Raw genomic sequence first — 95,514 nt, forward strand, 5'->3', positions numbered from 1 at the left:
GTCAGCGCCAAAGGAGTCAGGGAACGGGGGGCGGCTTCGCCGCCCCACCCCAACACCATAAACAAGGACAAGACAAAGCCCAAACACCGCGACATTTCAATTTAGCTGGAAGCACGACAATTGAACTTAGCGGGGACATTATGTACTTCTGCGCACAAGCGCACCGAGTAGCCCCATGCACTCAGTGCATGCTGTAGAGCCTTGAGATGTCGACATGTTTCGACATAGGCTTGCGCCCGAACTTCGCGTGCGCGCTCACGCGGCGTACCGCAAACGCGTGACGCACCCGCGCGTGCCCACCGTGCATCGTGCCTTCAACCGTCCAGTCCACATCCTGACGCACGCCAGCGTCTCCGTCTCCGGCAACCTCGAGATGATCTTCAGCGATCGAATGAAACGGATAGACGGGCAGCGACGGAATCTGCATCGACGGGTCACCCGACACGTCGTGCGCACGACAGACGGGATCGGCCTCGCACATCCTGTCGAACACGACGTAGCCGCCGAACAGCAATACGAGCGTCACAAGGCTCAGCGCCGGCGCGGTCCTTGTGCGAGGCCGCCGCCCTGCGGCATCGTGGACGAAACGCGCGATGCGCGCGCGGATTTTCCGGTTGAGCAGGATTCGCATCGTTCGACGAGCGTAAACGGGCTTCGCATCCCGCCTAGCGCTCCATCGCCGCATCGTATTGACCGCGGCATGCCGCACCGTTCAGGCGCGCGCGTTTGAGCAACGCGTTCTGCGCATCGCGCGCATTGCCCGCCTCTCCCTTCCACACGGCAAGCGGCGGCTCCTGCAGCGCGCGCCCATAAGAAAAACTCAACAGCCACGGCCGCCCTGCGATGCGATTCATCGCGTCGAGATTGGCCGTCGCCTCCTCGGGCGTCTGCCCACCGGACAGAAAAAATATACCCGGAACTTCAGCTGGAACGGCACTGCGCAACAGACGAACCGTCGCATCGGCGATCTCCGCGGGCGCCGGCATCGCGGCGTGCTCTTTGCCCGGAACGACCATGCTGGGCTTCAGCAACATATGCGCAAACACGACCCGATGCCGATGCAAGGCGTCGAAAACCTCGTGCAGCACGGCATCGGACACTTGCGCGCAGCGCTCGATCGAATGATCGCCGTCGATCAACACTTCCGGTTCGACGATCGGCACGATGCCGGCTTCCTGACAGATCGCCGCATAACGCGCCAACGCCTCGGCGTTCGCATCGATCGCGACGCGACTCGGCAGCGTCGCGGATACGTTGTACACCGCGCGCCATTTCGCGAAACGCGCGCCCTGCTTCCTGTACCCGTCGAGACGCTTCGCCAGCCCGTCGAGCCCTTGCGTGATTTCGTCGCCGGGCGCATGAGCGAGCGGGATCTTGCCCGCATCGACCTTGATGCCGGGCACGATATTCTGGCGCGCGGCGACTTCGGGCAATGGCGTACCGTCGTCCGCACATTGCCCCAACGTTTCTTCATACAGGATCACGCCGCTGATGAATTCGCCGAGGCCCGGCGTCGACAGCAACAGGCTGCGCCATGCGCGACGGTTCTCCTCAGTCGATTCGACTGCAATCGTCTTGAAGCGCTTCGCGATCGTCGGTCCGCTTTCGTCGGCGGCCAGCAAACCTTTGCCATTCTGTACGAGTGCCTGGACCGTTGCCTGGAGTTCGCTGTCGGTGTTCATGTCATCCTCCATTTCTCATCCTATTCTTTGTCGTCGCACAGTCAGAATGCAAGGCGCTCGCCAGGCATCACCCGTTCGTGTAGGAACTGCATTTTCCGTGCTAGGACACGTGCCGCTGCTGCGCCGCGAGCGCGCCAATCGTTTGCATCGCCCTTTCGACGACGGTCGTCCACGGATGACCATAGTTGAGCCGGACATAACGGCGAAATTCCCCTGTCGCGGAAAAGATCGGCCCCGGCGCAATGCTGATGCCGCTTTCCATCGTGGCGCTGAACAAGCGCAGCGCATCCACGTGCGCCGGCATTTCGATCCAGACGAAATAACCGCCACGGGGCGCAAAAGCTTCGGTTCCCTGCGGAAAGTACGCGCGAATGGCGGCCAGCATCTGCGCCTGATTCGAAGCGAGATTGCGCCGCAAGCTGCGCAGAAAGCGGTCGTATCCGCCCTCCTTCAGATAGCTCGAAATGGCCAGTTGCGCGGGCACATCGGCCGGCGGCGCCGCAACGCATTTCGCCTGCTCGATCTGATGCACGTAACGCCCCGCCGCGACCCAGCCGATTCTGAAACCCGGCGCCAGGCATTTCGAAAACGAGCCGCAATGCAGCACCAGTCCATGGGTGTCGTACAACTTGGCGGGACGCACCGGCGTGGTGCCGAAATACAGCTCGCTATAGACATCGTCCTCGATCAGCGGCACCTGATGTGCGGCGAGCAGATCGATGAGCGCGCGCTTGCGCTCATCGGACATCGTCGCGCCGGTCGGGTTGTGGAATGACGTCATGAACCAGCATGCGCGAATCGCGTGCTGGTCGAGCGCGACGGCAAGCGCGTCGAGGTCGAGCCCCGTCAGCGGATCGACCGGAATTTCCACCGCTTTCAGATGATGGCGCTGCACGGCCTGCAACGCACCATGAAATGTCGGGCGTTCGATCGCGATCGTATCGCCCGGGCGCGTCAGCGCTTGCAGGCTCAACGTCAGCGCCTCCAGCGCGCCGGTGGTGATCACGATTTCCTCCATCGGTAACGCAGCGCCTGCGATCAGGTAACGCAACGCGATCTGTCGGCGCAGTTCCTCATCCCCGGGCGGGAATCCGGACAACATCTTTTCGTGATCCATATTGCGTGCGACCGACGTGAAGCAACGCCACAGGCCGCTCATCGGAAAAAGCGAATCGTTCGCGAACGCCGAGCCCAGTGCAACGATGTTCTTGTATTTGATCGAATCCATCAGCCTAAGCAGCGCATCGTCGGCGATGCCCGGTGCGTCGGACGTCTTTCGCGCCGGACCGCGGTTCGATCCCGACCGATTACCTTCGACATCCGAAACGAAATAGCCGGAACGTGGCCGCGCGACGATCAGGCCCTCGCTCTCGAGCAGGTAGTACGCGCGAAACACGGTTGCAGGGCTCACCTGATAAGCACTACTGGCGGCACGAACGGTCGGAATGCGCGCACCGGCGGCCAGATCGCCGCGTCGGATCGAACCGGCTATCGCTTGTGCCAGCGCCGCGTAACGCTTCATGCCCGCCCCCCGGCAAATCCGTGTCTCGCTCGCAAAAAGAGTAGCACGTCAAACGTCCCGCACGATCGTTTCCTCACATCTGATCCGGTCGCTTTTGGCGGGTTCTGATCCTTTTCTTTCGTTCGGTTCGCAGGCATGCTCTCGCCACCTGCTCACCCGACGTCGATCCATCACGGAAATCACGGTGCGCAGGGGCTGATTCGGGGTCTGGCTCGTTCGCGCGGGTTCTTGTCTGCCGATGTCAATAACCACACGCAGGAGACCAGCGTGAATTCGAAGACCCTCATTGCGGGCCTCGTGGCCGCTTTCGCCCTCAATCTGTGTGGCGGTGCCGCCGACGCGGCCTGCATCAGCGACCCTCCGGCCCAGCCCGACGCAACGTTTCCCGCCGGCACGCTCACCGGCAAGCTCGTCTATCACAGCTATGTCAACTACGGCGACGGCACGAGCCAGCTCTTCCTCTACGACTTCTCGGCGCACACGCTGACCCAGTTGAGCAAGAGCGCGTGGGGCATCACCGACCCGATGAACGCCGTGTTCAGCCCCGATGGCAAGTGGCTCACGTTCATGGGCGTCAGCAACGACGCATGGAACGTGTTCATGTATCAGCTCGGCACCCGCAACCTGCCGGTCAACATGACGAACAGCACGGGCACCACCCGCAACGAGGATCCGAAATTCAGCGCGGACGGCAAGACCCTGGTGTTCAAGCAGAACGGCAACGTGATGCAGGCGACGTTGTCGTATACGAGTGCAGGCCCCGTCTTCACGTCGGTCGTGAGCCTGTCGAACGCGCCCGCCGGCGGCGAATATTCGATGCCCTTTCTCGCACCGGACGCGAGCGCCGTCTACTACGCAACCGGCACCGGCGCGAACATGGGCCTGATGAAGCGCACGATCGCGACCGGCGTGACGGCCGTATTCGATCATCCCGCCGGTCTGCAAACCTACTATCCGATCGTGCGCGCGGACGGCATGGTGTTCTACGCACGCTGGAAGGACTCGAGCCAGCTCGATCAGATCTATGAGAAGACCGCTGCCCCGGCATCGACGCCGAATCAGCTGGCGCTCAACGATTGCGTCAGCAACAACTCCGACCCGTCTCCGGTGAGCGGCACGAATTATCTGTTCTTCTCGTCGACGACCGCGGGCGGCTATCAGCTTTACGTCGGCGACGTCACGACCGGCCAGCGCTGGAGCCTATCGCAGTTCGGCGTGAACGCCGACACGACGAAAGCCAAGCTCGGGTCGAGCTACTACGGCGGTCCGGCCGCCAATCAGACCATGCTGCTTTCGCAAGGGCACCCCGCTTCCGCGTCGGCCAGCTATAACGCGACGCTGACGCCCGACAAGGCGTTCGACGGCAACACCACCACCACGCGATGGGACTCGCCGGAAGGTCTCGGCGTCGATCCTCAATGGCTCTCCGTGGATCTCGGGGCGGTGAAGAACATCAGCAGCATCGATCTCTACTGGGACGCGGGCGCGCTCGTCTATCAGATCCAGACATCGAACGACAACGTGAACTGGACGACGATTTACGCGACGAGCACCGGCGTCGCGTGGGGTCACGTCACGCTGCCGAATCTCAACGGTCGCGGCCGCTACGTGCGGATGTACGGCACGAAGCGCGCGACACCATGGGGTTACTCGCTTGACGAAATGCAGGTGTGGGGGTCGTAAGCGGTTGAAACGTTTCAAGCACGATACGGCACGATGCTTCAATCGAGCAACCCCGATTCAAAACGTAACGCAGTGTCCGACAAGAAACATACTGTTACCACATCAGGAAAATTCTATATTTGTCAGTCATTACAATCGGAACGAGTTACGCCATAATCATTATTAGATATTAATTTTTAGTCATTTTTCACCGATATCCCGCGCGACGAATCGGAAAAATCGCTATTCATCAGCACACCTCGTCGGCATTAATTGCATCGCAATCCTATTTAAATATTATATTTTTCGTAGTATGACCATACTTTAATCATCTCTCATGCATGGATAGCGTGTGGCGAGAGGGAGACGGCGCCTTGCGTTTCATCACCTCGAATGTATGCTAGCTATCAACTCCGAACGGAGGCCGCGATGTCCTCTTCGTTTCGAATTCATGCTCTTCATGTTTCAGCCATTTTCGCTTCGATGTCCTGTGCGAGCGTCACTGCCATCGCGCAAACGGCCGCACCAGACCCGGGCACGCAGCAATATGTCATCTCGTACGTCTGCGGCGATGCGCAGATCGACGGGAGAGCCCCTCTTCCACGTGACGGGCGTCCGTACAACCTGGGTGTGTCGTTTGCATCCGCTCAATCCGGACATCCGCTCGCCAACGTTCAGGTCCGGTTGAGGCGACATGGTCGCGTCCTCGTCGAATTCAACGCATCGGGGTCGCGCTGCCTGTTCAGCGTGCCGGATGCGAGCTACCGGATCGAGGGAACGTACCAGGGCGAAACGAAGTACGCGATCGTCGAAACAGGTGCGTTGAACACACAACTGCAGTGGTAAGTCGTCTGCCCGACTGCCCTTCGCGAGTGAGCGTGATCAGGACGCTCACCGCATGGGCATGGAATCGAGGAGGGATGCATGGCCAGTGCCCATCAACAGAATGCCGCCGCGCCCCGTCGGACGAAATCGTCCTGGGGACCGGCCAAGAATACGGCGCTCAGCTTCATCGCTTTTGCCGTGATCTTCGGGATATTTGCGCATCCAAAGCGAGACGTCAGGGACGAACGCGTGAACATCGCGTATGACATTCCTCACGTGATAGAAAAAATAATCAGCATGACAGACAGTCAGGATGCGGCATCAGCGGTCAAGCCGACCGCCGATGCCACGACAACCACGACTCAAGCGGCACCGCCACCTGAAGCATCAGCGGCATCACCGCTGAAACCCGAAGTCGAACCGACGATCGCGCCCCGTGTCATCGCGGATGCCAGCCCGACGCACATCAACCCGTCGCACGCATCGCCCGCGATTGTCTCAAGACACACCCGCCCCTCGCACGCATCGTCCGTGGCCGTCGCGAACAACGCGCATACGCGTCCGGCAGGCAGCGTCAGCAAAAGGGAGTATGGCGACGCGCATCGCCATCCGCGAACTCAGTATCTGGCAAGCGCGAGAACACGGATGCATGCCGCTTCGAGACCGCAACCGTACGGCGGCGATACATGGCACATGCAAACGACGAGCGTCACGCATCAGGACCTGGAAGGTGCCCGAGCGCTCGCCAAGGCGCGATGGTGCGCGCAGGTCGACCAATGGCGCTGTGTCGAGCAGAACGCGAGCCGAGCGCTCGCCATCGATCCGGAAAACGGCGAATCGCGAGCGCTGCTCGGGCAGGCGATCCGGAACCGACTTTGAGTCGCGCTCGGAACAGCCGGACTTCCGGCCATTCGACGCGAGTGAGGACAACCTATGAACAATATTCACAAGCGTAGCCTCATTGCCGTTCCCCGCAACCGGCGGATGCTTCTTCAGGCCCCACTGATGTTCCTGCTCGTTGCATCCGGCACGTGTGTTGCCGCCGAAGGCGACGTGCAGTCGAACGGACCGAATGAAGTGGCCGAGACAAATGGCGCTTCAAGCACGCAGAGCACGCCAAGCACCCAGCCGGCCGATGCGGCGTCGGTACGCGCCGAAGTATTCGGCCTCGCGACAAGCGGCGGTGCCGTCAAGGCGATCGACGAGGCGAAGGCCCGGCCCGACATCTTCTCGGCGTTCGATTTCGCCCAACTGGAAGAGCTTTCGATCCGCCAGCAGGTGCGCGGCGGACGCGACAAGGCGCGCTCGATGACGAGCCCCGATCGCTTCGACGGCCTCGACACCGCATTGAAAGCCGCGGACTCACTCGACGCGACAATGCCGGTCACGCCCGAGTACTCGCCGGTGAGAACATCGCTCGCAGGCGATCGCACGGTCGCCTATGCCGCCCGCGGCGACATGCAAAAGGCGGTGACGACGTTCGAAACGATCCCGCCGGATGCGGAGGTCTCGATCGACGCGCTGGCGGGCGCGGGCGACGCCTACCTATATCTGAACGAGCCGGGCAAAGCCGGCGTCGCCTATCAACGCGCACTCGCGCAATCGAAGGTAGCGCCGTCGGACCCTGCGTCGCGCGGCTTCCAGTACGGCGCGCACACGCGTCCGATCGATCTGCGCGAAGGGTTGTTCTGGTCGTATATCGATCAAGGGCGAGCGCAGGACGCGAGCACCATGATTGACGAGATCGGCAAGTCGTTGCCACCGGCCGATCAGGTTCATCCGTGGGATCCAGCGAACGACGATTATCTGCGCTATTACCGGCTGCGCGCGCAATACCTGATCTACTCGGGCAGGACCGACGAAGGGATCGCCGAGCTGGAAAAGCTCGAAAAGCAGGTGCCGTTCAACGCCGAAGTGCGGGACGCGCACGCCGGCGCCGTGTCGGGGCAATCGCATCCGCGTCAGGCGATCGCGATGTATCACGCGACGATGACCGACCACCCCGATAGCGTCGAGACGCTCGCCGGGCTCGGCCGCGCATCGCTCACGGCGGACGATTACGCGACGGCGACGAAGATCGACCAGACCCTCGACAACACGTTTCCGGACAACGGCTCGGTGCGCTCGTTCAAGCGCGACTACAACGCGTACCGCAGCCCGGTGATGACCACGGACGTGAGCTTCGAGCACGGCAACAGCGCGCTGGCCGACAACGAGTTCACATCGGATACCTATCTGTATTCGCAGCCGTTTGGCGACAACTGGCGCGTGTTTTCCCATACGTTTTACGGCTTCGCAGACACCGACATCGGCAACATCAGCCGCACGCGCACCGGGGTCGGCGCCGACTATCGGCATGGGCCGCTCACGTTGCAGGGCGAAGCCACCCGCTCGTTCGGCCCGGACGGCCGGACCGGCGGCCGTGGCTCCGTCACCTACAACTTCGACGATTACTGGACGGTGACCGGCTCGCTCGACAGCGACGACAACACGCTGCCGTGGAAGGCCTATGTCGCGCACATCTGGGGCCGAGCCGCGAACGTCGACCTGACGTACCGCCAGAACGACCGCCGCGAGTTCAATCTGAGCTACGGCGTGAGCCGCTATAGCGACACGAACCTGCATCAGGAAATTTCGGCGACGGGCACGCAGCGCGTGTACACGTCCGCCAACCAGCAGATCAACGTTTCACTGAATGTCGGCACCGACAGCAACACCCGGCAGGACGCCCCCTACTTCAGCCCGCGGCGCGACTATTCGGCCGCGGCGACGGTCATGCATCAATTGCAGCTGTGGAAGAAGGGCGACATGTCGCTGAAGCAGCGCATCTATGTATCGGGCGGTGCATACAACGAGAGAGGGTTCGGCACCAGCGCGCTCTGGGATGCGCGCTACGAACACCAGTGGACGTTCAAGCACGACATCACGCTGAGCTACGGCATCGACGTCAACAGCCACGCTTACGACGGACAGCGCGAGCGCACGGAAACCGGCTATCTGTCGCTCAATCTGCCGTTCTAGTATCGGGAGGCAAGGTCATGCAATCGAGACGGACCTTCATGTGTGGATGCCTCGGCGCATTCGCGGCTTGCTCGCTGTTTCCGCGCGTGGCCAACGCGAAGCTGATCGACCTGCTTCCACCATCGGACCCGGTGGACGGCAAGACGTTTCGCGTAATTTGCGCGCACGACGTCCGCGACAATCTCCTGGCGACGTTCAATACATCCACGATGGTCGATCCGTATGCGATCGATACTGGTACGCTGACCTCGATCTTTTCCTGGCTGCAAGCCAACAACTACCACACCATCACCGTCAAGCAGATCGAGGAAGCGCGGCACGGCGGCCGGCCGCTGCCGCCCCGCGCCGTGCTGCTCACGTTCGACGACGGTTTCCGCAGCCACTACACGAAAGTGCTGCCGCTGCTGCAGCGCTTCAAGTATCCGGCGGTGATGGGCATCGTCACCAAATGGATCGACACCCCCGACAACGAGCCGATCCAGATCAGCGACAAGGTCCAGGTGCCGCGCGACGCCTTCATGTCATGGGACGAAGTGCAGAAGGTCGGTTCGTCGGATCTGGTCGAACTCGCCTGTCACACGCACGATCTGCATCATGGCGCGATCGCCAACCCACAGGGCAACGAGTTACCCGCGACCACGTCGCATCTGTATCTGGAGGATCAGAAGCGCTACGAAACCGACGAGGAATTCGACGCGCGAGTGCGCAACGATCTGCAGACCTGCATGCGAAAAGTTCATGACCGGACCGGGGTGACCATTCGCTCGATGGTCTGGCCGTACGGCGCGGAAAACCATCCTGTGCGCAAGGTGGCCACGTCGCTCGGCATGGATATCCAGTTCAGTCTCGATGCCGGCCCGAATACACCGGACGTGCCGCTCGACCGTCTGCGCCGCATTCTGATGATGTACGACACGGATGTCGGCGACTTCGAGCGCTCGATACGCGAGCCCGCGACCAACCGCGGCGACGTCGACGTCGTCGAGCGCGTCGTGCAGGTCGATCTCGATCAGGTCTATGACCCGAACCCGGCGCAGCAGGAAAAGAATCTCGGCGTGCTCGTCGAGCGCATCTACGAGATGAAACCGAAGTCGGTCTATCTGCAGGCGTTCGCCGATCCGAAGGGGACGGGCGTCGCGGAGTCGGTCTATTTTCCGAACCGGCATCTGCCGATGCGGGCCGATCTCTTCTCGCGCGCCGCATGGCAGCTCAATACGCGCTCCAATGTTCAGGTCTACGCATGGATGCCGGTGCTCGCGTTCCGTCCGCCGCCGGAAAAGCTGCATGGTCTCGAGACCGTCAGCGCATACGGCGGCGCGCCACCGCGTGAGAACCAGACGCGCGGCTTTCGCCTGAGCCCGTTCGATCCGAACGCCAGGCTGATGATCGAGCAGATCTACGAGGACATGAGCAAATACGCGTCGTTCAGCGGCATCCTGTTCAGTGACGACGCGGTGCTCGACGACTACGAGGACGCGAGCAGGCACGCGCTGCAGGCGTATGCGCAATGGGGGCTGCCGCGCGACATCGGGCAGATTCGCGCGAAGCCCGACCTGATGGAGCGCTGGACCCGGCAGAAGACGCGCTATCTGCTGGACCTGACGCGGCAACTGGAGCAGATCGTCCTCGCGAACCAGAACGCGGGGGACGTGCTGACCGCGCGCAACATCTTCGCTCAGCCGGTGCTGAACCCCGAATCCGAAGCCTGGTATGCGCAGAACTACGACGACTTCCTCAATACCTACAACTTCGTCGCGTTGATGGCGATGCCTTACATGGAGCAGGCGTCGAATCCGGACCGCTGGCTGGACCAGCTCGTCGACATCGTGTCGAAGAAACAGCGCGGCTTCTCGAAGACCGTGTTCGAACTGCAGTCCTACGACTGGCATGCGCGCAAGGAAATTCCCGCCGGCACGCTGCTGGCGCAGATGCGGCAGCTACGCCGCCGGGGTGCGGTGAATTTCGGCTACTACCCGGACAACTTCCTGCACGACCAGCCGGATCTCGAAGCGATGCGGGACGTCATGTCGCTCAAGTCCCGTCTCGACCGGACATCGATCAACGCGCTGATGCAACCGCAGCAGCACAAAGGAACGACGGCACAATGACGACCCACGCGCACGACTTCATTCAGCATCTGCAGAACTTCGTTTTCTACTATCCGTTCTTCATGTCGTACCTGTGGATGATAGGCGGCGTCGTTCACTTCTTCCTGCTCGAAGAGGGCCGCGTGCTGTCGAAGGAAACGATCGCATCGAGCGGGATGCCGAAGGTGTCGATCGTCGTGCCCTGCTTCAATGAAGGCGCGAATGCACGCAGCGTGATCGGGCACCTGAGCCGGATGGACTATCCGAACTACGACATCATCGCGGTCAACGACGGCAGCAAGGACGGCACCGGCGACATCCTGAACGAGCTGACCGCCGCCATCCCGAGGCTCCTCGTGATTCATCACGCGCAAAACGAAGGCAAGGCGGTGGGTCTCACGACCGCGGCGGCCGTCTCGAACGCGGAGTATCTGGTTTGCATCGACGGCGACTCGCTGCTCGCGCACGATGCGATCGAATGGATGCTCGAGCACTTCATCGCCGACCCCGGCGTCGGCGCGGTGACCGGCAACCCCCGCATCCGCACGCGCACGTCGCTGCTCGGCCGCATGCAGGTCGGCGAATTTTCGTCGATCGTCGGGCTGATCAAGCGCACGCAACAGGTGTACGGCCGCATCTTCACGGTGTCCGGCGTCGTCACGATGTTCCGCAAGACCGCGCTCGCCGACGTCGGCTTCTGGAGTTCGGACATGCTGACCGAGGACATCGACATCAGCTGGAAGCTGCAGTGCCGCGACTGGCGCGTCGTGTACGAACCGCATGCGCTGAGCTGGATCCTGATGCCGGAAACGATCAAGGGGCTCTACCGCCAGCGGCTGCGCTGGGCCAAGGGCGGCATTCAGGTGCTGCTCAAATACTCGCGCACCATCGCGACACCGACGCGGATGATGATGTGGCCGCTCTTCGCGGAGTATCTGATCGGCATCGCGTGGGCCTATTCGATGTCGTTCATTCTGCTGCTGTCGTTCATCAATCTCTTCTATCCGCTGCCGCCGGAATGGCACGTGTCGGTCGTCCCGCACTGGCACGGCATGCTGCTGGTGGCGACCTGCGTGCTGCAGTTGATCGTCGGCTGCATGATCGATCGACGTTACGACGAAGAACTCCTGATGTACTTCCTGGACACCGTCTGGTATCCGGTCGCTTTCTGGTTGATCAACATGATCACCACCGTCGTCGCCCTCCCCGCCGTCGTGCTGCGGGGCCGCGGCAAACGCGCCATCTGGGTCAGTCCCGACCGAGGAATTCAACATGAAGAACGCGCCGATTATTGACCTCTCTCTCCGCTCCCCGGGCCAGATGATCGCCGAGCGCGGCGTCATCGCCGGATCCGCGCGGGTCTTCTGGTTTCGCCTCGCGCGGCCGGCGCTGGTCGGCGCGGTCTGGGCATCGATCTGCATCTATACGTACCGCTATCTGCTGCCGTTCAACGAGGCGGAGATGCCGATCGAGCAACTGGTGTTTTATGTGACGTGCATCGCGATCATCGCCTGCGCGCTCGTCACCTGGCTGATCGCGGCCCGCGTCGTGCATCCGTTCGCGTACCGGTGGCGCGTGTCGAAGATGCTGCGGCGCTCGGCCAGCCTGAAGGGAAGGCCGGGGCCGGCGGCCGCGCTGATGAAATCCGCGCGGCCCGACGGGAAGCCGGCATCGCGCATCCTGATTGCGTCGCACGACGCGAACGGATTGATTTCCGCGATCAGATGGGCCACGCGCGCCGCGCCGCGAACGAGCGAATGGGTGACCGAAGAATCGGGCCGGGCCGTCTGGCACGGTGTCGGCGCGCCGCGCCGCCACACTTGACGGAGGTGACATATGTGCGGAATCGTCGGAGCAAGCGGCTGGAGCAATCAGGTGCCGCAACTGGTCAACGCACTGAGCAGGCTGGAGTATCGCGGCTACGACTCGTGCGGGATTGCGCTGCAAAGCGGCGGGCGCATTCGCAGCGAGCGCACGTTGCAGCGCGTGACGGACCTGCAGCAACGCGTGATGACGCTGGGGCTCGAAGGGAAAACCTGCATCGCCCATACGCGCTGGGCCACGCACGGTGCGCCGTCCGAAACGAACGCGCACCCGATCATGTCGGGCGACACGATTGCGGTCGTGCACAACGGCATCATCGAAAACCACGAGGCCCTCAAATCCGAGCTGCGGCAGCGAGGCTACGCTTTTCGCGGCGAGACCGATACGGAAGTGATCGCGCATCTGATTCACAGCGAGTATCGCGACGATCTGTTCGACGCCGTCATTCGCGCCGTCAAACGCCTGCGCGGCGCCTATGCGATCGCGGTGCTGAGCGCGCGCGAGCCGCAGCGCCTCGCGGCCGCGCGCGCCGGCTCGCCGCTCGTGATCGGCATCGGCCCGCAGCAGAACTACCTCGCGTCCGACTGCGCGGCGCTCGGCGATCTGACCGAACGCTTCATCTACCTCGAGGACGGCGACGTCGCATTGATCACGCCGGAGCGCATCCGGATCGTCGATGCGGCCGGGCGCGAAGCGAAGCGCCCGCTGTGCCGGGTCGAGGCGCGCGATAGCGATGCGGGCCTCGGGCCATTCCAGCACTTCATGCAGAAGGAGATCTTCGAGCAGCCGAAGGCGATCGAGAACACGCTTGCCGGCATCGACGCGATCTCCCCCGCTCTGTTCGGCCCGCGCAGCGAAGCGCGCACGATGCTGTCGAGCGCGAAAAGCGTGCTGCTGCTCGGCTGCGGCACCAGCTATTACGCGGGGCTCACCGCGAAATACTGGCTCGAAAGCATCGCGGGCGTGCCGGCCCAGGTCGAGATCGCGAGCGAATACCGCTATCGGGAATCCGTGCCCGACCCGCGCACGCTCGTCGTCGGCATTTCGCAATCGGGCGAAACCGCCGATACGATCGGCGCGATCGAGCACGCGCGCGGCATGGGCCAGGATCGGTCGATGGCGATCTGCAACGTCGCGACGAGCACGATCGCGCGCAATGCGCCGCTTCGCTTCCTGACGCAGGCGGGCATCGAACTGGGCGTCGCATCGACCAAGGCATTCACGACGCAACTGGTCGCGCTGTATCTGCTGACGGTGACGCTCGCGCAGTTGCGCGGCAGGCTCGATGCCGCGCGCGCGGCGGCATGCCTGCGGCAATTGCGCGAGCTGCCGGCGCGCATCGGCAACGCGCTGGCGCTGGAGACCCAGATCATGGGCTGGGCCGACGATTTCACGCGAATGGAGAATGCGCTGTTCCTCGGGCGCGGCATTCATTTTCCGATCGCGATGGAAGGCGCGCTGAAGCTCAAGGAGGTGTCGTACATCCATGCGGAAGGCTACCCGGCCGGCGAACTGAAGCACGGCCCGCTCGCGCTCGTCACGAGCGCGATGCCGGTCGTCACGATCGCGCCGGACGATCGCCTGTTCCAGAAGCTGAAGTCCAACATGGCCGAAGTGCGCGCACGCGGCGGGCGGCTCTACGTGCTCGCGGGCCACCATCTCGAGATCGACGCCGACCACGACGCGCGCCTGATTCGCCTGAGCGAACCGGGCGACGCGCTGTCGCCGGTCATGCACGTGGTGCCGCTGCAACTGCTCGCTTATCACGTCGGCTGCGCGCGCGGCGCCGACGTCGACAAGCCACGCAATCTCGCGAAATCGGTGACCGTCGAATGACGCGGCGGCCGATGCGCGCGGCGGACGGGGCCCGCGCGAGCGGACCGACGGCGGCCCGGTCCGTCGCGTGCGCGATCCGCGTCGCGTGCAGTACCGCGTGCTGCGTCGCGTGCTGTCTCGCCGTCGCGTCGAGCCTGGCCCCGCCGGCCGCGCACGCGGCCGCGACGACGTCGCACCAGGCCGTGCCCCGCCCCGCTTCCCGGCAAAGGGACACCGGAGACCCGCGACGCTTCATGCACGGCATCGGCGTGGCCGACGCCGGCAACGGCAAGCGATGGGTCTTCTTCAGCAGTTCGGGCCTCCCGCCGCGCGGCGCGTTGCCCGACGGCAACTGGCCGCATGACGTCTACGTCGGCGAATGGTCGCCCGGCAGTGCGCACATCGCGCACATCCACACGTTCATCAGCCGGCCGGAAGCGCAGGAGCCGGTATCGATCGCGCAGAACGCGCACGGAGACATCTTCGTCACGTTCGAGGACGGCTGGAATGCGCCGCAGGAAGTCAGCCAGCGGTACGGCGTCTATCGCCGGAACCTGAAACCGGTCAAGCCCTATCCTCACGACGTCGAATCGGGCGGGCACTCGGGGCACGTCGCCGCGGTGGGCGATCGCTTCGTCGTCTTCTATTCCGCCGATTGGGTCGACGGTGGCGGGGTCGACAATCTCGGCACCGGCGGCGGCGTCTATCTGAAGACGTACGATGCCGCCGGGCGGGTGCTGAACCACGTCGACGTCGCGCCGCACAGCCGCGAGTGGTGGCCGGTAGTTGCGGGCTCACCGCACAAGGCGCTGCTGGTCTGGCAGAAATACATCCCGGACAGCACGAACGCCACGCTCGACTATGCGCTGTTCGATCCCGCGACGGCGAAGCTGGACAAGCTCGGCGAATTGAGCGAAGCCATTCAGTACTACGTCTACGCCGCCGCTTACGTGCCGTCGATCGACCGCTTCATCGTCGTCACCACGACGGCGAACGGCCGCGGCGCCGCGATGCTGATCGATCCGGACGGCCATCGCACGGCGATGCTGGATTGCCTGCCGGCCACGGTGCGGGAATCCAGCGTCGGCGTCGCGGGCGCCGACGTGTATGTGCCGACGCACGACGGGCGGCTGCTGGCGCTCGCGCTTTCGCCCGGGCAGATCACCGTGCGCGGCGCGCAGCGCTCGCCGATTCCGTGGGGCACGACCGGCATCGCCGGCTTCCCCGCAAACGGCACGACGATGCATTTCGTGTCGTTGACGACCGCGGGCGTACGGGAAGCCGATTTTGCCGATTCCGCCGATGCTGCCGATGCTGCCGATTCAGCCGCCATGCAGGAGACGGCGCTCGCCGATCCGGACGAACGATGTTCCAGCCGGCAATGACCCGGCGCTTGTGCGCCGCACCATGACCCGATGCAACCGGTTTGCCTGCTTGCGCGGAGGGTTGGGCGTATCATCATCCGAACCCCGAGTGAACACCCAAGCGAACCCCCGAGGCAGCCGATGCACGTCCCCGAAGCAGCGCCCGTCAACCGGCCGCCGGTCCTGGTCGCGACGAAAGTATTTCCGCCGCGCCTGCCCGCCGGACTGATCGACCGGCCGCGGCTCGACCGTCTAGCCGAGCAGTCGGAAGACAAACGGCTCACGGTCATCAAGGCGCCGGCCGGCTTCGGCAAGACCTCGCTCGCACTCACGTGGCTCGACCGCTTGCGCGCTAACGGCGCGCAGGTCGCGTGGCTCGCGCTCGACGCGGACGACGACGAGCCGGCGCACTTCTTCCACCATCTGGCGCAGGCGCTGCACAACGCGTGCGACACCGTTGGCGCGTCGGCGATCGGCCTCATCGAGGAGGCATCGCTCGTTCCCGCGCAATTCGTCGTATCGACGCTGATCAACGAGCTCGTCGACGTCGACGACGACGTCTATCTGTTCGTCGACGACTACCACCTGATCAGCCTTCCGGCGATTCACGACGCGATGTCGTTCTTCGTGTCGAACGCGCCGTCGCACGTGCACGTGGTCGTCTGCACGCGCACGGACCCCGCGCTGCCGCTCGCCCGGCTGAGGGCGCGCAACGATCTGATGGAAGTCGACGCGTCGGCGCTGCGTTTCGACTTCGACGAAACGCGCAGCTTCGTCGAGCACGAATGCCCGGGCAAGCTGCGCGCCGCGAGCGTCAAGTCGCTGTTCGCGAGCACCGAAGGCTGGGCCGCGGCACTGCGCATTTCCGCGTCGGTGCTGTTGCGCGACGATGGCAAATCCGGCCGGGAGCCGGTTGCGCCGTCCGGCGCGTCCCGGCCGTTCGCCGCTTACATCCAGGACATGCTCGAACGCCTCCCGGCCGAGATGGTCGAGTTCATGCTGCGCACGTCGATACTCGACCGGCTGACGGCGTCGCTGTGCGAAGCCGTCACCGGCGTCAGCGCGAGCCAGGCGATGCTCGAGACGATCGTTGCGCGCCAGCTGCTGCTCGAACCGATGGATCCGGAAGGGCATGAATTCCGCTATCACCATCTGATGGGCGAGTACCTGCGTCAGCGGCTGGACACGCAGCATCGCGACGAAGTGGCGGACCTGCATCACCGCGCATGCCGGTGGTATGCGGCACAGGAGCAATGGACCGACGCGGTCCGGCACGCGATCGCGGCAGGCGCGACCGACGATGCGATCTCGCTGATGGGCCACTGCGCGATGGCGCTCGTCAGAAAGGGCGACCTTCTCACGCTGCTCGGCTGGCAACGGCAGTTTCCGGCGCACCTGATGCGCGGGCAGGTCAGGGTCACGCTGGCGATCGCGTGGGGCATGGCGCTCGCGATCCGCCCCGACGACGCGCTCGCGATGCTGGACACGATCGAGCGCGACGCCGGCACGAGCGCCGACCCCGACGCCATCCGCTGGGAATGCCAGGTGGTCCGCTCGATCGTCGCGGCGCTGCAGGACGACCCGCAGCGCGCGCTCGCGATCGCGCAGCGTTGCCTCGACCAGCCGTCGACCGACACCTGGACCATCAACTCCGCATCGAACGTCGTGCGCTTCGCGCACTGGAAGGCGGGCAATCTCGACGCACTCCACGCGACGCCGTGGATCCCGTATTCGATCGAGGACGACCCGCGCAACGCGTTCGCGTCGATCTACCGGCTGTGCCTGCTCGGTCATGCGGAAATGCAGCAGATGCACTTCGGCCTGGCCGAGCGGTATTTCGACGATGCGATGCGGCTGGCCGAGCGTCACGCTGGCCCGCAATCCGTTTCCGCCGCGCTGTGCGCGCCGATGATCGCGCAGATCCGGTATGAGCAAGGCCGGCTCGACGATGCCGAAGCGATGCTCGTCGAGCTCATGCCGGTGATCGACGCGGCGGTGCTGCTCGACAGCGCGCTGATCGCGTATCGGCTGCTGATCCGGATCGCGTCCGCGCGTGCCAATACGGTGCAGGCCTACGCGCTGCTCGATCAGGGGCAGGCGCTCGGGCATGCGCGCCGCTGGGACCGGCTGATCGCGGCCGGCCTCGCCGAGCGCACGCGGCTCTACCTGATCGATCGGCGGACGGCGGAAGCCGCGGGATGCGTCGCACAACTGCAACAGCTCGCGTCGCCGGGCGCGGCGGCGTCGCGTGCCGTCTCGCCGGAGGTCGAAACCAGCTACGCGCTCGCGGCCGCCTATCTCGCGCTGGCCGAGATGCGGACGCAGGACGCAGCCGACATCGCGACCGCCGCGTTGCACGCCGCCGATGCGCGGCATGCGAACTATCTCGCACTGCGCTTGCGAATCGTGCTTGCGCTCGCCCGGCTCTACGCGAACGAACGCGCGAGCGCGGTCGATCTGTTTCGCGACGTGCTGAAGGACGCGGCGGCGGCCGGCATCTACCAGTCGATCATCGACCTGTGTCCGCAAGTCGGCTCGCTGCTGCAAGCCGTTCGCGACGACACGCGCCCGACCGCGCAGACGAAGGAGTTGCTGCGCTATGTCGATCACTTGCTCGATGGCTGGCGCGCGCTGTATCAGGTGGGCGACAAGCCCGGGCGGGACGCCGGGCGGGAACCGCTCAGCGCGCGGGAACGGGGCATCGTCGAGCTGATAGCCGACGGACAATCGAACAAGGAAATCGCGCGCACGCTCGGCATCGCGCCGGAAACCGTGAAGACGCACGTGAAGAGCATCTTCGTGAAGCTCGCGGTCGACAAGCGCGCGCAAGCCGTTGCGCGCGCCCAGTCGCTGGGGCTCGTGAAGCACGGCTAGCCGGCGGGTCGATCAGCTCGCGGGTTGCCGCAGAAACCCGCGTATCACCGGCGCGACTTCCTTCGCTCGCGTGACGAGGAACAGATGGCCGTCGTCGATCACGTGAAGCGTCGCGCGGCGGATGCGGGCCGCCAGGATCTTCGCGTTCACGAGCGGCACGATCGGATCGTCGTCGCCGTGCATCACGAGCGTGGTCTGGCGCAACCCGCCGAGCCACGGCAGGCTGCTCCAGCCCGTGGCCGCCAGCAGCTGATAAAGATAGCCGCGGCCGCGCGGCGCCTGGATGTGCCGGCGGTGCTCGTTCAGCAGCGCGGGATCGCGCCGGTACGCGCCGCCATAGATTTCCGCGCCGACCTGCCGCAGATAGTCCGGATCGGTATACCGGCGCGGGCCGACCAGCTTCGACAGCACCGACAGCTTCGCCGGCACCATGATCACGCCGGGCGACGTCGCCGCGAGAATCAGCCTGCGGCAACGCACCGGATACAGGTGCGCGAACTGCTGCGCGAGCGCGCCGCCCCACGATACGCCGAGCACGTCGACCGGCCCGTCGTAGCCGAGCCGCGACAGCAGCTTGTCGGCGAGCACGGCGAGCGTCGAGAAGCGATACGGCACGATCGGCGCAGGCGAGCCGCCCACGCCCGGAATGTCGAAGATGACGACGCTCACGTCGTCGAGCGCGGTGACGAACGGTTCCACCAGTTCGAGGTTCGCGCCGATCCCGTTGAAAATCAGCAGCGGCGGCGAAGCGTCGCTGCCCTGCCGCGTCGCGACGCGCAGCATCCGGCCATCGAGATCGACCATCCGGATCTGCATTCCGGAGAAATTATCGGAGTTGAGTGGCATCTCTGTCATTCGATCATCCTTCTGGCGGGTCGTTTCATCGGAATATTCGGCGCGTCGCATCGCGACGCCGCGTCACTTGCTCGGCTGCAGCAGCGTCTTCAGCTCCTCGACGTGTTCCGCGGCACGCTTCGTGATCACCGCCAGGCTGTCCGACTGCGCGCGATAAGCGGTATTCGCGAGTTCCTGCATGTCGCCGAGCGCCTTGTGCAGTGCCGACTGAACGACTTCGCCGGCCTTCGCGGGCTGGGCGCCCGACGTGCTTAGCCGCGTGACGACCGACTGCAGCTCGGTGAGCGTCGTGCGCAGGATCTCGGCCTGCTTCTGCCCGAGCGACTGCATGCCCGCGAACGCGGTCGTGTTGGCTCGGGCGAGCGCCTCGATGTCCTTGCGGCGCATCTCGAGAACCGCGCCCATGTTGATGCCCGGCAGCTTGAACTGACCGATGATCTTCGTGTATTCGGCGAAAATGCTGCTGGGGTTGGTTGAATCCATGATCGAATCTCCAAAAAGTGCATCAATAAAAAATGGTCGTCACCGGGTCAATGCGCCGAATTCAGGCTTCCGTCACATACGTGCCCGGCGCGGCGACGTCTGCCGGGTTGCGCTCGCTGCCGAGCCCGGCCGGTGCCGCGCGCCGAACGCCCGAGCGCTCGCGCAGCCAGCCGGCCCAATTGCCCCACCACGAATCCTTCTCGGCTTGCGCGCCGGTCAGCCAGTCGTCCGCGGTCGCCGGCAGCTCGGGATTCAGGAAGAACTTCGCCTTCGGATTGCCGGGCGGGTTGATCAGGCTCTGGATGTGCCCGCTCGAGCTCAGCACGAACCGCGTATCGCCGCCGAACGTCTTCGCGGTGTTGTACACGCCCTTCCACGGCGTGATGTGATCCGTGATGCCCGCGACGACGTACTTGTCGCACGTGACGCCGGACAGGTCGATCGGCGTGCCCAGCACCGTCAGCGCGTTCGGCTGGCTGAACAGGTTGCCGACGAAGATGTCGAGCAGCTGCGCATGCATGCGCGCGGGCAGCCGGGTCGCGTCGTTGTTCCAGTAGAGGATGTCGAACGCGGGCGGCGCCTTGCCGAGCAGATAGTTGTTGACCCAGTAGTTCCACACCAGATCGTTCGGCCGCATCCACGCGAACACGCGCCCCATCTCCTCGCCGGCGAGCACGCCCTTCGCCTTGCTGTTGCGCTTCGCCGCCGCGATGGTTTCGGGCGTCGCGAACAGGCCGAGCTGCGAATCGGCGGTGTTGTCCAGCACCGCGACCATCAGCGTCGCGGCGTGGACGGTTTTCTCGTCGCGGCTCGCGAGGTAGCCGAGCAGCGCGGAAATCGTCATCGCGCCGGAACACGCGCCGTGCAGGTTCACGTCTTCGCTGCCGGTGATGTCGCGCACCGCGTCGATCGCCTCGACGAGCGCGCCGACGTACGTGTCGAGATCCCAGTGGCTCTGCGCCGCGGTGGGATTCCGCCAGCTCACCGCGAAGACCTGGAATTCGCTCTTGACCAGATAGTCGACCATGCTCTTGCCTTCGGACAGATCGAACACATAGAACTTGTTGATCTGCGGCGGCACGATCAGTTGCGGGCGGTGGTAGACCTGTTCGGTTGCCGGCGCATACTGGATCAGCTCGAGCACCTCGTTGCGAAACACGACGGCGCCGGGCGACGTGGCCAGATTCTTGCCGACCTCGAACGCGGACTTGTCGACCTGCGCGGGCATGCCCTGGTTCTTCAGCAAGTCCGACACGAAATTCTTCACGCCGCCGAGCAGGCTCGCGCCGCCGGAGTCGACGATCTTCTTCAACGCCGCGGGGTTGCCGAGCAGCGTGTTCGTCGGCGCCAGCGCGTCCGTGTACAGCGACATCACGAACCGCGCGCGCTCCTTCGTCTTCGGATCCAGCGCGGAGCGCTCGACGAATCCGCTGAGCGCATCGGTCCATGCCATGTAGCCGCGCAGCGACAGCCGATAGAGTGAGTTGTCGCGCCACGCGGCGTCGGTGAAGCGCTTGTCGCCCGGCGGCGGTGTCCATTCGGCGCCGCCTTTGGCGTCACCTTTGGCGTCACCTTTGGCGTCACCTTTGGCGTCACCCTTGATGCCGCCCTTGATGCCACCTTTAGTGCCGTCGTACAGCGCGGCGATCAGCTCGCGCACGAGCGCCGCTTCCTGCTCCAGCACCAGCGCGGGCTGCCGCAGCGCCTGCGCGCCGATTTGCTGCGTGGCCGCCACGACATCGCTCGGGCGCAGCCCGACGAACGGATTGGGGCCCAGCATGCCTTCGGCCGCCGATGCCGCGAGATCGTCCGTCGGGTCGTTTCGCGACGGATCGTTGGGGGTTCCAGTCATCTCGATACTCCTTGAATGCTGCTTTGCGCTTCGTCCGGTTTCGTCCACTTGGCAGGTCATGCGACCAGCATCGCCAGCGACTCGGCGACCAGCGCCGGCTTGTCCTCGCCGTCGATCTGCAGCTCGTTCATCGTCTTGATGATGAGCCGGCCGCCGCCCTTCTTCTCCACCGACACGAGCGTCACGCGGTTGCGCACGCGCGCGCCCGCCTTGACCGGCGTCATGAAGCGCACCTTGTCGAGCCCATAATTGAGGCCGGCCGACGCGTCCGGCGGTATCAGGCCGATGTCGATCGCCAGCGCGGCGAGCAGCGACAGCGTCAGATAGCCGTGCGCGATCGTGCCGCCGAACGGGCTCTCGCGCGTGGCGCGCTCCACGTCCACGTGAATCCACTGCCGGTCGCCCGTGCACGCCGCGAACGCGTCGATGCGCGCCTGGTCGACGACGACCCAGTCCGACAGTCCGAGCTCGCGGCCCACGAAGTCGTCGATGTTGGCGATGCTGTATTCGTTGATGCTCATCGTGATTGCTCCTGGTGACCGGTCACGCGAACTGTTCGCGCAGCCACTTCTTGTTCATCTTGCCGACGCTCGTCTTTTGCAGCGCACCGACGAATCTGACGATCTGCGGCACCGCGTACTTCGAGATCCGCCCTGTCTGGCTGAACTGGAGGACGTGCCGCTTGATGTCGTCCTCGGTGACTTGAGCGCCCGCCTTGAGCACGACCAGCGCGACCGGCCGTTCGCCCCACTTCTCGTCCTTGATGCCGATCACCGCGACTTCGGACACGCCCTCGTGCAGCGAGATCAGGCTTTCGATCTCGAGCGACGAGACCCACTCGCCGCCGGACTTGATCACGTCCTTGATGCGATCGGTGATCTGCAGGTTGCCGGTCGCATCGATGTTCGCGATGTCCTGCGTATGCAGATACCCGCCTTCCCACAGTTGCGCCGACGCGTCCGGGTTGTTGAAGTAGCCCTGGGTCAGCCACGGCGCGCGCGCGACGATCTCGCCATACGCATGGCCGTCATGCGCGACGTCGTTCATCTCAGCGTCGACGATGCGCATGTCGACGAGCGGAATCGGCAGGCCGGTCTTGCAGCGCAATCGCACCTGCTCGTCGGTATCGAGCGCTTCATGGCCCGGCGGGAGCTGCGCGAGACTGAGCACCGGGCAGGTTTCGGACATGCCGTACCCGCCGAACACGTCGATGCCGCGCGCCAATGCATCGCGGGCAATGCCATGCGGCAGCGCGCCGCCGCCGATGATGATCTTCCAGCGGCTGAAGTCCGCGGAATCGGCTCCCGGCGCGTTGAGCAGCATGTGCAGGATCGTGCTCACGCAGTGCGAGAACGTGACGCCCTCGTCGCGCACCAGCTTCACCAGCCGATCCGGCACGTAGCGGCCGGGATAGACCTGCTTCACGCCGAGCACCGTCGCGATGTACGGCATACCCCATGCGTGCACGTGGAACATCGGCGTGAGCGGCATGTAGACGTCGCCGCGGTGAAAGCGCTGCCCGGACATCGGGCTCGCGAGCGCGGCCATCAGCGTCACGGTGTGCAGCACCAACTGGCGATGCGAGAAGTACACGCCCTTCGGCAGGCCGGTCGTGCCCGTCGTGTAGAACGTGGTCGCCCGGGTGTTTTCGTCGAAATCCGGAAAGTCGTAGTGCGTCGCGCTCGCGGCCAGCATCGCTTCGTATTCCGTCGCGAACTCGATCGTGTGCGCGCAGGCTTCGCTGCCCGGCTCGTCGATCCAGACGAACGTGCGCACCGTTTCGAGCTGATCCCGGATCGATTCGACGACCGGCAGAAAATCGGTGTGAACGAACAGCACGTCCGCGCCCGCGTGATTGATCGTGTAGACGATCTCGGCCGGCGACAGCCGCACGTTGACCGTCTGCAGTACGGCCCCCATCATCGGCACCGCGAAGTAGCACTCCAGATAGCGGTGGCTATCCCAGTCCATCACCGCGACCGTGCTGCCGTGGCGCACGCCCAGCCCTTCCAGGCCATTGGCGAGCCGGCCGATCCGCTCCTGCAGATCGCGATACGTGATCCGCACCTGATCGCGGTAGACGATTTCCTGGTTCGGCGCCTGAGCGAACGGCGTATGCAGCAAATGCTTGATCAGCAACGGGTAGGCATAGGCGGATGGCATCTGGCCCTGAACAGCGTCCTGCATCTACTTCTCCTTGACGTAGAAATGGATCACGGGCTGGCACAGGTTCGTTGTCACATCTGGCATACGCTGGCATCCCGAGTGATGCCATCATCGGAGCGATCGGCACCCCGGACCATCCCCTGAACGGGGGAGCGGCCTGGGGGATGTCGTGCGGCGGGGCGTTACGGCTCGACGATCTCGAGCGCGACGATCTCGATCCAGTTCGGGTTCCGGCCCACCGGATACCGGGCGAGCAGCTGCAATGCCCCCGTTTCCCGGTCGATCCGGTAGACGCTCATCCGCGTCGACAACTGCCCGACCGCGAGCAGGTAGTTGCCGGAAGGGTCGATGTTGAATCCGCGCGGCTGCGCTTCGGTCTCGCAGCTCGCGACGTGCGTGAGCCTGCCCGACGCCGGATCGACGCGATACGCGGCCAGCGTGCTCGACGTCCGCTCCGACGCGTACAGAAAGCGCCCGTCGGGCGTCAGGTGGAGGTCGGCCGCCCACGGCCTGGCGCCGGCGAAACCCGGCGGCAGTATCGAGATCCGCTGCACCGGCGCGACGGGAACGCTTGCGCTCGCCAGTGCGAGCACGTGCAGATTGCCGTCGAGTTCGCCGAGCACATACGCGAAACGCCGATCGGCGGAAAAAACGAAGTGGCGCGGACCGGATTGCGGCGGCAGCCGGTACGCGAACGCGCCGTCTTGCGCCAGATGCCCGGTCGACGGATCGAACCCGAAGCGCAGCCAGGTATCCGCGCCGAGTATCGACGCGTACACGTAGCGGTTATCGGCCGTGGCGCGGATCGCATGCGCCATCGGCCCGGTGCCGACCACCTGATGCACCGGCCCCGCGACGCCATCGGCATCCACGCGATTGACCGCGACGAGATTGCCGCCATACGACGCGGAGAACAGATAGCGGCCGGTCGCGTCCGTCGACAGATACGCGATGTTCCCGGCAAGCGGCGCCTGCCCGAGCAGCGTCAGCCGTCCGTCGCGCGGATCGATCCCGAACGTCGACACCCGGTACGGTGCCGAGCGCAAGCCCGCATACAACCGGCGCCGGTCCGGCGACAGCGCCATCGGCATGACCGTCCCGCCGACGGCGACGGTCTGCACCGCGTCGAGCGCGCCGGTCGGCCGGTCGATGCGAAACACCGAGATGTCCTCGCTGTCCGCGTTGGACACGTACACATACGTCGCGACGCGACGGGAGTCGTTTTGCGGCATGGATCGAACGGTCGATGATGGGTTGAACACGACCGGCGCGTCGCGGCGCGCGGCCGCCGACGCCGGGTTGTCATACTTCTGGGCAAGCCGTCCGCCCCAGCCGCCGAGAACGGCCATTCAACCGATTCCGCCGATTCGGCCGCGCATGCGGGATCTGCTTCCCAGTCATCAGACAACGGTATAATGCAGCAACATGATTCGTCAGCACTGAACCGATTCGAGAGGCGTTTCGATGGCTACACCCACGGCGTTCGCCGCCCCGCCGCGACGGGCTCGCAATCTCGCCGAGCTCGTCGTCGGTTACGTCACCGAGCAGATTGCGTCCAACACCTGGAAGCCCGGCGACAAGCTCCCCACGGAATCGCAGCTGATGGCCACGCTCAGCGTCAGCCGCACCGTGATCCGCGAGGCCATTTCGCGCCTGCAGGCCGGCAAGGTCATCGAGACGCGACACGGCATCGGCAGCTTCGTGCTCGAGCCGCCGCGCGAAAAGCTCGACATCGACATGGTGCCCGCCACCACGCTGCGCGACGTCCTGGCGATCCTCGAACTGCGCATCAGCCTCGAAACGGAATGCGCGGGTCTCGCCGCGCAGCGCGCACGGCCGGACGACGTCGCGAAAATCAGCGCCGCGCTCGACGCGATCGAGGCGACCGGCAGCAATGGCCTCGACAGCGTCGACGCGGATCTGCAGTTCCACATCTGCGTCGCCCGCGCAACCGGCAACCGCTACTTCGTCGACATTCTCACGCAAATGGGCAGCGCGCTCATTCCGCGCAAGCGCCTCGACTCGGCGGGCATCGCGCATGCGGACCCGGACGCCTACCTGTCGCTCGTGAACCTGGAGCACCGAAGCATCCTCGACGCGATCGCGCGGCACGACGCGGACGGCGCGCGCGCGGCGATGCGCATGCATCTGTCAAACAGCCGCGAGCGGCTCAGGCGCGCGAACGAGATCGCCGACACGCACGACTGATTCGTTCGCCGCGCTCAGGTCACCGGCGCCGGATTGAACAGCACCAGCGCGTTGTGCAGCTTCAGCTTTTCCGCGCACGTCTTCTGGCGGCCGCTCGCCACGTCCAGCATCATGCGGAACAGTTCCCAGCCGACGTCCTCGATCGTCGCATGCCCGGTCGCGATCGTGCCCGCATTCACGTCCATCAGATCGTGCCAGCGGCGCGCGAGGTCGGAGCGCGTCGCGACCTTGATCACCGGCACTTCCGCGAGGCTGTACGGCGTGCCGCGGCCCGTCGTGAACACGTGCAGCGTCATGCCCGCGGCCAGCTGCAGCGTGCCGCAGATGAAATCGCTCGCCGGCGTCGCCGCGTAAATCAGGCCCTTTTGCGTCGCCTTTTCGCCGGGCGACAGCACGCCCGAGATCGGCGCGTTGCCCGACTTGATGATCGAGCCCATCGCCTTTTCGACGATGTTCGACAGGCCGCCTTTCTTGTTGCCCGGCGTCGTGTTCGCGCTCCGATCCGCGCCGCCGCGCTTCAGATAATCGTCATACCACTGCATCTCGCGAATGATCGCTTCCGCGACCGCCGGCGTGGCCGCGCGGCCGGTCAACTGGCCGACGCCGTCGCGGACTTCGGTGACTTCCGAGAACATCACCGTCGCGCCCGCGCGAACCAGCAGGTCGGTCGCGAAACCCACCGCGGGGTTCGCGGTCAGCCCCGAAAATGCGTCGCTGCCGCCGCATTGCACGCCGACGACGAGGTCGGACACCGGGCACGGTTCGCGACGACGCCGATCGAGCCGTGCGAGATGGCCTTCGGCCATCGTCATGATCGACTCGATCATCGACTGGAAGCCGACGTGCGACTCGTCCTGCAGCACGACCACGTCGCCGTTCGGATCGGCCGCCGCGTCCTGCGGCGACGCGATCGGAATCGTGCCCGGCGGCATCAGCCGCTCCGGCTGCAGCTTTTCGCAGCCGAGGCTCACCATCATCACCTCGCCGCCGAAGTTCGGATTCAGGCTGATGTTGCGGACCGTGCGGATCGGCACCATCGCATCGGGCGCATCGATCGCGACGCCGCAGCCGTACGTGTGGCCGAGGCTCACGACGTCGTCGACGTTCGGGTACTTCGGCAGCAATTCGGTCTTGATGCGCGTCACCGCGTGCTGGACCACGTCCGCCACGCACTGCACGGTCGTCGTGATCGCGAGAATGTTGCGCGTGCCGGCCGAGCCGTCGGCGTTGCGATAGCCGTCGAACGTATAACCGTCGAGCGGCGGCATCGCGGGCGGCTTGATCGTCGCGATCGGCAGCGCGTCGAGGCTCGGCGGCGTCGGCATGCGCGTGACATGCTCGTTCACCCAGCTTCCCTTCGGCAGCGCCTTCTGCGCATAACCGATGACGACGTTGTATCGAACGACCGGATCTCCTTCGGACAGATCCCGCAGCGCGACCTTGTGCCCCTGCGGCACGCGCTCGCGCAGCACCAGGCCATCGGAGAAAACCGCGCCCTCTCCCAGGCCGCCATCGTTGACGACGATCGCGACGTTGTCGTTGGGATGCACGCGGATGTAAAGCGGAGACTGTTCCATTGCCTCTTTCCTCAATAGGCGGCCGGCTATCCGGCTACGCGATGTTCTACGTCATCATACAACGATGCAACATCAAATCGCAATCCGATCCCCACTCAAGTCGGCATGAGTTCGGGTTAACGCGATTGATCGCGCCATCATCCCGATGATACGATCACTTATGTGATACGACAACATACCACACAGTCTCGCGTAGCACGTGCCACCGGATTCCGGAGCGGCCCTTCTGGAGAAAATCGCCATGACATCCGTCACCCCCTATCAGACCTTTCCCAACAGTTTCCGACGCAGCGTGCGCGACGGCGAAACGCTGATCGGCTGCTGGTCCTCGCTGGCCAGCCCGATCACGGCCGAATTGCTCGGCACGGTCGGCTTCGACTGGCTGCTGCTCGATGCCGAGCATGCGCCCAACGACGTCCTGACGCTCGTGCCTCAACTGATGGCGCTGAAGGACAGCCGGAGCGCACCGGTCGTGCGCCCGCCCGCCAACGACGCGGTGTTCATCAAGCGGCTCCTGGACAACGGCGTCACCAATCTGCTCGTGCCGTTCGTCGACAACGCGGAGGATGCGGCCCGCGCCGTCGCCGCGACCCGCTACCCGCCGCTCGGCATACGCGGCGTCTCCGTCGGCGCGCGCCACAATCGGTACGGAACCATTCCGGATTACTTCAGCATCGCGAACGACAATATCTGCGTGATCGCGCAGATCGAGAGCCGCCACGCGGTGGGCGCGGTCGATGACATTCTCGCCGTCGACGGCATCGATGCCGTCTTCATCGGGCCGTCCGATCTGGCCGCCGCATATGGACACCTCGGGAATCCGAACCATCCGGACGTTCAGCAGGCGATCGCGCACGTGTTCGAACGCGCGAAGGCCGCCGGCAAGTCGAGCGGGATTCTGACGCCTGTGCAAAGCGATGCGCAGCGCTATCTTGCGATGGGGTGCCGGGTCGTGGCCATCGGCTCGGATATGGGACTGCTGAAGAACGCCGCCGTTGCGGCGCAGGTTCATTTCGCGAATCGATGAGCGCATCCCCGCTTTGGACACGCTTCGGGGCCAACCCATTTTTACGGAGAACGACATGCAAAAAGCGGGCTTTATCGGGCTGGGCATCATGGGCAAGCCGATGGCGGGCAACCTTCTGAAGAACGGCGTCACCCTCTCGGCATACACCCGCAGCGGCGTGCCGGCGGATCTGGCCGCCGCGGGCGCGCTCGCCTGCGACAGCCCCGCGGCGGTCGCGGCCCACGCCGACGTGATCTTCATCATGGTGCCGGACACGCCCGACGTCGAGCGCGTGCTGTTCGGCAACGACGGCGTGGCGTCGACGCTGCGCGCGGGCCAGACGGTCGTCGACATGAGCTCGATTTCGCCGATCGCCACGCGTGCATTTGCGCAACGCGTGCGCGAGCGCGGCGCCGAGTATCTCGACGCGCCGGTGTCGGGCGGTGAAGTGGGCGCCAAGGCCGCCTCGCTGACGATCATGGTCGGCGGCCAGATATCGACCTTCGAGCAGGTCAAGCCACTGCTCGACATGATGGGGAAAAACGTCACGCTGATCGGCGACGTGGGTGCCGGGCAGGTCTGCAAGGTCGCGAACCAGATCATCGTTGCGGCGACGATCGAGGCCGTCGGCGAAGCGCTGGTGCTCGCGTCGAAGGCGGGGGTCGATGCGGCGCGCGTGCGTGAGGCGCTGATGGGCGGCTTTGCGTCGTCCCGCATCCTCGAGGTGCACGGCGAGCGCATGACCCGGCGCACCTTCGATCCCGGCTTCCGCATCGAACTGCACCAGAAGGATCTGAATCTCGCGCTGTCGACGGCGCAGGCCCTCGGCGTCGCGCTGCCGAACACGGCCACGTGCCAGGCGCTGTTCAACGCATGCGTCGCGCATGGCGGCAGCGCGTGGGATCACTCCGCGATGGTTCGCGCGCTCGAAGTGCTGGCCAATCACGAAATCGGGCAGTAAGCGGTTCGGTTCTTTTTGCAGAAATCTCTTCGATCGAGCCGTCAGGCGCTTCGTGCGCCTGACGCGCGTCAAGCCACCTCAAGAATACTGGGCAAATCGTCGACGGCGGCGAACGCGGCCGCTACGATTCGGTATGGATCTCGACCGCTGCTCACGGTAGAACCGTATTTTGGCGACACAACCCAGATTACCTGAAGGCTAACGGAGCGAAGGCTTACCGATGAAATCCGCAGTGATGCTGATGGCAGCTTTAGCCACCCTGTCGAGCAATGTGCATGCTGCCAGAACTTACGACGGCTACGATGCGTTCTACGCAGATCAGCCGGGTGCGGTGTTCGGTGCCCCGATCAAGCAACCTGCCGGGCCGCTCCATCTCTATTCAGATTCCGGTGAGCAGGGTAGTTATACGGAACTGCGATCCACTCTGGACGGCAAGGCTGTGTGGATCGAGGTTGCAGAGAATCGTATAACGGTCAACGGCAAAACCTACCGCTTTGCGCGCGCAACAACGTTTCCGAATGAGCATGCAATAGATATTTATCCGGGTAACGCTAACGTGTTTCTCGCAGCGGGAACGGGTAGTCGTCCTCCCCTTCTTTGCGTGGAAGGGTACGGCAGTGGTTCCGGAGAAGCTGACCGACACCAGCAAATATTTCTTTTGGCGAACCCTCTGGCTCGCAAGCCGACGTTTCTGCATCTACCAAGTTTGCTTTCGTCATGTCGGGCCGTAGTGACAACAAAGGACGGCAAGCTTGCCTTTCCGAAGAACAGTTACCTGTTCGATGATGCACAAGAATCCCGCGTTGGTTTGCTAGTGTCGTACTACTCGTTTGAGAATCAGCGCTTTGTCTCGTTCCCGGCTTTAAACCAACTCCGGCTTAGATTTACGCATCCGGAGATACCGTTTCAATTTTTGGTTCAGAATAAGGATTAAGCAGCCGACTATCGGCGCTCACGCGAGCGCCCATCGATCCGCCCACAAAAACAATCGCCCGGCACGAGCCGGGCGATATCGGGTGAATCACGGAAACAATACCGCTCTATCGAACCGGATGATGACCGATCCCCGCCGGGGCCAGCGATTCGCCGCCGACCGGCGCCGACTGCGTCGAGTCGGCGCCGCGCGCCATCAGGCACACGACGGCCGCCGCAATCAGGTCGAACACGGCCAGCACGACGAAGAGCGGGCTGTACCCGACCTGCGTGACGAGCACGCCGAACAGCGCGGTGAACGCCGCCGCACCGAGATACCCGGCCATGCCGCCCATGCCCGTGGCCGTCGCCACTTCGTTCTTGCCGAACATGTCGGACGTAATCGCATAGAGCGCGCCGGACAGCGTCTGGTGCGCGAAGCCGCCGACGCAAAGCAGCGCAACGGCGGCATAAGGGCTCGCCACCAGCCCGACGCATGCGGGCCCGATCATGCAGAGCGCGCCGACCACGAACACCATCTTCCGCGACGCGAACAGCGACACCTTCGCATACTTGTGGAACAGCGGGCTCAGATAGCCGCCCAGCACGCAGCCGATGTCCGCCGCGAGGAACGGCATCCACGCATACAGCGCCACCTCCTTCAGGTTCATGTGACGCTCGGTCATCATGTACAGCGGAATCCACGCGTTGAACGTCTGCCAGGCCGGCTCGGAAAGAATCCGCGGAATACCGATCGCCCAGAAATTGCGGCACGCGAGCATCCGCACCCAGCTCATTCGCGCGCCGGCGGCGTCGCTGTGTTTCGCTTCCTGTCCGCTCAGGATGTAGTCGCGTTCGGCGTCGCTCAACAGCTTCTGCTTGCGCGGATGCTGGTAAAGCATCAGCCACAGCACGCTCCAGACGCCGCCCGCGACGCCGACGATCACGAACGCCAGTTGCCATTGCCCATGCAGTAGCGCCCAGACGACGAGCGGCGGCGCGAGCAGCGCGCCGATCGACGAGCCGATGTTGAACCAGCCGATCGCGACCGAGCGCTCCTTCGCCGGGAACCATTCGCTCGTCGCCTTCACGCCCGCCGGAATGCCGGCCGCCTCGGCCACGCCGAGCAAGCCGCGAAAGAACGCGAGGCTGCGCCAGCCCGTCGCCCACGCGGCCGCCGCGCAGGCCAGCGACCACGCGAGCGCGAACGCCGCGAAGCCGACCTTCGTGCCGGCTGTGTCGAGCAGAAAGCCCGCGACCGGCTGCATGAACGCATAGCAAAGCTGCCACGCGACGACGACGTGCGCGTACTGCTCGGTCGTGATGTGGAGGTCTTTCATCAGCGTCGGCGCCGCGACCGACAACGTGTTCCGCGCGAGGTAGTTGATGATCAGCCCGGCGGCGACCAGACCGACCATCCACCAGCGGATGCCTTTGAGTTTCATTGCGATGTCTCCTTGTTGCCTGTCCGGTGATCGATCAGAAAGCGCGCGCGTCCCGGTGGGGCGGCGCGTCGGTCGGCGCGTCGTCGTCGCGCGTGTAATCGATGCCGGCAAAGCTGCCACCCTGGTAACGCCGGCCGATCGCGTCGAGCGGATTCGGCCCGGCCAGCACGTCGGCCGCGTAGGCCTCCGCGTCCTGCTTCGGTTCGTAGCCCAGACGCTCCGCGCCGCGGTTGTCCCACCAGCCGCGCTTGTTCGCGGACACGCCCCAGACGGTCAGGAACCCGACGTGCTCGACCTCGATGCAGCGGTCGAGGAAATGCAGCAGATCGTCGTGCCCGAACCACGTGCTCAGGTGTCGCGGCTCCGTCGGCCGCTCGACGCAACTGCCGATGCGCACGCAGATGCTCTCGATCCCGTGCTTGTCCCAGTACATTCTCGCGAGCGCTTCGCCCCACACCTTGCTGAGCCCGTAGAAGCCGTCCGGACGCGGCGCGCAATCGAGCGTCAGGCGCTCGGTCACCGGATACATGCCGATCGCGTGATTCGAGCTCGCGAACACGATGCGCCGCACGCCGTTGCGCCGTGCGCCCTCATACACCTCGACGAGCGCGCGCAAGTTGTTGTCGATGATCTCGGGCAGCGGGCGCTCGACGCTCGTGCCCGCGAAGTGGATCAGCACGTCGACGCCGTCGAGCAGGCGATCGACCACCGCGGGGTCGCGCAGATCGCCATGCATCACGTCCTCAGCGTCCACCAGCGGAACCAGCGGGGTCGAGCCTCCAGCCGAGCGCAGCGGGACGCCGCGCGCAACGAACGCTTTGCGAACCACGGCGCCGAGCTGACCGCCGGCGCCACTCAGGGCAATTTTCTTCATCGGATTCCTTCTCGGGATCGGAACGCCCGTCCCATGCTCGCGCGATGGGGAGCGGACGAGCGTGACTGCGGGACGGGTGGCGAATAATTCGGAAATCGGGCGCGGCACGTCGTGCGTCGCGCAAGTCATATGATGACGTACTATCTGCCACGAGGCGTCTAATTTCAATCGGGCGTTTACCCGAAGCCAAGGTCGGAATTCGTTGGTCTATCACTGGGCACGAGACACTCTGCTCGCTCGATGGACGCACTCTTTTGATATGACGTCGTATCACATGGAGGCAAGACATTCCACCGACCAACGAAAGAAAATCCCTGGACGCTATTCGTCCAGCTCCGGGTAATGCCGAAATATTCCCGATTCGTTGAACGGGATGCGCCGATCGGACGCCAGATAGCTCGCGATGGGCGGATGCCGAGCGACGTTGTCGTGCAGTTCGGTCAGCCCGGCATGCTTCGGCTCGATGCGAGCCATCGCGTTCGGGAACGCGTAGCGCAGCCCCTCGATCAGCTGGAACATCGACAGATCCACGTAGCTCAGGCAATCGCTCGCCATATACCCGCTGTGGCAAGGGTTCTGCGCGAGCACCCTGCTGAAGTACCCCAGGAACTTGGGCAGCCGGTGCTCGACGAAATCCTTCGCACGCATCACAGCCGCCTCCGCCTGCTCTTCGTAATACAGACCGCCGGCGATCGGATGATGGGTGTCGTGGACCTCGACGACGAAGTCGGAAACCGTCAACTGAAGTTGATGCGCCCACAGCCGTCCGGCTTCGTCCCGGGGCGCCAGGTCGTGCTCGGCGCCCAGGAACAGCAGAATGTTCGCGGTTTGCCCGATGATCCGGCCGCCCGCCTTCAGGAACGGCGGCGCGAACGGCAGACATGGCTCCGACGCGCTTTCCATCACGCGCATCATCGCCGCCACGCCCATGCCTTTGCGCGACGACTGGCGCGCGACGTCCACGTACTCGGCTTCGGCCGCCTCGAGCGCGAGCCGCACGAATTCGCCGCGGCCCTGGATGTCGGGCCAGTAATAGAGCTCGTATCCCATGCTGCCCTCCCGCTTCGGTTCGGATTTCCCACTCCGGAAGAATAGGAACGATTCACGAGACGCGCGAGCCGCGTGCGGCGCCGCCGCCCGGACAACCTGTACGTAAACGTTCGCGTTGTGGTATATTTCGGGCCATTCCGATTCCGGTCTCGTGGCGCCGCGCCGACATGTCCTCCGAAGAATCTCCCCTCCTCACGATCCGTGACGCCGCCGAACGCCTGCAGGTGACGCCCCGCACGCTCAAGTACTACGAAGAGCTCGGCCTCGTCACGCCGACGCGCAGCGGGGGCCGCTACCGGCTCTACGGCGAGCAGGATCTCGAACGGTTCGCGCGCATCCTGCGGCTGCGTTCGCTGGGCTTTTCGCTGCAGGGCATCATCGAGATGCTGAAGCGGCCGCTGGAGCCGGTCGGCGACGGGCGCAAAGGCTATTCGGTCGAATCACTGCGGCAGATCGGCGACGCGCTGGCCCAGCAGATCGACGCGCTGGACGCGCGCATCTCGGCCGTGCGCCGGGAGCTGAAGGAAGCCCGCGCGTTGCGGGACGAGCTCGGCGACGACCTCGATTACCTGCGGCGCCGCATCGCGGGCGAGAAGGTCGAGAACATGATCGATCAGCGCATCGCGGCGCGCAGGAAGCGGGAAAAGCCGCGCCGAGACGAAGGCAGCGAACGCAGCGAAGGTGACGAAGGCACCAAAGGCGCCGACGAATGAGCACGACGCCTTCCCGGCCGCCGGTGTTCGCCGCGGCGCGCTTCCGTGCGGATTTTTTCCCGTGGGCGATCGCGCTCGCGACGGGAATCGACTACTTCGACAACTCGATGTTCTCGTTCTTCACGAGCTACATCGCGGGCGGCCTGAACGCATCGCCGGACGAGCTCGTCTGGTCGGCGACCGCGTACGCGGTCGCGTCGGTGCTCGGCATCCTGCAGCAGCAATGGTGGGTCGAGCGGATCGGCTATCGGCGCTACGTCAGCGGCTGCCTGCTGCTGTTCGCCGCGGGCGCGGTCGCGGCCGCGGCAAGCGAGACGTCGTTCGAACTGGCGCTCGCGCGCGGGATGCAGGGCTATTTCATCGGCCCGATGATGAGCGCGTCGCGCATTCTGCTGCAGATCAGCTTCACGCCGCAGCAACGCGCCGGCGCGACGCGCAAGTTCCTGTCGATGATCCTGCTCGGCAGCGCGCTCGCGCCGCTGATCGGCGGCTATCTGGTCGCGCATGCCGACTGGCGCGCGCTGTTCATGTGCAGCGCGGTCGGCGGCGTCGCGCTCGCGCTGATCGCGTTTCTCGCGGTGCCGTCGTCGGGCCGCGTGCAGCCGGAGAAGCGCGGCGACGCGCATCTGTGGCCCTACCTGATCTTCGCGTTCGCGCAGGGCGCGCTGCTGATCGTGATGCAGCAGGTGCGCTTCGAGCTGTTCAGCCGGTCGCCCGGGCTCGTGTTCCTGACCATCGCGGGCCTGCTGTCGCTCGGCTGGTTCGTCTGGCATCAATGGCACCATCCGAAGCCGCTGATGCGCCTGCACGCGTTGCGCGAAAAGACGTTCCAGTCCGGCATCCTGCTGTACATCATGTTCTATTACATGAGCAACGCGCTCGGCTACCTGAGCTCCCGCTTCCTCGAAGGCGGGCTCGGCTATCCGGTCGAGAACGCGGGCCGGCTGGTCGGCCTCACGTCGCTCGCGTCGCTACTGATGGCGTTCGTCTACTTCCGCGTGTCGGCGCGCGTCACGCACAAGAAATGGATGATCGTGCCCGGCTTCATGCTGGCCGTGCTGATCTGCGTGTGGATGATCAGCATGCCGCCCGACGTCAGCACGCCGTGGCTCGTTGCGCCGCTCGTGCTGCGCGGCATGCTGCTGCTGTTCATCGCGCTGCCGGTCGCGAACGTCACGTTCCGGATCTTCGCGATCGAGGAGTTCCATCACGGCTATCGCTTCAAGAACATCGTGAAGCAGCTCACCTATTCGTTCTCGACCGCGACGATGATCATCCTCGAGCAGCACCGGCTCGCGCTCCATCAATCGCGCCTCGCGGAATCGGTGAATCCGTACAACCCGGTGTTCCAGAACACGTTCGACACGCTGACGCGCGTGTTCGAGGGGCTCGGCCGCACCGCAGGCGAAGCACGTGGGCTCGCGCTCGTCGAAATCAGCCGCACGGTCGCGCGGCAGGCGAGCTTCCTGAGCGCGCTCGACGGCTACTATTTCGTGATCGGCATCGCGATATGCGGCGGGCTGTTCGCGATCTGGCAGAAGCAGATCGACTGAGTGCAGGGCCGCTCTTCGCTGCCATTCTTCGCGCCGTTCATCGCTGCCGGCCGGCGTTCGCGGCCCGGCGCCGCCGTCGCGCGGCGAGCGCCTCAGGTGCCGCTCAGCGCGCGCAACGTTTCTTCGTCGGCGGCAAGCGCCTTCGGAATCGATTGCTGTAGCGATTCGACGCACGTCTTGATCTTCGCGTCGAGATACTGGCGCGACGCATAGATCGCATACGCGGACAGCCCTTGCAGCCGATGCTCGGGCAGCACGCGCACGAGCGCGCCGCTGCGCAACGCCGGCAGCGCGGCGGGCGTCGGCAGCGCGCCGATACCGAGATTCTCCTTGAGCGCGGCGGCCAGCGCTTCGGCCACGTTGACCTGAAACACGTTCACCGGAAATTCGAAAATCTCGCTGCCGTTCGGCCCGTCGAAGCGCCAGTGATCGCGCGGAAACACGGACGTGACGGTCTGCATGCACACGTGATTCGCGAGTTCCGGTACGCTGCTCGGCACACCGTGCTTGTCCAGATACGACGGCGACGCGCACAGCACGCTGTGCAGCGTGCCGAGCCGGTGCGAGATCAGCGCGGAATCGGGCAGCGGGGTCGAGCTCAGCTGCAGCGACACGTCGTACCCTTCGTCGAGAAGATCCGGCACGTGCTGGGAGAGCGTCAACTCGACCGTCACCGCCGGATTGCTCTGCTGGTAGCGGGCAAGCGCCGGCGCCACGTACGTCTGGCCGAAGCTCGCCGTTGCATGCACGCGCAATCGCCCGGAAGGCCGCGCGTGCGCGTCGGCGGCTTCCGCCTCCGCTTCGCCGATATACGCGAAGATCTGCTCGCAGCGCCGCAGGTAGCGCTCGCCCGCTTCGGTCAGTGCGATGCGGCGCGTCGTCCGGTTGATCAGGCGGGTGCGCAGATGCGCTTCCAGCGCGCCCACCGCGCGCGACACGTTCGCGGTCGTGACGTTCAGCCGCTCCGCGGCGCCGGTGAAACTGCCCTCCTCGGCGACGCGCATGAACACCCTCATCGTTTGTAGCGTATCCAACGGTGTCTTCCTGATTCAGCGCGGCAGGCTGGACAACGTCGGCCGCGCGCGGACGTCGCGTCGGACGCTCACTCGCTCTTTTCGGGTTGCGGTGTGTCCGATTGCTGCGGCTCCGGTTGCTGATGCTCCGACAACTGCGACTCCGGTTGCTGCGCTTCAGGCTGCCGCACCTCAAGCTGCTGCGTCTCAGGCTGTTGCGCTTCCGGTTGCTGCACCTCAAGCTGCTGCGCCTCAGGCTGCTGCGCTTCGAGTTGCTGTGCTTCGGGTTGCTGCGCCTCAGACTTCTGCGCTTCCGGTTGCTGCGCCGGCGCTTGCGACGCCGCCTTCGCCGGACGGCGCGCCTTCAGCTGTCGCGCACGCGCCGCATCGGCCGCCGTCACCCGCCCCGCCTCGTTGCCCTGCAGATCGACGCGAACCGCGCCCTCGACGAGACACGACCAGTAGCGATACCCGCGGCACCACGTCGCGATCGCCTCGCGCAGTTCGGCATCGTCGAGCCCGAGCGTCTGCGCTTGCGCGGCGAGATCGTCCCAGATACCAACCTTGAGCGGCAGCTTCGGCGCCGGATTCTTCGGGAATGCCTGCGGGAACCGCTTCTGGAGCCTGGAGATCGCGAGCACGACGGGTTCGACGGGCGTCGACGGCTTGCCCTTTGCCTGCGCGTTCGGGCGAGCCTGCGCCTGCTTCGCGCCGCGCTCGTTCTTCACATTGCGTTCGTTCTGCCCGCCGCGTTCGCCCTTCGCATTGCGTTCGTTCTGCCCGCCGCGTTCACCCTTCGCGTTGCGCTCGTTCTGCGCACCGCGTTCGCCCTTCGCGTTGCGCTCGTTCTGCGCACCGCGTTCGTCCTTCGCGTTGCGCTCGTTCTGCGCACCGCGTTCGCCCTTCGCGTTACGCTCGTTCTTCGCGTTACGCTCGCTCTTCGCCTTCGCTGCAAGTTGTTCACGCAGCTGGGCAAGTTGTTCAAAACCCATAATTTCGATCCATCAGGAATATGACGCGCTTCAACGGCGATGCGCGGTTCGTCACGCGGCGGAAAGCGCGAGTCGACACCACGCACCGCGAATGAATTCGTCGCGCGATACCCGTCTCCCGGACGGACGCATGCGCAAAAGGCCAAATCTTGACACCGCCGCGCAGACCGCGTCAATCCTCGAAGCGGTTCCAGACGGCGCGCCGATCCGTCGAATTTCGGCGGCGATATGGCACCCAAAGCACGCGCGCATCCGCGCGGCGCAGGCGCCATCGTAACCGAAACGCATTCCGCCCCTCGGCCCAGCGGCTCGCGGACGGTCGCCGCGCAGCCAAACGAAGCCTGACGCGTCAAGCCGTTGCGTTGAATTCGATCAGCAGATCCTTCGCCGCGACGCGCTCGCCGACCTGCACGTGCACGGCCGCGATCTCGCCGTCGCGCTCCGCCGCGATGTGCGTTTCCATCTTCATTGCCTCGAGCGCGATCAGCGTCGTGCCGGCCGTGACCCGCTGCCCCGGCCGAACCGCGACCGTGACCACCGAGCCCGGCATCGGCGCCGCGACGTGCAGCGGATTCGTCGGATCCGCCTGCGGACGGCCGCGCCGAACCTCGCCCGCCTGCACCGCGCTGCGCGGCTCGATCAGCGCGGTGCGCGACTGCCCGTTCAGCTCGAACTGCACCTTGACCCGGCCGTCTTCGGCATCCGTGTGCTGCCCCTGCAGCGACACGAGCAGCGTCTTGCCCGGCGAGATCTCGATCGCCGCTTCTTCCTGCGGCTGCAATCCGTACAGGAACGCGGGCGTCGGCAGCACCGACGTGTCGCTGTAGTCGCGCACGTGCGCGTAATACTCGCCGGCCTGCTTCGGATACATCAGATACGACGCGAGCTGCCGGTCGTCGAGCGGATGCTGGCACGCGGCCGCGCCCTGCGCACGCGCGGCGTCGAGATCGACGTCCGGAATCCGGTCGCCGGGCCGGTAAGGCGCCGGTGGCTCGCTCCTGAGCACCTTTCTCGACAGCGCCGCCGGGAAGCCGTCCGGCGGAAAGCCCAGTTCGCCCTTGAACAGCGACACGACCGATTCCGGGAACGCGATGTCCTTGCCCGGATCGCGGATGTCGTCGACGCTCAGATCGTTCGCGACCATCATCAGCGCCATGTCGCCGACCACCTTCGACGTCGGCGTCACCTTCACGATGTCGCCGAACAGCCGGTTCACGTCCGCATACGCGCGCGACACTTCGGTCCAGCGATGATCGATGCCGAGCGAGCGCGCCTGCTCGCGCAGATTCGTGTACTGGCCGCCGGGCATCTCGTGACGATAGACGTCGGCGGTGCCGGCGCGGATCTCCGATTCGAACGGCGCGTAGTAGCGGCGCACGCCTTCCCAGTACATCGACGCCTCGTGCAGCGCGTCCGGATCGACGCCCGGATCGCGCTCGCTGCCCGCGAGCGCGGCCGCGATGCTCGACAGGTTCGGCTGCGCGGTGAGGCCGCTCATCGCGTCGAGCGCGCCGTCGACCGCATCGCAGCCCGCGTCGATCGCGGCCAGCACCGACGCCGCGGAGATGCCGCTCGTGTCGTGCGTGTGGAAATGCACGGGCAGCCCGGTTTCCTCCTTCAGCGCCCTCACGAGCGCCGCGGCCGCCCGCGGACGGCAGATGCCGGCCATGTCCTTGATGCCGAGCACATGCACGCCCGCGCGCTGCAGTTCGCGCGCGATGCCGACGTAATACTTGAGGTCGTACTTCGCGCGGGACGGGTCGAACAGGTCGCCCGTGTAGCAGATCGCGCCCTCGCACAGCGCCCCGCTTTCGCGCACCGCGTCGATCGCCACGCGCATGTTGCTCACCCAGTTCAGCGAGTCGAACACGCGGAACAGATCGACGCCCGCGCTCGCGGCCTGCTTCACGAAGAAGCGCACGACGTTGTCCGCGTAGTTCGTATAGCCGACCGCGTTCGAGCCGCGCAGCAGCATCTGGAACAGAATGTTCGGCACGCGTTCGCGCAGCAGCGCGAGCCGCTCCCACGGATCTTCCTTCAGGAAGCGCAGCGCGACGTCGAAGGTCGCGCCGCCCCAGCATTCGAGCGAGAACAGTTGCGGCAGCTCGCGTGCATAGAACGGCGCGATCGGCAGCATGTCGGCGGTGCGCATGCGCGTCGCGAACAGCGACTGATGCGCGTCGCGCATCGTCGTGTCGGTCAGCAGCACCTGCTTCTGGTCGAGCATCCATTGCGCGAATTTGTCGGACCCAAGCTCGCGCAGGCGATCGCGCGTGCCGGCGGGAATCGCCGACGACGTGTCGATCTTCGGCAGCACCGGCCTCGGCAGCGGCAACACCGGCAGCGTGCGGCCGTTCATCTCGGCATTGCCGTTGACGCTCAGTTCGCCGAGATAACGCAGCAGCTTCGTCGCGCGATCGCGGCGCTCCGTGAATTCGAACAGCGCCGGCGTCAGATCGATGAAGCGCGTCGTCACGTCGCCGGCGACGAACGCCGGATGATTGATCACGTTCTCGAGGAACTGCAGATTGCACGCGACGCCGCGAATGCGGAATTCGCGCAGCGCGCGGTCCATCCGGTGGATCGCCTCGGCCGCGGTCGGCGCCCACGCGGTCACCTTCACCAATAGCGAATCGTAGTACGGCGTGATCACCGCGCCACCGTACGCGGTGCCGCCGTCGAGCCGCACGCCGAAGCCGGCCGCGCTCCGGTACGCGGTCAGGCGCCCGTAGTCGGGCAGGAAGTTGTTCTCGGGATCCTCGGTCGTGACCCGGCATTGCAGCGCATGGCCGCTCAGCGAAATCCCGTCCTGCGTCGGCACGCCGGCCGCGCGCGCGACGATCGCGCCGTCGCCGTCGATCGCATCCTCGGTCAGCCCGATCCGGCCGCCTTCCGTGATGCGGATCTGCGCCTTCACGATGTCGATTCCGGTGACCATTTCGGTCACCGTGTGTTCGACCTGAATGCGCGGATTCACTTCGATGAAATAGAACCGGCCGGTATCGGCATCCATCAGGAATTCGACCGTGCCCGCATGCGTGTAGCCGACCGCGCGCATCAGGCGCAGCGCGGATTCGGACAGCGCGGCCCGCGTCGCGCCGTCGAGGTACGGCGCCGGCGCGCGCTCGACCACCTTCTGGTTGCGGCGCTGCACCGTGCAGTCGCGCTCGTACAGATGCACGAGCGTGCCGTGCGTATCGCCGAGCACCTGCACCTCGACGTGGCGCGCATTGCGCACGAGTTTCTCGACGTACACCTCGTCGTTGCCGAACGCGGCGAGCGCCTCGCGTCGCGCGGCGGGCAGCGCGGTCTCGAGATCCTGGTCGCTTTCGAGCACCCGCATCCCGCGTCCGCCGCCGCCCCAGCTCGCCTTCAGCATCAGCGGATACCCGACGCCGTCGGCGAGGCGCCGGCACGCGTCGAGATCGTCCGGCAGCGGGTCCGTCGCGGGCATCACCGGCACGCCCGCGGCGATCGCCGCATGGCGCGCGGCGACCTTGTTGCCGAGCGTGCGCATCACGTCGGGCGGCGGGCCGATCCAGCGGATGCCGGCATCGATCACCGCCTGCGCGAAATCCGGGTTCTCCGACAGGAATCCGTAACCCGGATGGATTGCGTCGACTTTCGCTTGCCGCGCGACGCGCAGGATGTCGTCGATGTCCAGGTAGGCCGCGAGCGGCTTTTTCCCTTCGCCGATCAGATAGCTTTCGTCGGCCTTGAAGCGATGCAGCGCGAGGCGGTCTTCCTTCGAATAGACCGCCACCGTGCGGATGTTCATTTCGGCGGCGGCGCGCATCACGCGAATCGAGATTTCCGAACGGTTGGCGATCAGCAACGACTGGATGGGGGCGTCGGTCATGGCGTGGAAGGCAGAATGTTGGGCTTCGGTCGTCCCTGCATGACGCGCATCCGGCGCACGCTTCGCGCAAGAGGCGGGCTGCGGGTGTTCCGTGGATCGGAAACGCGGGCGGCCGCCGATCGGCGCGCACGACGCTCCCCGCGCAGTGTCCCCGGGAACAAAAAATTGCGCAACACCGATTCGGCGGGGTGGCGGGTCAGTCCGCGACAGTCAGCGTCAGTCCGCGTCAGAACACGCCGAGCGCGAGCCCGGCCGCGAGCCCGGCGCCGAGTTCCGCGCAGCGCGCGAGATCGTCGGCATCGATCGTCTTCGGCGCGAGGATGCGCTCCGGCGTCTGCGCGTGCGTGCAGACGATCAGGCCCGGCGCGACGCCGTTCAGGCGCCAGCCGGTCGCGATACGATCGATCTGGCGCAACGCGTTCTGGCCGTCGCTGCCCGCGCAGATCATCGCCGCGTACGGGCGGCCGTTCACGCGGTCGAGCGCCGCGTAGTAGCAGCGGTCGAAGAAGTCCTTCATCAGCCCGGACATCGCGGCCAGATTCTCCGGCGTCGCGAACAGGTAGCCGTCGGCGGCCAGCACGTCGTCCGGGCCGGTGTCGGTCGCGAGCTGGAGCCGCACCGACACGTCCGGCTGCGCGCGCGCCGCATCGGCGGCGGCCTCGGCCATCTGCCGGGTGCCGCCGGTCATCGTGTGATAGACGATCAGCAACGTCTTCATCCGTGCATGCGCGCAATATTCATCTGCGGTTCACTGTATCACCATCGCGCCGTCGTCACGGCGACTCGCTGCTGCCGCTGCCGCTGTCGCTGCCGCCGCCAGCGTCGCGCCGTTCGTAGCGCGCGAGAAACAGGTCGACCGCGGATTGCGCGACCTTCGTTCGCGCGGCGTCGTCGAGCGTCGGCTGCCCGAGCGCGACCTGCGGCCAGAATGCGAACGCCTTCACGAGCCCCTGCAGCTGCTGTGCGGCGAACGCTGGCTCCGGCGCGACGAGCCGGCCGTCGGCCGTCGCCGCGCGTACCCAGACCGTCACGTCCTCCTCCCGCTCGCCGAGGCGCGCGACCATCTCCCGCGCGCGCTCCGGCGAATGAATGCCCGTCGCGATCGCGACTCGCGCCAGCGCGAGAAACGCGTCGTCGTTCAACAGCCGCAGCTTGCGCATCAGCAGCTCGAGCAATTGCGCGCGCAGCGGCTCGTCCGCGCGATACGCGCGCACCGCGCCCGCCTGGCTCGCATCCCACAGCTGCTGCAGAATCGCCTCGAACAGCGCTTCCTTGCTCGGGAAATGGTTGTAGACCGTACGCTTGGAGACGTTCGCGCGCGCCGCGATGCGATCCATGCTGGTCGCCTCGTACCCGGCCGCGAGGAATTCGTCGATCGCCGCGCCGACGATCGCGACGCGCTTCCGGTCGGTCAGACGCTGGTTGCAAGATGGGATGTCCATCGCGAAATTTTACACCGGGCAGTTTACTTTCTCGAAAAACAAACTACACTACGCAGTGTACTTTTTAGATCGAGCCACCGGTCATGACACTGCTCCCCGATTTCATTCATCGCACTTTTGGTCTGACGGCTGCGGAACGCGGGCGCGCATTGTCGAGCGCGTCGCCGCAGCACGACGGGGAGCGCTTTCGCAATGCCGCGCCGCGCCCGGCCGAAGGGCTCGGCAAAACGCTGCGGATCGCGTGGAACATGCTGTTCAACAAGCCGCGCGACACGGCCCCGGCGGGCGCGATCCCGGTCGACGCGCTGACCCGCGACCAGCTCGACGCGGCGCCCGACCGCAGCCTCTACCGGCTCGGCCACTCGACGATGCTGCTGAAGCTGCGCGGCCAGTTCTGGCTGACCGATCCGGTGTTCGCCGAGCGCGCGTCGCCGTTCCGGCATCTGGGCCCGAAGCGCTTCCATGCGCCGCCGATCGCGCTCGCCGACCTGCCGCCGCTGCGCGGCGTGATCCTGTCGCACGACCACTACGACCATCTCGACCGCGACACGGTGCTCGCGCTCGCCGCGACGACCGGCGTGTTTCTGACGCCGCTCGGCGTCGGCGACCGGCTGATCGAATGGGGGATCGACAGCAAGAAGATTCGCCAGCTCGACTGGTGGCAAAGCGTGGACGTCGACGGCCTGACGTTCACCGCGACGCCCGCGCAGCATTTCTCCGGACGCAGCCTGTTCGACGGCAACAGCACGCTGTGGGCGTCGTGGGTCATCGTCGATCACGATCTGCGCGTGTTCTTCAGCGGCGACACCGGCTACTTCGACGGCTTCAGGGCCATCGGCGAGCGCCTCGGCCCGTTCGACGTCACGCTGATCGAAACGGGCGCGTACGATCCGCACTGGCCGTACGTTCATATGCAGCCCGAAGAAACCGTGCAGGCGCACGTCGATCTGCGCGGGCGCCGGCTGGTGCCGATTCACAACGGCACGTTCGATCTCGCGATGCATCGCTGGCAGGAGCCGTTCGAGCGGGTGACGAGCCTGGCGGCTGCGCGCGGCATCGCGATCTCGACGCCGCGCATGGGCGAGCGGCTGGATCTGGTCGAACCGCATCGCGGCGACAAATGGTGGCGCCGGGTCGCCGAAGCGGCCGACGTGCCGGCCGCGCCGACCATGCGTTCGCGCTGGTGCGCGTCGCGTCGCGCGGAGCAGACGGGCGCCTGAGCGCGGCGCGCCGCCGTCATCGATACGACCATTCAGCCGCCGTCGGCGACGTCGTGAAACGCCCAGCCGAACGACCGGATTTCCGATTTGTGCAACGCCGCGACCTTGCGCAGGCATTGCTCGCCCTTCGGCGTCAGATGCACCTCGACCTGCCTGCGGTCGTGCAGGCTCGTCTGGCGCCTGACGAGGCCCGCGGCCTCGCAGCGCGTCACGAGCGCGACCGTGCCGTGCGACGACGCCTGCAGACGCTCCGCGATTTCACCAACCGTCGCCCACGTGCGATCGGCAAACGCGCACGTATGCAGCATCAGCATGTACTGCTGCGGCGTGAGCCCTTCGGCATGCAGTATCTCTTCGGAAAAACGCTGGAAGCGCCGGAGCCGGTAACGGAATTCGGATAACTGCTCCAGATCGTATTTCGTCACGGCCCCCACGGCCTTGCGGCAGGTCGATGTCATCGGAACCTCCTCGAACACCGGGCGTTTTCTGGAAACATATCATCATGTGACCTAATATACACAGGCACGCTCGTCGAGGCAGGATCGAAAAGTGGACGGCAAATTCCTACCGGTGCTGATCGCGTTCGCCGTGATGCAGGCGGGCGGCGCGATGGCGCCGCCGCGCATCGACGGCTACGCCGCGCTTCCCGCGGCCGCGCATTCGGGCAGCGGCCGCCCGCTGGTCGGCGCGAATGGCCGCACCGCCGCATTGGCGGCGGGACGCGGCACGATCCATATCCCCACCGTTTCCTATCATCTCGACGGATGGGGCCCGCAACGATCGAGGCTGCAAAGCGACCGGTTCCGCTGGTGACGCGGCGCCCTCGCCGCGTGCGTTCAGGCTCGCGTCAATGCGATGCGCGCGAATGCGGCACCGCGCGCGCCGCGATGCACTGCCGCTCGACGCGGCTTTCCCACAGCGACGCGCCGAACAGCACCGCGGTCGTCGCCCAGCTCATCGCGAGCAGGCCGACGAATCCGCTCGCCGCAACGAGCGCGATCAGCACGAGCGTCGCCGCGACGTGCGAGAACGGAATCACCGAGTACACGATCTTCTTGAACACCGCGCTGCCGGCCAGGTAGATCGCGGGCCCCGCGACGAGCACGATCGCGTCTGCGAGCGACGCCGTGCGCGCCGGATGCGCGAGCACCAGATCGTTGCCGACCGCGCTGACGATGATCCCGGCGACGAGAATCGCATGCACGTAATGAAAATACGCGCCGATGCGGCCCGGATCGCCGGAGCGCGTGATCGTCGTCGTCGCGTCCTTGCTCGACGTGCCGAAGTACAGCCACCACATCGCGAGCGACCCGGCGAACGTGCCGACGAACGCGCAAATGATCGTCGCGCTCCACTGCGTGCCGGTGGAGAACGTCGCGCCGGTCGCGAGCACCGCCTCACCCAGCGCGACGATCACGAACAGCTGGCAGCGCTCGGTCAGATGGCCGCCCTCGATCGTCCACTCGCGGGTGCTCGAGCGGCCGAGCCCCGGCAGCGCGAAGCCGAACATCGGCGCGACGTACTCGCATGCCACCGCCGCGAGCCAGCACGCGACGCGCGCGCCGTCGTGCGCGAGGCCGCCGGCGATCCACAGCACGCCCGCGATCGACACCCAGCCGAGGATCCGCCGATAGTTCGGCGCGAGCGGATGCGCGCGGCCGAGACGAGACACGATGTACACCGTCCGGCCGACCTGCATCGTGACGTACGCGAGCGCGAACACGATGCCGCGCGGGCCGAACGCATCGGGAATCGCGGCGGCCATCACGAGCCCGATCAGCATCGTCGCGAACACGAGCGCCCGGATGGGTGGCGTTTCCGGATCGAACCAGTTCGTGACCCAGCACATGTACTGCCAGCCGAGCCAGACGGCGAACCACAGGATCAGCGTCTCGAACGCGCCGCCCGGCGTCAGATGCACGAGCAGCATGTGGCTCAACTGCGTGACCGCGAACACGTAGACGAGATCGAAGAACAGCTCTTCGTACGTGACGCGCGCGTGATGTCCGTCGCGCTTGCGCAGCAGTGGATGGTCGTAGGTCGATTCGGTCATGAGGTCGCGGGTTCGGAGCACGAGGCGGATGCGGCAACCGCGACGGTACCGCAAACGCCGCGAGCGGTCGAGGAGTGAGGGTCTGGGCCCGCCGTCGAAAGCGACCCGCGGCAAACACCCGCCCGTCGCGCAAAATCGACAGTCGCGCAGCCGATCCGGCGAGACGCGTTAGACTGTCGCGATGGAGAAATGCCCTTACTGTCCGAGAATCCGCGACGAATGGGATTGCCACGGGGACGCATGCCGCCGCGAGATCGCGAAAGCGCTGCGCCGGCAGCGCGCCGGCCTCCCGATGGTGCCAGACCGGATTCGCAACGAGCTGCGCGCCGACTCGAGCGCGAGCGAAGTCATCGCGGTGCTGTCGCGGCAGCGACTGCGCGCGCGCCGCGGCAACGAGGAACGCCGCGAGCGCAAGGAAATCGAGGACGCCGACGGCGGCAAATGACCACCGCCCGGACCGCCGCCGGCGTTACGCGTCGTCCGCGGCGCGCGCGTCGACGGTCAGCATGTCCTGATACCGCACGTACGCGCACCGCAGCGACGCCTTCGCCGCATACATCGCCGCATCCGCCTTCACCAGCAACTCGTCGGACGAATCGCCGTCGAGCGGATATTCGCTGACGCCGATGCTCGCGCCGACCGCCATCCGCCGCCCGCAGATCTCGAGCTCTTCCGCGAGCACGCGCTGGATGCGCGTCGCGATGTCGCCGATCACGTCCGGCGAGCGCACGCCGGCGATCAGTACGATGAATTCGTCGCCGCCGAGCCGCGCGGCCATATCGCAGCTGCGCAGCGTCGCGTTCAGCCGCTCTGCTACCGCGACGAGCGTGCGGTCGCCGGCCGAATGCCCGAGCTGGTCGTTGATCTGCTTGAAGCGGTCGAGATCGACGAACATCACCGCGAGCCCCTCGCCCGTCACCGACGCGTGCCGGATCGCCGCGTCGAGCCGCTCGAGAAACAGCATCCGGTTCGGCAGCCCGGTCAGCGTGTCGTGGCCCGCCAGATGCGTGAGCTCCTGCTGCTTCGCGTGCAGCGCCCGCATCTGCCCGCGGATCTCCGAACGCATTCCGTCGAAGCAGCGCGCGAGGATGCCGATCTCGTCCGAGCGCGACACCGGCAGCCGCTCGGCGGCTTGAGGATCGTCGAACACGTGCGTCGTCGCGTAAGCCAGCACCTGCAGCGGCCGCGTCAGCGCGCGCGCGAACAGGATCGCCAGCACGAGCGCGAGCAGGCTCGACACGAGCACCATCCGCACGATGTGCCCGCCGAGCACGTTCGCGGACACCAGCACGTCGCCCAGCGGCCGCGACAGCCCGAGCACGATGAAGCGATTGCCTTCGGCAAGGCCAAACGGCGCGCGCGTGAATGCGAGCACCTGCGACGGCGCCTGGTCCGGATGCGCGAGCCCGTCGAGCGTCAGGTTCGCGCGCGATTCCTCGAACAGCGGCCGCGTCGCCGGGAAGCTGTCCTGCATCAGCACGCGCCGCCCGCGATCGAAACCGAACGTCTGCGACGGATCCGGATGCACGAGAAAGTCGCCCCACTCGTTCGCGAGATAGACCAGATAGTCGGTCGGCAGGTCGCGCTCGAGCCGCTTGAACACCCGCGTCAGATCGACGTCGATCACGAGCGCACCGACCGTCTGGCCGTCCGGCGCGACGATCGGCGTGCCGACGCGCAGGATCGGCCGGCCCTCCGCCGCGTGCGAGCCCTGCTCGTGATTGATGCCGATCGGCGACAGGTACACGCGCCCCGGCATCGTCGCGAGCGTGTCGAACACGTACGCGAACTGCCCTTTCTCCTGCAGCTCGCGCTCGGGCACCATCACGATCCCGCGCGAGTCGCGGTCCGCGCGAATCCGTTCGAGCCCGAAATGCGCGCGCGCGATCAGACGAATCTGCAGATATTCCGGGTGATGCGCCATGAACGTGTAATACACCTCCTCGAGCCGCACGCGCCCCGGGTTCGACAGGTCGTCGCTGCGCACGACCGCGACCGACGACGGCATCGCGGCGAGCACGAGCGCGTCGTCGGCGACGTCGCCGAGCGCGGCGCTCAGGCGCTGGCCGAGCAGCTGCGTCGACGTCAGCAGGGTGTGTTGCGCTTCCACCACGAGCATCGCGCGATTCGCGCGATACGTGTAATAGCCGGTCGCGCCGGACGCAATGACGCCGATGCACGCGAGCAGGATCGACAGCTTCGAGGTCAGGCCGAGCTTGATCATTTCGGAAAGCTCTCCGGCCTGTCGCCCGATTCGATGCGGCTCCACAGCGCTTCGCGCTCGCCGATGTCCTCGACCGGCTGAATCCAGAACAGGCGCCGGCCGGCTTCGGACACGCCGTCCGGCGACGGCGTCAGCGTGTTCGCGAGCCCCTGGCGCTGCGTGAGCAGCGCGCCGATCGCGGGTTCGAGCATGTAGTTGATCCACGCGTGCGCGAGAACGAGGTCGGACGCGCCGCGCGTGATCGCCCAGCAGTCGAGCCACGCGAGCGCGCCTTCGTCGGGAATCACGTAGCCGACGTCGACACCCGCGCGCCGCAGCAGCTCGACCTGCTGCGTGCCGTAGTTGCCGAACATCAGCGCCGCATGATGCTGGACGAACAGCGCGCTCGCCTCCTCGGGCAGCGTGTAGTAGCTGAGCAGATTGCGCCGCAGGTCGATCAGCTTGCGCGTGACCGCGTGCATCTGCGTGGGCGTCAGACGAAACGGATCCGGGTAGCCGAGCGCGAGCGCGGTAAACGAGAAGTTGTGCTGCGCGCTGTTGAAATCGAGCACCTTGCCGCGATAGCGGGGATTCCACAGCTCGAGCATCGAATGCGGGACGACCGGCACCTGCTTGCGGTCGTAGATCAGCCCCATCGACGAATACGTGAACGGAATCGCGTACGCGTTGCCGTCCCGCATCAGCCCGCCGATGCTCGACAGCTGCTGGAAATTCGGCAACTGATGCCGGCGGTTCGGAATGCGCGCGAGATCGAGCGGCTCGAGCATCTCGTCGCGCGTATAGCGCTGGATCTCCGCGGTGTTCGCCGCGAGCACGTCGAACGGCGGCGGCGAAGCGCTATGCATGCGAGACCATAACGCCTCATCCGAATCGACGAACGTGACCTCGACCTTCACGTGAAAGTGCGATTCGAATGCCTTGACGACGTCGTCGTCCGCATAGCCGGGCCACGCGAGCACACGTAAAACGTTTTCGTTCGCGGGTTGCGCCGCAGCTTCACCGGATATGCACGACAGCAAACCAAGCGAAACAATGGCGACGGCCCAGCACGACGCGTATTTCCCCGCGCATCGATAGGCACCGCTTCGCCGAATGGATCGGAGTAGGTCCAGAATCCAGCGCTGGACACCCGGTTGCATCGGGACGGCCTTTTTCGAGTTAATTGGTCTCCCCGCAACAAGACCACAAAAGAAATCGCGTGGCAATCCGAATCATCCACAGCGAGATTCGTCTGAAGTGCCGCGCGCCCCACTCGCACGCGGTCGATTGCGTCGCGCACCGCGCTGGTGTTTCGGCACTCGCTTCGCCACTTTTCGATGCACCGCAGCATGCGCGTGCGCACCACTTTCGATCATTTGGCCGCGCGATCGCGAATCACAGCACATTTCGCAGCACGTGGCGTCCATGTTTTCGCGCGCTGGCACGCCACTTGCTCATTGCCTATCGAGATTCGCAACATGATCGGCAGTATCGAGGAGAGTCGGGATGCGCAAGATGAAGCTGGTGATGGTCGGGAACGGAATGGCCGGGGTACGCACCCTGGAAGAGCTGCTCAAGCTCGCCCCGGACCTTTATGACGTGACGGTGTTCGGTGCGGAACCGCATCCGAACTACAACCGCATCCTGCTGTCGCCGGTGCTCGCGGGCGAGCAGACGCTCGAACAGATCGTGCTCAACGACTACGCGTGGTACGAGACGAACGGGATCAAGCTGCTGACGGGCAAGAAGATCGTGAAGATCGATCGCGTGAAGCGGCTCGTGATCGCCGACGACGGCACCGAAGCGCCGTACGACCGGCTGTTGCTCGCGACCGGATCGAACCCGTTCATGCTGCCGATTCCGGGTGCCGATCTCGACGGCGTGATCGGCTATCGCGACATCGCGGACACGCAGGCGATGATCGACGCGTCGTCGCGCTACAAGCGCGCGGTCGTGATCGGCGGCGGCCTGCTCGGCCTGGAGGCGGCGAACGGGCTCAAGCTGCGCGGGATGGACGTGACGGTCGTGCACCTCGCGCCGACGCTGCTCGAGCGCCAGCTCGACGCGAAGGCGGGCGACCTGCTGCGCCAGTCGCTCGAAGCGCGCGGCCTCAAATTCCTGATGGAGAAACAGACCGCCGCGCTGATCGGCGACGGCCCGGACGGCAGCGCCCGCGTGCGCGCGGTGCGCTTCAGCGACGGCGAAACCTGCGATGCCGATCTCGTCGTGATGGCGATCGGCATCCGGCCGAACACGACGCTCGCCGAAAGCGCGGGGCTTTACTGCAACCGGGGCGTCGTGGTCAACGACACGATGCAGACCTACGATCCGCGCATCTACGCGGTCGGCGAATGCGTGAGCCATCGCGGCGTCGCGTACGGCCTCGTCGCGCCGCTGTTCGAGCAGGCGAAGGTCGCCGCGAACCATCTCGCCGAATTCGGCATCGGCCGCTACACCGGCTCGGTCACGTCGACGAAGCTGAAGGTCACCGGCATCGACCTCTATTCGGCCGGCGAATTCCTCGGCGGCGAAGGCACCGAGGAAATCACGCTGTCCGATCCGCTCGCGGGCGTCTACAAGAAGCTCGTGATCAAGGAGGACAAGATCGTCGGCGCGTGCCTGTACGGCGACACCGCGGACGGCGCGTGGTACTTCAAGCTGCTGCGCGAAGGGCGCAACGTCTCCGATATCCGCGATACGCTGATGTTCGGCGAGACGAGCCTCGGCGACACCGGTCACGCAGGCGCGACGCACGCGGTGGCGCTTGCCGACACCGCCGAGGTGTGCGGCTGCAACGGCGTCTGCAAGGGGACGATCGTCAGCGCGATCAAGGAGAAGGGCCTCTTCACGATCGACGAGGTGCGCAAGCACACGAAGGCGTCCGCGTCGTGCGGATCGTGCACGGGCCTCGTCGAGCAGATCCTGATGTCGACGCTCGGCGGCGACTACTCGGCGTCGCCGAAGGCGAAGCCCCTCTGCGGCTGCACCGACCGCACGCACGCGGAGGTGCGCAACGCGATCCGCGAGCACAAGCTGCTGTCGGTGCCCGATGCGATGCACTTCCTCGAATGGCGCACGCCGAACGGCTGCTCGACCTGCCGCCCCGCGCTGAACTACTACTGCATCAGCACGTGGCCGCACGACGCGAAGGACGATCCGCAGTCGCGCTTCATCAACGAGCGCGCGCACGCGAACATCCAGAAGGACGGCACCTACTCGGTCGTGCCGCGCATGTGGGGCGGCGTGACGACGGCCGACGAGCTGCGCCGCATCGCGGACGTCGTCGACAAGTACGCGATCCCGACCGTCAAGGTCACCGGCGGCCAGCGCATCGACCTGCTCGGCGTGAAGAAGGAGGATCTGCCCGGCGTGTGGACCGATCTCGGGATGCCGAGCGGCCACGCGTACGCGAAGGCGCTGCGCACCGTGAAGACCTGCGTCGGCTCCGAATGGTGCCGCTTCGGCACGCAGGATTCGACGCTGATGGGCCAGCAGCTCGAGCGCGCGCTGTGGCGCATGTACGCGCCGCACAAGGTCAAGATCGCGGTGTCCGGCTGCCCGCGCAATTGCGCGGAGTCGGGCATCAAGGACGTCGGCGTGATCGGCGTCGATTCGGGCTGGGAAATCTACGTCGGCGGCAACGGCGGGATCAAGACCGAGGTCGCGCAGTTCTTCTGCAAGGTCAAGACGCACGAGGAAGTGCTCGAGTATGCGGGCGCGTTCCTGCAGCTCTATCGCGAGGAAGGCTGGTATCTCGAGCGCACCGTCCACTATCTGGAGCGCGTCGGCCTCGATCACGCGAAGGCGCGCGTGCTTGACGACGCCGACAATCGGCGCGCACTGTGGGAGCGCCTGCAGTCCGCGCTGAAGGACGAGCCCGATCCGTGGCACGACGCGCAGACCGCGCGGGTCGATCTGCGCCAGTTCGAACCGATCGCGGTCGAACCCGCCGGTCACTGATCGTCACGCCCACCGACAAGGAATGCACAAGATGTCTTCTCTCGAACAGGAATGGATCGCTGTCTGCAATCTCGACGACATCCCGCCGCTCGGCGCGCGCGTCGTCAAGCGTCCGAACGGCGGCCCGGTCGCCGTGTTTCGCACCGACGGCGACGCGGTGTTCGCGCTGCTCGATCGCTGCCCGCACCGGGGCGGCCCGCTGTCGCAAGGGATCGTGCACGGCGGGCAGGTCACCTGCCCGCTGCACGGCTACAACATCGCGCTCGACAGCGGCTGCGCGATGCTGCCCGACGAAGGCTGCACGACGCCGTTCAGCGTCGAGCGCGCCGGCGACGCGGTGCTGCTCAAGCGTAGCGAGCTCGCGACGCTCGCGCTCGACGAGGCCGCGCCCGTCGCTCCCGGTCCCGCCGCATGACAGCGGACGCTGCACGGCCGCTCGCGCCGGGCGATGCCGCGGCGGTTCGCGACACGCGCTCGACCTGCTGCTATTGCGGCACCGGCTGCGGCGTGATAATCGAGACGCGCGGCGACGAGATCGTCGGCGTGCGCGGCGACCCGGACCATCCGGCGAACTTCGGCCGGCTCTGCTCGAAAGGCAGCACGCTGCATCTGACCGCCGCGCCGCTGCGGTACGCGCAGACGCGCGCGCAGCATCCGGAGTGGCGGACGTCGCGCGACGCGGCGCGCACGCGCGTGTCGTGGGACGACGCGCTGGATCACGTCGCGCAGCGCTTCGCGCAGATCGTCGAGCGGCACGGCCCGGATTCGGTCGGCCTGTACGTGTCGGGCCAGTTGCTGACCGAGGATTACTACGTGTTCAACAAGCTCGCGAAAGGGCTGATCGGCACGAACAACATCGATTCGAATTCGCGGCTCTGCATGAGCTCGGCCGTCGTCGGCTACAAGAAGACGCTCGGCGCCGATGCGCCGCCGTGCAACTACGACGATCTCTATCATGCGGGCACCGTGTTCATCGCCGGCGCGAATCCGGCGTACGCGCACCCGATCCTCTATCGCCGGCTCGAAGCGGCGCGCGAGCGCAATCCCGCGATGAAGGTGATCGTCGCCGATCCGCGCCGCACCGACGCGGCCAGCGACGCGACGCTGCATCTCGCGCTGCAGCCCGGCACCGACGTCGCGCTGTTCAACGCGATGCTGCACGTGCTGATCGAGGACGGCGGGCTCGACCGCGCGTTCGTCGACGCGCACACGAGCGGCTTCGACGCGGTGCGCGAGCTGGTGCGCGACTACGCGCCGGCCGTCGCCGCGCAGATCTGCGGGCTGCGCGCGGACGACATCGTGAAAGCCGCGCGCTGGTTCGCCGAAGGGCCGTCGCTGTCGCTGTACTGCCAGGGGCTGAACCAGTCGTCGCACGGCACCGACAAGAACGTCGCGCTGATTCACCTGCATCTCGCGACCGGCCAGATCGGCAAGCCCGGCGCGGGCCCGTTCTCGCTGACCGGCCAGCCGAACGCGATGGGCGGCCGCGAGGTCGGCGGGATGGCGACGCTCGCGTCCGCGCATCGCGATCTCGCGAATCCGGCCGACCGCGCGGAAATCGCGCAACTGTGGGGCGTCGACGACGTGCCCGCGCAGCCCGGCCTCACCGCGGTCGAGATGTTCGAGCGGCTCGCGGACGGCACGCTGAAGGCGGTGTGGATCGTCTGCACGAATCCCGCGCATTCGCTGCCGAACCAGTCGGCCGTGCGCGCGGGGCTCGCGCGCGCCGAGTTCGTCGTGCTGCAGGACGCCTACGCGCACACCGGCACCGCGCCGTATGCGGACGTGCTGCTGCCCGCCACGACCTGGGGCGAGAAGAACGGCACCGTGACGAATTCCGAGCGGCGGATCTCGCGTGTGCGCGCGGCCGTCACGCCGTACGGCGACGCGCGCGACGACTGGCGGATCGCCGCCGACGTCGGCCGCCGCCTCGAGGCGCGCCTCGCGCCGGGCCGGCCGACGCTGTTCCCGTACCCGGACGCGGAAGCGATCTGGAACGAGCATCGCGCGAGCACGGCCGGTCGCGACTGCGACATCACCGGGCTGTCGTGGCCGATGCTCGAGCGCGACGGGCCGCAGCAGTGGCCGCTGCCGGCGGGCGCGTGGCAAGGCACCGCGCGGCTCTATGAAGACGGACGCTTTCCGACCGCCGACGGCCGCGCGCGCTTCATCCCGACGCCGTACCGGCCTGTCGCGGAAGCGGTCGACTCGCGCTACCGCTTCGCGCTGACGACCGGCCGCCTGCGTGACCAATGGCACGGCGGCAGCCGGACGGGCACCGTGCCGAAGCTGTTCGCGCATGCGCCCGAGCCGGTGGTCGGCGTGTCGCCGGCGGACTGCGCACGGCTCGGGCTCGGCGCGCACGATTTCGTGCACCTGACGTCGCGCCGCGGCAGCGCGCTGCTGCCGGTGCGTGCCGACGACGCGGTCGCGCCCGGCCAGGCGTTCACGCCGATGCACTGGGGCGACGAGTTCGTGTCGGGCCTGGCGGGCAATCGCGTCGGCGCGGGGATCAACGCGGTGATGTCGCCGGCGCTCGATCCGCATTCGCGCCAGCCGGAGCTGAAACACGCGGCCGCGAAGCTGCTGAAGGCCGACCTGCCGTGGCGCTGGCAGATCGTCGCGCGGCTGCCCGCCGACGTGCTGCTCGAGCGGCAGCAGCGGCTGCGCGCGCTGTTCGCGTGCTTTCCGTACGCGAGCTGCGTGCCGTTCGGCGACGACTCATACGGCGGCCTCGCATGGCGCGCGGCCGCCTACGATCCGGCGCCGGCCGAGCTGCATCGCGAGATCGAGGCGCTGTTCGACCTGCCCGAGCACGCGGCCGACGTGATGACGTACGGCGACGTGCGGCGCAGCACCGGCCGGCGCGTGCGCATCGCCGACGGCGCGCTCGTGTCGTTCTCGGTGTGGGGCGCCGCCGGCACGACCGAGGACAGCGCGGCCGTGCTGCGCGGCTACGTCGAAAGCGGCGCGAGCGTCGGCGCGATCGGCCGGATGCTGCTGCTCGCGGGCCGCGTGCCGCTGCAACCCGCGCCGTCGCGCGGCCGCGCGGTCTGCAATTGCGTCGGCGTCGGCGAGCGCGACATCGTCGCGGCACTCGCCGATTGCCCCGCCGCCGCGACGCCGGCGGAACGGCTCGTGTCGCTGCAGACGCGACTCAAATGCGGCACGCAGTGCGGATCGTGCGTGCCGGAGATTCGCCGGCTGATTGCCGGCGCGGCGCAACGCGCGGTGCCGGTCGCGCCGTAGCGCGGCTGCCGCCGCCCGGCGCCATCGACGTCAATCGCCCGTCGAGCCGCCATCGCGCACCAGCGCAAGCACCGATGCGACGAGCCGGTCGCATCGCGCGCCGCAAAAGTCGAACGCATCGCGCTCGGCGACGTCGAGATCGCGCACCAGCGCGCCGCGCAGCATCCGCCGCGCCCGATGATGGCGGCTGCGCACCGTCGCTTCGGGCAGGTCGAGGCATTGAGCCGTCTCCTCGACGCTCATTTCCTCGACCGAGCGCAGCACGAACACCACGCGAAACGCGTCCGGCAATTCGTCGATCCGGCGCTCGAGCAGGCTGCGCAGCTCGGCTCGCGACGCCGCCTGCTCGGGCGTGCCACCGATGTCATCGATCATGTCGACCTCGTCTGCCCGGCCGTCGCCGTCCACGATCGGCATCGCGTCCGAGCGCCGCTTCGCGCGACGCACGCGCCCGAAGCATTCGTTCAGCACGAGACGCGACAGCCACGTCGACAGCGACGACTCGCCGCGAAACTGCCCGATCGCGCGATATGCGGCGAGATACGCAACCTGCAGCGCCTCTTCGGTCTCTTCGTCGTTGCGCAGGACCGCGCGCGCGAGCCGGAACAGCCGCCGGTTGTGCGCGCGCATCATCGACGCGAACGCCGCGTGATCGCCGGCCGCGATCCGGCGCACGATGTCCTGCTCGCTGTGCTCGCCCTGCTCGCCGACGAGCGCCGGATGGTCGTCGACGTCGAAAGAAACCGTCATTCGCGCTCCCTTGTCCGGTGTCACCGGACGATCAGCATCCCGTGCATCGTCGGATGGAACGTACATCGATACGGAAACCGGCCGGGCGCGCGCGCGACGAACCGCCAGCTCGCCTGCGGCGCGATACTGCCCGAATCGAACGTGCGCGCGTCCGCGCTGACCGTGTGCGGAACGAGATCCCGGTTGATCCATAGTATGCGATCGCCAGGATGGACCGTCAGCACCGGCGGATTGAAGCGCATCTGCTCGATGACGACGGTCCGTGTGCCGGCCGCCGCCGCGCCGGGCAAACCGCCGCCTGCGAGCGCCAACAGCGCCAACAACACACCGGCGCAGCGCGCGGCCGCGCGCTCATTGCGCACCGCCCTTCCCCAGTTGCGACTGCAGATGCTTCGCGTGCTCCAGGTGCGCGACGAACGCCGGCCTCACCTTGACGAGCAGCGCCTTCAGGTCCGCATTCTGCGCGCTCGGAATCAGCGTGTGGTCGAGCGCGCCGATCACCGCCTCGTGATACGCGACTTCGTGATCGACGTACGCGTGATCGAACTGCTTGCCGTCGAGCGTGCGCAGGTGCGCGAGGTTGTCGTCGCCGCCGTGCTTCAGGTCCGCGCTGGTCGGGTTGTCCTCCGGCGTCACGCCGAGCCGGTGCACGAGATCCCCCGCCGCGTTGTTCACCGAGGTGTGGTCCGTCACCATCTGCTTTGCGAACGCCATCACGGCCTTGTCGTGCGTCTTCGATTCCGCGAGATTGCCGGCGTCGATGTCGACCTGGTTCGCGGTCACGACGATCGCCGAAATCTGCGCGTCGTTCGGCCCGGCACTCTGCGCGAATGCCTGCGTGCAGGCCATCAGCAGCGCGCCGCAGAGCGCTACGTTGACTGTTGCTTTCATCTCCAATCCTCCGAACATCGGTGGACGAGCCTGCGTCGTCCGCGCGAGCGACATCACGCCGCTCATGTCATTGGATGTCGCGTGTGTCGCGCCCGTTTCCGTCGAGTTCGTCAAAAAAAACGATATGACGATAAGATCATGGGCGGGCGTCTTCGCAGCGGTCACCGTCAACCGGCAGGAACAAGGGGAATACATGGATACGCAAAGCAGGGAAACGCAGGGAATGTGCCGGGAACGGCTCGAGCGAATCGAGCGTTTCGTCGACGAAACCTATATCGCGACCGGCAAGCTGCCCGGCGCCCTGCTGCAGGTGTGGCGGCGCGGCGAGCTGACCCTGAACTCGGTGCTCGGCCTGGCCGACCGCGAGCGACAGGTGCCGCTGGCCGAGAATTCGATCTTCCGCATCTACTCGATGACCAAGCCCGTCACGTCGGTCGCGCTGATGATGCTGGTCGAAGAATGCCGGATCGCGCTGGACGACCCCGTCAGCAAGTACATCCCGTCGTGGGAAAAGCTGGGCGTCTACGCCGGCGGCTTCATGGAAAGCTTCCAGACCCGCCCGGTCGCGCGGCCGATGCTGGTGATCGACCTGCTGCGCCACACGTCGGGCCTGACCTACGGCTTTCAGCAGAATACCAACGTCGATGCGGCCTACCGCAAGCTGAAAGTGGGCGATCTCCATACGGAGGACACGCTCGACGACATGATCGAGAAACTGGCCGGCCTGCCGCTCGAATTCTCGCCGGGCGACGCGTGGAACTACTCTCTCTCCACCGATGTGCTCGGCTATCTGGTGGGCAAGGTCAGCGGGATGCCGTTCGACACCTTCGTGCAGGAACGCATTTTCGATCCGCTCGGCATGGTCGATACCGGCTTTCATGTGCCGCCGGAGAAGGCGGCCCGCTTTTGCGCGTGCTACAGCATCGGCCAGCTCGGTTCGAAGGTGGTCTCCACGGACGGGCCGGTGCTGGTGGACGATCCACGCACGAGCCCCTATCTGAAGCCGCCCCGCCTCGTTTCCGGCGGCGGCGGGCTCGTGTCCACCGCCGCCGACTACATGCGCTTCGCGCGCATGCTGCTGCAGGGCGGCGAGCTGGACGGGGTACGGTTGCTCGCGCCGAAAACGCTGGAGCTGATGACCGCCAATCACCTGCCGGGCGGCGCCGACCTGCCGCGCATGTCGCGGTCGATGTTCAGCGAGGCCGCTTACGACGGCGTCGGCTTCGGGCTCGGTTTCGCGACCACCGTGACGCCGGCCACGACGATGCTGCCCGGCAGCGCCGGCGACTTCTTCTGGGGCGGCGCGGCAAGCACCTATTTCTGGGTCGATCCGCAGGAGGAACTGATCGCGCTGTTCCTGACCCAGATGCTGCCGTCGTCCGCGTACCCGTTGCGCCGGCAACTGCGCACGCTCGTCTATAGCGCGATCACGGAGCCGAAGGGCGCGGCGCGCTGAGCGTGCCCGCTCCCCCGAACGCCGCGAGAATCCGCTTCTCGAGCGCGACGTAATTGCGATCGAAATGGTGGTCGCCCGACGTGCGGATCACGTCGGCGCCGGTGTTCGCGAGCGCCGGGCACAGCGTGTCCTTCTCGTGCTCGCCGTAGAAGCATTGCACGATCCGCGGCGGCACCTTCGCGATCTCCGGCCGTGCCTGCAGCGCGCGCTCGCCGGCCGGCATCCCGAGCCAGCCGGTCACGCGGATCTGGAAGTCGGCCTCAGGAGCTAAGCCGAGCAGCGACATCACCGTCACCTTGTCGCGCAGCGCGTCCGGCAGCCGGTTGTACGCGAACGGCATCACGTCCGCGCCGAACGAGTAGCCGACGAGCGCGATGCGCGTCGCATGCCAGCGCGTCGCGTACGTGCGCATCACGCGCGCGAGGTCGCGGCTCGTCTGCTCGGGCGTCTTCTCGCTCCAGAAATAGCGCAGGCTGTCCCAGCCGACGACCGACACGCCATCCTTCTGCAGCGCTTCCGCGATCGTCTTGTCGAGATCGCGCCAGCCGCCGTCGCCCGACATCACGATCGCGAGCCGGCCATCCGGCCGCGCGGCCGGCAGCTCGATCAGCGGCAGGTCGGACACGTCGAGCGCATCCGCGCTGCCGTCGTGCAGATGCGGCGTCACGAGCGCGACGAGCTTCGCCGCGTCGCCGGCCGGCGCCGTGTCGACAAAGCCCGGCATCGCGCGGCGCGCGATCGTCGGATCGGGCGCGCACGGCTTGAAGCGCGGATCGAGCGCCGGCTGCGCATCGACCGACACCGCGCCCGCGATCGTGTTCTCCGGCGCCATCGACAGAATCTGCTTCGCGAGCGTGCCGCCCTGCCCGGCGCCCGCGACGATCGGCGCGAAATACCGCGCCGAGCGCGCCTGCCGCTCGAGCTGATGGCTGATCGATTCGGCGTCGCCGTCGAGGTGATGGCAGGTTTCAGGCTTCGCGGGCCGCCTGTCTGCCGGTTTGCCGACCGGGTTCGCCTGCACGTTCGCGGCGAGGTTCGCCGCATAGCGCGCGGTGTCGACGCCGACCGTCATCGCGCCCGCCTTCGCGAGCGCGTCGGCGGCATCCTGGTCGGCCGCGCTCCAGCCCTCGTCGCGCGAAAAAAGCACGACGAAGCCGCGCATCGCCCCGGCCGGTTTCGTGACCGTCACCGGGCCATACCGGCCGCCCGACACCATCTCGGCCGCATGCGCGGCCACGGCGCCGCAAGCGAGCGCCGCACACGCGAGCACGGCCCGCGCGAATCCCTGTTTGAAGTTCATGAACGCCGACCTCCCGCCAGCAAAGACAGATCCGCGAGCGCGACGAACACGCTGACCGAGCCCGACGCCGCGAGATAGCGCGGCTCCCACTGAGGCTCGAACTTGCTCTTGAATGCACGCAAGCCACGGAAGTTGTAGAAACGGCCGCCGAAGCGCCAGACCATCAGCCCGAAGCGATGCCACGGCGACGGCATCGCCGCCGCGCCCATCCCCGAGAACGGCGCGATCCCAAGGCTCAGCCTGCGAAACCCCGCTTCCTTCAGATGCAGCGCGAGCTGCGTGAACAGATACTCCATCGCGTACGGCGACGCGCCCGGCAAGTGCCGCATCACGCCGACCGTCGCCTCGGTGTTCAGGTCGGTCGTCATGAACGTGACGAACGCGATCGGCGCGCCGGCCTGGCGCACGAGCATCACCGACTGCGTCGCGAGATAGTCGTCGTGGAACGCGGCGACCGAGAAGCTCTTCTCGCGCGCGTCGCGGCTGCCGAGCCAGCCGTCGGAGATGTCGCGCAGCGCGGGCAGCACGTCCGGCACGCGCTGCGGCCCGATCACCTCGACCGCGAGCGCGTCGCGGTCCGCGCGGCGCAGCGCATAACGCAGATGGGAGCGGTGCGAGCCCTTCAGGTCGAACTCGTCGAGCACGACATGCGCTTCTTCGCCGAGCTTCATCAGCGTGAGGCCCGCGTCGAGATACAGCGGCAGCGCGCTCGCGCGCACCTGATAGAACGCCGCGCGCCCGCCGTGCGTGCGCGCGAGCGCGATGAACCGGCCGATCAGCGCCGGCCATTCGTCGCGCGGGCCGACCGGATCGTGCAGCGCGGCCCACGTGCGGCCGTGCTTCGCGTACATCAGGAACGCCTCGCGCGATTCGGAGAACAGGAAACTCTTGTCGCCCATCAGCGCGAGGCCCGCGTCGCTGCACGTTTGCGCGCGGATGATCCGCTCCGCGTCGAGCAGATCCTGCGGCGCCGGCGTCACGAAGCGGCCGGGCGCGAGGCGCAGCAGTTGCCACAGCGCGAACATCGCCGCGCACAGGCCGGCCGCGGACGTCGCGCGCAGCGCCCGCGACGCGCGCTCGTCGAACGAGAAGTGCGACCACAGATCCTGCGTGTAAGGCGTGCCGCGAAACGCGAAGCATAGCACCCAGACCGCGAGCATCAGCACCATCGCGACCGACGCGAACCAGCCGGCCGTGAAGCGCTCCGCGAACAGCGACGAATGCCGTTTGAAGCGGCGCCGGCTGACGAGCAGCAGCACGAGCAGCGCGCCGAGCACGCCGGCCTCGACGAACGCGAGGCCCTTCGCGAACGACAGCGCAAAGCTCACGGCGGTGATCGCGAACGTCATCCACCACGCGGCGTCGAGCCGGCGCAGCAGCCCGCGCGCGACGAACAGCAGCGCGACGCCGAGCACCGCGGACAGCATCTGCGACCCTTCGAGCACCCACAGCGGCACGACGTGGCGCAGGATCGCGATTCGATGCCAGAACGCGGGCGTCGCGCTCGAGATCACGAGCATGCTGCCGACCGCGAACGTGACGAGGCTCAGGAACAGCGGCGCGAGCTGCGACACGCGCGCGGCCTGCCGCGTGACGAGCCGGCGCCGCAGCGCGCGGCCCTCGAAGCCCGCGAGCAGCCCGGCCGACAGCACGAGCGGCACGCCGAAGTAGATCGCGCGGTACGCGATCAGCGCGGCGACCATCTCGTGCGCGGGCACCGCGCGGCCGAGCGTGAACACCATTGCCGCCTCGAACACGCCGATCCCGCCGGGCGTGTGGCCGATCATCCCGAACAGCAGCGCGGCCGAGTAGACCGCGACGAAGGTCGGGAAGCCGACCGGCGCCGCGGGCAGCAGCGCCCACAGCGTCAGGCCGGCGGCGATCACGTCGAGCACCGAGAACGCGAGCTCGGTCACGAGGTCGCGGCGCGCCGGCACGTCGAACGCGAGGCGGCTCAATCGCCGGCTCAAGCGCGTGCGCAGCGGCCGCGCGGTGCGGCCGCAAGCGGCGACCAGCGCGGCGAGCGCCGCGAGCAGCACCGCGCCGCCCGCGCTCAGCACGCCGGGCGCGACATCCAGCAGCGCCGCGAGCGGCTGGCCGCCGTCGACCATGCCGCCCGTGCCGCCGATGCCGCCGATGCCGGCCAAGCCGACCATGCCGAGCGCGGCGATCAGCACGAGCGCGAGCGTCAGCGCCGCGCTCGTGAACACGGTCATCCGGCCGACCTGCGCGGGCGTGACGCCCGCCGTGCCATACGCGCGCGCGCGCACCGCGCCGCCCGTCAGCGCGCCGAAGCCGGTCGCGTTGCCGAGCGCGGAGCCGGCGATCGCGCCGATCCATAGCGGCGCGCGCGGCACACGCGCACCGACGTAGCGCAACCCGACCGCGTCGCGGCCGACGAGCGCGAGATAGCTGATCGCGGTCGCGCCGAGCGATGCGCCCCACTGGCGTGCGGACAGGTGCCGCAACTGGCGGATCACGGCGTGATAGTCGACCGCCTCGGACAGATGCTGGAAGACGACGATCAGCAGCAGCGCGATGCCGAGCGCGAGCAGCGGCGACAGCACGCGCTCGTTGCGCAGCAGCGTCGACGCGCGGCCGAGCGAATCGGTGAAACGGAAACGCATGAGTTATCCGGGGTGTCGCAGAGGGGATCGCGGCGCCGGGTGAGCAGGCGGCGAATCGGGTCGTTTAGCGGCGGCGAACCGTCGACACTGAGGCCGGTGGCGCCTGAATCGGGACCACGAGTATACAAAGCAAATATTACAAAATCTTTCGCCAGGCCCGGCGGCCTTGCCGGACGGAGCGCGAGCGCCCGCAAACGGGATACTAAGCGGTCCCTCCATACGCGAACGCGCAATTTTACCGGGAACGGCCGGGCATTTCGTCGGACGTTTCGATCGGCGCAAGCGCGCGTGCCACTGCCCGTCCCGGCACAAACCCTTCCTTGAAATTAACTAACCCATCAATTAGTGTCATCTGCATGAACCCGAAACCCACCGTCTCGAAACCTCGCGGCCGCCGGCCGTCGAGCGGCGACGTCGACGTGCGCGACCGCATGCTCGACATCGCCACCGGCCTGTTCGCCGAGCGCGGGATCGCGGCGACGACCGTCGCGCAGATCGCGGATGCGGCCGGCGTCACGTCGGCGATGGTTCACTACTACTTCACGAACCGCGAGCAACTGCTGGACGCGATCGTCGAGGAGCGGCTGATGCAGGTGATCGCGTTCGTGTGGCGGCCGGCCGACGCGCGGGCCGACGACGATCCGTTCGCGCTCGTCGACGAGCTCGTCGCGCGATTCTTCGACGTCACCGAACGGATGCCGTGGCTGCCGCCGCTGTGGCTGCGCGAGATCGTCAACGAGGGCGGCCAGTTGCGCGAGCGGATGCTCGAGCGCATCCCGATCGAGCACATCCGCCAGTTCGCCGACGAGATCCGGCACGCGCAGCACGCGGGCGTCGTCAATCCCGGCATCGAGCCGCTGTACCTGTTCAACTCGATCATCGCGCTCGTGATGCTGCCGCTCGCGACGTCGAAGCTCTGGCACAGCGCGCGCGGGCTGCCGCCGCTCGATCGCCGCGCGCTGCAGCGGCACATTGGCGCGCTGCTCGGATTCGGGCTGCGGCCTCCGCCGCCCGCGCCCACGCCCTCACCCGCCGCGCGCCGCGCGCGAACCGCACGGAGCGCGCCGTGAGCCGCCCGCGTGGGCCGTCGATCGCGCTCGCCGCCGCACGCGCGGCGCTCGCCGCGAGCGCGCTGTTCGTCGCCGGATGCGGGCCGCGTTCCGACGGCGCGAACGGCTATCAGGGCTACGTCGAAGGCGAGTTCGTCTATCTGTCGTCGTCGCAATCGGGCACGCTGACGCAGCTGTCCGTGCAGCGCGGCCAGACGGTCGGCCTCGATGCGCCCGCGTTCGCGCTCGAAGCGGTCGACGAAACGGCCGCGCTGCGGCTGGCGCAGCATCAGCTCGCGGCCGCGCACGCGCAGTTCGCCGATCTGCAGACCGGCAAGCGGCCACCGGAAGTGAACGTGACGAAGGCGCAGCTCGCGCAGGCCGTCGCGCAGGCCGGCAAGGCCGCGCAGCAATTGACGCGCGACGAGCTGCAGTTCCGCGCGGGCGGGATCTCGCGGCAGCAGCTCGACGATTCGCGCACGAACGCGCAGACGACGGCCGCGCAGGTCCACGAACTGCGCAGCCAGCTCGACGTCGCGCGGCTGCCCGGCCGCGCGCAGCAGATCGCCGCGCAGTCCGCGCAGGTCGACGCCGAGCAGGAGGCCGTCGCCGAGGCCCAGTGGAAGCTCGATCAGAAGCGCGTCGCGACACCCTCGGCCGGGCTCGTCTACGACACGCTGTATCGCGTCGGCGAATGGGTGCCGGCCGGCAATCCGGTCGTGCAGATGCTGCCGCCGCAGAACGTGAAGGTGCGCTTCTTCGTGCCCGAAAACGTCGTCCCGCTGCTCGAGCCGGGCCGCGCGGTCGACATCCAGTGCGACGGCTGCGCGGCCGACGTGCCCGCGCGGATCACGTTCGTGTCGAGCGAGGCCGAATACACGCCACCCGTGATCTACAGCAACGAGAGCCGCACGAAGCTCGTGTTCATGGTCGAGGCCCGGCCGGCCGTCGCGAACGCGGCGAAGCTGCATCCGGGCCAGCCCGTGTCGGTGAAACTGCGATGAACGCGCCACCCGCCCCGTACGCGATCGACGTCAGCAAGCTGAACAAGCATTTCGGCGCGAAGCACGTCGTGAAGGATGTGTCGCTGCGCGTCGCGCGCGGCGAGATCTTCGGCTTCCTCGGCCCGAACGGCAGCGGCAAGACGACGTCGATCCGGATGATGTGCGGGCTGCTGACGCCCGACTCCGGTATCGGCACGTGCCTCGGCTACGACATCGTGCGCGACAGCGCGCAGATCAAACGGCGCGTCGGCTACATGACGCAGCGCTTCTCGTACTGGGACGACCTGTCGATCCGCGAGAACCTCGATTTCGTTGCGCGGATGTACGAGATGCCGGACCGCAAGACCGCGGTCGCCCGCGCGCTCGATTCGCTCGGCCTCGCGCGCCGCGCGAACCAGTTGACGGGCACGCTGTCCGGCGGCTGGAAGCAGCGGCTCGCGCTCGCCGCGTGCATGCTGCACGGCCCCGAGCTGCTGCTGCTCGACGAGCCGACCGCCGGCGTCGATCCGGCCGCGCGCCGCGACTTCTGGGAGGAGCTGCACCGGCTCGCCGAGCAGGGCATCGCGGTGCTCGTCAGCACGCACTACATGGACGAGGCCGAGCGCTGCCACAAGCTCGCGTACATCGCGTACGGCGAGCTGCTCGCGCAAGGCACCGCCGCCGAGATCGTCGCGTCGCAGGGGCTCGCGACGCGCGCGATCGCGGGCGAGCGGCTGACCGAGCTGTCCGCGCGGCTGCGCGCGCTGCCCGGCGTCGAGCAGACCGTCGTGTTCGGCGCGACGCTGCACGTGAGCGGCCGCGACCGGCCCGCGCTCGACGCGGCGCTCGCGCAAGCCGCCGCCGAAGATTCGTCGCTGCGCGTCGAGCCGGTCGACACCGGCCTCGAGGACGTGTTCATCTACATGATGGGCCGCGCGGACGTCGGCAACGGCAAAGCAGGCGCGCCGTCATGAGCACGCCGCTGCGCTTTGCCCGATCGTTCTCGTTCGCGCGCTGGTGGAGCATCGTGCTGAAGGAGTTCCTGCAACTGCGCCGCGACCGCGTGACGTTCGCGATGATCGTCGGCGTGCCGATCCTGCAGCTCACGCTGTTCGGCTTCGCGATCAACACCGACCCGAAACATCTGCCGACCGCGGTGATCGTCGCGGACACGAGCCCGTTCGAGCGCAGCTTCGTCGCCGCGATGCGCAACTCCGACTACTTCGACGTGATCGAGACGCTGCCCGACGAAGCGTCCGCGCGGCACGCGCTCGCGCGCGGGGACGTGCAGTTCGTGCTCACCGTGCCCGCCGATTTCTCGCGGCGGCTGCTGCGCGGCGAGCGCCCGTCGCTGCTCGTCGAGGCGGACGCGACCGATCCGGTCGCGATCGGCTCCGCGCTCGACGCACTGACGGGCCTCGTGCAGCCGGTCGCGGACAAGGATCTCGTCGGCCCGCTCGCGCATCTGAACGGCCGTCCGGGCGCGTTCGACGTCGTGCTGCACCGGCTGTACAACCCGGAGGGGATCACGCAGTACAACGTCGTGCCGGGCCTGATGGGCGTGATCCTGACGATGACGATGGTGATGATGACCGGCCTCGCGATCACGCGCGAGCGCGAGCGCGGCACGATGGAGAACCTGCTCGCGACGCCCGTGCTGCCGATCGAGGTGATGACCGGCAAGATCGTCCCTTACGTGTTCATCGGGCTGATCCAGGTATCGATCATACTCGTGGCCGCGCGCATCGTGTTCCACGTGCCGTTCGTCGGCAGCGTGCTCGCGATCTATCTGTCCGCGCTGCTGTTCATCGCCGCGAACCTGACGGTCGGGATCACGCTGTCGTCGCTCGCGCAGAACCAGCTTCAGGCGATGCAGCTCGCGGTGTTCTACTTCCTGCCGAACATCCTGCTGTCCGGCTTCATGTTCCCGTTCGCCGGCATGCCGAAGTGGGCGCAGTTCATCGGCAACCTGCTGCCGCTCACCTACTTCGACCGCCTCGTGCGCGGCATCCTGCTCAAAGGGAACGGCTGGGCCGACCTGTGGCCGTCCGCGTGGCCGGTCGCCGTGTTCACGGTCGTCGTGATGGGCATCGCGCTGCGCTTCTATCGGCGCACGCTCGACTAGGCGGATGCCGATGCATGCCCGCCCGCCCCTGGCCGCCCTCGCCGCCCTCACCCGCGTCAGCCACCTCACCCGTCGCGCGGCGCTCGCCGCACACGTTGGCGCGGTCGCGATGCTCTGCGCGGCATGCACGGTCGGCCCGGACTTCAACACGCCGGCCGCGCCGGCGACGCAGCGCTACACGGCCGGCGAGCTGCCGGCCGCCACCGAGGCCGCGAGCGGCGCGGCCGGCGCCGCGCAGACGTTCGCGACCGCGCCGCATGCGCCGCGCCAATGGTGGACGCAGTTCCGCTCCGATGCGCTGAACCGCCTCGTCGACGAAGCGTGGCAGCACAGCCCGACGCTCGACGACGCACGCGCGAAGCTCGTGCAGGCACGGCAAAACTACGTGGCCGAAGCGGGCGCGAAACTGCTGCCGCAAGTCGACGCGAGTGTGTCCGCCACACGCGAGCAGGTCGACGTCGCCGCGTTCGGGATTCCGAACGTGCGCAACCCGGGGCCGTTCACGCTGATCGACGCGTCGGTCAGCGTGTCGTACGCGCTCGACCTGTTCGGCGGCAACCGGCGCGCGCTCGAAGCGCTGCTCGCGCAGGTCGACTACGCGTCGTACGAGCTCGACGCCGCGCGCCTGACGCTCGCCGGCGACGTCGTCGCGACGGCGATCCGGCGCGCGTCGCTCGCGCGGCAGATCGCGCTGACGCAACAGCTCGTCGACGCGCAGACGCGGCAATTGCGGATCGTCGACGCGCGCTACGCGGCGGGCGGCGTGTCGCTCGCCGACGTGCGCGCGCAGCGCACGCTGGTCGCGCAAACGCAGGCGTCCCTGCCGCCGCTCGCCGCGCAGCTCGCGCAGGCGGATCACCGGCTCGCGATCCTGCTCGGCGTGCCGCCGTCCGACGCGCATCTGCCGGACCTGACGCTCGACGCGCTGCATCTGCCCGACACGCTGCCGGTCACGCTGCCGTCGACGCTCGCGCGCGAGCGGCCCGACATCCGCGCGGCGCAAGCGCTGCTGCATCAGGCGAGCGCGAACGTCGGCGTCGCGACCGCGAACCTGTATCCGCACTTCGCGATCTCGGCCGGCGCGGGCTCGGAGCGGATGCGCATCGCCGACATCGTCGACGGGCTGAACATCTGGAATCTCGGGCTGAACCTGACGCAGCCGCTGTTCCACGGCGGCGAGCTGCGCGCGAAAAAGCGCGCGGCCGAGGCCGCGTACGACGCGGCGTTCGCCGATTACCGGCAGACGGTGCTGCAGGCGCTGCAGCAGGTCGCGGACGCGCTGCGCGCGCTCGACGACGACGCGGCCGAGCTGCAGTCGCGCGAGCGCGCCGCGCGCGAGGCCGAAGCCGCCAGCGCGATCGCCGGGCAGCAATATGCGGCGGGCGGCATCAGCCAGTTCGCGCTGATCGACACGCAGCGGCAGGCGCTGCAGACCGCGCTCGACCGCACGCGCGCGCAGGCCGACCGGCTCGCGGATACGGCCGCGCTGTTTCAGGCATTGGGCGGGACTCTGACCGAAAACGCGCCGGAATGAGCACCGCAGGCCATCGCTGCCCGCGCCACGGCCGGCCGCGCGTCATGCGTGCCGCGCCCCGCTGATCGCCACCGCCGAAACGCGTTACTCGATCCCGTTCTCGTGCGCGGCCGAATCGACGCCCGTGGCCGCAAGCGCCTCGTGCAGCGTGCCGAACACGTTCGACGCGCCGACGACCGGCGTGATCCCGTGCCGGTCCATGTCCGCGCGCAGATAGCGGTTCACGCGCCCGAAGATCACGTCGACGTCGCGCGCGCGCATCGCCTGGATCAGATCGGTCAGCGTGCGCGCGGCCGAATAGTCGAGATCGGTGATCGCGCCCGCGTCGACGACGAACCAGCGCAGTTCGCCCGGCGCCGCGTCGATCAGCTCGGCGACTTCCGACGCGAAAACCTGATCGTTCGCGAAGAACAGGTCCGAGCCGAACCGATAGACGATCAGGCCCGGCGCGGTGACCACGCCGGGCTTCGCGGGCACCGGCAGCCAGCGGCCGGTCGCGGCGTCCGGCTCGAGCACCATCGTGTGCGGCTGATAGCTGTGCCGCACGTGCCGCAGCAGCGACAGCGCGATCGCGAGCAGGATCCCGTGCTCGACGCCGACGAGCACGACCGCCGCGGCCGTGATCAGCGCGAGCCTGAATTCGCCGGGGCTTTCCGTGCGGATCGCGTTCAGGCTCGGCACGTTGACGAGCCCGAGCGCGATCGTGAACACGATGCCGGCGAGCACGCAGTGCGGCAGATATTGCAGATCACGGCTCAGGAACAGCAGCACGACGACGACGACCGCCGCGAACGCGAGCTGCCCGACCTGGCTGCGCGTGCCGGCGCCGGCGGCCATCGCGGTCTGCGTCGGGCTGCCGTTGACGACGAACGCGCCGCTGAACGCGGCGGCCGCGTTCGCGGCGGCGAGGCCGAGGATGTCCGCGTTGGTGTCGACGTCCTCGTGATACTGCTGCGCGAACACGCGCGCGGCGGCCGCGCTCTGCGCGATGATCATCACGAAGCACGACGCGGCGGCCGGCACCAGATCGAGAAACTGCTGCCACGTGACCGACGGAAAGCGCAGCGGCGGCAGCCCGCCCTGCACCGGGCCGAGCAGCGCGATTCCGTGTGCGGCGAAATCGAACACCTTGCTCGCGGCGATGCTGCCGACGACCGCGACGAGCGGCACCGGCACGCGCGGCATCACGCGCTTGAAGCCGAGGATCGCGCCGACGACGAGCGCCGTCAGCGCGACCGTCGGCAGGTTCGCGCGCGCGAGATGCCCGACGACGTAGGCCAACTGCCCGACGCTGCGCGACGACGGCACCGGCACGGCCATCCCGAGCATGTCGCCGAGCATCGCGATCGACACCTGCACGCCGACGCCCGCGAGAAAGCCGACCAGCACCGTGCGCGACAGGAAATCGGCGAGAAACCCGAGCTTGAAGACGCGCGCGAGCAGCAGCAGCGCGGCGGTCATCAGTGCGAGCATGCTCGCGAGCGTCACGTATTCGGCGCTACCGGCCGGCGCCATCGACGCGACCCGGCTCGCGAAGATCGTCGCGGTCGCCGAATCGGCCGCGACGACGAGATGCCGCGACGCGCCGAAGCACGCGAACGCGACGAGCGGCAGAAACACCGTGTACAGGCCCGTCACCGCGGGCATGCCGGCGATGCGCGCATAGCCGAGGACTTGCGGGATGTCCATCGACGCAAGCGAGATGCCGGCAAGCGTGTCGCGCAGCGCGGCGGCGCGGCCGATCGGAAGAATGCCTTTCAGCAGGTGCAGCCCCGACGACGGGCTTTCGTTCGTATGTTGCATGCTCGATATCGTTTTTCGTATGGTCGGCGTGATCGGCCTGGTCCGCGCACGGGGAGCGTGACGCGAATTTTTCCATTTTTAGAACGATCGTTCTCAAATCGACGGCCGTCCGCTATGATGCACGAGAGTTGGGACCGTCACCCGTGGCAGATGATTCAACTGGAGACACCGATGCAGATGCGTTGTTATTGCGTGACCCATCATGGCCAGCCGCTCGAACTGATGGAAAGGGACATCCCGCAGCCGCAGGGCACCGAAGTGCTGGTGCGCGTGAAGGCGGCGGGGCTTTGCCACTCCGATCTGCACATATGGGAAGGCTACTACGACCTGGGCGGCGGCAAGAAACTGGTGCTGGCCGACCGGGGCATCAAGCTGCCGCTGACGCCGAGCCATGAGATCTGCGGCACCGTCGTCGCGTCGGGCCCCGACGCCGGCCCGGTGCCGACCGACGTCGACTTCGTCGTGCATCCGTGGATCGGCTGCGGTGAGTGCGCGGCCTGCCGGCACGGCGAGGAGAACATCTGCCTGAAGCCGCAATCGCTCGGCGTGATGCGCGACGGCGGCTTCGCGGACTACGTGATCGTGCCGCACCCGCGCTATCTGGTGGAACTCGGCGGACTCGACCCGGTGAAGGCCGCGCCGCTCGCGTGCGCGGGCGTCACGACCTACTCGGCAATCAGGAAATTCGGCGACCGCATTCACGAGGCGCCCGTCGTCGTGATTGGTGCGGGCGGGCTTGGGATGATGGCGATCGAGGTGCTGAAGGCGCTCGGCGCCCGAGGAGCGATCGTCGTCGACGTCGACGCCGCGAAGCGCGACGCCGCGCTGCAGGCGGGCGCGCTCGCCGTGATCGACGCCCGCGCGCCGGATGCCGCGAAGCAGATCCTTCAGGCGACCGGCGGCGGCGCGCGCGCGGTGCTCGACCTCGTCGGCGCGACGCCGACCGTGAGGCTCGCGCTCGACTCGTGCGCGCGCGGCGGGCACATCGTCATCGTCGGCCTGATGGGCGGCGACATCACGCTTTCGCTGCCGGTCATCCCGATGAAGCCGCTGAAGATCGAAGGCAGCTACGTCGGCACGCTGCCCGAGTTGCGCGAGCTCGTCGCGTTGATGCGCGACGGCAAGATCCGGCCCGCGCCGGTATCGAGCCGCCCGCTCGGCGAGATCAACGACGCGTTGCAGGCGCTCGCGCAAGGCAAGGTGATCGGGCGGACGGTGCTGATTCCGTAGCTTGCGGCGCGACGTTGATCGCGGCGATCATCACATACGGCGATGCGCTTCGGCGATCAGCTCGCAGTTGCGCACGTGCGCTTCCCAGGCCCGGGACATCATCTGGCGCAGGTGGAAGAACCATTGGCTGGAAGTCGGGAGGGTGTTAGCTGCAGCTTTCATGATAAATACCGGGTAAACCACTAGGTGGAAACCCGTATTATAGACTTCCTGCGCCGTTCTGCAACCTCACCGTCCGGCCAGTGTCATGCGCCGGCGAACGACTGAATCAACCGGTTGAACGCCGCCGGACGCGCGACGTTCATCCCGTGCGACGCCCCTTCGACGGTCGTGCGCTGCGCGCGGCCGATCCAGGCTTCGAGACTGTCGACGTTGTCGCGATACATCCGCGGGCTGCGCTGCCCGTCGATCAGCAGCGTCGGGCACTGGATCTGCGCGGCCTTCTCGCGCGAATACGCGGGCAGCGGATCGCGGAACTGCTTCGGCAGTGTGCTCGCGTTGTCGATCGCCATCCGGCGGAAGCCGACGCCGCTCTTCTTCCACGCGCCCGCGATGCTGACCGAATCGACGAACAGCTCGAGCCCCGCGTCGATCTCGCCGTCGCCGATCATCCGCGCGACGCGCTCGCGCAGCGCGATCGTCGCGGCCGGCAGCGATGCCTCGCGCGCCAGATCCTTCTGCAGCGGGCCGCCCGGATCGGCGAGCGTCAGCGTCTTCACGAGATCCGGATGCTCGCGCGCGATGTTGAAGGCGACCGCGCCGCCGCGCGAATGGCCGACCAGGTGAACCGGGCCGAGATCGAGCGATTCGATGAACTCGGCCAGCTCGTCGACGTGGTTCTGCCAGCTGAAGTCGTCCTGGATCCCCGCCTCGACCGCCGGCCAGTAATGGCTAAGGCTCGGCGCGATGCAGCGGAACTGCGCGGACAGCGGCGCGAGCTGGGCATCCCAGTACCGGTAGTCGCACAGCGAGCCGTGCACGAACACGACCGGCTCGCCGTCGCCACGCTCGGCGTAAGGGACGCAAATACCCGATCCGACCGTCGCAAAGTTCAGCTCGGCGCTAGCCAGGATCGAGGGCTCAATTCGCATGTTCATCGCAGGGACCACCACGAGTTCGTCGTCATGCAGCCACTATGCCCGATCGCACCCCGCAAGAAAAACGCATAATTCTCATCGTATCGATCAGATTTTCTGATAGCGATGCGTGCCGCCCTTGCCCGCCCCCTCGCCCGCCCCTTTCAGCCGATCAGCCCGCGAGCGACGACCGCGCGGGCGCGGCCTGAGCATCGACCGCCTCCGCGCCTTGCCGTACGTTCCGCGCGGCCTTGTCCGGATCGATCGCGACGAACCCGAACGCCGCCGCGCCGAGCATCAGCACGCCGCTCAGCGCGAACCCCGCCTCGTAGCCGGCCGGGCCCGGCATGCGCGTGACGATCAACCCCATCAGCAGCGGCGCCAGAATCCCGCCGACCGACGAGATCGAGCTGTCGATCGCGAGAATCGCGCTGCGCTGCGACGGCGGCACGACTTCCGCGAGAATCGCCGGGCCCGCCGCGTAGATCACCTGCGCGACACCGAGCGCGAACCCGATCGTCAGCACCCGCCACACGGGTCCGTACGCGCTCAGGTACAGGCACACGAGCGCCGCGCCGGCCAGCACCATCGCGACCGCGGAAAACCGGCCCCGCGCGTTGCGCGACGACGCGCCGCGCGCGAGCATCCGGCGCACGACGACGATTCCTGCGACGCTCAGCAGCACGTTGAAGCCGATGTTGACCGCCAGCAGGCGTCCGGACGTAACGCCGTCGAAGCCGAGCCCGCGCTGGATGTACGCGGGCATCCACGTGAGCACGAGCGCGAGCGCCCAGTACATCGCGAACCGCATCGCGATGCAGGCGGCGACGGTCGGCTCGCGCAGCAGCCTGCCGTACCGCACGCGCACCGTCGCGACGCGAACCGCCTGGCCGGCGCCGGCTTCCTGCCCTTCGCGGCCGAACGCGAGCCACAGCAGCGACCATGCGATGCCGAGCGCCGCAAGCACGTAGAAGTTCGCGCGCCATCCCCAGCGCAGCGTGATCAGCGGCAGCGCGACGCCGGCCGCGAGCAAGCCGAACGACGCGCCCTGCGCGATGCACGCGACCGGCAGATCGCGCTTCGCGTCGGGGAACCACTTGTGCAGCGCATGGACCGCGATCGGCCACGCGGGCCCTTCCGCGACGCCGAGCAGCACGCGCGCCGCGACGAGCACGACGAGGCTCGACGACAGCGCCATCGGGATCTGCAGCACCGCCCATGCGACGGCCATCGCGAGCAGCATCCCGGTCGTCGCGACGCGGTTCGTGACGAAGCCGCCGACGACGCCCGCAACCGCGAACAGCCAGAAGTAGCTGCTGCCGAGCAGGCCGAACATCGCCGGCGACAGCTTCAGCTCCGTCATCATCGGCACCGCGAGCATGCCGACCGCGACCTTGTCGGAAAAGTTGATGATCATGTAGAGGCCGAGGAGCAGCGTCATTCGCCAGGCCTTTCCGGACTGATAGCTCGTACTCATGCGTTCTCCATTTCCGCCCCGCGGTAGTCTCGTTGACGGATGCCCCCTCGAGAGGCCTGACGCGAAGCCGCGGGTCCGGGGGCGCTCAGAAAGGCCGATCGCCGATGATCGTCGCGCGGTTCATCCGGCGCACCGCCGGGAAATAGTCCTGCACCGCGTAATGCTGGGTCGAGCGGTTGTCCCAGAACGCGATCGTGTTCGGCTGCCATTTGAGCCGCACCTGATACTCGGGCGCCGCCGCCTGCCGGTACAGGTACTGCAGCAGATCCATCTCGCCGAGCCGGAAGTCGGAGCCGATCCGGTACGGAAATTCGCTCACGTAGTTCGCGAGATGCGTCGTGAACGCCTCGTTCACGTAAAGGATCTTTTCGCCGGTTTCCGGATGCGTGCGGACGACCGGATGCGTCATCGGCGGGAATTCGTTGCGCAACTGCGCGTGACGCTCCGGCGAGAGCCCCTGGCCGAACAGCGGCAGCAGATCGTGCACGCCCTTCAGGTTCGCGATTCGCGCCTTCACGTCGCCGGGCAGGTTCTCGTACGCGGCGGCCATGTTCACCCAGATCGTGTCGCCGCCGACTTCCGGGCAGCTCACGCAGCGCAGCATCGACGCCATCGACGGAATCGCGCGCCACGACACGTCCGAGTGATACAGATTCTCGGTGCCGGGCTTCGTGCTGTCGCCGCCGAGCAGCACCAGCTCCGGATGATCCGGGTGATGCGGGAAGCGCGGATGTACCTCCAGCTCGCCGAAGCGCCGCGCCATCGCGATGTGTTGCTCGGCCGTGATGTCCTGATCGCGGAAGAACAGCACCTTGAATTTCAGCAGCGCGCGGCGCAGCGCGCCGTACAGCGCGTCGTCGAGCGGACGGCGCAGGTCGATGCCGCCGATTTCCGCACCGATCGTCGGCGTCGAGCGGACGACGTCGAACGGCCAGTTTTCGGCATCGGCCAGGCGAGCGGACAAGGCCTGCGTCGGCTGCGTCGGTTCGAGGAGGGAAGCGGTCGCGTGCATCGAGTGTCTCCGGGTGGGCCGGCGGGTCGACGCCCGCCGTGAAGGTCCAGGGCCGCGATCCGTCTGCCGGTGCGGCTGTCGTGGAAGCACTGTAGTGTTGAGACCGTGATTCGTCTAATGCATAATGAACATCATCTCAATGCGCTGGACGCAACGCCCACCCATGGATCTGCGCCGCCTCGGACACGTCGTCGCGCTTGCCGACGAATGCCATTTCGCACGGGCCGCCGAGCGCGTGCATCTGAGCCAGCCGGCGTTCAGCCGCAGCATCCAGGCGATCGAGGACGAGCTCGGCATCCGCCTGTTCGAGCGCGGCGCCGCGAACATCCGGCCAACGCCGGCCGGCGAGTTCGTGATCGAGAAGGCGCGCCGGCTGCTGTTCGACGCACGCTGTGTGCAGCGCGACATCGAGTTCTACCGGAACGCGCAGCTCGGCGACACCGCATTCGGCGTCGGCCCGTTCCCGGCCGTCACGCTGCTGCCGAGCGTGCTGTCGGAACTGCGGCGCGAGCATCCGTCGATCGCGCTGCGCGTGATCGAGAGCAACTGGAAGCAGTTGCTCGAACGGCTGAGGAAGGAGGAGATCGAGTTCTTTCTCGCGGACACCACCGAGCTGCCAGACGATGGCACGCTCGAGATCCGGCTGCAGGGCGAGCATCGCGTGCTGTTCTACGTGCGCGCCGGGCATCCGCTGGCCTCGCGCCCCTGCACGGTCGCCGACGCGTGGCGCTTCGGCGTCGCGTCGGTGAAGTCGCCCGACCCGATGAAGGCGCGGCTCGCCGCGATGCTCGGCCTGCCGGCCGGGCAGACGCCGACGCTCGCGCTCGAATGCGACAACCTCGAGATCCTGAAGGCAGTCGCGCTGGCGACGGACACCGTGCTGTCGGCGACGAATGCGCTCGTGCGCGCCGAACTCGACGCGGGCCGGCTCGTGCCGCTGACCGTGACGGACGCGGCGTCGATGCAGACCAACATGGGGATCGTCAGCCTGCGCAACCGGACGCCGTCGCCGATGGCGCAGCTCGTGATCGCGGCGATCGAGCGCTTCGCGCGCACGCTCGATCGCGCGCCGTCCGGGGCTGAATAAACGCCTGTTGCCGATCCTGCTGAATCAATGTGCGACGCCGCTTGCCGCGAGCGCGCTTTCGCGCAGTGCCGCTTCGCGCGCGTTGTGTTCCGCGCTGAAACGCACCGCCATCGCGCAGAGCGCGCACGCGGTGACGACGAGCCCGAGCAAGCTCAGCGTGTGCTGCACGTCGCCGACGCTCTTCAGCAGGAAGCCCGCCGCGACCGCGCCCGCGTTGCCGCCCGCGCCGACGATCCCCGCGACGCCGCCGAGCGCCTTGCGGTCAATGAACGGCACGAGTGCATACGTCGCGCCGCATGCCATGTGCGTGAAGAGGCCGAACGTCAGCATCGCGGGAATCGCGACACCGACGCTGCCCGCATGCGAGAAGCCGATCAGCCCGAGTCCTTCGCCGACCATCAGCGCGCACAGCAGCGACGCGCGCACGTCGAGGCTGCGGCGCGTGGCGACCTTGTCCGACAGCCAGCCGCCGAGCCCGCGCGCGAACAGCGCGAGCAGCCCGAACAGGCCGGCGGCGAGGCCCGCGTCCTTCAGCGACAGATGGAAGTGATCGACGTAATAGAGCGCGGCGATGTTGTGGATGAACACCTCGACACCGAAGCACGCGCCGTACGTGACGAACAGCATCCATACTCGATAGTTCGCGCATGCGGCCGCAAAGCTCGCCCAGCCGCCCTTCTTGCCGCTGTCGATCGTGATCCCGCGCTTGCGCAGCTCGGCGAAATCGCCCTGCGGGCAGTCCTGCGTGAAGCGCCAGTAGACGAGCGCCATCAAGAGCATCGCGATGCCCGGCACGATCAGCGCCGCGCGCCACGCGGACGCATCGCCGAAGCCGATCATCAGCGCGGCGGCGGCCAGCAGCGGCATCAGCGCCTGCGCGGCGCCGGCGCCCGCGTTGCCCCAGCCGGCCGTCGTCGCGTTCGCGGTGCCGACGACGTTCGGCGCGAACATCACCGACGTGTGATATTGCGTGATCACGAAGCTCGCGCCGACCGCGCCGATGCCGAGGCGGCAGATCAGGAACGTCAGATAGTCGTGGCTGAACGCGACCGCGATCACCGGCAGCGCGCCGATCGTCAGCAGACCTGCATAAACGCGGCGCGGACCGAAGCGGTCGCACAGCGGTCCGACGACGAGCCGCACGGCGATCGTCGCCGCAACCGCCGCGATGTTCACGTTCGCGACCTGCGCGGCACTCAGATGGAATTCGTGCGCAATCAGCGGCATCAGCGGCGCGCACGCGAACCAGGCGAAGAAACACACGAAGAACGCCATCCAGGTCAGATGGAACGCGCGCATCGGCGCAGTGCGCAGACTGAAGAGCTCGATGCGGGTAGCTTTGTCGGACATGTCGATCCACCAGAAGAAGACGCCGATGAAGAAGCCCGTTGCCGGGTTGCTCGGTATTCGATTTCGATACACAGGGCCCATCGCCGATGACGAACCCGGGCGTGACTACGCAAACGCCGTGCCATGTCGAGCGACTTCCCGCCGCGTGACGGTTTGGCCGTAGGTTGGCTGCGGGTTTGCGGCGAATCGGTCGCCGTTCGGCGCCGTTTGCCGCCGTATCGCGCACGGTTTTCGCGACACGCGGCGATGCAGCGGCGCACATTCGTGGTGCGATGCAGCACTGTCCGCGTGCGGCCGTGCGATGCACGTTCGTGGTGAACGAAGGGCGATCGTGCGGCATTGCGCATACGCGCATACGCGCGTTCGGCTGACTGCGGCTGACTGCGGCTGGCGAGTCGCCCCGAGGCGGCCGTCTGCGTGATCGACGCGCGCACGCACGCCGCATCGGCGCTCGCCTGCGATGCTGGCCCGGATATTGCTTATTCCCGGATGACACTATTTGGAGTCCATCATGACGACTGGCAAGGTCACCCTGCTCGGCGCCGGCCCCGGCGATCTCGATCTGCTCACGCTGAAGGCGGCGAAGGCGCTCGCGGCCGCCGACATCGTGCTGCTCGACGACCTCGTCAATCCCGACATCGTGACGCTCGCGCCGCCGCATGCGCGCGTGATCCGCGTCGGCAAGCGCGGCGGCTGCCGCTCGACGCCGCAGGCATTCATCGAGCGGCTGATGTGCCGCTATGCGCTGCGCGGCGCGCACGTCGTGCGCGTGAAGGGCGGCGAGGCGCTGCTGTTCGGCCGTGCAGGCGAGGAACTGAAGACGCTGCGCGACGCGGCGATCCCGGTCGAGATCGTGAACGGCATCTCGTCTGGCTTCGCGGCGGCCGCGAGCCTTGGCGTATCGCTCACGCATCGCGACCACTGCCAGGGCGTGACGTTCGTGACCGCGCATCTGCAGGATCACGGCGAGCCCGACTGGGCGCGGCTCGCCGCGACCGGCACGACGCTCGCGATCTATATGGGGATGAGCCGGATCGAGCGGATCGCCGCCGGCCTGCTGGCCGCGCTGCCCGTGTCGACGCCCGTTGCCGCCGTGCAGTGGGCCGGCACGCCGGACGAGCGCCGCTGGACCGGCACGCTCGCGCGGCTCGCGCAAGGCGTCGCCGATGCGGGCCTCGGCAGCCCGGCCGTGATTCTCGTCGGCGCGGCGATCGGCGAGGCCGCCGCGCTTGCCGGGCCGGCGGCCGGCGCGGCAAGCGCGAACGGCATGCCTGCCGCGCGCGCGATGCCGCCGATCTCGCGGGCCGCGTGAAATGAAACGGCCGCGCTCGCACATTGCGTTCGCTGCCCGTCGAGGGGACGGCCAGCCTGCTTGGGGCGGCCGCACCGCTGCCCCGTTCCCGCGCGCCATGACTGCGTCGACCTCGACCGCCTCCGCGACGATCGCGCGAACGGCGTTGTATGATGCGGCCGTCGCCGAAGCCGGCGCGCCTGTCACGCGATGACCTGTTGCGCGCGCGGGCCGGCGCGGCCCTGCAACCGCCGCCCCCGATTCCGATGCAGAAACGCCCGCGCGCGACGCTCGACGCGCTGCTCACCGACATCCGCGCCTGCCGCGCGTGCGAGGCCGAGCTGCCGCTCGGCCCGCGGCCGATCGTGCGCGCGCACCGAGACGCGCGAATCCTGATCGTCGGACAGGCGCCCGGCGCGCGCGTCCACGCGAGCGGCATTCCGTGGGACGACGCGAGCGGCAAGCGGCTGCGCGAATGGCTCGGCGTCGACGCGGACACGTTCTACGACGAAACGCGCTTCGCGATCGTGCCGATGGGCTTCTGCTACCCGGGACGCGGACCGAGCGGCGACAACCCGCCGCGCCCCGAATGCGCGCGGCTGTGGCTCGACCGGCTGCTCGCCGAGCTGCCCGCGATCCGGCTGACACTGCTGATCGGCCAGTACGCGCAGCGGCATTTTCTGCGGGACGCGCGCAAGGCGTCGCTGACCGAGACCGTTCACGCATGGGCCGACTACGGGCCGGCGGTGCTGCCGCTGCCGCATCCGTCGCCGCGCAATCAGGCGTGGTTCAAGCATCATCCGTGGTTCGAGACCGACGTGCTGCCGGAGCTGAAGCGGCGCGTTGCGCGCAGTCTTGTGGACTAAGGCGACCGGCCAGGGCGACCAGCGCGCACGGTCGTTTCCGCGCGCACGCCCGCCGCATCCGCTGTACCATCGGCGCGATTCGTCCTGAAAAAACAATCGCGTCGCATGCGGTGCGGCACGCATCGGTTATCGTGCCGGACATGCTCGCGCCGTGGCGGCGCGCACCGCGTTCCGTCTTCATCCCAGCGAGGCCCTACCGATGTCCGAATACGTCATCGACGCTTGCGAGCGTCCATCCGTCGAAGTCGACCAGTCGTCCGCGCGCTTTCCGGTGCGGCGCGTGTTCTGCGTCGGCCGCAACTACGCGGAGCATGCGCGTGAAATGGGCGGCGAGCCGAACCGCGAGCCGCCGTTCTTCTTCTCGAAGCCCGCCGACGCGGTCGTACCCGCGCGCGGCGTCGTGCCGTATCCGCCGCTGACGTCCGATCTGCATCATGAGATCGAGCTCGTGATCGCGATCGGCCACGGCGGCCGGTCGATCGAGCCGGCCGAGGCGCTGTCGCACGTGTGGGGCTATGCCGTCGGCGTCGACCTGACCCGCCGCGACCTGCAGGCCGAAGCGAAGAAGGCGGGCCGTCCGTGGGACTGGGCGAAGGGATTCGACGCGTCCGGGCCGATCACGCCGCTGCGCCCGGCCACCGCGACCGGCCATCCGGCGCACGCGCGGATCTGGCTCGCGGTCAACGGCGAAATGCGCCAGCAGGGCGACGTCGCCGACATGATCTGGCCGGTGCCCGACGTGATCGCCTACGTGTCGCGCGCGGTCGAGCTGAAGGCCGGCGACCTGATCTTCACCGGCACGCCGGCCGGCGTCGGCGCGCTGCAGCCGGGCGATCGCGTGACGGGCGGCGTCGACGGCATCGCCGAGTTCGCGTTCGAGATCGGCGCGAAACCGTGACGATTGCCCACCGGCCGCGCGAGCCAGCTCGGCGCGGTGGCCACGTGACCGGCGCGTAGCCAGCCGGCCGGTCCGGCCGGCACGCTCATCGCCGGAATGTCCGTCAGCGTTGTTGCGCCGGCGCGGCGGCGGCGGACGAAGACGGCTCGTCACGCGCCGCGACGCGCTCGAGCCAGATCGGCAACTCGTGGCCGCGTTCGAGACGCGACAGCGCGCGAACCAGATCCTCGACGTACCACGGCGCACCATGCTCGCCGACGTATTCGTCCGAGAAATGCCAAAGCCGCTCGGCCGCTGCGACCGTGCCTTCGTCGTCGTTCATGCAAATCCGTACGCGCAGCAGACCGTCGTAATGCCCGGCGAACGGGCTCGCGGCGATCCCGCGCTCGTGCAGATCGATCGCGTCCTGATAGCGCGCCTGCTCGCGATAGATGATCGCGAGGTCGTGGCAGAGCATCGAGTACAGATGGACGCACGCGTCGTGCGGATGGCCCTCTCCCGTCTCGAAGAAATGCTCCATCTGCGTACGGCCCTGCTCGTACACGATCTGCCGCAGCCTCGTGAGGTCCGCGCGCGCTTCGCGCTCCTCGGCATCGGGCAACCGCGCGATCGCTTCGGCGGCCCTGTCTTCGATCCCGCACGCGAACCGATAACACGCCATGCCGCTCGACAGCGGCATCGGCGGCAGTTTCAGCACGGCCTCGACGCCGAGCGCCTTCATGCGTGCATCGAACAGCGCGTTCGCGCTCCGGTGGTCGCCGATCTCCCCGTCCCGCACGGCCTCGATCAGCCGCTGCGCCGCGGTCGCCGCATCGATGCGGCCCACGCGCTCGTCGAACGCCGCGGCGAGCCGCCGGGTCCACGGATGATCCGGCGCGCGACGCTCGGCGACCGCACGCGCGGCGTCGGACACCGCGAACATCAGCGCATCGCCTTCGAACGCGTCGAGCGCCGCGAAGATCTCCGCGTGCATCGGCGAGCGCGCCGCGAGCGCCTGGCGGTCCGCGGCGCCGCATGCGACGAACCGGTCGAACGTCATCTCGTCGCTGCACGCGCGCATCGCGCAGAGCGGCCACCAGACCGACGTGTCGGACGGCTCCGCGAGTTGCGCGTGGATCGTGCGCGCGACGCGATCATCCAGGTCGCTTTCGCGCTGATACAGGTGGAAGAACGCGCGCCGGCCCGCGTCGTCGAAGCATCCGGCTTCGATCAGCCACGGCAGCTCGTATTCGATGAAGTCGTCCGCGCCAGCCGAATCCAGGCTGTGGCGCGCGAATTCGCACTGCGCGAGCGCGCTGTGCAGGTAGCCGAGCGCGTACGCGGCGCGCGCGTCGAGCCGCGCAAGCCGCACCTGCGCTTCGCGGCGCGGCGCCAATGGCCAGTCGGCGATTCTCGGCTCGACCGACTGCCGGATCGTCACCAGCCGATGCGGCGCGATGTCCATCACCGCATCGCCGACGTGCAGCCAGTCGTATTCGTCGACGTCCTGATCGTCGCCGGCCGTCAGCAGCGCGACGGCCGCCGCGTCGGCCGCCTCCCGCGCGTCGTCGTCGCAGCCGACGCGCCGCAACGCCGACGCGCGCCGGCATGCGTGATCGGCGTCGTCCGCCGCGCGCCGCGCGGCCCGTGCCGGAATCGCGCGATGCAATGCGTGCCGCAGCTCGATCGTATCGAGCGCGTGATCGGGGCAATCGCGCTCCAGCGTGTCGAGCAGATGGAGCCAAAGGTAGCGCTCGGCGTCGAGCCCCGGCGACGTATCGACGATGTCGCGCATCGCCGCGATCGCATGCCGGATCGCATCGGCTTCGCGCAGATGATGGGCGATCTGCAACCGGTACAGCGCAAGATGCATTCGGATGTCGGCGTGCGCGGCAGGCGGCGCCGCGTCGAGCACGCTCGCGCCGTCGACATCGATCGTCGCACGCGCGGCGGCCGGGTCGCCTGCACGCATCCACAGCGTATGCAGCCGATCGATCGCATCGAGCGAATCGGCGCGCAATGGTTGTGCTCGCAACCGCTCGGCCAGATCGCTCGTGCGACTCGAAGCGCTTGCTTCGAGGTCGGCTTCAAGCCGATCCATCAGATCGTCGAGCCGGGAACCCGTCAGGGGCGTCGTCGTTGTATCGGCGCTGAGCGTCATCGCCTTCTCCGTCTGGGAATCGGCTAGCTTAGCAGGATTCGGTGACGCGCCGGCCGACCGTGCCGCGTGCGTGCTGCCCGTCGACGCGCTCAGGCATCGTCGATAGCGGCGGACGACGCGCGCGGCCGCGCGTGGTTCCAAAAAATACCGCGGCGCTGGGTCTACTCATGGCGCCACGATTTTTTTATCGTGGAGCGGTCCGCCATTCGACAATGAAAAAAGTCCCGCCATGACCACGAACCACGCCAATACCCCCCCGACCGACCGCGCGCGCGTGCGCCGCATCGCACACCGCGCGCATTACGATCGCGCGACGCTGCACGCGATCCTCGACGACGCCTATGTCTGCCACGTCGCGTTCGGCGACGAGCACGGCGTGCACTGCATCCCGACCGCGTGCTGGCGCGAAGGCGATCATCTGTACATCCACGGCTCGAACGGCAGCCGCATGCTGAAGCTCGCGGCGACGGGCGCGCAGATCTGCGTGACCATCACGCATCTCGACGGCCTCGTCCTTGCGCGCTCCGCGTTCCACCACTCGATGAACTACCGGTCGGCGGTCATATACGGCCGCTTCGAAGTCGTCGCCGACGCGCACAAGGCGGCTTCGCTCGACGCGCTCGTCGAGCGGATCGCGCCGGGGCGCAGCCGCGAAGCGCGACCCGGCAGCGCGAAAGAGCTGGCCGCGACGACGGTGATGCGAATCGCGCTCGACGAGGCGGCGACGAAGATCCGCACCGGCGGACCGGTCGACGACGACGAAGACCTCGCGTTGCCGGTGTGGGCCGGCGTGCTGCCGATCGGCGTCGCGCGACTCGAGCCGGTCGTCGCGGCGGCGCCGTCGGGCACGCCCGACTACGTCCGGCAGTGGCGGCACGACGCGCAGCCGGTCGACGCATGATGCGCACGCATCACGACAACTGCTCGACGAGCCGGCCGAACTGCGCGGCCGCGTGCTCGATCACCGGCTCGCGCAGTCCCGCGTAGCCGAGCACGAAGCCGTTGTACGCGCGGCCGTCGCCGACCCGGTAGCCGCTCAGCGGATGCAGCCTTAACCGCTGCGCGAGCGCGTAACGCGCGACGTCCGCATCGGAAAGCGGCACCGTGAGCTCGGCCGACAGATGCATCCCGCCGGGATTCGCGCGAACGGTCAGGCTGCCGCCGAGATGGCGCGCGAGCATCGCGTCGAGACAGTCGCGCCGGTGCGCATACAGCGTGCGCATCTTTCTCAGATGCCGCGCGAACAGCCCGGACTCGATGAAATCCGCCATCGCGAGCTGCTCGGCCGAATGGCCGCGATGCACGAGCTCGCGCAGCGTATTGCCGAACCGGTCGACCAGCATCGGCGGAATCACCATGAAGCCGAGCCGCAGCCCCGGAAACATCGTTTTGCTGAACGTGCCCAGATAGCAGACCCGCGCGTCCGCGCTCAGCCCCTGAATCGCGGGCAGCGGCTGGCCGCCACGGCGGAATTCGCTGTCGTAGTCGTCCTCGATGATCCATGCATCGTGCGCGCGCGCCCGGTCGAGCAGCTCGCTGCGCCGCCGCAGGCTCATCAGCGAGCCGAGCGGGTACTGATGCGACGGCGTCACGTAGATGAGTCTCGGCGGGCTGTCGCGCCACTGCGCGTCGGTCGGCGCCATCCCGTCCCCGTCGACCTCGACCGGCACGATGCGCAAGCCCGTCGACCGGAACGCGGTGCGCGCGCCCGAGTAGCACGGATTCTCGAGCCAGCCGTTCTCGCCGGGATTCGCGAGCATGCGCGCGCACAGTTCGAGGCTGCTCTGCGTGCCGTCGGTGATGAACACCTGCGCGGTCTCGCAGCGCACGCCGCGCGACACGCGGATGTACGCGGCAACGGCGCGGCGCAGTTCCGGCATCCCTTCGGGCGGCCCGTATGCGAGCTGCGCGGGGCCGATGCTCCGCCACGCGCGCTCGATCGAGCGACGCCATTGCGCGAGCGGAAAATCGTCGAGCGACGGCAGGCCCGGCACGAACGGCGCCATCCGCTCGGGCTCGGCATGCGGGTTCTCGAGTCCCGCGACGCGATCGGCGAGCCGGACGGCCGGCCCATCGCCCGCGCCGTCGTCGCGCGCATGCGCGCGGCCGCCCCAGACGGTCACGGTGCCGGCGCGCGTCGTCGCGACGAAGCCTTCGTCGGCCAGCCGCTCGTACGCGTACACGACCGAATTTCGCGCAATGCCGAGCTCTTGCGCGAGCGTGCGCGTCGAAGGCAGCCGCGTGCCCGGCGGCATCTTGCCGTCGAGCAGCGCATCGCGGATGCATCGGTACAGCCCGTCCTGCTGGCTGTAGCCGGCCGTGCGTTTCTGCGCGGCGAACGCCGCCACCAGCAGGTCGAGATCCATGACGAGTACGAGTTCGATGCGAGTTTGGTGCGAGTGTGATGTTGCAGCAGGCTTCCGGCCCGCCCCGACCAGCATTGTGCCCTTTTATCGCCACCGCGGCCGGCATCGCGTGACCCGCTTCGATATACTCGTCGTCAACACATCGGCCGCTTGCGCGCCGGGAGCCCTTCCGTGAAACCCAGAACCGGCCTGATCGTCGAAATCGCGGTCAACCTGCTGCTGCCGTGGCTCGCCTACCGCTTGGCGCGGCCGCATTACGGCGATGCCGGCGCGCTGTACGCGTCGGCGATCCCGCCGCTCGCCTGGTCCATCGTCGAATTCGCCCGCAGGCGCCGCGCCGATGCGCTGAGCCTGCTCGTGCTGCTCGGGATCGCGCTGTCGATCGTCGCGATGGCGCTCGGCGGCGGCCCGCGCATGCTGCTGATGCGCGAATCGCTCGTATCCGGCGCGATCGGCGCGATGTTCCTCGTGTCGCTCGCGTTTTCGCGGCCGCTGATCTTCTATCTGGCGCGCGCGACCATCGCGCGCGAAGAAGCACAGGGCAGTGCGCGATTCGAGGCCGCATGGGACGAGCGCGCGGAACTGCGCCGGAGCCTGCGCGTGATGACGCTCGCGTGGGGCGGCGGCCTCACGTCGGAGATGCTGCTACGCTGCTGGATGGTGTGGCACTGGAGCGTCGAGCGCGTGCTCGTCGTGTCGCCGATCGTCAGCTACACGATCTACGGCGGGCTGATGGGCTGGACGTTCTGGTATCGGGGGCGGCTGCGCGCGCGCAGCCGGACCGCGCCGCCGCCCGGCGACGGCCTCGGCGAAACCGCCGGCCACTGATGGGGCCCGTCCGTCGCTGGGCCGGCGGCGTTCACTTGATCTGATCGGCGATCGGCTGCAGGAACTCGGAGAAGCCGGTCAGCATGATCTGCACGCCGACGCAGAGCAGCAGAAACGCGGACACGCGCATCGCGACCTTCGTCCCGTCGGTGCCGAGATGCCGCGCGAAGAACGCGGCGCGGCTGTAGGTCAGCCAGATCACGATCGCGACGAGCACCGACACGACCACCGACACGAGGCTCGAGAACACGAATTCCGACAGCTTGTGCGTGCGGTTCGCATTGAGCGCGATCGCGGTCGCGATCGAGCCGGGGCCGACCGTCAGCGGCACGGTCAGCGGGAAGAACCCGCGCGTCATCACGGTCGCCGCGTCGATCTGCTTGACCGGCGTGTCGCCGCCGCCCGGCACGTCGGGCTCGTTCAGCATCTGCCAGCCGGCGACCGCGACCGCGAGCCCGCCGCCGATCCGCAGCGCCTGAATCGAGATCCCGAAGAAATGCAGCACCGGCGTGCCCGCGAAGAACGCGACGAGCAGCACGACGAACGCGTTGAACGCGACCTTCTTCGACAGCACGCCGCGCTCGTGCTCGGTCAGCGATTCGGTGCGCTCGAGGAACAGGAACGCGATGCCGAACGGATTGATGATCCCGATCAGGCCGGTGAAGCCGAACAGGATTTCGGAGATGAGGCGGTCGACGATCATCGGGAGCGAAAAAGGGGCAATACGTGGACGGCCGGGGTCGGTCACGCATTGTAGAACAATGCAAACGCTCAAGGGCACTGACACGAATCTTGCAAGTACCAACAACGCATAACTCGACTCCCCCGTGTTCCCCAGCAAAGATAGAGGCACAACAAAGTCACCCGCCAACGCCAAGGAGAGTGAAATGAGTGAGCGCGAAACCGGGCAGCGAGTCGCGGTGCTCGTCCGCATCGCAGAGCCCCTTCTGGCAGTCGGCGTTCGCACGAGCCTCGCGGCCGAGCCGGACATACAGATCGTCGACGCGGAGCCCTTCAGCAACGGGCGAAACATCGACGTGTTGGTCGCGGATACCGCCACTGCAGCGGCACTTGCGCTGGATCGCCAACGCCAGCGTCTCGGCCCGCGACTCGAGTTCGCCGCCATCCTCGCGATCTCCCCTCACGCGCGCGAGCATATGGTCCGTTGCGCCGAGGAACAAGGCATTCGAGGTCTCGTGCTGACCAGCTCCCCGGTCCGCGATCTCGTCGCAGGCGTGCGGACGCTGTCGAGCGGCGGCCGATACCTGTGCCCGCAAATCAGGCGGCAGATGGCACAGTTCTCCCGGCGCGACGTGCTGACGAGCCGTGAGGACGAGGTGCTTCGGCTCCTGACGACGGGGCTGTGCAACAAGTCGATCGCGCGCGAGCTCGAGATCGCGGTCGGCACCGTGAAAGCACACGTCAAGTCGATCATGTCCAAGCTCGATGCCAGTTGCCGAACCGAGGCAGCGCGGATCGCAACTGAACGGGGCTTCATGGACATGCCGCCCGCATCATCGCGGCGAGTCGAATCCCCAAGCCCGACGAACCGGCAGCGCCGCGCGTTGTCGTCCCAGCCGTCCCTCATCCCATGAAACGACTCAGGCGGCTTCCCCGAGCACGCGCCGGGCAAGAGAAAGGTCAACGGAAGTCTCGTCGCCGGCGTCTTCGACGAGCGGACGCAGCAATTGATGCGCATCCTTTTCGCGCCCCGTGCCGATCCACTGCCGAGCCAGCGCGACGGCCGCCCTGACCTGTCCCGACCGCACCCCTTGTGACCCGGCTAGTTCCACGGCAGCCAGGTAGCTCTGTTCGGATTGATCCCGCTGACCGGCGGCGGCCTGGCAGTACCCGCGAGCGAACAGCAGTTCCGGCATGCGAAGGAAATCGCCACTGGTGCGGATGAGCGCCTCGACCTCGTCGCACATCGCGAGCGCGGCGGCATGCAGCGACATGTCGGACAGTCCGATGGCCAGCATGGCCAAAGAGACACTCGTGATCATTTCGTACTGACAGCGGTGAAGCACGTCAACGGCGGACCGAATGAGTTCGACGCCTTCGGCTGGACGACCGCTCGTGATCAGCAGTTGACCGCGCAATACGCTTGCTACGCTGAGATACGGTGTCAGCGAATGGTGCGTCGCCACACGCTCGAGCGCGTCGACAACGCTTTGCATCCGCTCGACATCTCTCGCCCAGACGTACACCGACCCTGCCCAGATGAGCGCGATACAATGGGTGACCGCGTGACCCGATTCGCGCGCATCGGCAATGGTCCCGTCGGCAACGGCAAGCGCCTCCGAATACCGTCCCGTGAGCCACAGACTGCGGGCCAGGCCACACATTGCGCGATTATGGAAGTCGAATCCGAGCTTCGAGGTCGTGCTGGACGATGCACCGAAGCTCCTGGCAAAACATTGCTCCCAATGCTGCATGGCCTCATGGACCTCGCCCACGAGGTGCAGCGCCACCCCGAGGAGCGAGTCGACAATGGCTTGCGACTCCGAGTCCTTCAGTTCGAACAACAGCGATTGCGTCTTGCGAGCCGTCGCGAGCGCCTCGCTGTAGCGGCCATCCCGATGCAGCAGGACCGTGTAGCCGTTGAGCAGGTGAAGCGTACTGCGGAAATCGCCCAGCAGCCCCGCCACCTCGATGCTCCGGCAATACGCCGTTTCCGCGTCACTCCCCCCTCTCGAGAACATCAGCGACTGGCCGAGTGCGCCTTGTATCCGCATTTCAACGCGCGACCCGACAAGCTCCTCAGGCATTTGCGCCAGTGCGGCTTCCGCCCAGCGAGAGCATTCGGTGACGTTCGACAACTGCAATAGCAACGGACACAGCGAAGCCGCAAGCCGGCATGCTTCGGCCCCCTCCCCGCCGTCGGCGAACAGCCATTCGAGGGCGGTTCGCAGGTTGGCGAGCTCGAGCTTCACGACCTCGAGTGCGTCCTTGTCGAGGATGTCGGCCGCATATTGCTGTACCCAGTCCGCGAAATACCGGGAAAAGCCCCGCATGACAGCGACCATTTCCCCGGAATCGGACAGCTTCTTCGAGCAGTAGGCCTGGGTCGTATCCGACATGCCATAGCGAAGCGTCGCTTGCCCGGCATCGACCGTGACCAGGGACTTCGACACCAGGCACGCAATCAGTTCGATAGCGACGGATGGGTCGTAATCGAAGCAGCAGGCGTCGATGGCTGCGTCAAGGGTAAAGCTGCCGGCGAATACGGAAAGCCTGCCCATCAGGCGCTTCTCGTCGTCGGACAGCAGATTGAAGCTCCAGTCGAGTGTCGCGCGCAATGTCTGGTGGCGTGGAACGACCGTGCGCCGTCCGTGCCACATCAGCCTTACGCTGGCATCGAAGTGCGATGTGATTGCCTTCAGGCCGAGCGCCTCGATACGGCCAGCCGCCAGTTCGATGGCCAGCGCGATACCGTCCAGCTCGCGGCAAAGCTGGGACGCCAACGGAGCGTCGCTGTCGGTCAGTTCAAAGCCTGCGCAACTGGCCGTTGCGCGATCCACGAACAGCCTGACCGCCGGGTAAGCCAGCGCCGCTTCGGCGGTCGTTCCGTCGCCTTTCGGCGGATACGCCAACGGCTGCAGCCGATAGACGAACTCCCCTTCCGCGCGCAGCGGCTCGCGACTGGTGCAGAGAATATGGGCCCTCGAACAGCGCTGAACCAGCACCTCGGCAAGCTCCGCGACCACCGCGATCACGTGCTCGCAACAATCCAGCACGATCAGCGCGTGGCGCTCGCCCAGATGGGTCGCCAGCGCGGATGGGTCGTCAAGCCTGTTCTGGAGCCCGACCGCGTTTGCCACCGACGAACGCACGAGCGCCGCGTCCGTGATCGCGGACAGGTCGATGAAATGCACGTCGCCGTCGAATTGCCGGACGGCCGAATGCGTTGAAGCAATGGCAACCGTCGTTTTGCCGATACCGCCCGGCCCAACGATGGAGACGAGCCGCCGCTGCAGCATGTTCGCGAGGACCGACTGAACGTCCTCGTCGCGCCCGATTACCGAAGACGCGGGAGCCGGCAGCGCCCTTGCCGTGCGCACCGAGGGCGCATGCAGCGGCGCGTCCAGTTCATGGCGCTCGACCACGGCGACGAACGTATAGCCCTTGTTGGCGGTGTTGACGATATATCGCCCGCCCGCGTCCCCTTCTCCAAGCGCCTTGCGCACGGCGACGATGTGAAAGCGCAGGCTGCCCTCTTCGACGATCACGTCAGGCCAGACACGCGCAATCAAATCCTTTTTGCTGACGATTTCTCCGGCCGAATCGACCAGCGCGATCAGCAGGTCGAGTGCCCGCCCGCCGAGCCGGACGGGCAACCCGTCCCGTTCCAGCAGGCGCTCCGACGGTGACAGCGTGAACGGGCCAAACGACGCTCGCCACGTGGTGCTGTGCGTTGTTGTTTGCTGCATCGCAGCATCCCCTTTAGCCCCAAGTGCCATCCCCTCGGATCAGGTGACCCGCTCCATCCGGTCGACGCGTGCCGACAATTTAGCCAACTAACGGCCCTATGCCTAGCAAATGTTGATGATGGGGATGACACGTTCACCGCTATGGGCGCGAGCGGGTTATCGGGATTTTTGCGCAAAAGATCCAACCGCACGACGGCGGTTGTGCGGGGTCACTCGGCGCCGATCCTGATTTCCGGCTCGGCTTCGTCCGGACGGTTCAGCAGGATGAGCAGACGCGCGATCTTGTCGTCGAAGAAAGAAAAGATAAAGCTTAGTATCAGCGGCGACGGCAATCCCGTCTTTTCAAAATCGCCGCCCACTTCCGCCCTGAGGATGAGATCGCCAAAGTGCGATCGCGCGTCGATGACGTTCATGCAAAACCGCTCGCCGACGATCTCGTCGCGTATCCACCGCGAAATCGCGTCTTTGCCCCAAAAGTCGCGCAACTGGTCATTCAGGTAGGCATCCTGAACAAAGAGATCAATCAACCGGTCGGCGTCGCAGGCGTTGACGGCATCCACAAAGGAAGCGCCAACATTCCCGGCGATGTCTCGCCAGGTTGCCGTACGCGGATTCCGTTCGACCATGATTCACCCCACTGCCACACAGTGCATTCCATCCGCAAGACTACCAAAACCGGGGCGGCCGGTTGTTAGACCTTGTTAGCACCGGCCCGTGAATCGGCGGTCGGGCGCCTGGGCGAACGTAGCGCTCGGAGCCTTCGATACGCCTTCGGCGAGGCCCGAAGGCGTATTGCCACGTATTGCCACGCATTGCCACGTATTGCGACGCATTGCGACGCATTGCGACACATTGCGACGTGCGCGGTATGCCTAGTTCTTCGATCGGGCGGCCTCCTCGATCAACGCCGCGACGGCCGCCGGATGGGACTCATAGACAGCGTGGCTGCCCGGCGTCTCCACAACCGTCGCTTCGGCACGCTTGGCCATTGCGCGCTGCGCATCCGGCGGAATCATCCTGTCATGCGTGGTCACCAGATACCAGCTCGGCTTCGAGCGCCAGGCGGGCTCGGTCACTTCACCGCCCAACGCCGCCACGCCCCACGGCACCTGGGCGTTCGCCAGGAAAGCGGCGCGTTCGGGCTTCACATCGCCTGCAAACGCCTCGGCAAACTTCGCCTTGTCCAGCATCAGGAAACCGTTGACGGGCGGCAGGATGGGCGGAACCGGGGCACCGGCCGGCGGGTTGGCGATGAGCTTCTGGACGGACTCGCCCTTGTCCGGAGCAAACGCCGCGATGTAGACGAGGCGCGAGACTTTGGGATCATTGCCTGCCTCCGTAATGACCACGCCCCCATACGAATGACCGACGAGAACCACCGGGCCGTCCTGCGCGTCCACCACGGCTTTCGTCGCGGCGACGTCGGCGGCGAGGGTGGTCGTCGGATTTTGCACGATGCTGACGTGGTAGCCCTGCGCTTTCAGGAGGTTGTACACCGCCTCCCAGCCTCCACCGTCGACGAATCCGCCGTGGACCAGCACCACGTTTTTGATGGGCTCGGCGGCAAATGCAGGCGCAGGCTCGACCACTCCGAGAGCCAGCGAGCTGAAGGCCAGGGCACGAATCAGGGTGCGCAGCGACGAGAAAGGATAGGCTTGCATGTGATACCTCATTGGCAAGTGTGATGGGCGTGCGCTGCCCTCGGGAAGCACGGCATACCGAGGGGAACGGCACATTGCCAGTGTGGTCGGAAAGCGACTCGCATCCATCACCCGGATTGCCTACCTCCTTTGGGAGAGGCAAATCGGGCAATCTACCGCCCCGTCACACGCTTGAGCGTTTGCGACGGTGTCTCGCCGAAGAGTTGCTTGTAGTCGTTGGAAAAGCGGCCGAGATGCGAAAAGCCCCAGTTCATCGCGATGGAAGACACGTTGCGCTCCGAGCAATCCGTGAGCATTTCGCGCCGCACCGCTTCGAGCCGGTGCCACTTCAGATAGGCCATGGGGGCAAGCCCGAAGTGCTCGCGGAAGCCATCGAACAGCTTGTAGCGCGACACGCCCGCCGCCCGCTCGATGTCCTCAAGCGCAATGTTTTCGCTGGCGTTGTCATGGATGAACTGTTTCGCACGCAACAGATAGTGCGGGCACGCGGGACGCATCGCCTCGGCAAGCGCTTGCGAGTAGTTGTGTGGCTGAGAGAGCAGCAGGCCCTTGATGAGCACCTGCTCGAGATCCACCGCCATTTGCTGATGATTGAGCAATGGGCCGGCCGCGCCCATTTCGGCCAGCAGGAATTTGACCATGCGCCACCAGGCGGCCTGATCGCCGTCGGCGGCATTCATTTGCGGCTCGAACGTCAGCGCGGCATCGAGCGGGCGTTGCAGCAGCCCCTCGAGCACCTGGCGCAGTGCCGGACGAGGAATGGCCACGATGATCTTGCGGCAATTGCCCGCGATCACGAGATCCTGCGTCTCATGTGGCGACAGAACCAGGCCTCTGTCCCGATCCGACAGCCACAGGCGCCCGCGCGCAGCGAGTTCCTGCTGCCCGCTGAGCGGCAGGCTGACGCTATAGCAGTTGAGCGGCGTGTCATTGTGCACGGAGATGGTGACGTCGGTGCCGTACTCGACGTACCCCAGCGTGCTCGCCATGGAGCGCATCACCGTTCCCGAATGATGGAATTGCAGCTCGCGCGGGCTGCGTACCTGCAGCCCATGCGGTCCGCAAATCGACGACATCCAGTCGCGCGCGCCTTCGAGGTCGTGACGCAGCGCGTCAATACCGCGACTATCGTTGACGGCGGGGGTTTGCATGGCGTGCCACTGAGAGATGGACCGTGACTCGATAGTAAACCATCGCCGCGCGGGGACAAAATACTGAAACGCCCCCGATGCCCCCCCGATGCACGCCGCGCCGCAACCTCATGAAGCCGGGTGCGCGCTATTGCTGTCCCCAAATTTCTCGTAGTAGAGCCGATGGTCGTCCAGGCGCTCGCTCGCGAGCCAGGTCTTGATGGCCTCGACCATCGGAGGCGGTCCGCACACATACATGTCGAACGGGCTCGCTTCGAGCATCGCGTGGTCGAAATGTTCGGGGATGAGCCCCGTCTTGCCTTGCCACGCGTCGGAGGGATTCATCACGACGATGTCGCTCGCGAAATTGGCGATGCGCGCTTCATAGGACTTCAAACGATCGATCTCGCACAGATCGCGCGCGTTCGTCACGCCGTAGTAGAGATGCACCTTCTGGCCGCACCCGCCCTTGTGCGCGAGGTCGTCGAGCATGCCGAGGAACGCGGACAGGCCCGTCCCGCCCGCGACCATCACCAGCGGCCGTTCCACCTCCCGCAGATAGAACGTGCCGAGCGGCGCCTCGAACTCGATCGTCTGCCCCGGCTGGCAGCGCTCCCGCACATAGTTGCTCATCGCGCCGTCCGGCAGCAGCCGAATCAGGAACTGCAGCTGGTTCCTGTCGTCGGGCCGGTTGGCGAACGAATACGAACGCCACACCCCCGCGCCCGGCACCTTCAGGCGGGCATACTGCCCAGGCAGAAAATCGAGGCGTCCCGGATGAGCGCTCGCGTCCAGATGCAGGATCGCCGTCGTTTCGGAAACCTGCGTGACCGCCGTGACCTCCCCGGAGAGCAACGCGGTGCCGCCCGCGCTGCACAGGCTCGAATCGTAGTCGAAGTAAAACGACGCATCGGATTGCACGCGCGTCTGGCAGGACAGGATCCGGCGCGCGGCGAGATCGTCCGCGGAAAGCGTTTCCTCGTCGACGTAGTCCTGCGTATAACTGCCCGATTCGCAGCGCCCCTGGCAGGTTCCGCACACGCCCTCGCGGCAATCGAGCGGGATGTTCACGCCATTGCGCAGCGCGGCATCGAGTAGAAGCTCGTTCGAGCGAACATCGAAGAACACGGTTTTGCCGTCGGCAAAACTGAACGCGACCTTGTGGCTCATGTCGTGGCACTCCCGCTTACAGGTGGTAGAAATCCAGCACCGCGTTGATCTTGTCGTTCAGCAGCAGCACGTGCTTGCGCGCGATCTTCCAGGTGTCGCCAACGGGGCGCAGCTGGTACGTGGCGTGTCCGAAGAAGTGTTCGCCGATGCCGTGCCGCGCGTAGAACGTGGCCCAGTTGGCCTTCACTTCCAGCTCGCCGAGCTCGCGCTCCGTGATGCGCACGTTGGTGATCTGGTGCAGCGTGCGCGGCAGCGGCGTCGATGCCGCCGACTTGCCCGTGCGCAGACGAAACACGCGATCTTCGAGGCCCGTGCGGTTCGCGTAGTAGATGAGCGACATGCCGCGTTTCGGGTCGGTCGTGTACACGTGCTCGGAATCCCACTGGGGCACGTGAAATTCGCTATGCTCGTCGAACAGGTCGAGATACTCGTCCCAGCTCTGCGCGTCGCAAAGCTCGGCCTTGCGATACAGAAACTGCTCGACTGCCTGTTGCAGCGTATGCGTGACGGTCATGATTCAAGCTATATGAACGCGTCCCGTTTGCAACAGTTTTCGTGTGTTCCGACAGACAGGATGGGCTGCAGCTCTATATCCGGCCTTGTTGCAGGCGGTCGTGCCGCTGCGGGCCCGTATGAAATCCGCTGACTCGCACCTCATTCTC

The 95,514-nt window shown here is 66.8% G+C and carries 78 protein-coding genes; 36 read left to right on the forward strand and 42 right to left on the reverse strand.

What is annotated here, in order from left to right:
• Positions 1–181 precede the first annotated feature (181 nt).
• From HZI36_RS20070 to HZI36_RS20080, 3 genes are all read right to left on the reverse strand, one after another.
• Entirely contained in the window at positions 182–526 is a 345-nt protein-coding gene (locus tag HZI36_RS20070; protein WP_179404412.1) for a hypothetical protein, read from the reverse strand.
• A gap of 139 nt (positions 527–665) precedes the next feature.
• Complete coding sequence (locus tag HZI36_RS20075; RefSeq protein ID WP_179404413.1) at positions 666–1,682, reverse strand: class I fructose-bisphosphate aldolase; 1,017 nt, start codon at positions 1,680–1,682, stop codon at positions 666–668.
• Between the two features lie 100 nt (positions 1,683–1,782).
• Positions 1,783–3,204, reverse strand: coding sequence for an aminotransferase-like domain-containing protein (locus tag HZI36_RS20080; RefSeq protein WP_179404414.1), 1,422 nt, complete (start codon positions 3,202–3,204; stop codon positions 1,783–1,785).
• A 267-nt stretch (positions 3,205–3,471) separates the two neighbouring features.
• On the opposite strand from HZI36_RS20080, the gene HZI36_RS20085 reads away from it, so the two are divergent.
• The 10 genes from HZI36_RS20085 (at position 3,472) to HZI36_RS20130 (ending at position 18,676) form a co-directional block, all read left to right on the forward strand.
• On the forward strand, positions 3,472–4,887 hold the full coding sequence (locus HZI36_RS20085) for a discoidin domain-containing protein (RefSeq protein ID WP_179404415.1): 1,416 nt from the start codon (positions 3,472–3,474) through the stop codon (positions 4,885–4,887).
• Between the two features lie 408 nt (positions 4,888–5,295).
• Complete coding sequence (locus HZI36_RS20090) at positions 5,296–5,712, forward strand: hypothetical protein (RefSeq protein ID WP_425485272.1); 417 nt, start codon at positions 5,296–5,298, stop codon at positions 5,710–5,712.
• Positions 5,713–5,790: 78 nt separating this feature from the next.
• On the forward strand, positions 5,791–6,570 hold the full coding sequence (locus HZI36_RS20095; RefSeq protein WP_179404416.1) for a hypothetical protein: 780 nt from the start codon (positions 5,791–5,793) through the stop codon (positions 6,568–6,570).
• 54 nt (positions 6,571–6,624) lie between these two features.
• A complete protein-coding gene (gene pgaA / locus HZI36_RS20100) occupies positions 6,625–8,712 on the forward strand; it encodes a poly-beta-1,6 N-acetyl-D-glucosamine export porin PgaA (protein ID WP_246327147.1) in 2,088 nt (695 codons plus the stop codon).
• A gap of 17 nt (positions 8,713–8,729) precedes the next feature.
• The gene (gene pgaB, locus HZI36_RS20105; protein ID WP_179404417.1) at positions 8,730–10,820 is read left to right on the forward strand and encodes a poly-beta-1,6-N-acetyl-D-glucosamine N-deacetylase PgaB; all 2,091 of its coding nucleotides are present in this window, start codon (positions 8,730–8,732) and stop codon (positions 10,818–10,820) included.
• Entirely contained in the window at positions 10,817–12,094 is a 1,278-nt protein-coding gene (gene pgaC / locus HZI36_RS20110) for a poly-beta-1,6-N-acetyl-D-glucosamine synthase (protein ID WP_179404418.1), read from the forward strand. The genes pgaB and pgaC overlap by 4 nt, the downstream gene beginning before the upstream one ends.
• Positions 12,072–12,623 (forward strand): Biofilm PGA synthesis auxiliary protein PgaD, encoded by a 552-nt coding sequence (locus tag HZI36_RS20115; RefSeq protein ID WP_246327148.1) that lies wholly within the window; start codon positions 12,072–12,074, stop codon positions 12,621–12,623. The genes pgaC and HZI36_RS20115 overlap by 23 nt, the downstream gene beginning before the upstream one ends.
• Before the next feature lie 12 nt (positions 12,624–12,635).
• Entirely contained in the window at positions 12,636–14,459 is a 1,824-nt protein-coding gene (gene glmS / locus HZI36_RS20120; protein ID WP_179404419.1) for a glutamine--fructose-6-phosphate transaminase (isomerizing), read from the forward strand.
• A complete protein-coding gene (locus HZI36_RS20125) occupies positions 14,456–15,823 on the forward strand; it encodes a hypothetical protein (RefSeq protein ID WP_425485273.1) in 1,368 nt (455 codons plus the stop codon). The genes glmS and HZI36_RS20125 overlap by 4 nt, the downstream gene beginning before the upstream one ends.
• Before the next feature lie 120 nt (positions 15,824–15,943).
• Positions 15,944–18,676, forward strand: a complete 2,733-nt coding sequence (locus HZI36_RS20130) for a winged helix-turn-helix domain-containing protein (protein WP_179404420.1) — start codon at positions 15,944–15,946, stop codon at positions 18,674–18,676.
• A 12-nt stretch (positions 18,677–18,688) separates the two neighbouring features.
• Here HZI36_RS20130 and phaZ read toward each other — a convergent pair whose 3' ends face one another.
• The 6 genes from phaZ to HZI36_RS20160 all read right to left on the reverse strand — a co-directional run bounded on the left by phaZ (position 18,689) and on the right by HZI36_RS20160 (position 25,264).
• Positions 18,689–19,522, reverse strand: coding sequence for a poly(3-hydroxyalkanoate) depolymerase (phaZ, locus tag HZI36_RS20135; RefSeq protein ID WP_179404421.1), 834 nt, complete (start codon positions 19,520–19,522; stop codon positions 18,689–18,691).
• 72 nt (positions 19,523–19,594) lie between these two features.
• Positions 19,595–20,014, reverse strand: a complete 420-nt coding sequence (locus tag HZI36_RS20140; protein ID WP_179404422.1) for a phasin family protein — start codon at positions 20,012–20,014, stop codon at positions 19,595–19,597.
• Positions 20,015–20,075: 61 nt separating this feature from the next.
• A complete protein-coding gene (locus HZI36_RS20145; protein WP_179404423.1) occupies positions 20,076–21,866 on the reverse strand; it encodes an alpha/beta fold hydrolase in 1,791 nt (596 codons plus the stop codon).
• A gap of 56 nt (positions 21,867–21,922) precedes the next feature.
• Positions 21,923–22,387: a MaoC family dehydratase gene (locus HZI36_RS20150; RefSeq protein ID WP_179404424.1), complete on the reverse strand. Its 465-nt coding sequence runs from the start codon at positions 22,385–22,387 to the stop codon at positions 21,923–21,925.
• 22 nt (positions 22,388–22,409) lie between these two features.
• Positions 22,410–24,053, reverse strand: a complete 1,644-nt coding sequence (locus HZI36_RS20155; protein WP_179404425.1) for a fatty acid--CoA ligase — start codon at positions 24,051–24,053, stop codon at positions 22,410–22,412.
• Between the two features lie 161 nt (positions 24,054–24,214).
• The gene (locus tag HZI36_RS20160; protein WP_179404482.1) at positions 24,215–25,264 is read right to left on the reverse strand and encodes a lactonase family protein; all 1,050 of its coding nucleotides are present in this window, start codon (positions 25,262–25,264) and stop codon (positions 24,215–24,217) included.
• 232 nt (positions 25,265–25,496) lie between these two features.
• Between HZI36_RS20160 and HZI36_RS20165 the strand changes: the two genes are divergently transcribed.
• Positions 25,497–26,240 (forward strand): FadR/GntR family transcriptional regulator, encoded by a 744-nt coding sequence (locus tag HZI36_RS20165; protein WP_179404426.1) that lies wholly within the window; start codon positions 25,497–25,499, stop codon positions 26,238–26,240.
• 14 nt (positions 26,241–26,254) lie between these two features.
• Here HZI36_RS20165 and garD read toward each other — a convergent pair whose 3' ends face one another.
• Positions 26,255–27,817 carry a galactarate dehydratase gene (gene garD / locus HZI36_RS20170; RefSeq protein ID WP_179404427.1) on the reverse strand — a complete coding sequence of 521 codons (1,563 nt, stop codon included), beginning with the start codon at positions 27,815–27,817 and terminating at the stop codon, positions 26,255–26,257.
• 241 nt (positions 27,818–28,058) lie between these two features.
• Between garD and garL the strand changes: the two genes are divergently transcribed.
• The 3 genes from garL (at position 28,059) to HZI36_RS20185 (ending at position 30,718) form a co-directional block, all read left to right on the forward strand.
• Complete coding sequence (gene garL, locus HZI36_RS20175) at positions 28,059–28,844, forward strand: 2-dehydro-3-deoxyglucarate aldolase (protein WP_179404483.1); 786 nt, start codon at positions 28,059–28,061, stop codon at positions 28,842–28,844.
• Positions 28,845–28,881: 37 nt separating this feature from the next.
• Positions 28,882–29,784, forward strand: a complete 903-nt coding sequence (locus HZI36_RS20180; protein WP_343050325.1) for a 2-hydroxy-3-oxopropionate reductase — start codon at positions 28,882–28,884, stop codon at positions 29,782–29,784.
• A gap of 220 nt (positions 29,785–30,004) precedes the next feature.
• The gene (locus HZI36_RS20185; RefSeq protein WP_179404429.1) at positions 30,005–30,718 is read left to right on the forward strand and encodes a hypothetical protein; all 714 of its coding nucleotides are present in this window, start codon (positions 30,005–30,007) and stop codon (positions 30,716–30,718) included.
• Positions 30,719–30,824: 106 nt separating this feature from the next.
• On the opposite strand, the gene HZI36_RS20190 is transcribed toward HZI36_RS20185, so the two are convergent.
• The 3 genes from HZI36_RS20190 to HZI36_RS20200 form a co-directional block, all read right to left on the reverse strand.
• A complete protein-coding gene (locus HZI36_RS20190; RefSeq protein WP_246327149.1) occupies positions 30,825–32,141 on the reverse strand; it encodes an MFS transporter in 1,317 nt (438 codons plus the stop codon).
• A 34-nt stretch (positions 32,142–32,175) separates the two neighbouring features.
• Complete coding sequence (locus HZI36_RS20195) at positions 32,176–33,015, reverse strand: NAD-dependent epimerase/dehydratase family protein (protein ID WP_179404430.1); 840 nt, start codon at positions 33,013–33,015, stop codon at positions 32,176–32,178.
• A 321-nt stretch (positions 33,016–33,336) separates the two neighbouring features.
• Positions 33,337–34,065, reverse strand: coding sequence for a glutathione S-transferase (locus HZI36_RS20200; protein WP_179404431.1), 729 nt, complete (start codon positions 34,063–34,065; stop codon positions 33,337–33,339).
• A 167-nt stretch (positions 34,066–34,232) separates the two neighbouring features.
• Here HZI36_RS20200 and HZI36_RS20205 point away from each other — a divergent pair, with 167 nt between their 5' ends.
• Positions 34,233–34,778, forward strand: a complete 546-nt coding sequence (locus tag HZI36_RS20205; RefSeq protein ID WP_179404432.1) for a MerR family transcriptional regulator — start codon at positions 34,233–34,235, stop codon at positions 34,776–34,778.
• Positions 34,775–36,331 carry an MFS transporter gene (locus HZI36_RS20210; RefSeq protein WP_179404433.1) on the forward strand — a complete coding sequence of 519 codons (1,557 nt, stop codon included), beginning with the start codon at positions 34,775–34,777 and terminating at the stop codon, positions 36,329–36,331. The genes HZI36_RS20205 and HZI36_RS20210 overlap by 4 nt, the downstream gene beginning before the upstream one ends.
• 92 nt (positions 36,332–36,423) lie before the next feature.
• Here the strand turns inward: HZI36_RS20210 and HZI36_RS20215 are convergent, their stop codons facing one another.
• From HZI36_RS20215 to HZI36_RS20235, 5 genes are all read right to left on the reverse strand, one after another.
• On the reverse strand, positions 36,424–37,365 hold the full coding sequence (locus HZI36_RS20215) for a LysR family transcriptional regulator (RefSeq protein WP_179404434.1): 942 nt from the start codon (positions 37,363–37,365) through the stop codon (positions 36,424–36,426).
• Between the two features lie 68 nt (positions 37,366–37,433).
• A complete protein-coding gene (locus HZI36_RS20220) occupies positions 37,434–38,336 on the reverse strand; it encodes a ProQ/FinO family protein (protein WP_179404435.1) in 903 nt (300 codons plus the stop codon).
• A 349-nt stretch (positions 38,337–38,685) separates the two neighbouring features.
• The gene (locus HZI36_RS20225; protein ID WP_179404436.1) at positions 38,686–42,195 is read right to left on the reverse strand and encodes a pyruvate carboxylase; all 3,510 of its coding nucleotides are present in this window, start codon (positions 42,193–42,195) and stop codon (positions 38,686–38,688) included.
• 226 nt (positions 42,196–42,421) lie between these two features.
• On the reverse strand, positions 42,422–42,913 hold the full coding sequence (locus tag HZI36_RS20230) for a flavodoxin family protein (RefSeq protein WP_179404437.1): 492 nt from the start codon (positions 42,911–42,913) through the stop codon (positions 42,422–42,424).
• A gap of 55 nt (positions 42,914–42,968) precedes the next feature.
• Positions 42,969–43,637 carry a TetR/AcrR family transcriptional regulator gene (locus HZI36_RS20235; protein ID WP_179404438.1) on the reverse strand — a complete coding sequence of 223 codons (669 nt, stop codon included), beginning with the start codon at positions 43,635–43,637 and terminating at the stop codon, positions 42,969–42,971.
• 83 nt (positions 43,638–43,720) lie between these two features.
• On the opposite strand from HZI36_RS20235, the gene HZI36_RS20240 reads away from it, so the two are divergent.
• On the forward strand, positions 43,721–44,857 hold the full coding sequence (locus HZI36_RS20240) for an MBL fold metallo-hydrolase (RefSeq protein WP_179404439.1): 1,137 nt from the start codon (positions 43,721–43,723) through the stop codon (positions 44,855–44,857).
• A gap of 32 nt (positions 44,858–44,889) precedes the next feature.
• Here HZI36_RS20240 and HZI36_RS20245 read toward each other — a convergent pair whose 3' ends face one another.
• Positions 44,890–45,315, reverse strand: coding sequence for a MarR family winged helix-turn-helix transcriptional regulator (locus HZI36_RS20245; RefSeq protein ID WP_179404440.1), 426 nt, complete (start codon positions 45,313–45,315; stop codon positions 44,890–44,892).
• A gap of 91 nt (positions 45,316–45,406) precedes the next feature.
• On the opposite strand from HZI36_RS20245, the gene HZI36_RS20250 reads away from it, so the two are divergent.
• Entirely contained in the window at positions 45,407–45,670 is a 264-nt protein-coding gene (locus HZI36_RS20250) for a hypothetical protein (protein ID WP_179404441.1), read from the forward strand.
• 34 nt (positions 45,671–45,704) lie between these two features.
• On the opposite strand, the gene HZI36_RS20255 is transcribed toward HZI36_RS20250, so the two are convergent.
• Positions 45,705–46,910 (reverse strand): low temperature requirement protein A, encoded by a 1,206-nt coding sequence (locus HZI36_RS20255; protein WP_179404442.1) that lies wholly within the window; start codon positions 46,908–46,910, stop codon positions 45,705–45,707.
• A gap of 181 nt (positions 46,911–47,091) precedes the next feature.
• Between HZI36_RS20255 and HZI36_RS20260 the strand changes: the two genes are divergently transcribed.
• Positions 47,092–47,355: a hypothetical protein gene (locus tag HZI36_RS20260; protein ID WP_179404443.1), complete on the forward strand. Its 264-nt coding sequence runs from the start codon at positions 47,092–47,094 to the stop codon at positions 47,353–47,355.
• 24 nt (positions 47,356–47,379) lie between these two features.
• Here HZI36_RS20260 and HZI36_RS20265 read toward each other — a convergent pair whose 3' ends face one another.
• Positions 47,380–49,134 carry a diguanylate cyclase domain-containing protein gene (locus HZI36_RS20265; RefSeq protein WP_179404444.1) on the reverse strand — a complete coding sequence of 585 codons (1,755 nt, stop codon included), beginning with the start codon at positions 49,132–49,134 and terminating at the stop codon, positions 47,380–47,382.
• Positions 49,131–50,273 carry an ABC transporter substrate-binding protein gene (locus tag HZI36_RS20270; protein WP_179404445.1) on the reverse strand — a complete coding sequence of 381 codons (1,143 nt, stop codon included), beginning with the start codon at positions 50,271–50,273 and terminating at the stop codon, positions 49,131–49,133. Before HZI36_RS20270 ends, HZI36_RS20265 begins: the two co-directional genes overlap by 4 nt.
• Before the next feature lie 346 nt (positions 50,274–50,619).
• Between HZI36_RS20270 and nirB the strand changes: the two genes are divergently transcribed.
• From nirB to HZI36_RS20285, 3 genes are read left to right on the forward strand one after another with little or no spacing between them, the layout of a single operon-like run.
• Positions 50,620–53,073 (forward strand): nitrite reductase large subunit NirB, encoded by a 2,454-nt coding sequence (gene nirB, locus HZI36_RS20275; protein WP_179404446.1) that lies wholly within the window; start codon positions 50,620–50,622, stop codon positions 53,071–53,073.
• 31 nt (positions 53,074–53,104) lie between these two features.
• The gene (gene nirD, locus HZI36_RS20280) at positions 53,105–53,488 is read left to right on the forward strand and encodes a nitrite reductase small subunit NirD (protein ID WP_179404447.1); all 384 of its coding nucleotides are present in this window, start codon (positions 53,105–53,107) and stop codon (positions 53,486–53,488) included.
• Positions 53,485–56,322, forward strand: coding sequence for a nitrate reductase (locus tag HZI36_RS20285; RefSeq protein ID WP_179404448.1), 2,838 nt, complete (start codon positions 53,485–53,487; stop codon positions 56,320–56,322). The genes nirD and HZI36_RS20285 overlap by 4 nt, the downstream gene beginning before the upstream one ends.
• A 30-nt stretch (positions 56,323–56,352) precedes the next feature.
• Here HZI36_RS20285 and HZI36_RS20290 read toward each other — a convergent pair whose 3' ends face one another.
• Genes HZI36_RS20290 through HZI36_RS20300 form a run of 3 tightly spaced genes read right to left on the reverse strand, consistent with a single transcriptional unit; the run spans position 56,353 to position 57,963 of the window.
• Positions 56,353–57,072 carry an RNA polymerase sigma factor gene (locus HZI36_RS20290; protein WP_179404449.1) on the reverse strand — a complete coding sequence of 240 codons (720 nt, stop codon included), beginning with the start codon at positions 57,070–57,072 and terminating at the stop codon, positions 56,353–56,355.
• A gap of 20 nt (positions 57,073–57,092) precedes the next feature.
• The gene (locus tag HZI36_RS20295; protein WP_179404484.1) at positions 57,093–57,398 is read right to left on the reverse strand and encodes a cupredoxin domain-containing protein; all 306 of its coding nucleotides are present in this window, start codon (positions 57,396–57,398) and stop codon (positions 57,093–57,095) included.
• Between the two features lie 25 nt (positions 57,399–57,423).
• A complete protein-coding gene (locus HZI36_RS20300; RefSeq protein ID WP_179404450.1) occupies positions 57,424–57,963 on the reverse strand; it encodes a DUF4142 domain-containing protein in 540 nt (179 codons plus the stop codon).
• A 193-nt stretch (positions 57,964–58,156) separates the two neighbouring features.
• On the opposite strand from HZI36_RS20300, the gene HZI36_RS20305 reads away from it, so the two are divergent.
• Positions 58,157–59,419, forward strand: coding sequence for a serine hydrolase domain-containing protein (locus HZI36_RS20305; protein ID WP_179404485.1), 1,263 nt, complete (start codon positions 58,157–58,159; stop codon positions 59,417–59,419).
• Here the strand turns inward: HZI36_RS20305 and HZI36_RS20310 are convergent.
• Positions 59,391–60,719 carry a virulence factor family protein gene (locus tag HZI36_RS20310; RefSeq protein WP_179404451.1) on the reverse strand — a complete coding sequence of 443 codons (1,329 nt, stop codon included), beginning with the start codon at positions 60,717–60,719 and terminating at the stop codon, positions 59,391–59,393. The genes HZI36_RS20305 and HZI36_RS20310 overlap by 29 nt on opposite strands.
• Positions 60,716–63,346 carry a bifunctional lysylphosphatidylglycerol flippase/synthetase MprF gene (gene mprF, locus HZI36_RS20315; RefSeq protein WP_179404452.1) on the reverse strand — a complete coding sequence of 877 codons (2,631 nt, stop codon included), beginning with the start codon at positions 63,344–63,346 and terminating at the stop codon, positions 60,716–60,718. The genes HZI36_RS20310 and mprF overlap by 4 nt, the downstream gene beginning before the upstream one ends.
• A 356-nt stretch (positions 63,347–63,702) precedes the next feature.
• Here mprF and HZI36_RS20320 point away from each other — a divergent pair, with 356 nt between their 5' ends.
• The 5 genes from HZI36_RS20320 to HZI36_RS20340 all read left to right on the forward strand — a co-directional run bounded on the left by HZI36_RS20320 (position 63,703) and on the right by HZI36_RS20340 (position 69,037).
• Entirely contained in the window at positions 63,703–64,416 is a 714-nt protein-coding gene (locus tag HZI36_RS20320; RefSeq protein WP_179404453.1) for a TetR/AcrR family transcriptional regulator, read from the forward strand.
• Entirely contained in the window at positions 64,413–65,399 is a 987-nt protein-coding gene (locus HZI36_RS20325) for an HlyD family secretion protein (RefSeq protein ID WP_425485274.1), read from the forward strand. The genes HZI36_RS20320 and HZI36_RS20325 overlap by 4 nt, the downstream gene beginning before the upstream one ends.
• Positions 65,396–66,352, forward strand: a complete 957-nt coding sequence (locus tag HZI36_RS20330) for an ABC transporter ATP-binding protein (protein WP_179404454.1) — start codon at positions 65,396–65,398, stop codon at positions 66,350–66,352. The genes HZI36_RS20325 and HZI36_RS20330 overlap by 4 nt, the downstream gene beginning before the upstream one ends.
• Positions 66,349–67,503, forward strand: a complete 1,155-nt coding sequence (locus HZI36_RS20335) for an ABC transporter permease (RefSeq protein ID WP_179404455.1) — start codon at positions 66,349–66,351, stop codon at positions 67,501–67,503. The genes HZI36_RS20330 and HZI36_RS20335 overlap by 4 nt, the downstream gene beginning before the upstream one ends.
• A gap of 109 nt (positions 67,504–67,612) precedes the next feature.
• Positions 67,613–69,037 carry an efflux transporter outer membrane subunit gene (locus HZI36_RS20340; protein ID WP_246327152.1) on the forward strand — a complete coding sequence of 475 codons (1,425 nt, stop codon included), beginning with the start codon at positions 67,613–67,615 and terminating at the stop codon, positions 69,035–69,037.
• Between the two features lie 84 nt (positions 69,038–69,121).
• Here the strand turns inward: HZI36_RS20340 and HZI36_RS20345 are convergent, their stop codons facing one another.
• Positions 69,122–70,840, reverse strand: coding sequence for a SulP family inorganic anion transporter (locus HZI36_RS20345; RefSeq protein ID WP_179404457.1), 1,719 nt, complete (start codon positions 70,838–70,840; stop codon positions 69,122–69,124).
• Positions 70,841–71,017: 177 nt separating this feature from the next.
• Here HZI36_RS20345 and HZI36_RS20350 point away from each other — a divergent pair, with 177 nt between their 5' ends.
• Positions 71,018–72,070 (forward strand): alcohol dehydrogenase, encoded by a 1,053-nt coding sequence (locus tag HZI36_RS20350; protein ID WP_179404487.1) that lies wholly within the window; start codon positions 71,018–71,020, stop codon positions 72,068–72,070.
• A 30-nt stretch (positions 72,071–72,100) separates the two neighbouring features.
• Here the strand turns inward: HZI36_RS20350 and HZI36_RS27255 are convergent, their stop codons facing one another.
• From HZI36_RS27255 to HZI36_RS20365, 4 genes are all read right to left on the reverse strand, one after another.
• Entirely contained in the window at positions 72,101–72,232 is a 132-nt protein-coding gene (locus tag HZI36_RS27255) for a hypothetical protein (protein ID WP_281376597.1), read from the reverse strand.
• Positions 72,233–72,315: 83 nt separating this feature from the next.
• Positions 72,316–73,167 (reverse strand): alpha/beta fold hydrolase, encoded by an 852-nt coding sequence (locus HZI36_RS20355; RefSeq protein WP_179404458.1) that lies wholly within the window; start codon positions 73,165–73,167, stop codon positions 72,316–72,318.
• A 151-nt stretch (positions 73,168–73,318) separates the two neighbouring features.
• Positions 73,319–74,623, reverse strand: a complete 1,305-nt coding sequence (locus tag HZI36_RS20360; RefSeq protein WP_179404459.1) for an MFS transporter — start codon at positions 74,621–74,623, stop codon at positions 73,319–73,321.
• Between the two features lie 85 nt (positions 74,624–74,708).
• Positions 74,709–75,635: a TauD/TfdA dioxygenase family protein gene (locus tag HZI36_RS20365; RefSeq protein ID WP_179404460.1), complete on the reverse strand. Its 927-nt coding sequence runs from the start codon at positions 75,633–75,635 to the stop codon at positions 74,709–74,711.
• A gap of 163 nt (positions 75,636–75,798) precedes the next feature.
• On the opposite strand from HZI36_RS20365, the gene HZI36_RS20370 reads away from it, so the two are divergent.
• Positions 75,799–76,722 carry a LysR family transcriptional regulator gene (locus HZI36_RS20370; RefSeq protein WP_179404461.1) on the forward strand — a complete coding sequence of 308 codons (924 nt, stop codon included), beginning with the start codon at positions 75,799–75,801 and terminating at the stop codon, positions 76,720–76,722.
• A gap of 24 nt (positions 76,723–76,746) precedes the next feature.
• Here HZI36_RS20370 and HZI36_RS20375 read toward each other — a convergent pair whose 3' ends face one another.
• Complete coding sequence (locus tag HZI36_RS20375; RefSeq protein ID WP_179404462.1) at positions 76,747–78,072, reverse strand: MFS transporter; 1,326 nt, start codon at positions 78,070–78,072, stop codon at positions 76,747–76,749.
• Positions 78,073–78,583: 511 nt separating this feature from the next.
• Here HZI36_RS20375 and cobA point away from each other — a divergent pair.
• The 3 genes from cobA to HZI36_RS20390 all read left to right on the forward strand — a co-directional run bounded on the left by cobA (position 78,584) and on the right by HZI36_RS20390 (position 81,127).
• Positions 78,584–79,384: a uroporphyrinogen-III C-methyltransferase gene (gene cobA / locus HZI36_RS20380; RefSeq protein WP_179404463.1), complete on the forward strand. Its 801-nt coding sequence runs from the start codon at positions 78,584–78,586 to the stop codon at positions 79,382–79,384.
• Positions 79,385–79,629: 245 nt separating this feature from the next.
• Positions 79,630–80,229 (forward strand): uracil-DNA glycosylase family protein, encoded by a 600-nt coding sequence (locus HZI36_RS20385; RefSeq protein ID WP_179404464.1) that lies wholly within the window; start codon positions 79,630–79,632, stop codon positions 80,227–80,229.
• A 199-nt stretch (positions 80,230–80,428) separates the two neighbouring features.
• Positions 80,429–81,127 carry a fumarylacetoacetate hydrolase family protein gene (locus HZI36_RS20390; RefSeq protein ID WP_179404465.1) on the forward strand — a complete coding sequence of 233 codons (699 nt, stop codon included), beginning with the start codon at positions 80,429–80,431 and terminating at the stop codon, positions 81,125–81,127.
• Positions 81,128–81,230: 103 nt separating this feature from the next.
• Here HZI36_RS20390 and HZI36_RS20395 read toward each other — a convergent pair whose 3' ends face one another.
• A complete protein-coding gene (locus HZI36_RS20395) occupies positions 81,231–83,267 on the reverse strand; it encodes a hypothetical protein (protein ID WP_179404466.1) in 2,037 nt (678 codons plus the stop codon).
• A 229-nt stretch (positions 83,268–83,496) separates the two neighbouring features.
• Here HZI36_RS20395 and HZI36_RS20400 point away from each other — a divergent pair, with 229 nt between their 5' ends.
• Positions 83,497–84,168: a pyridoxamine 5'-phosphate oxidase family protein gene (locus HZI36_RS20400; RefSeq protein ID WP_179404467.1), complete on the forward strand. Its 672-nt coding sequence runs from the start codon at positions 83,497–83,499 to the stop codon at positions 84,166–84,168.
• A 10-nt stretch (positions 84,169–84,178) separates the two neighbouring features.
• On the opposite strand, the gene pdxR is transcribed toward HZI36_RS20400, so the two are convergent.
• Positions 84,179–85,633: a MocR-like pyridoxine biosynthesis transcription factor PdxR gene (pdxR, locus tag HZI36_RS20405; protein WP_179404468.1), complete on the reverse strand. Its 1,455-nt coding sequence runs from the start codon at positions 85,631–85,633 to the stop codon at positions 84,179–84,181.
• A 171-nt stretch (positions 85,634–85,804) separates the two neighbouring features.
• Here pdxR and HZI36_RS20410 point away from each other — a divergent pair, with 171 nt between their 5' ends.
• On the forward strand, positions 85,805–86,461 hold the full coding sequence (locus HZI36_RS20410) for a VC0807 family protein (RefSeq protein ID WP_179404469.1): 657 nt from the start codon (positions 85,805–85,807) through the stop codon (positions 86,459–86,461).
• A gap of 31 nt (positions 86,462–86,492) precedes the next feature.
• On the opposite strand, the gene HZI36_RS20415 is transcribed toward HZI36_RS20410, so the two are convergent.
• Positions 86,493–87,164 (reverse strand): MarC family protein, encoded by a 672-nt coding sequence (locus HZI36_RS20415; RefSeq protein WP_179404470.1) that lies wholly within the window; start codon positions 87,162–87,164, stop codon positions 86,493–86,495.
• 184 nt (positions 87,165–87,348) lie between these two features.
• Here HZI36_RS20415 and HZI36_RS20420 point away from each other — a divergent pair, with 184 nt between their 5' ends.
• Positions 87,349–88,056: a LuxR C-terminal-related transcriptional regulator gene (locus HZI36_RS20420; RefSeq protein WP_179404471.1), complete on the forward strand. Its 708-nt coding sequence runs from the start codon at positions 87,349–87,351 to the stop codon at positions 88,054–88,056.
• 6 nt (positions 88,057–88,062) lie between these two features.
• Here HZI36_RS20420 and HZI36_RS20425 read toward each other — a convergent pair whose 3' ends face one another.
• From HZI36_RS20425 to antB, 6 genes are all read right to left on the reverse strand, one after another.
• Entirely contained in the window at positions 88,063–90,891 is a 2,829-nt protein-coding gene (locus HZI36_RS20425) for an ATP-binding protein (RefSeq protein WP_179404472.1), read from the reverse strand.
• Positions 90,892–91,100: 209 nt separating this feature from the next.
• Positions 91,101–91,517: a nuclear transport factor 2 family protein gene (locus tag HZI36_RS20430; RefSeq protein ID WP_179404473.1), complete on the reverse strand. Its 417-nt coding sequence runs from the start codon at positions 91,515–91,517 to the stop codon at positions 91,101–91,103.
• Between the two features lie 246 nt (positions 91,518–91,763).
• On the reverse strand, positions 91,764–92,552 hold the full coding sequence (locus HZI36_RS20435) for an alpha/beta fold hydrolase (protein ID WP_179404474.1): 789 nt from the start codon (positions 92,550–92,552) through the stop codon (positions 91,764–91,766).
• Positions 92,553–92,704: 152 nt separating this feature from the next.
• Positions 92,705–93,703, reverse strand: a complete 999-nt coding sequence (locus tag HZI36_RS20440) for an AraC family transcriptional regulator (protein ID WP_179404475.1) — start codon at positions 93,701–93,703, stop codon at positions 92,705–92,707.
• Positions 93,704–93,811: 108 nt separating this feature from the next.
• Positions 93,812–94,852, reverse strand: coding sequence for an anthranilate 1,2-dioxygenase electron transfer component AntC (gene antC, locus HZI36_RS20445; protein ID WP_179404476.1), 1,041 nt, complete (start codon positions 94,850–94,852; stop codon positions 93,812–93,814).
• Positions 94,853–94,868: 16 nt separating this feature from the next.
• Complete coding sequence (gene antB, locus HZI36_RS20450) at positions 94,869–95,366, reverse strand: anthranilate 1,2-dioxygenase small subunit (RefSeq protein ID WP_179404477.1); 498 nt, start codon at positions 95,364–95,366, stop codon at positions 94,869–94,871.
• Positions 95,367–95,514 lie beyond the last annotated feature (148 nt).

This window comes from Burkholderia guangdongensis (assembly GCF_013403875.1).
Lineage (GTDB): Bacteria > Pseudomonadota > Gammaproteobacteria > Burkholderiales > Burkholderiaceae > Burkholderia > Burkholderia guangdongensis.

Coding starts and splice junctions, on each gene's coding strand:
- HZI36_RS20195 (WP_179404430.1), bottom strand. CDS start 33,015: ATGAAGAAAATTGCCCTGAGTGGCGCCGGCGGTCAGCTCGGCGCCGTG.
- HZI36_RS20290 (WP_179404449.1), bottom strand. CDS start 57,072: ATGACGGTTTCTTTCGACGTCGACGACCATCCGGCGCTCGTCGGCGAG.
- HZI36_RS20185 (WP_179404429.1), top strand. CDS start 30,005: ATGAAATCCGCAGTGATGCTGATGGCAGCTTTAGCCACCCTGTCGAGC.
- nirD (WP_179404447.1), top strand. CDS start 53,105: ATGTCTTCTCTCGAACAGGAATGGATCGCTGTCTGCAATCTCGACGAC.
- HZI36_RS20125 (WP_425485273.1), top strand. CDS start 14,456: ATGACGCGGCGGCCGATGCGCGCGGCGGACGGGGCCCGCGCGAGCGGA.
- garD (WP_179404427.1), bottom strand. CDS start 27,817: ATGGAACAGTCTCCGCTTTACATCCGCGTGCATCCCAACGACAACGTC.
- HZI36_RS20305 (WP_179404485.1), top strand. CDS start 58,157: ATGGATACGCAAAGCAGGGAAACGCAGGGAATGTGCCGGGAACGGCTC.
- pdxR (WP_179404468.1), bottom strand. CDS start 85,633: ATGGATCTCGACCTGCTGGTGGCGGCGTTCGCCGCGCAGAAACGCACG.
- HZI36_RS20200 (WP_179404431.1), bottom strand. CDS start 34,065: ATGGGATACGAGCTCTATTACTGGCCCGACATCCAGGGCCGCGGCGAA.
- HZI36_RS20080 (WP_179404414.1), bottom strand. CDS start 3,204: ATGAAGCGTTACGCGGCGCTGGCACAAGCGATAGCCGGTTCGATCCGA.
- HZI36_RS20225 (WP_179404436.1), bottom strand. CDS start 42,195: ATGACCGACGCCCCCATCCAGTCGTTGCTGATCGCCAACCGTTCGGAA.
- HZI36_RS20425 (WP_179404472.1), bottom strand. CDS start 90,891: ATGCAGCAAACAACAACGCACAGCACCACGTGGCGAGCGTCGTTTGGC.
- cobA (WP_179404463.1), top strand. CDS start 78,584: ATGACGACTGGCAAGGTCACCCTGCTCGGCGCCGGCCCCGGCGATCTC.
- HZI36_RS20350 (WP_179404487.1), top strand. CDS start 71,018: ATGCGTTGTTATTGCGTGACCCATCATGGCCAGCCGCTCGAACTGATG.
- HZI36_RS20165 (WP_179404426.1), top strand. CDS start 25,497: ATGGCTACACCCACGGCGTTCGCCGCCCCGCCGCGACGGGCTCGCAAT.
- HZI36_RS20385 (WP_179404464.1), top strand. CDS start 79,630: ATGCAGAAACGCCCGCGCGCGACGCTCGACGCGCTGCTCACCGACATC.
- HZI36_RS20400 (WP_179404467.1), top strand. CDS start 83,497: ATGACCACGAACCACGCCAATACCCCCCCGACCGACCGCGCGCGCGTG.
- pgaB (WP_179404417.1), top strand. CDS start 8,730: ATGCAATCGAGACGGACCTTCATGTGTGGATGCCTCGGCGCATTCGCG.
- HZI36_RS20095 (WP_179404416.1), top strand. CDS start 5,791: ATGGCCAGTGCCCATCAACAGAATGCCGCCGCGCCCCGTCGGACGAAA.
- HZI36_RS20235 (WP_179404438.1), bottom strand. CDS start 43,637: ATGGACATCCCATCTTGCAACCAGCGTCTGACCGACCGGAAGCGCGTC.
- HZI36_RS20190 (WP_246327149.1), bottom strand. CDS start 32,141: ATGAAACTCAAAGGCATCCGCTGGTGGATGGTCGGTCTGGTCGCCGCC.
- HZI36_RS20255 (WP_179404442.1), bottom strand. CDS start 46,910: ATGACCGAATCGACCTACGACCATCCACTGCTGCGCAAGCGCGACGGA.
- HZI36_RS20430 (WP_179404473.1), bottom strand. CDS start 91,517: ATGGTCGAACGGAATCCGCGTACGGCAACCTGGCGAGACATCGCCGGG.
- HZI36_RS20075 (WP_179404413.1), bottom strand. CDS start 1,682: ATGAACACCGACAGCGAACTCCAGGCAACGGTCCAGGCACTCGTACAG.
- HZI36_RS20140 (WP_179404422.1), bottom strand. CDS start 20,014: ATGGATTCAACCAACCCCAGCAGCATTTTCGCCGAATACACGAAGATC.
- HZI36_RS20370 (WP_179404461.1), top strand. CDS start 75,799: ATGGATCTGCGCCGCCTCGGACACGTCGTCGCGCTTGCCGACGAATGC.
- HZI36_RS20355 (WP_179404458.1), bottom strand. CDS start 73,167: ATGAACATGCGAATTGAGCCCTCGATCCTGGCTAGCGCCGAGCTGAAC.
- HZI36_RS20345 (WP_179404457.1), bottom strand. CDS start 70,840: ATGCAACATACGAACGAAAGCCCGTCGTCGGGGCTGCACCTGCTGAAA.
- HZI36_RS20435 (WP_179404474.1), bottom strand. CDS start 92,552: ATGCAAGCCTATCCTTTCTCGTCGCTGCGCACCCTGATTCGTGCCCTG.
- HZI36_RS20160 (WP_179404482.1), bottom strand. CDS start 25,264: ATGCCGCAAAACGACTCCCGTCGCGTCGCGACGTATGTGTACGTGTCC.
- HZI36_RS20145 (WP_179404423.1), bottom strand. CDS start 21,866: ATGACTGGAACCCCCAACGATCCGTCGCGAAACGACCCGACGGACGAT.
- HZI36_RS20115 (WP_246327148.1), top strand. CDS start 12,072: ATGAAGAACGCGCCGATTATTGACCTCTCTCTCCGCTCCCCGGGCCAG.
- HZI36_RS20390 (WP_179404465.1), top strand. CDS start 80,429: ATGTCCGAATACGTCATCGACGCTTGCGAGCGTCCATCCGTCGAAGTC.
- antB (WP_179404477.1), bottom strand. CDS start 95,366: ATGACCGTCACGCATACGCTGCAACAGGCAGTCGAGCAGTTTCTGTAT.
- HZI36_RS20155 (WP_179404425.1), bottom strand. CDS start 24,053: ATGCAGGACGCTGTTCAGGGCCAGATGCCATCCGCCTATGCCTACCCG.
- HZI36_RS20365 (WP_179404460.1), bottom strand. CDS start 75,635: ATGCACGCGACCGCTTCCCTCCTCGAACCGACGCAGCCGACGCAGGCC.
- HZI36_RS20265 (WP_179404444.1), bottom strand. CDS start 49,134: ATGATCAAGCTCGGCCTGACCTCGAAGCTGTCGATCCTGCTCGCGTGC.
- HZI36_RS20330 (WP_179404454.1), top strand. CDS start 65,396: ATGAACGCGCCACCCGCCCCGTACGCGATCGACGTCAGCAAGCTGAAC.
- garL (WP_179404483.1), top strand. CDS start 28,059: ATGACATCCGTCACCCCCTATCAGACCTTTCCCAACAGTTTCCGACGC.
- nirB (WP_179404446.1), top strand. CDS start 50,620: ATGCGCAAGATGAAGCTGGTGATGGTCGGGAACGGAATGGCCGGGGTA.
- HZI36_RS20285 (WP_179404448.1), top strand. CDS start 53,485: ATGACAGCGGACGCTGCACGGCCGCTCGCGCCGGGCGATGCCGCGGCG.
- HZI36_RS20245 (WP_179404440.1), bottom strand. CDS start 45,315: ATGACATCGACCTGCCGCAAGGCCGTGGGGGCCGTGACGAAATACGAT.
- HZI36_RS20310 (WP_179404451.1), bottom strand. CDS start 60,719: ATGAACTTCAAACAGGGATTCGCGCGGGCCGTGCTCGCGTGTGCGGCG.
- antC (WP_179404476.1), bottom strand. CDS start 94,852: ATGAGCCACAAGGTCGCGTTCAGTTTTGCCGACGGCAAAACCGTGTTC.
- HZI36_RS20375 (WP_179404462.1), bottom strand. CDS start 78,072: ATGTCCGACAAAGCTACCCGCATCGAGCTCTTCAGTCTGCGCACTGCG.
- HZI36_RS20320 (WP_179404453.1), top strand. CDS start 63,703: ATGAACCCGAAACCCACCGTCTCGAAACCTCGCGGCCGCCGGCCGTCG.
- HZI36_RS20270 (WP_179404445.1), bottom strand. CDS start 50,273: ATGCAACCGGGTGTCCAGCGCTGGATTCTGGACCTACTCCGATCCATT.
- pgaC (WP_179404418.1), top strand. CDS start 10,817: ATGACGACCCACGCGCACGACTTCATTCAGCATCTGCAGAACTTCGTT.
- HZI36_RS27255 (WP_281376597.1), bottom strand. CDS start 72,232: ATGAAAGCTGCAGCTAACACCCTCCCGACTTCCAGCCAATGGTTCTTC.
- phaZ (WP_179404421.1), bottom strand. CDS start 19,522: ATGCCACTCAACTCCGATAATTTCTCCGGAATGCAGATCCGGATGGTC.
- pgaA (WP_246327147.1), top strand. CDS start 6,625: ATGAACAATATTCACAAGCGTAGCCTCATTGCCGTTCCCCGCAACCGG.
- HZI36_RS20335 (WP_179404455.1), top strand. CDS start 66,349: ATGAGCACGCCGCTGCGCTTTGCCCGATCGTTCTCGTTCGCGCGCTGG.
- mprF (WP_179404452.1), bottom strand. CDS start 63,346: ATGCGTTTCCGTTTCACCGATTCGCTCGGCCGCGCGTCGACGCTGCTG.
- HZI36_RS20220 (WP_179404435.1), bottom strand. CDS start 38,336: ATGGGTTTTGAACAACTTGCCCAGCTGCGTGAACAACTTGCAGCGAAG.
- HZI36_RS20440 (WP_179404475.1), bottom strand. CDS start 93,703: ATGCAAACCCCCGCCGTCAACGATAGTCGCGGTATTGACGCGCTGCGT.
- HZI36_RS20415 (WP_179404470.1), bottom strand. CDS start 87,164: ATGATCGTCGACCGCCTCATCTCCGAAATCCTGTTCGGCTTCACCGGC.
- HZI36_RS20260 (WP_179404443.1), top strand. CDS start 47,092: ATGGAGAAATGCCCTTACTGTCCGAGAATCCGCGACGAATGGGATTGC.
- HZI36_RS20395 (WP_179404466.1), bottom strand. CDS start 83,267: ATGACGCTCAGCGCCGATACAACGACGACGCCCCTGACGGGTTCCCGG.
- HZI36_RS20360 (WP_179404459.1), bottom strand. CDS start 74,623: ATGAGTACGAGCTATCAGTCCGGAAAGGCCTGGCGAATGACGCTGCTC.
- HZI36_RS20240 (WP_179404439.1), top strand. CDS start 43,721: ATGACACTGCTCCCCGATTTCATTCATCGCACTTTTGGTCTGACGGCT.
- HZI36_RS20300 (WP_179404450.1), bottom strand. CDS start 57,963: ATGAAAGCAACAGTCAACGTAGCGCTCTGCGGCGCGCTGCTGATGGCC.
- HZI36_RS20130 (WP_179404420.1), top strand. CDS start 15,944: ATGCACGTCCCCGAAGCAGCGCCCGTCAACCGGCCGCCGGTCCTGGTC.
- HZI36_RS20340 (WP_246327152.1), top strand. CDS start 67,613: ATGCTCTGCGCGGCATGCACGGTCGGCCCGGACTTCAACACGCCGGCC.
- HZI36_RS20420 (WP_179404471.1), top strand. CDS start 87,349: ATGAGTGAGCGCGAAACCGGGCAGCGAGTCGCGGTGCTCGTCCGCATC.
- HZI36_RS20210 (WP_179404433.1), top strand. CDS start 34,775: ATGAGCACGACGCCTTCCCGGCCGCCGGTGTTCGCCGCGGCGCGCTTC.
- HZI36_RS20205 (WP_179404432.1), top strand. CDS start 34,233: ATGTCCTCCGAAGAATCTCCCCTCCTCACGATCCGTGACGCCGCCGAA.
- HZI36_RS20090 (WP_425485272.1), top strand. CDS start 5,296: ATGTCCTCTTCGTTTCGAATTCATGCTCTTCATGTTTCAGCCATTTTC.
- HZI36_RS20150 (WP_179404424.1), bottom strand. CDS start 22,387: ATGAGCATCAACGAATACAGCATCGCCAACATCGACGACTTCGTGGGC.
- HZI36_RS20230 (WP_179404437.1), bottom strand. CDS start 42,913: ATGAAGACGTTGCTGATCGTCTATCACACGATGACCGGCGGCACCCGG.
- glmS (WP_179404419.1), top strand. CDS start 12,636: ATGTGCGGAATCGTCGGAGCAAGCGGCTGGAGCAATCAGGTGCCGCAA.